The sequence below is a fragment of the Pseudomonas sp. NPDC088890 genome, from assembly GCF_044900155.1.
Lineage (GTDB): Bacteria > Pseudomonadota > Gammaproteobacteria > Pseudomonadales > Pseudomonadaceae > Aquipseudomonas > Aquipseudomonas urmiensis.
Genome location: NZ_JBJDNG010000016.1, coordinates 1 through 89,129 on the forward strand (window position 1 = coordinate 1; position 89,129 = coordinate 89,129).

Below are 89,129 nucleotides of genomic sequence, written 5' to 3' on the forward strand. Positions count from 1 at the left end.
ACAGACACCTACGCTCGGCCTCCTGAAGTCGCGAAGTTAGTGGCGGCGACTGGGCTGGCGTTATCTGGCGATAGTGGCAGATGTGGTGGATAGTCCGGCCTCTTCGCGGGCAAGCCCGCTCCCACAGGTACCGCGCCGTTCCTGCGGCTGGCGGAGAGCCTGTGGGAGCGGGCTTACCCGCGAAGAGGCCGGAACAAACAACACAAAAGAAAATTTCAAACCTGGCATTGGCTTTGGCTTCTGCGAGAGCGCAGCGATTCGCCTGCTCTTGATCTTCATGCGCGCAGATTCAGGCGCCGCAGATTCGCGACTTCAGGAGGCTGAGCAGAGGTGCCTGGAGGGCCAGGTGCGCTAGCACCCTTCGGCGCAGCCGAAGGCGCGAGATGTAGATTTGCGCAGCAAATCGTAGGCCGCGCGGGCCCGGAAGGCGCCGGCGCGAAGGGATCCCGCCACGGGCGGGACTGATGGTGGAGCGCAGACCTTTTTGGTTACTTTTGGCTGGGCCGGCACACCGGGCGTTTGCCAAAAAGTGACCCGCCGTAAGGGCGGAAAGGTGCCTAAATGTCACCATCGCTCATGGATATGCACCCAATCCCACAAACCAACACCGAGCAAATCAGCAATCAGCAATCAGCGAGCCTCAATGTGCGCAATCATCAACTGCACACTCTCATTCCCGCGAAACTCATTCACATCCAGCTTATAAGCCAACTCCACCCAGCGCACGGTAGGATTCGGCCAAACCTCCCGATCAATCCCAAACGCGATCCCATCCAACCTGACCGCCCCACACTCGCTCTTAAGCACAACCTTCAAATGCCGCTCCCCCACCACCCGCTGCTCGACCAACTGGAACACCCCATGGAACAACGGCTCAGGAAAGTGCTGCCCCCAAGGTCCGGCATTGCGTAGCGCCCGCGCCAGATCAAGGTGAAACTCCTCGACCGCCAAGGTGCCATCGGACAACAACCGTCCAGTCAGATCATCCTCGCTCAACTGCCGGCGCGTCTCTTGATCGAACGCCTCGGCGAACGCCGGAAAGTTCTCCGCTGGCAGCGACAAACCCGCCGCCATGGCATGCCCGCCAAACTTGCTGATCAATTGCGGATGCCGCGCCGCCACCGCATCCAACGCATCACGAATGTGAAAACCCGGCACCGATCGCGCCGAGCCCTTGAGCATGCCCTCGCCCGCATCGGCGAAGGCAATGGTCGGCCGGTGATAACGCTCTTTCAGGCGCGAAGCGAGAATACCGATCACCCCCTGATGCCAATCGGCATCGAACAAGCACAAGCCATAGGGCAGGGACTCAACCGGCAAATCCTTGAGCTGAGCCAGCGCCTCACGCTGCATGCCCTGCTCGATGGACTTGCGATCCTGGTTCAGGCCATCGAGCTGTTCGGCCATATCACGCGCCAACGCCGGGTCTTCGCAGAGCAGGCATTCGATGCCCAGGCTCATGTCATCCAGACGCCCAGCAGCATTCAACCGCGGGCCGAGGATGAAGCCCAGGTCAGTGGAGGTGATGCGCTGATGATCCCGTCGAGCCACCTCAAGAATGGCCTTGAGCCCCGCCCGCGCGCGCCCAGCCCGAATGCGCTCCAGGCCTTGATGGACCAGGATGCGGTTGTTGGCATCCAGCGGCACCACGTCAGCCACGCTACCCAAGGCGACCAGATCGAGCAGCTCGCCAATATTCGGCTGCGGCTGGCTGTCGTAGCGGCCAAGGCTACGCAGGCGCGCACGCAGGGCCATCAGCACGTAGAAAATCACCCCCACCCCGGCCAGCGCCTTGCTGGGGAAGGCGCAGCCCGGCTGGTTCGGGTTGACGATGGCATCAGCATCCGGCAGTTGCGGACCTGGCAAGTGGTGGTCTGTGACCAGCACCTTGAGCCCGGCTGCCTTGGCTGCCGCCACGCCCTCCACACTGGAAATGCCATTATCCACGGTTACCAGCAGGTGCGGCTGACGCTGCAGCGCCACCTCGACAATTTCCGGGGTCAGGCCATAGCCATACTCGAAGCGATTGGGTACCAGGTAGTCGACATGCGCTGCGCCCAGCAGACGCAAGCCCAGTACGCCGACGGTACTGGCCGTAGCACCGTCGGCGTCGAAGTCGCCGACGATCAGGATGCGCTGACGCTGATCCAGCGCCTCGACCAGCAGATCCACCGCCGCGTCGATGCCCTTGAGCTGAGCAAACGGCAACAAGCGCGCCAGGCTCTTGTCCAGCTCGGCCTCGGACTGCACGCCACGGGCAGCGTACAGGCGGGTCAGCAAAGGGGGCAGGCTGCCAAGAAATGGCAGGGTCGGCGGCAGGGGGCGAGGTTCGATACGCATGGGGCCTTCAGCAGTCAATAAGGGTTGAAATCAGCCGCGCTCGCCGAGCAGCCACTGCAGCTGCACTTCGTGCTGGCCACGGTCGTCAGTGACGAACACCGTGCCTTCACTGATCATCACGTCCCACTTGATGCTGCGCGGCATGTCCTTGGCCAGGACCTCCAGCACCTCTTGCGGTACCGCAGCGATGTGCAGGTTCTTCAGATTCTTGACCGCGCCGACCACCTTGGTCTCCCAGACCCGCAGGCTGCCATAGGCCAACAGGCTGGTGCGCTCGGTCCGGCGCGAGCACCAGGTCAAGCGGTCAGCATCAGGCTGGCCGACTTCGATCCAGTGCAGCACGCGGTCGTCGAGGCTCTTTTCCCATAGGGCAGGCTCATCAACGTCCGACAATCCGCGGCCAAACGACAGGTTCTCGTTGTACCACAGCGCGTAGGCCAACAGACGAACGGCCATGCGTTCCTCGGTTTCCGAAGGGTGACGGGCGATGGTCTGCTTGACGTTTTCGTACACGCCGCGATCGAGGTCGGTCAGGTTCAGTTCGAATTTGTAGGTGGTGGACGGCTGGGCCATGGGCAGCGGGCTTCTTGCAAGAGAAAAGTCGCACAGTCTAACTGATCCAGGCTTGCTTGCGTCGCAGCAGTATCTGCCGCTGGCGACCTATGATAAAACCACCGCTCTGCCCTGTTGCCACGGATGCCCCATGCCCACGCCCAGCAAACCCCTCGCAGGTCTCAAAGTCATCGAGCTAGGCACCTTGATCGCAGGCCCGTTCGCTTCGCGCATCTGCGCCGAGTTCGGCGCCGAGGTGATCAAGGTCGAGTCCCCCGACGGCGGCGACCCGCTGCGTAAGTGGCGCAAGCTTTACGAGGGCACCTCGCTGTGGTGGTTCGTGCAGGCGCGCAACAAGCAGTCGCTGACCCTCAATCTCAAGCATGAGCAAGGGCGCGAGATTCTCAAGCGCCTGCTGGCCGAAGCGGACATCCTGATCGAGAACTTCCGCCCGGGGGTGCTGGAAAAGCTCGGTTTGGGTTGGGACGTGTTGCATGCGCTCAATCCGCGCTTGGTCATGGTGCGCCTGTCGGGCTTCGGCCAGACCGGGCCGATGAAAGACCAGCCAGGCTTTGGCGCGGTAGGTGAATCGATGGGCGGGCTGCGCTATATCACGGGCTTCGAGGACCGCCCGCCGGTGCGCACCGGGATTTCCATCGGCGACTCGATTGCCGCTTTGTGGGGGGTGATCGGCGCCTTGATGGCCTTGCGTCACCGGGAGGTGAACGGCGGTGAGGGTCAGGTAGTAGACGTCGCCCTGTATGAAGCCATTTTCGCCATGATGGAGAGCATGGTCCCGGAGTTCGACGTGTTCGGCTTCATTCGCGAGCGCACCGGCAACATCATGCCGGGGATTACGCCTTCCTGTATCCACACTAGCGCCGACGGTAAGCATGTGCAGATCGGCGCCAACGGCGATGCCATCTTCAAGCGTTTGATGCAGGCCATCGGCCGCGACGACCTGGCCAATGACCCCAGCCTCGCCAGCAACGATGGCCGCGACCTGCGCCGGGACGAGCTGTATGGGGTGATCGATCGTTGGGTCAATGGCCTGGCGCTGGACCAGGTGATGCAGACCCTCAACGACGCCCAGGTGCCTGCGAGCCGCATTTATTCCGCCGAAGACATGTTCAGCGACCCGCAATTTCTCGCCCGGGAGATGTTCCTGCAAGGTCGACTGCCGGACGGCAAACCCTTCAAGATGCCTGGCATAGTGCCCAAACTCTCCGATACCCCAGGATCCACTGAATGGGTAGGCCCGGCCCTTGGGGAACACACTGAACCGCTGCTGACTCGCCTTGGCTACGACGCTGCGGCGATCGCCCGCTTGCGTGAGGCCGGTGCGGTCTGACCCCGCGCCGCTCTCCATGCCCATGCGCGCCAGCCGTCTGCTTCGTCCCCTGATCCTGCTCTGCGCTCTGCTGCCTGTCATCGCTGAGGCCAAGGAGCGCCTGCTCTGGCTGGTGCGCGACTTGCCGCCGTTCACCATCTTCGAAGGCCCAGAGAAAGGCCAGGGGGTGATCGACCGCATGCTGCCTATGTTGATCGAGCAGATGCCCGAATACGACCACAGCATCGTGCGGGTCAATCGCGCCCGCGGCATCCAGATGCTTCAAGAACCCAGCTTTACCTGCGATCCCACGCTGTTATGGACGCCAGAACGGGCCAAATATGCGCTGTTTTCCAAGCCCACATTGGGCGTGTTGAGCAGCGGCGTGGTGGTGCGCAAGCAAGACCAGCCCGGGATCGAACCTTTCCTCGATGCACAGCAAGTCGATCTCAAGCAGTTGCTGGCAGAAACCCGGCTCAAGCTGGGTATCGTCGCCGAGCGCAGCTACAGCGCACAGGTCGATGACATTCTGCGCCAGTTGCCCGATAGCGCCTTCAGCCGCCATTACGGCAACGACGCCACGGCGAGCTTGTTGCAGATGCAGCAACTAGGGCGTTTGCAATTGGTCCTGGGCTATTGGCCCGAAGTTCGCTATCTGATTCAACAGCAAGGTGGCAGGCTGGACGATTATCTGTTCTATCCGATCCAGGGGGTAAACCCCTATCAGTTCCTGCATGTCGCTTGTTCCGACACACCGCTGGGGCGTGAAGCGATAGCTCATATCGACCAACTGCTCCCAGCACTGCGCCGCGACACCCTGCCCCAGCTCTATGCCCATTGGCTCGACCCGCAATTGCGTGAGGGTTATTTGCAGCAGGCTCGCCAGCTCACCGAGCAAACCCTGCCAAACGCCACGCCGCAGCCTTGATAACGGCAAAAAGAAACCCCGGTCGCTGGGGAACACGACCGGGGCTAATCGAAAGTCCTCGCGAACTTCCCGTGACAACCTGACGACACCGGAGCAAAGCGCCGCTGGGCTGCCATTACAGTGTCTGACGGATCGCTCAGGCGAAGGTTCCATGAATATGTTGCTGATGCTGCAGCGCTGCAATGACGCACGGCTGCAGGCGTCCTTCGGCGATCTGCAGGTCGCGGTGCAAACCATCTACCAGATCGATCAGCAGGCTTTGCTCCTGCAGTTGTCGCTGGCTGACCATGCGTTGCAAGGTCACGCTGCCGTGGCTGTCATGCACGGTCAATTGTCGGTTTGCATTGGCGTCAACTACGCCGAGGTGGGCCGTGTAGGGAGTCAGGGCATCATTGAGCAGTCTGCAGATTCTTTCCATCCGGCGTACTCGCTTTGTTTTGGGACATATCGCTACTGACCCTCGGACGCTGCGCAAAGTTCGCAGCAATAGGCCTGTTTCACTGAGCATGCGCGTGCAACATGACACTTTGAAAACCTTCCCAGGCGGCAACCGGGGCGCGCCCACACAGGCGCTTTAGCGCCTGCTCAAGCCCAGGCATCGTGACTGGCCAAGGGAGCTCAGCCAGCACCCACAAACCGCGTTGACGGGCTTCGCGGGCAAGATCCGCCCGGCTTGCGCAGGGTTCGCCGACAAACAAGAGCGCCCTTACCCCGTGCACACTACACAGATGATTGAGTAAGCGTTTGCCAGCCGTCTCGGACATGGCATGGTCGAGTATCAGCAGGTCGAACAACGGTTCGCTCGCCAAGCAGGCCTTGGCAGCCGGCAGGTCGTCGGCCAGCCGAACATTGAACACGCCCTGGGCATTGCACGCCTGATGCAGGGTAATTTGCTGGGAAGGACGTTCCTGGTAGATCAGGACTGTGAGCCGATTCATGAAGCGCTCCTGGGCGCCACACGCCCGGATTGAGGAGTCGGCAACTCTAGGAAACACCCTGAATGGGTGAAATAGGAAATTACTTAAAGTTGGGGGTAACTCTTCCTCAAAAACAAGAGAGCCCGTCACAGGACGGGCTCTTCACACGCACGCAGATCGCTTACAGCGGCTTACCGCGATTACCGTGCTGGCTGACGAACGCCTGCACGGCCTTCAGGTCATTGGCCAGCACCGTGCAGCGCTCTTCGCGGCTGAACAGATCGCTCAGGTGTGCCGGCAGCTCCAGCGCCTTGCCAACGCCGGCCTTCTCCACCGCTTCCGGGAACTTGACCGGATGCGCAGTACCCAGCACTACCATCGGCGTGTCCAGGCTACGGCGGCACTCACGAGCGGCCTTGACGCCAATCGCTGTGTGCGGATCGAGCACTTCGCCAGTGCTGGCGAAGACTTCGGCGATGGTCTCGCAGGTTTGCTCGTCGCTGACGGCCAGCGAGTCGAACAACTTGCGCGCTTCGACCCAGCGATCTTCATCGACGCTGAAACCGCCACCTTGCTTGAAGTTGGCCATCAGCTCGGCAATCGCCGCGCCGTTGCGACCGTGCAGATCGAACAGCAGGCGTTCGAAGTTGGACGAGACCATGATGTCCATCGACGGCGACAAGGTCGCGTGCAAAGTCTCTTTGACGTACTGGTTGCCGCTCATGAAGCGGTGCAGGATGTCGTTGCGGTTGGTCGCTACGACCAGCTGGCTGATCGGCAGGCCCATGTTGCGCGCCAGGTAACCGGCGAAGATGTCGCCGAAGTTGCCGGTCGGAACCGAGAACGCCACCGAACGCGCCGGGCCGCCCAGCTGCAAGGCTGCGTGGAAGTAATAGACGATCTGGGCCATGATCCGCGCCCAGTTGATCGAGTTGACGGCGACCAGGCGCGTGCCTTTGAGGAACGACTGGTCGGCGAAGCTGGCCTTGACCATTTCTTGGCAGTCGTCGAAGTTGCCTTCGATAGCGATGTTGTGGATGTTGTCACCGAAGATGGTGGTCATCTGCCGGCGCTGCACTTCCGACACGCGCTGATGCGGATGCAGGATGAAGATATCGACGTTGTCGCAACGACGGCAGCCTTCAATGGCCGCAGAACCGGTGTCACCACTGGTGGCGCCGACGATCACCACACGCTCGCCGCGCTTGGCCAGTACGTGATCGAGCAGGCGACCGAGCAGTTGCAGGGCGAAGTCCTTGAACGCCAGGGTCGGGCCGTGGAACAGCTCCATGACCCACTCGTTGCTGTTGAGCTGGCGCAGCGGTGCCACAGCGGCATGGGAGAACGCGCCGTAGGTTTCTTCGAGGATCTTCTTGAAGTCAGCATCGGCGATGCTGCCGGCAACGAACGGGCGCATGACGCGGAAAGCCAGCTCGTGGTACGGCAGGCCAGCCCACGAGGCGATTTCTTCCTGGGTGAAGCGTGGCAGGTTCTCCGGCACATACAGGCCGCCATCGCTGGCAAGGCCTGCGAGCAGGACGTCTTCGAAGTTCAGGGCCGGGGCTTGGCCGCGAGTACTGATATAGCGCATAGGGGCAAACCTTCAATGCTGGGGCCCGGGCCGCGCAGGCGGCCCGCAGGCGAAATTAGTTGAGCTGTTCGACGCGGATACGCACGACCTTGCCGATCACATCCTGCAGCGATTCCAGGGCGAGGATGGCGTCGTTGATGCGTTTTTCGACCACACGGTGAGTGACCAGGATCATCGGCACCAGACCGTCCTGCTCTTCGGCTTCCTTCTGCATGATCGACTCGATGTTGATGCCGCGCTCCGACAGGATGCTAGCCACCTGGGCCAGTACGCCCGGATGATCCTTGGCCTGAATGCGCAGGTAGTAGGCGCTTTCGCAGGCCTCGATCGGCAGAATCGGGTGAGCCGACAACGCGTCCGGCTGGAAGGCCAGGTGCGGTACGCGGTTTTCCGGATCGGAGGTCATCGCTCGGACCACATCGACCAGGTCGGCGACGACCGACGAGGCCGTCGGCTCCATCCCGGCGCCAGCGCCGTAGTACAGGGTGGAACCGGCGGCATCGCCATTGACCATCACCGCGTTCATCACGCCGTTGACGTTGGCAATCAACCGGTCGCTAGGGATCAGCGTCGGATGCACGCGCAGCTCGATACCGGCATCGGTGCTGCGCGCCACGCCCAGGTGCTTGATGCGGTAGCCCAGCGCTTCGGCGTAGTTGACATCGGCAGTGGTCAGCTGGGTGATGCCCTCGGTGTAGGCCTTGTCGAACTGCAGCGGGATGCCAAAGGCAATCGAGGCCAGGATGGTCAGCTTATGCGCCGCATCGATGCCTTCGACATCGAAGGTCGGGTCGGCTTCGGCATAACCCAAGGCCTGCGCTTCGGCGAGCACGTCAGGGAAGGTACGGCCCTTGTCGCGCATCTCGGTGAGGATGAAGTTGCCAGTGCCGTTGATGATCCCGGCCAGCCAGTTGATGCGGTTGGCCGAAAGACCTTCGCGGATCGCCTTGATCACCGGGATGCCACCAGCGACAGCCGCTTCGAAGGCGACGATGACGCCCTTCTCGCGGGCCTTGGCAAAGATCTCGTTGCCGTGCACGGCGATCAGCGCCTTGTTCGCAGTCACCACGTGCTTGCCGTTCTCGATGGCCTTCAGGACCAGGTCACGGGCAATGGTGTAGCCACCGATCAGCTCGATGACGATATCAATCTCTGGGTTGCTCGCGACCTCGAACACATCAGCGGTAATGGGGGTACCGGTAATCTGGCAGTTCGGGTTCTGCGAGCGCATGGCGATCTGTGCAACTTCAATACCGCGCCCGGCACGGCGGGCAATCTCCTCGGCGTTGCGCTGAAGTACATTGAAGGTTCCGCCACCGACGGTCCCCAACCCACAGATGCCTACTTTGACCGGTTTCACTGTGAACTCCCCATTGAACGGCCGGCGCTGTGCCGACCGTGAAACATGCCGTCACCCCATGACGACGGCGTACTGAATTGGATTACTTGCTTGGCGCCAAGGCGAGCTTGGCCACTTGCGGAGCGGGTTGATAGCCCGGAATCACCTGGCCGCTTTCCAGGACGATGGCCGGCGTGCCATTGACACCGATCGACTGGCCCAGATGGAACTGCTTGCCGACCGGGTTGGCGCACTTGGCGGCTTTGATTTCCTTGCCATCCACCATCTTGTCCATCGCCGCGCGACGATCGCTGGAGCACCAGACTGCCTGCAATTGCTCGTCACCTGGCGAACCCAGGCCCTGACGCGGGAAAGCGACGTAGCGCACTTCGATACCGCGACGGTTGAGCTCCGGCACTTCGGCGTGCAGCTTGTGGCAATACGGGCAGGTGGTGTCGGTGAACACGGTGATGTGCGACTTGGTTTCGCCCTTGGCAGGATAAACCACCATCTCGCCCGCTGGAATGCCGTTGATGAGCTTGGCGATGCCCTGACGCTCAGTTTTTTCAGTCAGGTTGACCGGCTTGCCGTCCTGGATCTGGAACAGGTAGCCCTGCATCACGAATTGGCCGTCAGCGCTGGCGTACAGCACCCGACCGCCCTGCAGCTTGACTTCATACAGGCCATTGAGTGGGCTGCTGGCGACGCTTTCGACCGGCACTTCCAACTCGAGGGTTTGCAAGGTCTTGCGGATCGCCTGCTCGGCACCGGCGTTGGCATCGGTGGCTGCGGCAGCGGCGAAGGTGCTGGCCAGCGCCAAAGCGGCGGCGGCGAAAATCTGGGTCACGCGCATGGGGTACTCCTGAAGACGGACGGGGCCGCAGGACGTCGCCTGCGGGAAAAATCGCGGCAACCGGGCGGCCCTTGGTGCAAACCGCTCAAGCCTACCACATCAAGCTGCGGCTAGATGAGTCCTCACGTGCCGGTCGGCGGAACATGAAAATCATTCATCCTCGCGGATGGTGTTGTGCGTGCAGTTGCTGCAGCCGAGCCTTGGCCACATGGGTGTAGATCTGCGTGGTGGAGAGGTCGCTGTGGCCGAGCAACATCTGCACGACGCGCAGGTCGGCGCCGTGGTTGAGCAGATGGGTGGCGAAGGCGTGGCGCAAGGTATGCGGCGACAATGACTTGTCGATGCCAGCGACCTGGGCCTGGTGCTTGATCCGGTGCCAGAAGGTCTGGCGGGTCATCTGCTCGCCACGCTGACTGGGGAACAGGACATCGCTGGGGCGCTCTTTGAGCAACTCGGCGCGGGCCTGGCGCAAGTAACGCTCCAACCACAGCACGGCCTCCTCGCCCATGGGTACCAGACGCTCCTTGCTACCCTTGCCCATGACCCGCAATACGCCCTGGCGCAGGTTGACTTGATCGAGGGTCAGGCTGACCAGCTCGGTCACCCGCAGGCCACAGGCGTAGAGCACTTCGAGCATGGCACGATCACGCTGGCCGATGGCCTCGCTCAGGTCGGGGGCTTGCAGTAACGCCTCGACGTCGGCTTCCGACAACGATTTGGGCAACGGCTTACCCAATTGCGGCATGTCGATTTGTAGGGTTGGGTCTAGAGCGATCAGCTTTTCCCGCAACAAATAACGAAAGAAACCACGTAGGCCGGAGATAAACCGTGCAGTTGAGCGGGGTTTATAACCTTGCTCAAGGCGCCAGGCCAAGTGATCGAGGATCAGCTCGCGGCCTGCGTCCGGCAGTGCTACGCCGTGCTCCTGCAGCCAGCCATTGAACAGGGCCAAGTCACTGCGATAGGACACACGGGTGTTATCGGACAGGCCTTTTTCCAGCCACAGGGCGTCGAGGAATTGATCAATCAGAGGATGGTCGAGGGCGGGCATGCGCAGTCGCTGGATAGGGAAGTGCGTTCAGTGTTTCACAGGCTGTGATGTGTTGTCTGTACTAGCCCTATCGCGGGGCAAGCCCGCTCCCACGTTCGCCGCGAAAACACTCCAGCGTGGGAGCGGGCTTGCCCCGCGATGCAGGCGACTCAGGCCGACCAGACTGACGTAGTAGTGCCAGTACAGACAACAACACTTATCAGGCCTCAGCCAAAACCGGCACTGGCCGCTTGTCTTCATCGATGGCAACAAAGCTGAACACGCCATGAATCGCCCGCTCACGACCATCCAGGTACATGTTCTCGACGAACACATCGACCTGCACCTGCAAGCTGGTATTGCCCACCTTGACCACCGTGCCAACCAACTCAACGATCGAGCCCGCCGGAATCGGGTGCTTGAAGTCGATGCGATCGGTGGACACTGTCACCAGCGGCAGGCGGCAGAAGCGGGTGGCGGCGATGAACGACACTTCGTCCATCCAGGCCAGCGCGGTACCGCCGAACAAGGTGTTGTGATGGTTGGTGGTGTTAGGAAACACCGCCTTGGTCACGCGGGTCACCGACAGCTCGGTGCGGCGCTGAATTTCCTGGTCTCGGGTGCTGGTCATGATTACTTCACATCGCAATGGCAGGGTTTCAGAAAGCAAAAAAGCAGCCCGAAGGCTGCTTTTTTCTCGCATGGTGGCCGCAGCCACCAGTCAAACTGCACTCAGGACAGTTTTTCTTTGATGCGAGCGGCTTTGCCGGACAGGTCGCGCAGGTAGTACAGCTTGGCTTTACGCACGTCACCACGACGTTTCACGGCCAGGCTGTCGATTTGCGGGCTGTAGGTCTGGAAGGTACGCTCAACGCCAACGCCGCTGGAGATCTTGCGCACAGTGAAGGCGCTGTTCAGACCACGGTTACGCTTGGCGATAACAACGCCTTCGAACGCCTGCAGACGGGAACGATCACCTTCCTTCACTTTAACCTGGACGACAACGGTGTCGCCTGGTGCGAAGGTCGGGATTTCCTTGCTCATCTGCTCTGCTTCGAGCTGCTGGATGATTTTGTTAGTCATGCTGTGCTCCTAAGGTGGAAAACGTGATCCACCATCGATACGTTAACTATCGTTCCGCTCGCGGAGGTATTCCTCGAGCAGCTTCTTCTCTTCTCCAGAAAGTGAGCGACTTTCCAGAAGATCGGCGCGTCGTTCGAAGGTCCTACCAAGGGACTGCTTCATCCGCCAACGCCGGATATGTGCATGGTTGCCACTTAGCAACACGTCGGGTACACGCTGATCCGCATACACCTCAGGTCGGGTGTAGTGCGGGCAATCCAGCAAGCCATCGGTGAAGGAGTCTTCCTCCGCCGAGCCTACATGCCCTAAAGCTCCGGGCAGCAGCCGCGTAACCGCATCGATCAGGACCATGGCCGGCAGCTCGCCACCGGAAAGTACATAGTCGCCAATCGACCACTCTTCATCGACATGAGCTTCAATAAAACGCTCGTCAATGCCTTCATAACGACCGGCGATCAGGATCAGAGATTCCTGTTCGGCCAGGCCTTGAACCGCCTGCTGATCCAGCTTGCGGCCCTGTGGCGAGAGGTAGATCACCTTCGCCGCTGCTCCAGTCGCTTGCCTGGCGCTAGCCAAGGCATCTTCCAGAGGCTTGATCTTCATCACCATGCCCGGACCACCGCCAAACGGCCGATCATCCACTGTATGGTGGCGATCAGTGGTGTAGTCCCGCGGATTCCAGCAGGTGACTTGCAACAAGCCCTGCTTCACCGCGCGGCTGGTAATGCCGTACTCAGTAATGGCCGAAAACATCTCGGGGAACAACGTGATGACTTCTACGCGAAGGTTACCCATCAGTTAGAAATCCGCGTCCCATTCGACTCGCATCACGCCTGCTTCCAGGTCGACTGCCAGCACGCATTGCGCCGTATAGGGCAACAAACGCTCGCGATCATCCAGGCTGCCTGCGCAAGGCTTGACCACCATTACATCGTTCGCGCCGGTCTCCAACAGGTGATCAACCTTGCCGAACAGCTGTTCGTCCTGGTTGATGACTTTCAGACCTTGCAACTGGTACCAGTAGTACTCGTCCTCAGTCAGGTTGGGCAAAAGGCTACGCGAGATGCAAATCTCGTAACCGCTCAGAAGACGTGCTTCATCACGATCGTCGAGCCCTTTGAGCTTGGCGACCAGCTCCTTTTTATTGGAACGGCCACTGACCAGCTCGACCTGCTTGACCGACCCTTCGCGCCGAAGCGTCCAGTTACGGTAATCCAACAGGTTTTCAATCGGATCGGTAAAGGAATAGACCTTCACCTCGCCGCGAACGCCGTGAACCGAAAAAATCTTGCCAACAACGATCAGGTCATCAGCATTTTCTGGCGTCGCGTTCATACTGTTCAGGCAGCAGCCTTGGCAGCTTCCTTCAGCAGCTGAGCAACGCGCTCAGACGGCTGTGCGCCGATGCTCAGCCAGTGAGCAACGCGGTCTTGTTTAACGGACAGACGAACTTCCTGACCACGAGCGATTGGGTTGAAGAAGCCAACCTGTTCGATGTGGGAGCCGTCACGCGGGTTACGCGAGTCGGTTACGGTCAGTTGGTAGAACGGGCGCTTTTTGGAGCCGCCACGGGCAAGACGAATGGTAAGCATTGAACATCGTTCCTGTAGTCGGTGCTGCAAATCATAATGCACAGCGGGCACACGGGTGCCCGAAAGGCCGCACATTCTCAAGGAATATCCGGACTTTTGCAAATGCCTTTTTACGTTGAGAAAAAAGGCCAGCCTGTCGATTCGCGATCTAAGCTGCCTTTATATAAGGCAGCGGTGTACCCGCCGAGGCGGGGCTCGGTCACCAGCAGCTAGGCTGGCGACCAAATTCAGGGTTACAGCTTGGGCATGCCGCCGCCAGGCATCATGCCGCCAAGGCCGCGCATCATCTTGGCCATGCCGCCCTTGGTAGAAAACTTCTTCATCATCTTCTGCATCTGTTTGTGCTGTTTGATCAGCCGGCCGACGTCCTGCACCTGAGTGCCGGAGCCCAAAGCGATACGACGCTTGCGCGAACCGCTGAGCAGGTCCGGATCGCGGCGCTCGGCCGGCGTCATGGAGTTGATGATCGCCTCCATTTGCTTGAACTGCTTCTCGGCCGCGCCCTGGGCGTTGCCCATCTGCGACAGGTTGACCCCACCGATGCTCGGCAGCTTGTCCATCAAGCCGCCCAGGCCGCCCATGTTCTTCATTTGCTGCAGCTGGTCGCGGAAGTCCTCGAGATCGAAGCCCTTGCCCTTCTTGAGCTTCTTGGCCAGCTTGTCGGCCTTGGCCTTGTCGATATTCTGCTCGGCCTGCTCGATCAGGCTAAGCACGTCACCCATGCCAAGGATGCGCGAGGCGATCCGGTCTGGGTGGAACGGCTCGAGCGCTTCGCTCTTCTCGCCCATGCCGATGAACTTGATCGGCTTGCCGGTGATGGCGCGCACCGACAGCGCAGCACCGCCACGGGCGTCACCGTCGACCTTGGTCAACACCACGCCAGTCAGCGGCAGGGCGTCACCAAAGGCCTTGGCGGTGTTAGCGGCGTCCTGACCGGTCATGGCATCGACCACGAACAGGGTCTCGATCGGCTTGACCGCAGCGTGCAGGTCCTTGATCTCGTCCATCATGTCGGCGTCGATGTGCAGACGCCCGGCGGTGTCGACGATGACCACGTCAATGAACTTGAGCTTGGCTTCGCGGATCGCCGCTTCAGCGATGGCTACAGGCTTCTGGCTGATATCGGACGGGAAGAAGGTCACGCCGATGTCGTTGGCCAGGGTTTCCAGCTGCTTGATCGCCGCCGGACGGTAGACGTCAGCCGAGACCACCATGACGCTCTTTTTCTTGCGTTCTTTAAGGAAGCGCGCCAGCTTGCCGGCAGTGGTGGTCTTACCCGCACCCTGCAGACCGGCCATCAGCACTACCGCAGGCGGGGCCGAGTTCAGCGCGAGGTCTTCGTTGGCCGCGCCCATCAGGCTTTCCAGCTCGGCCTGGACGATTTTCACGAACGCCTGGCCTGGGGTCAGGCTGCGCGACACTTCGGTGCCGACCGCACGCTCTTTGATACTGTTGACGAAATCCTTGACCACCGGCAGGGCGACGTCGGCTTCCAGCAGCGCCATGCGCACTTCGCGCAACGTGTCCTTGATGTTGTCTTCAGTCAGCTTGGCCTTGCCGGTGACATGGCGCAGCGTCTGTGACAGGCGGTCGGTCAGGTTTTCGAACATGGTGATCCTTTCAGGCTTGGCAAAGCCGAGGTTTGTCAGGCGCCCAGGCGCAAATCAAACACGCACAGGGAACAGCAAGCCGACGATTATAACCAAGACTGCTCGCGGCGCACACTATGCTCGGATGGATGTGCCTGCCATGTGCAAAATGGGCCTGCAACTTGGTCCTTGACGGAGCGGGCTCAGTTGCGAACAGCTCAGCATGACCGATATCAATGCCCCAGCCTGCCCGCAGACTTCCTTGGCAGCGGCGTTCTATGCCAAACTCCCTCTCTTTCAGGGCTTGCCTACCAGGACTTATGCTCTCTTCACCCAGTCTTATCCCTAACCTGATCGCCGCCGGCCTGTACATCGCCGCCGCGCTCTATCACGGCAGTCGCCTGGCCCAAGGCACCCGCGCCGATAAGCGGCTGCTCGGCCTGCTCGGCGCCATCGCCGTGATCGCCCAAGGCGGCGCGCTGTTCTTCCAACTGCTCACGCCGCTGGGCCTGAGCCTGGACTTCTTCAGCGCCTCCAGCCTGATCGCCGTGGCGGTCATAGGCCTGACGCTGCTGGCCTGCCTGCGCATACCCGTGGAAAACCTACTGGTGTTGCTGTTCCCGCTCGGCGCTATAACCGCCCTGCTGGCCCAGTTCGCGCCACCCGGGACGGTGCCGCTGATCAATGAAGAACCTGGGATCCTCGCGCATATCCTGCTGTCGATCCTGGCCTACGGGCTGTTCACCATCGCGGTGTTCCAAGCCCTGCTGCTGCTACTGCAGGACCACCAGCTCAAGCACAAGCACCCGTCCGGGCTGATCCGCAACTTCCCGCCGCTGCAAACCATGGAAAGCCTGCTGTTTGGTTTCCTCTGGGCCGGCTGGGCGTTGCTATCGCTGTCGCTGATCTCCGGCTGGCTGTTCCTCGACAACCTGTTCGCCCAGCACCTGGTGCACAAGACCCTGCTCGCCTGCGTCGCCTGGATCGTGTTCAGCGTCTTGCTGTGGGGCCGCACCCGCCTGGGCTGGCGTGGACACAAGGCGATTCGCTGGACCCTGGCCGGTTTCTGCCTGTTGATGCTGGCCTACTTCGGCAGCAAGCTGGTACGCGAATTCATCCTGCACATCTGACGGTCACCTATGGATAGCCTGCCGTTCGCCCCGCTGCTTGGTACTTTGGCCCTGGCGCTGCTGTGGGCGGCGTTGTTTACCGCGGTCGATGCAGCCCGCCAGTTACTCAATGGCCAGGCCCGCGGTGCAGAAACCGGCGAACCCAACCTACCCGCCCAGGCACTGGTGTTCGGCGCCAGCCTGGGCAAGCTGCTGGTGCTCGGCCTGGCTTGCCTGATTGGTCAACGCCATAGCGGCGAACATGGCTTCTGGCTCGGCGGCCTGGCCGCCAGCCTGGCGCTGCTGGTACTGGCTGAGTATCTGCCGCGGCGCCTGGCCCGGCGCAACCCACAGGCCTTCGTCAGCCTCGGCGCCAGCCTGCTCAGACTGCCGCTGGCCCTGCTACAGCCCTTTGCCTGCCTGCTCGACGGCATGGCCAAGCTGATCCTGCGCCCTTTCCGCCCGCAGCCCACAGCGGTTGCCCTGCATGAGCAGGAACAGCATGAGGACGATGACCCGCTGCACGAGACGCCCCGCCATGGCCTGCTCGATGGCCTGCAAGCGCTGGACAAGATCACCGTCAACGACATCCTGGTGCCGCGCAACGAAGTCGATGGCATCAACCTGGACGACCCCATCGAACAGATCATCGAGCAACTGATCGTCAGCCGGCATACCCGCCTGCCGGTGTACCACAACGACATCAACCAGGTTGAAGCGATCCTCAATACCAAGCTGATCAGCCACTTGTTGCCGCGTGGCGAACTGACCCACGAAGCCCTCCACGGCGCCTGCTACGAGCCCTACTTCGTCCCCGAAAGCACCCCGCTGCAACTGCAATTGCTGAACTTTCACAAGCAGCAACGGCGCCTGGGCGTAGTGGTTGATGAATACGGCGAGGTGCTGGGCATCGTTACCCTGGAAGACATCCTCGAGGAGATCGTCGGCGAATTCGAAGACGAGCAGAGCCTGGACAACCCGCACATCCACCCCCAGGCCGATGGCCGTTTCGTCATCGAAGGCACCGCTTCGCTGCGTGAACTCAACCGCAGCCTGGGCTGGCACCTGCCCTGCGATGGCGGGCCGAAGACCCTCAATGGCCTGGTCACCGAAGCGCTGGAGAGCATTCCAGCCAGCGCTGTGTGCCTGAAAATCGGCCGCTATCGCTTGGAAATCCTCGAAACAGAGGACAATTGTGCCAGCAAGGTACTGGTCTGGACCGTGACCCGATAGCTATACTCCGGTCACGCTTACCCAGCCCTGCCGTCCCGCCCGCTACCCGCACCCGGCGTCACACGGCCAGTCCGCTTCACTGATAGCCCTGCGGTCCTGCTTCAGCACCCCGAACAGCCCCGCTCCCCTCCTTATCCCCTGGGCCATCGTCAGTCGAGCGACTCACAACAATACGCTCCGGCGCCCGCGCGCCCGTGTCTGCCTGGGCACAGTGCGGCTTGCCAGCGAGCATCTGACTGTCAGGGATCTACGCAATGACAACCAGCAGCACCTTCGCCGACTCGACCCCGACCGCGCCGATCAACTCGCCCGCGCGGGTGGCCACCGCCAGCTTCATCGGCACCGCCATCGAGTTCTACGACTTTTATGTATACGCCACCGCTGCTGCGCTGGTGATCGGCCCGGTGTTCTTCCCTTCAGGGTCGGGCACTGCGCAAATGCTCGCCGCCTTTCTCACCTTTGGTATTGCCTTCCTTGCCCGGCCACTGGGCTCGGCGCTGTTCGGCCACTTCGGCGACCGCATTGGGCGCAAGTCGACCCTGGTCGCCTCGTTGCTGCTGATGGGTGTTTCGACCACAGCAATTGGCGTTCTGCCTGGCTACGACAGTATTGGCGTCTGGGCGCCGATCATCCTTTGCCTGCTGCGCTTCGGCCAGGGCCTGGGGCTGGGCGGCGAATGGGGTGGCGCGGCGTTGCTGGCCACGGAAAACGCCCCGCCGGGTAAGCGCGCCTGGTTTGGCATGTTCCCGCAACTGGGCCCGTCGATCGGCTTCCTGGCCGCCAACGGCCTGTTCCTGGGCCTGGCACTGACCCTTAGCGACGAGCAGTTCCGTGACTGGGGCTGGCGGATTCCGTTCCTGCTCAGCGCCGCGCTGGTGCTGGTCGGCTTGTACGTGCGCCTCAAGCTTGAAGAGAGCCCAGTGTTCGCCAAAGCCGTGGCCCAGCACCAGCGGGTGAAAATGCCGGTAGTCGATCTGTTCGCCAAGCACTGGCGACCGACCCTGCTTGGCGCTGCGGCGATGGTGGTGTGCTACGCGCTGTTCTACATCTCCACGGTGTTCTCGCTCAGCTACGGCGTCTCTACCCTGGGTTACAGCCGGGAAACCTTCCTCGGCCTGCTGTGCTTCGCGGTGGTGTTCATGGCCCTGGCCACGCCGCTGTCGGCCTGGCTCAGCGATCGTTACGGGCGCAAGCCGGTGTTGATCGTCGGCGGCCTGCTGGCGGTGGCATCGGGCTTTACCATGGAGCCGCTGCTGACCTCGGGCTCGACCACGGGCGTGGCGCTGTTCCTGGCTATCGAGCTGTTCTTGATGGGGGTGACCTTCGCGCCGATGGGGGCATTGCTGCCCGAACTGTTCCCGACCCATGTGCGTTATACCGGCGCCTCGGCAGCCTACAACCTGGGGGGTATCGTCGGGGCTTCGGCCGCACCGTTCTTCGCGCAGAAACTGGTAAGCATGGGCGGTTTGAGTTGGGTGGGAGGCTACGTGTCGGCAGCAGCAGTGCTCAGCTTGATTGCTGTGCTGTGCTTGAAAGAGACGCGTAACGCAGAGCTCTAAAGCCAGGCAAACATCGCGGGGCAAGCCCGCTCCCACGCCATATGAGGCAGGCAACACCGAGGTTGGCGACGCTGCTCTGCTCCCACGCAGCCATATGAGGATTGCGTGGGAGCGGGCTCGCCCCGCGATTGACGTTAGAACTCGACTTTGACTGCCTGCGAAGCGCGGGTCGCCTTGGCCCGCGCCGCTTCGATCGACTCATCGCGCGCCAGGCACACGCCCATGCGCCGCTGGCCGTTGATTTCGGGCTTGCCGAACAGGCGAATGGCGGTATCCGGCTCGCTCAAGGCAGCACCGAGGTTGGCGAAGCTGGTCTGCTGCGACTGGCCTTGCGGCAAAATCACCGCCGAAGCCGATGGGCCGAACTGGCGCACCAGCGGAATCGGCAAGCCGAGAATCGCCCGCGCATGCAGGGCAAACTGCGACAGGTCTTGCGAGATCAAGGTCACCAGGCCGGTGTCATGCGGACGCGGCGAGACTTCGCTGAACCACACCTGATCGCCCTTGACGAACAGCTCCACGCCGAACAGACCCCGCCCGCCCAGGGCATCGGTGACCGCCTTGGCCACCCGCTGCGATTCGGCCAGCGCCTTGGCGCTCATCGCCTGCGGCTGCCACGACTCTTGGTAGTCGCCCTTCTCCTGACGATGGCCAACCGGCTCGAGGAAAGTGGTGCCGCCCACATGGCGTACGGTTAGCAGGGTGATTTCGTATTCGAAATCGATAAAGCCTTCAACGATCACCCGGCCCTTGCCAGCACGACCGCCTTCTTGTGCGTAGTCCCAGGATTTCTGCAGGTCAGCGTCGCTGCGCAGCAGGCTCTGGCCCTTGCCCGAGGAGCTCATCACCGGCTTGACCACGCAGGGGTAGCCGACATCGGCGACAGCCTTGGCGTAGTCCTCGAAGGTGTCGGCGAAGTGGTAGGGCGAGGTCGGCAGATCGAGCTCTTCAGCGGCCAGGCGGCGGATACCTTCGCGGTTCATGGTCAGCTGGGTAGCGCGGGCGGTAGGCACCACGTTGAAGCCTTCGCTCTCAAGCTCCACCAGGGTGGCAGTGGCGATGGCTTCGATCTCAGGGACGATGTAATGCGGCTTCTCAGCCTCGATCACCGCACGCAGGGCAACGCCGTCGAGCATGTTGATGACGTGGCTGCGATGGGCAACCTGCATGGCAGGGGCATTGGCGTAACGGTCCACGGCGATCACTTCGACGCCCAGGCGCTGCAGTTCGATCACCACCTCTTTACCCAGTTCGCCGCAGCCGCACAGCAGTACTCGGGTCGCGGTGGGCGACAATGGGGTTCCGATACGGGTCATTTCAGGTCCTCGAAGGCGTCCGGGGGCTGCGTCAGGCTGTGCGCTGCCCGCTGAAAAAGGACCGACATTCTACATCAGGTTGCGAGCGCGCCGCAGGTCAGCCTGCCAAGGCGTTTTTCCGCGCTCGCCAGGTCATCGCCAGCCACACCGCCGTTACCCCAGCGAACTTCGACGCCAGCGCGGTACCGGCCACTGCGGGTGTCAGCGCGCCGATCATGCCGAAGAAAATGAAGGTATCGACAGGAATGCTCAGCGCCGAACTCAGCCACAGGCGATCGCGCAGCGGCCGACGGGTGATACTGAATACCAGCCAATCGATCAATTCGGAGACGAAGAAGGCGGTAGCGCTCGCCAGGGCGATGGCCGGCTCCGAGGTGATGTAGGACAGCAGCAAGGCCGCCAGCATGGCCAGCAGCGCGCCGTGACCATAGCGGGTCTGCACCATGTCGCGCAGGATGAACACCAGTCCGCCCCAGGCAGACCAGATCACATCCAGGTGTGGAGCGCTGGAAAAGGCGTAGTTGATCAGCACTACGCTGCTGATATAGGCGATCAGATAGAACATGGCAGGTAATCGTCGGACAAGCCGCACAGATTACTTGATTTTCGGGTCAGCGCCAGCCTCTTCGCGGGTAAACCCGTTCCTACAGGGTCAGCGTGAATCCTGTAGGAGCGGGCTTGTCCCGCGAAGAGGCCGTACGGCCACTCGGTAAATTCAAAGGCCGAGGATCATCCCCGCCGCCACCGCCCGCTCATGGCACAGCTTGAGCACCTGACGACGCTCAGTGTTATCCATCCGCCCCCAACGGGTAATCTCCGCCACGCTACGCTGGCAACCGGTGCAAATGTCCTGCTCATCCAGCGCACAGATACTGACGCAGGGCGAAGCGACTGGGCGTTCGGCGTCGCTCATCTCAATCCTCCTGCGGGGCCAGGTCGCGTGCATAACGTTCGGCGTTGTGCACGTAGTGGGCAGCGCTGGCTTCCAGCATACGCTTCTGCGCATCGGTCAGCTCACGCACCACTTTGCCGGGCGAGCCCATCACCAGCGAACCGTCAGGAATCTCCTTGCCCTCGGGGATCAGCGCATTGGCGCCGATGATGCAGTGCTTGCCTATCTTCGCGCCATTGAGGATCACCGCGTTGATGCCGATCAGGCTGTAGTCGCCCACCGTGCAGCCATGCAGCATGGCGTTGTGACCAATGGTCACGCCCTTGCCAAGGGTCAGCGGCGAACCCATGTCGGTGTGCATCACCGTGCCGTCCTGGACATTACTGTCCTCGCCGATGTCGATCAGCTCGTTGTCACCGCGCAGCACCGCACCGAACCAGACGCTGGCGCGCGCTTGCAGGCGAACCTTGCCGATCAGCGTGGCAGTGGGCGCAGCCCAGCTGCTGGGATGGGTCTCTACCCGCATGTCACCCAAGCGGTATTTCATGGATAGCTCCTCACGGTCTGGCGAGTGGCGGGGTCGACCCCGCTCAGTTCTGGATGAAACGCTCTGGTGGCTTGTGCAAGCTGATGCCGGCATCGAACAGCAGGTTGACCAGCTCGACGATCATGATCGCCGACAACCCCCAGATCTTGTACTCGCCATAGCGATAACTGGGCACGTACCAGCTGCGCCCTTGATAATCGATCCGGTGGGTGTGGTCACGCGGGTCCTGGCGGAAGAATTCCAGCGGAACGGTGAATACTGCCGCGATCTCGGCGTCGTTGGCGTGGTATTCGACGTAATCGGGGATCAAACCGACGAATGGCGTCACCTTCAGGCCATGCAGGGAAATCAGCGGGCTGAGCGGGCCGATCACTTCGACCAGGCCTGGCGGCAAGCCGATCTCTTCCTGCGCCTCGCGCAGGGCGGTGAAGATCAGGTCAGGGTCTTCCGGATCGCGCCGCCCCCCCGGAAAAGCCACTTCCCCACCATGGGTGGAAAGCCCCTGGGCGCGCAGGGTCAGTACCAGTTCAGGCTCTTCGCTGCGGGTGATGGGCAAGAGTACCGCCGCCTCGGGAAAACGGCGATCCGCCTCCAGTGACGCGGGGATATGGTTGCTCATTCGGCGAAGAAGCTCGTCCAGCATTACGCACTCTCGATTCCAAAGCCTGGCCTGCATGATGCACCAAAAGCCCCAAGGCACCCAAGCCCTGCCAGGGGGCAGCTTGCGGCCAATGCCCCAGGCGCGCCAAGATAGGCTGATCTTAAGGGAAGCAAAGCATGAATTTCTGCAGCGCGTGCGGCCAACCGGTCATTCAACGGATACCTGAAGGCGATAGCCGCTTGCGCTACGTCTGCGAGCATTGCCAGACCATCCATTACCAGAACCCGAATATCGTCGCCGGCGTGCTTCCTATATGGGGTAGCAAGGTGCTGTTGTGCCGTCGGGCAATCGAGCCGCGCCGTGGTTTTTGGACCCTACCGGCCGGCTTTATGGAAAACGGCGAGACCACCGACGCTGCCGCTCGTCGCGAAACGGTCGAGGAAGCCTGCGCTCGGGTCGGGGAAATGACCCTGTATCAGCTGTTCGATCTGCCGCACCTCAACCAGGTGCACCTGTTCTTCCGCGCCCAACTGGCGGATCTGGACTTCGCCGTGGGGGTAGAGAGCCTGGAAGTACGCTTGTTCGAGGAGGAGGAAATCCCTTGGGGGGAGCTGGCTTTTCGGACAGTCACTCGCACACTAGAATGCTACTATCGCGACCGCATCAGGCAGCACTTCCCCATAGGCCATGAATACCTGCCGCCGATGAACGTCTCGTCGTCCACTTAAACCGTTTGCAGGGATACCGTTTCATGCGTTGGTTGCTCGCCCTCTTCTGCCTCAGCGTTGTATCGGTGTCCCAGGCGGCCTTCACCGAGACGATCATTCGCAAACCCCAGGCGCAGGTGCAAACCCAGGCGCCTGCGCAGGAACATCCGCTGATCGACAAAGTACTGGTGCTCAAGTCCGAACGTCGCCTACAGCTAATCAGCCGTGGCGAGCCGCTCAAGACCTACCGCATTTCGCTGGGCAAGCAGCCCAAGGGCGCCAAGGAGCGCGAAGGCGACAAGCGCACCCCCGAAGGCTTCTACTGGCTGGACTGGCGCAAGGTCAGCGACCGCTTCAACCTGGCCATGCACATCTCTTACCCGAACATCAGCGATGCCGCCAAGGCGCGCCGTGAAGGTGTAGCTGCTGGCAGCATGATCATGATCCACGGCACGCCGATCAACGAAGACTATCCGGAGTGGTACTTCCATACCCTGGATTGGACCGAGGGCTGCATCGCCATGCGTAACGATGACATGCGCGAAGTGTGGAGCATGGTCAAGGACGGCACCATGATCGAGATTCGTCCTTAAGCTCTGCTGTTCATTCCCACTCGTATCTCGGCTGACAACGCTCTGGTTCAGCTGCTCCCGCAATGGGAGCAGTGGCTAAGCAGTTATTTTGCGACTGCGCGTATTAAATATGTACTGACGACTGTTAACCAGAAATAAATCCTACAAACCAAGCATTGGTCCCCAGCTAGGGGACTTAACAAAGCTTGCTCGAAACTCATCGTCGATCGCCCGTATTCATTAGACATAATTGGACAACTAAGCAGACCGCCCACTTAATACGGCGTTAATTTCACTTACCCTCGCCCTCATCTATCCAACTTTCCCACACGCCAACATCCGCTAGCCCACGTGGCAGATGGCATAGAACCACATTCAAACAAATGCCCTGGTTCTTAGAATTCACGCAAATGAATCCCTTCCTTCTTACATCATTTGCGAGGATCTTCAATGCCATCCTGGGTGCACCCTATTGCCCGCAGCTTGCTTGCCTGCGGCGCGATTACGCTGCTGACGATTGCCCCGACCCAGGCCGACACTGCCAGCCAGCAACTACGTGACCAGCAGCAAGCCCAGCGTCAGCGCGAACAATTGCAACAGCTCGAACGCTGGCAACGCCTGCAACCGATCACTGCGCACGATGACGATGAGGCTGCCTCCGACACCGCGGATAACCCCTGCTGGGCGATCAGCGGCGTGCGCCTGGCCGGCAACCACAAGCTTGCGACCCAAACCCTGCAACCAACCGTACAAGCACTGTCGCAGCCTTGTATGAACATCGGCGACATCAACCAGTTGCTCAAGGGGCTGACCGAGCACTATGTAAAAGCCGGCTATCCCACCAGCCGTCCTTACCTGGCTCGACATCCCGAGCATGATGCGCCGCTGGATATCATCGTTATCGAAGGCTTCATCGAATCGATCGAGCTCACCGACGCCAACCTGCCGCTGTCACTACAAGGTGCGTTTCCCGACCTGCTGGGGCAACCGCTGCATCTGCCAGACCTCGAACAGGGGCTGGACCAGCTCAATCGATTGCGCGCCTATGACCTCGGTATCGACCTGCTGCCTGGGCAAATGCAGGGTGGCACCCGCGTACTGCTGCAGCCTCGTCGAGTCGCCTCGCCCTGGCACCTCGACACCCGCGTTGACAATCGCGGCAGTGCGCTGACTGGGCGCCATCGCCTGAACCTAGGGCTTGGCCTGGACAGCCCGCTGGGGCTGAACGACGACCTGCGCCTGTCGCTGCTGTCGACGGTACTCGATGCACCAGGCCGAAGTCGCGGGGTCAACCTGTACTACAGCATTCCTTATGGCCCTTGGACGTTCAACCTCAGCGCGAGCCAAATGCGCTATCGCGCGCCCATCCCGCAAAGCCACCTGAGCAGCAATGGCGACAGCCGCGTGTTCGGCCTTGGCGCCGAACGGGTGCTGTGGCGCAACCAGCGCGGCATACTCAGCGCCAGCAATCGACTGGATCGCAAGCAACTGGTCAACCGCGCGAATAGCACCGTCATCGCAGTGCAGAGCCCGACCCTGACCACCTTCGAAGCGGGCCTCAACCTGCTGTGGCTCGATCATGGCCTGTGGAATGCCTATCTAGGCATCAGCCGAGGTCTGGACTGGTTCGGCGCCGACCGGCCCTTTCCCCAAAAACAGGCGCCGCGACCTGACTTCTTCAAATACCGCGCCAACCTGCTGCACCTGCGTCAGGGACCCGCGCATTTGCCTTGGCGCTGGCACAGCGAGCTGGCCCTGCAGTACAGCCCTGATGTCCTGCCAGTGGTCGAGCAGTTCCAGCTCAGCGATGACTCAGCCGTACGCGGCTTCCGCCAGCACAGTGCCTCCGGCGCCAGCGCCGCTGTCTGGCGCAACACCCTGAGCCAAGCACTGCCGCTGAACTTGGCCCAGCCAGTCCAAGTACGCCCCACTCTCGGCCTGGACCTGGGCTGGTCCCGGTTCGCCCGCAGCAGCACCCCGCAACGCCTGGCTGGCGCTGCGGCGGGCGTCGAGCTGAGCCTGCCGCAAAGCCGCCTGCGTCTCGACTACCAGCGCGCCCTGTATGCCAGCGAACGCCCCACCTCCGGGCTTGAGCGAGGCTTCTGGGTAATGGAATGGACCCTGAACATCTGACTTTCCCTCCCACCACCGCAAAAAGTGATCGTGTACATGTGCCCCTCCCCCTACACCCCCTCCTCTGCTTGTCCACCAACCAAGCCGGATTCCTTGCGCTGGACGATCTTCCTCGCCCTGCTGGGCCCCGCCAGCGCGCACGCCCAAGGCGGTCTGCAAGCGAAGTTGGACTCTGGCGGTTCGCCAATCATCTACCACCAACGTGGGGTGCCAGTGATCAACATCGTCGCGCCTGACGCCAACGGGCTGTCGCACAACAAATTCATCGACTACAACGTTGGCGAGCAAGGCGTGGTGCTGAACAACGCCTTGCAGGGTGGCGGATCGCAACAGGCTGGCAAGCTGGCTGCCAACCCCCAGTTCCAAGGCCAGGCCGCTTCGACCATTCTCAACGAAGTGGTGAGTCGCAACGCTTCGGTGATCGAAGGCACTCAGGAGATTTTTGGTCAACAGGCCAACTACATTCTCGCCAACCCCAATGGCATTACCCTCAATGGTGGTCGATTCATCAATACTGCCGTTGCTGGCTTCGTAGTTGGCAAGCCCGGGTTTCGGAGCGGGCAGCTGCAAAGCTTTGAGACGCTAAGCGCCAAAGGCAAACTGGAGGTGAAGGGCGATGGTCAGACCAATAGCGAAGGTGCCTTGCACCTGATCGCACCCCGCCTGGACAGCACCGGTGAACTTGCGGCAAAAGACAATCTCAACATCACCGTCGGCCGCAACCTCATTGATAAACACAATGGAAAGATCATCAGGCACGAGGCCGGCGCCCCATCGGACATCGATGCCAATCTACTCGGAGCCATGTACGCGGGGCGCATCAATATCCGCAGTACCGCTGAAGGTGCAGGCGTGCGCATGGGGCCGATCAGGGTTGAGGCCGACCACGGCATCCGCATCGACTCAGCAGGGGCCTTGGAGGTCAGCGGTGCACCAGATTCATCCAGCACTCTCAAAACCGCAGCTGGCAAGTTACAACTCAATGCCGCCGCCGATCTGACACTACGCGCGGTTGATGGCAATGCCGAGCAGATCTCCGTCGCCTCTGGAAAACAGCTGAAACTTGAAGTTGCCACTGGTAAAAATGAAACCCACCACGACGACCTGTTGCAAAAGCGCTTTACCACCGTTTACCGACCACGCGGCACCCTGCTGCACAGCAGCGGTGACATCAGCCTGCAATCACAAGGCGATATGGCACTGCAAGCTGCCACCGTGCAAGCGCAAGAGGGTCTGCGCCTGGAGAGTAAAGGCCACATAGATGTCAGCGCAGCTATCGAAGAAACCAATACCAGAAGCTATCAACGCGAAAATAGCGACGTATCTTGGCGTGATGCTACTTACACCTCTGACACCCAGCAAAAAGCACATGCCAGTACATTGAGCGCCCACCACGTGGAGATCAAAGCAGCCAACGCCCTGGACATCAAGAGCAGCAACCTGGAAAGTGCAGGCCACCTGCAACTTGAGGCCAGAGATATTAATCTGGCTGGTCAAAGGCTTGAGGACGACGTTCAACGTTGGGCGACCTCTGACCGCCATGTATCCAAAGCCCCAGCCAATAAACACCAGCGACCATGGCGCTATTCCCGTACTAACGTGACGGCGGCAACCCTCGCCGCCCAGGGCGAGCGGATCACTATCCGCGGCAGTGAAGTGACCAGTGAGGGCGATGCACAGCTCCATAGCACCAAGGGCTCACTGACAGTGGCGGCAGGTTCTTCTGGTGAAAGCACAATTACCTCAGACCACAAGGTGTTAGGCCTCGCGTTGAGCCATGCCGTCAATCAACGGCCGCAACTCAGTAATATCAAATCTGGCGCTAACTTGGACCTCTCCAGCACTGACGATTTGAAGATTCTGGGGGCGCGTATCGAGGCGGCAAGGCACTTGAATGTAAAGGCCACTAAAGCCCTGGTAATCGATAGCGCACTTGAACGCAACGACTTTTCAAGCCTGAGCGCTCTGCACACATTTCATTTCGGTACCCGTGAAACCCAGCCCGCGCAAGATGGCAAGTCCGGTTCTCACCAATGGGAGTTCTATGGCGGCTATCGCGCACCTGTGACGATCAAAGAAATAGTTCAATATAAACAGCACCCCAGTGAACTTGCAGCAGCTTCGCTGAGCCTTCGCAGCGACACTCACCTACGGGCCCGGGGTGCCAAACTCAATGCCCGGGCGGGTGATCTCAGCCTACAAGGCAACAAGATTAGCCTGACCGCCACTGAAGATACGCGCTCGTTTTCCAGTCGTTTAGATGAACTCGGCGAGGGCGTGGCGCTCAGCGTTGGCGTCGAGCGAGTTGGCTTCGCGTTGGAAGCACTGCAAAGTACCGAAACCTCAAAAAGCGAAAACAGCAAGGTGCAGCGCAGTGAACTGCTAGCTACAGGCAATGTGGCGATCAATAGCGACAATGATCTGATCAATGAAGCCAGTCGTGTCGACGCAGGCAAGCACCTCAAGATTCACGCTGGCAACATCGTAAATCGCGCGGTATCCAACGAACTTAAACTTGCGGCAGACAGCAACCATTGGCGTGGCAGCCTCGGTGCCAGCCTGGAATATCACGGCCTGACCAAACCCATCGTGGATACAGTGGAAGGCAAGCACGCTGACCGCTTTCAGCAAGATTCGATCGTCGATGCGTTCAGTCCACCAAGCGTTGGCATTGACGCGACCTGGCGCTCCAGAGATCGCCAGGAGAACTGGACAAAAGAGTACGTACAGGTCGGTCAATTGTCCGGCGCATCGGTCGAGGTCAAGGCCGCTGTCATTGATGACCAAGGTACCACCTGGCAAGCGCGCACCGGCCTATTGGAGATCAATGCGAAGCAGCACAACATGCTGGCCGCGCACGATACCAGCTCGCACACCGTGCACAACCTAAGCGCCGCTATCGATACTCGCGTGGACACCACCACAGGTAAGGATGTCGGGGTACGCCTCAACGGTAGGGGGGGCACGCTTGATACAGTTGAAAACACCAGCAAGGCGGTGGTGGGCAGCCTTCAAGGTCAAGGTATCAATATCAGGCTTAGCGGTGGGGGCGTTTATCAAGGCAGCCAAATCAATGCAGGTACGGGTGGGGTACATATTCTCAGCGGTGGCGCGTTGTCGGTGCTTCAAGCAAGCAGCCTGCGAAGCAAGGAATCAGGCTCGCTCAATGCCAAGGCTCGACTCAAAGTCAGCGCTAAACCGGGCGAAAAGGGTGCGGAATTCCGCGGTTACTTCGATAAGGCTGACAGCTCAAGTTCAAAGTCCGTGGCTAAGGTGGCATCGATCGAGGCAGACGGTGAAGTACTGCTGAACAGCGCTGGCGATCTACTGCTTGAAGGAACACGGATTGGTAGTGAGGCCGTCAAGGTTGGCGACATCAATCTGCACAGTGGCGGGAACTTGCAGATTAGCTCAGCCCGTAATACCCACAAGGCCTACAGCAACAGGCTAGATGGCGGTCTGGAAGTGTCCGCCAAACAAGGTGACACCACAGGTGGCGGTGTGGGTGGGCACCTGGGATATGGCAATGTCGACGAAGATGACATCGAGGCTGTGGATAGCCATCTACACAGCAACGGCCAGTTGACGCTCTCCAGTCGTGCTAACAACGAGCGAGCCCTACATCTACAGGGTGTGCAGGCATCAGCCGGGCTCATCCAGTTACAGGCATTGAATGGCGGCGCGCTGATTGAATCCTCGGCAAACCAGATAAAGCACAGCAACCTCGATATCACCGGTGGTGTTGGCGGTCTAAATCAGCAGGGCAAAACCGCTACCGAAGGCCTATGGCTGCGCGGCAAACTCGACCTGGACCTGCGCAATAACCAGACGTGGAACGCCAGCACATTTACAGCGCGAACCCTTGCTTTGAATAGCAAAGGCGATACCCGGCTGCAAGGTACCAGCCTTAAGGCCGATCATATCCAAGGCACGATCGGCGGCGACCTGCACGTTGAAAGCCGCAAGGATAACGTCGACACCTGGATTGCGGATGTCGATATCAAAGCTAGCCACGAAAAAAACCCGCAGGGCTGGGCCAATACAGTCAATTCGATTGCCGGACCGTGGGGCCAGGAAGCCAAGCAGCAGCTTAAATTCTTGACCAAGCACAAGCCCCAGAACTACTTGGCACCCGACATCTATGTATTGCGTGAGAAGCGTGACAATGTCGCCCATCAAGCAGGGCTTGAAGGTGCTGAGGGGATCGATCTGAAGGTCGGTGGCGCTGTCAATCTGGTGGGTGCTCGACTGGCGTCAGCTCATGGCGATGTCGTGCATGGCGCAGAAAAGGTGACCGCTGAAACCTTGACCGGCAATAACTACCGGGTGGACGGGGGCATCAAGTTTTCTACCTCATCAGTCGAGCAGGCACTGGCCCTGATGAAGCAATCCAAGGAAAAAAGTACTGCGGGCAATCCAAACGCGTTCAATCTGTACGGGCTCGCTCAGGGCAGTTACCTGAACCAGGATCAGGAATTGGTATCGAGCATTCAAGGACAAGCCAAGTGACTGTTGCCGCCATTTTCTTCACGGCCATTCGCCGCGCCGTAGCTGATAGTCGATAACCTGACTACCAGCCAACCTTGCGCTGCCCTGTCCTTTCGGTTGGACCCAACCATTGCAGGGCACGCAAGATTGGCGTCAGGGCAGCATCGGTCTGTAGCTGAAAGTCGACCTTGGCGCGCCGTGCCGACAGGTCGGCATCCAGCTCCAGCTGATGCTGTCCTGGCTGATTCAATTGTCCGTGCAGATGCCAGCCGCTGCTGCAGTCCATCTGCATTGATCCACGCCCAAGGCCAAGCGACCACGGCTCAACCAGCGCCAGATCCTCAGTAGCTATTCTCCCCTCAGCCCTGCTGCAGCGTGCGCCCTCCCCCTGCATGCGCAAGGTACCTTGCCATTGCCCCGCCAATCGATAACCGGTCGCCACCCTGGCTTGGCCCGACAACGCTTGCAGTTCAGCCTGCCAACTCCATGGCCAACCCGACAATCGTGCTTGCCAGCCCTGCCCCTGAAACCCCAGGAGCAGCTGCGCTTGCAAGGGCCACCCAGTGATCTCCCAACGCAATGGACCCGCCGGCCCCCACTGCACCGCCTGGCCGCGCCAGAGGCTGCCGCTGACCCCGCTAATCGCCAGCCCATGGGTGAGCCAACGGGCCGGCAGTTCGGCCAGCAGCGTGACGCTGAAAACCAGTAACAGCCATACCGCCCCACGCCACCTCACGGCTGCACCCGCACATCGAAACGTAGCCCTTGCTCCCCCTGCTCCAGCGCCCATTGCAGTGGCTGAGCGCCTTCCGCTTGCAATGCCAGCAACCATTGCTGCAAGTTTCTTTCATCGCTTACCTGACCGCGCAACTGCCAAACCCCTTCATTGGAGTCGATGTCCTGGAGGCTGATCTGCCGCGCCTGAGCTGACTGGCGCAGGCGCTCAAGCCCCATTGACGGAGCATCGCGCAGGCTCGCCGCCGACTCGGCCAACGCCTGCCACTGGGCCAGTTCACGCCACTGCGCCAGACCTTCGCGCACCGCCAGCGACAGCACCAGCATTGCGATCAACGCCCATGCCAAAGGCATGCGGTAGTGCTGCAACAGCTCACGATTCATCACACCGCTCCCAGATCGAAGACCACGCGCCACTGCGCCGCCTGCCCGGCATCGCTCACCTCGACCTGGGCGCCAGCCTGATTGGCCATGTCCTGCCAGGCAGGTGCAGTGCCCTCGCCGTCCAAGTGCACATGCCAACGCTGTCCATCGAAGCGCACCGCTTGCAAACGCCAACCAGGGTGCTGCTCCAGCCACGCCTGCAATTGCCCTTGCAGCCCATCGAGCTTGCGCAGGCGCAACTGCCGTTCACTCGCAGCGTCCCGCAAGCGTTTGAGCGCCACGCTCGCCTGACGCAACGAGGCCTGCTCGCCCGTTACTGCCAGTACCTGCTGGCGATAGAGCTGGGCCTGGCGCCATTGCTGGCTCAGCCACAAGCCCGCCCAGGCCGTGGCCAGAATCAGGCAAGCCGCCACCAAGCGCAGGTGCCCGCGCGGCAGGCTCAAGCGCGCACGGACGCGGCGCTGTTCGAACAGGCTGGGCAGGCTGTCCAACGCTACCAATTGCGCCGGCCAACGCCCCTCGATGCAATCGATTCGCAGCGTTGCCCAGGGCACTGCTGGGGGATCGCCGAGCGCCCGCGGCCACGACAGCCAATGCTCGCGACCCTCACTGGCGACGCCTTTGTATAAATCCTCATGCTCATGCGGCCATCTCCAGCCAGCGCCGGGCGCCGCGACCGGTAACAGCTGCAGCTGTGCCCAGCAGCGCTCAATCGAAAGCCCCCAGTCGGCGCACTGTTTGCGCCAGCCATCGAGCTGCGCACGCTCCACCAGCGCCAGGCGCAACTGTCCAGGCAGGCGTTCGATACAGGCAAACAGCAACTGATCGCTGGCTTGTAGCAGCCGGTCTTCCAACAATAACGGCCACTCGTCACGCTTGAGCCCCGGGGGGGCTGGCAGTTGGAAATGGCTGCACAGCTGGCCAGGAATGATCAGCGCCACCCGTGCATCGAGATCATTGGGCGGCTCGCCCTGCCCTTCTCGGCTCGGCACGCCGCGCTCGACCAATAGCCAGTCCCACGGCTGCTCGGCAGCCCCCGGTCGCAGCAACAGCCACGCCCGGCTCGGGCCACGGCGACGCCACTTAAGCTTCATCCGGCCTCCGTTCATGACAGCCCATGTGGCAATGCGAAGGTGCAGACATAAGGTGCTCCATCACGCTGCAATTGCACGCGCACGCCACGACCGGGGTGCGCGGGTTGATCGGAGGGCCATGCCAGCCAGCGGCCGCCCTGGTGGTAAAGCACCTGCCATGCGCTGACCCGCTCCAACCGCTCGCGGACCACCCAGTGCGGCTCACCTGCGGCGTACAGGTCCGCCGAGGTTTCCAGCAGCAGGCGCTGCTCACGTGGATCAAAGCGCAGGCGCTGGCGTTGCAGGCGCGAACCGCCCTCGGCTTGCGGCCACGCCGCGACAGCCACCCACAGCAGCTGGTTGTTCTGCGCCTGCCAATCGAGCCAGCGCGTGGCTAACGGCAAGCGCTGCTCGTAGACCCGGCGCAACACCGGGGTGTCGAAACGCCGCTCCAGGGCCAGGCAAAACTCCAGAACGCCGGCGTTGGCGGCCGGTGATTCGAGCCGCTCGCGCACTTTCAGCCAGCCGTTGACCAAGGCCGCAAGCATGATGCCGAGCACTGCGGTCAAGGCCAGCGCGACCATCAGTTCGATCAAGGTCAGGCCTGCCTGTTGGCACTTCATGGGCGCTCCAGAAATACGCTGTACTGGCCCAGCGGCAGGCGCTGATCGCGGTCGGCGAACAGCAGCAGATCGCCTCGGCGCAGGTCGCGCACGCCGGTCCTGCGCAATTGCAGTTGCCAATGGCAGGCTTGACCACCTTGATTCAGCACACCGCTGTTGTGGTTGGCGACGGGCCAATACTGCTCGACGGCAAAGCGTGCTTGCAGCTCGCGCGCGCAGAGCAGGCCAAGACGGTGCTGTTGGACGCTGTCCTGCACCGCCAACCGTTGGCGCAAAACCTGGCTGGCGATCACCGCCAGTACCGCGGCGATCGCCAGCGCCACAGTCACTTCCAACAAGGTAAAGCCATGCTGGCCACGTTTCATGGTGCCGACGCCCTGCGCAGTTGCCCGGCGCGATCCCACTGCCAGCGCTGACTGCCCTGCGGCCATTGCCACAGCACTGCACCGGGGCGTGCCCAGCCTTCGGGGGTGAAGATCAACTGCGGCGTGCGGCTGGCTGGCCAATCGGGGCGCAGGCCCGTGGGCCAGTCGCCCAGGCGCGCTGGCTCCAGCACCCAGCCCTCCTTCTCGCGCCGAACCAACTCCGGCCGCTGGCCATTCCAGCGCAGCCCACGCAGTTGCCCGGCATGCCGAGCCAGCGCGGCCTGCTCGCGAACTTGGCCGGCCAGTCGATCCAGCGCCTGCTCTGCGCTGCTGTTGCCACTGTCGAGCCAGGCCACACTCAGGCCCGTCATCAAGCCGGCAATGGCCAGCACCACCAGCAGCTCGATCAGGCTGAAGCCACGCTGGCTGCTCACCCTTCACAGCTCCCAGTTGCCCAGGTCGGCATCGAGCTCTTCGCCACCCGGCACGCCGTCGGCGCCTAGCGAGTAGACATCGACCCGACCATGTTCACCGGGCATGCGGTACTGGTATGGCGTACCCCACGGATCCTCTGGCAGACGGCGAATGTAGCCATCGCTGCGCCAGGCACGCGGCAGCGGCTCCTGGGTAGGTTTGTTCACCAGCGCGGCCAGACCTTGCTCGCTGCTGGGGAAGCGCAGGTTGTCGAGCCGATACATATCCAGCGCCTGCTCCAGGGTGGCGAGGTCGGCCAAGACTTTCTGGCGCATGGCCTTGTCCTGGTTGCCCAGCACACTGGGCGCGACCACGGCGATCAGCAGGCCGATGATGAAGATCACCACCATGATTTCCATCAGGGTGAAACCCCGTTGGCGGGTACGTCGATGTCGCATGTTGGTGCTCCTTGTCATAGTTGCAGGCCTTGGTTCAGTTGCATGATCGGCAGCAGCACGGCCAGCACGATGAACAGCACCACCGCGCCCATCACCAGGATCATCAGCGGCTCGAACAGCGCCATGGCGGTGTCCACCTGACAGGCGAAGCCGCGCTCCTGGTCATCGGCCACCCGTTCGAGCATGTCGGCCAACGTGCCGCTGGCCTCGCCACTGCCGACCATGTTCACCAGCAGCGGCGGAAATTGTTGGCTGGCATCCAGCGCCCGGTGCAGGCTGGTGCCGCCCTGGACTTGCTGGCGCACCTGCTCCATGGCCAGGCGAATGCGTCGGTTACCGACGGTTTCGGTGGCCACCTGCAACGCTTCGAGCAGGGCCACGCCACTGCTGCAGAGGATCGCCAGGCTGCGCGCCAGGCGGGCGCTTTCCAGCACCTGCAACAGGCCGCCAATACGCGGCAGGCGCAGCAAGAGCTCGTCGCGGCGCAGGCACCAGTGCGGTTTGCGCAGCAACCAACTGCCGAGCAGTGCCGACAAGAGCGCCGCGCACAGTAGCCACGGCCCGGTACTGACCAGGCCCTGGCTGATGCCAATCAGCAATGAAGTGACCCAAGGCAAGCTCTGCCCGGAATGGGCGAACTGCTCAGTAAGCTTGGGCACCACGAACGTCATCAGGCCGACCACCACCGCCAGCGACACGCCCATCAACACGCTGGGGTAGATCAAGGCGGTGCGCGCCTTGTGTTGCTGACGCTGCACTTGCTCAAGATGATCGGCCAGACGCATCAGCACCTGGGCCAGACGCCCCGAGCGCTCGCCCGCTTCGACCAATGCGCAATACAGGCCGGTGAATGGCGCGCCTTGCCGGGCGAGGCTGCGCGCCAGGCCCAAGCCCTCGGCCAGCGCGCCACGCACTGATACCAATACGGCCTGCAGGGCCGGTTGGCGCAGTTGCCGCTCAAGGGTGGCCAACGCATCGACCAAGGCAATACCGGCGCCGGTGAGGGTCGCCAATTGGCGCGTCAATTCGCACAACTGCGCGCGATTCAATCGCTGGCGACGCGGTTGCGCCGCGGCGCTGCCCTGGCGCTTGAGCTGCCGGGCGAACAGCCCCTGTTCACGCAACAACTGCCGCGCATGGCGCTCGCTGTCGGCCTGCAGCGTAGCGCTGTGGCCTTTGCCGGCCAGATCGACAGCCTGGTAACGATAGGTCGGCATAGGCTAGCCCTGCACCACGCGCAGCACTTCGGCAAGGCTGGTCTGGCCTCGGCGCAGGCAATCGCTGGCCATGCTCACCAGGCTCTGGCGGCGCTCGGCAAGATAGTCCAGCATGGCCAGTTCGCTGGCGCCGTCGTAGAGCAGCGCGACCAGGCCTGGGTCCAGTTCGATGAATTCATACAGGCCCAATCGCCCGTTGTAGCCACTGCCTTGGCAGTCGTCGCAGCCGACCGCATGAAAGGTGCCGCCCAGCGCCCCCAACTCTGGCCATAACCTGCGTTCAGCCGCCTGCAACGGCTGCTCTACCGCGCAATGACACAGCCGCCGCACCAGGCGCTGGGCCAGCACGCCACGCAGGCACGAGGCGATCAAGAACGGCTCGATGCCCATGTCACGCAAGCGCGTCACCGCGCCCACAGCGCTGTTGGTGTGCAGAGTCGACAGCACCAGGTGACCGGTGAGGCTGGCCTGCACGGCGATCTGCGCGGTTTCCTGATCACGGATCTCGCCGAGCATGATCACGTCTGGGTCCTGGCGCAGAATAGCCCGCAGGCCGCTGGCGAAAGTCAGGCCGGCACGGGGGTTGATTGCGGTCTGGCCGATGCCGGCGATGGCGTATTCCACCGGGTCTTCAACGGTGAGGATATTGCGGCTGCCATCGTTGAGGCTGTTGAGACTGGCGTAGAGCGTGGTGGTCTTGCCCGAACCGGTGGGGCCAGTGCTCAAGACAATGCCGTTGGGCCTGGCCAAGCAGCTACGCAAGCCGTCCAACACCGAGCCAGGCATGCCTAGGTTATCCAGCGCCAAGAGGCTGGCCTGCTTGTCCAGCACCCGCATCACCACCCGCTCACCATGGATGCCGGGCAAGGTCGAAACCCGCACATCCACTTCCCGGCCAGCGGCGCGCAAGGTGATCCGACCATCTTGCGGCTGACGCTTCTCGGCGATGTCCAGCCGCGCCATGACCTTGATCCGCGACACCAGCATCGCCGACAGCGCCCGCGGTGGGCGCAGCACTTCGCGCAGGTGGCCATCGACGCGCAGGCGCACCACCAGGCTCTGCTCGAAGGTCTCGATATGAATGTCGGAAGCGCGCAGGCGCAGAGCCTGGCCAAACAAGCCGTTGATCAGGCGAATCACGGGCGCTTCGTCGTCGCTTTCGAGCAAGTCCTCGATGCGCGGCATTTCGCTCATCAGGCTGTCCAGGTCGACCTGCTCGCCGATGCCTTCGATCAGCGCCGCGGTGCTGGCACTTCCCGCTTCGTAAAGTTGGCCCAGCCGGGCATCGAAGGCTGCTGTATCCAGGTACTCAAGACCAGCCGGCTGACCATGGACACGCAGCAGTTCCTGCAGCTGATCGCTGTCGGCGTCAGGCCGCAGCCACAGCTGCCAGCCCTGGGCAAGCGGCGCCATCGCCAGGCCAGTCTGGCGCGCCAGACGATAAGGCAGCATCACCAATCGCCCCCTTCCAGGCGCGCCCGGCTGGCTGGGAACACCTTGAGCAGCGGCGTGCCTTCGGCCAGCTCCGGCAGTTGCAGCGGCGTGGTCTGTTGCAGGGTGCGGTATTTGTCCTGGCTCAGGCCGGCCAGGCTCGGCCCATCACGCAGGATGCGCGGGCGAATGAACACCATCAGGTTCTGCTTGGTGTTCTTGCTCGCGTCGGAACGGAACAACCGACCCAACCCTGGGATGTCGCCCAAAAACGGCACGCGCTGATTGCTGGTGCTGAGTTCGTCGCTGATCAAGCCGCCGAGGATCACCAGGCCGTTGTCCTCGACCATGACCTTGGTCTTGATCTCGCGCTTGTTGGTGATGACATCGCTGGCGCTGGTGGTGTCGGCAATCGACGAGACTTCCTGGACGATATCCAGGCGCACGCTGTTGTCGATGTTCACCTGCGGCTTGATGCGCAGCTTGACCCCGACTTCCTTGCGCTCGATGGTCTGGTAGGGGTTGGCGTTGTTCTGGGTGACCGAGCCCGTGACGAAGGGTACTTCCTGACCGACCAGGATCGACGCCTCGGCGTTGTCCAGGGTCAGCAAGGTCGGCGTCGACAGCAGGTTGAATCCGCTCTTGCCCTTGAGTGCATTGATCAGCATGGCGAAGTTGAAGCCACCGCCGAAGTGGCCGATGCCTGCGGTGACGCCCGTGGTGGTCGACAGCAGATCGCCCAAGGCTTCGTTGTCGCCACTGGCGGCAGCCCCGGCGATGCTGGCGATGTTCACGCCGTTGCTGCCGAAGTTGACGATACCGGCACCGAACTTCTCGTCGGCGAATAACCATTGCACGCCCAGCTCTTGGGCCTGGCTGTCGGAAACCTCGGCGATGATCGCCTCGACCACCACTTGCGCGCGACGGATGTCGAGCTGCTCGACGATGTTGCGATAGGCCGCCAGTTCGCTGTCCGGGCCGACCATGACCACGGCATTGGTGCCTTCTTCGTACTCCAGGCGAATACCAGAATCGCTGGCCATCGCCACCGGGCGATCCTTGCCCTCGCCGTCGCCTTCGGCCGGCACGCTGCCTTCCTGGCTGAGGCCGCGCAGCACCTTGACCACTTCGCTGGCGTTGGCGTGACGCAGGTAGATCACTTGGGTATTGCTGTTGTGCAGAGTGTCGCTGGGGCGGTCGAGCTGGGCCAGCAAGGCTCGTACCCGCTCGCGGCTGTCGGCGCTGCCACGCACCAGCAACGCATTACTGCGCGGATCGGCCACCACCTGGGCACTGTCGCCGGCCTGCTCGCTGGCCAGCAAGCGGGTGACCAGCTGGGCGGTGTCGGCGGCGCTGGCATGCTGCAGCTTCATCACCTGCAGCGGTTCGTCGCTGACCTGATCGAGCTGGCGCAACAGGCTGTCTATGCGCTCAAGGTTGCTGCGCCAGTCGGTAACCACCAACAGGTTGGCTGCGGGATATGGAGTGATCACGCCCACACGCGGGTCGATCAGCGGCTTGAGGATACCCAGCATCTGTTCGCTGGCGGCATTGCGCACGTTGAACACGCGGGTAGCGACCCCGTCGCTGCCCTCGGCTTTCTTGCCACCGGCCTCGACCGGCACCGGTTCCAGGCGTGCGGCTTGGTCGGGGACGATCTTCACGCTGCCATTGGGCAAGTCGACAGCGGCATAGCCCTGGGCGCGCAACTGAGCGAGGAAGATGTCGTAGATGGCATCGGCGTCATGCCGATCGACCGTACGCACAGTGACCTTGCCCTTGACCCGCGGATCGACGATGAAGGTGGTGCCGGTGATGCGCGAGACGCTGTCGATGAACTCGCCCAGGTCGGTGTCGACGAAGTTAACCTCATAGATCGGCGTACCGCTGTCGTCGAATGTTTCCGGCTCTTCGGCCCAGGCCAATGACAGGCTCAGGCTGAGCACCCCGGCCACGCAGTATCTTGCAAACATCGCTCATCCTTGCCGCTTGAAGCCGGTCACGGCAGGCCGTGGCGGCCAGGGCAGGCGCTCGCGCCGCCCCTGGTTGTTGAAAATCAGGCCATCGGCGTCGATGTCCTGCAGGACGATGCCGGGTGCCAGGCGTTGGCCACGCACCAGGCTGCGGGTCTGTTGGCCATAGCGCAGCACCACCACGGTCGCCGATAGCGGCTTGGCCTTAAGACCGCCGAGGTACTGCAACGGCAGCCGCGTCAGGGGAATCAGGCCGTCGTCGGCAGGCGCCTGCCACTGGCCGACCAGCAACCCGGGCAAGGGCAGCTCAGCGAGCGCAGGCGCGCGGGCAGGCTGCGGCGAGCGGCTGAGCTGCAGCACGCATTGGCCAGCCAGCCAACCGACCAGGGTCAGCAGTGCTACGCCGAGTAACCGACTGGGTGTGCTCAAGAGAGCAACTGCCGTGGATGCCAACCCGGATGGCCCTGCACGTAGCGCACCTGCGGCAGTTGCAGCGCTGCCAGTTGCCAATCGCCCGACTGGCGCGCCAGCCAGGCTTCAACCCGCTGCCACAGTGGCTCACCGGCCTGCGGGTCGAATTGCAAACCAAAGGTGCGGCACAGCCCCTGCACCGGTTCGAGGCCGGCGATGCGTTTGCCTTGCGGGCTATAGCTGACCTGCCAGGCCTGGCTTTGCCAGCGCGGTAAGTCCTGGCTGTTGTCCAGCAGCAGCGGATCGCCGAACAACTGCTCGGCGGCGTTTTCCAGTACTTGCTCGACCTGTCGGGCAGGCGCCTCGACCACTGGCGCGGGGTAGCCGCCCGTTAGGCTGATCAGGTGTTCGCGAGTGATCGAATCACCCGCGGCCAAAGGGTAGTCGTAACGCAGTCCCGGCAGCAGCACTGGCATGTTGCTGTCGTCAGCCAGGGCCTGGTGCAGCAGACGGTCCCAGCTACCGCCACGGGTATCGCGCCGCCACAGTGCTTGTGGAGCGTGGGCCAAAGGTTGGTCGAGCCAGGCAGCGTGGCCAGCACGTTGTTGGCGCAGCACACTGCGCAGTTGGCTGGCGCGGGCCTGAGCGGCCGGCGTCAGGTGATGTTCGAAGGCGGCAAAGTAGCGCGCCTCGAAATGCCACTGGCCGGCCACATGCTGACAGCGCAGGCGGAACGCACCGCTGCCACGGCAGCCGGCGAACAGCACTGGAACCCGACGGCCGCTCGCTTGGCTTACCTCGACCGGCGCTGGCCACAAGTCCTGGCCGCGCGCGCACAGCAGCACGTCGACTTCATTGAGGCGTTCCGCCAACCACAGCCCTGGCCCGGTGCCGACATCGGCCAGCGCCACCACCAGGTCAGCCTCGCGGCGCGCCTGCTGGAAGATTGGCTGCAGCGATTGGTACCATTGTTTGAGCGAAGCTTTCTGATCCTGGGCGTAGGGGTCGGTGACACCCACCACGGCAATTCTCGCACCGCCCCGTTCGAAGATCCGCAGGGGCTCGATGCCAAGCGACGTGGCTTGATCGCTGGCCAGTCCAGCCCCCAGGGTAATAGAGGAAGACTGGCGATAAAGTCCGGCGCAGCGTTGCGGCCAAAGCACCCTTTCATCGCTGCTGACGCGCACTTCACTGGCGAGCAGTTGGCTGCCTTGCACGCCGCTCTCGCCTTGAGTCAGGTAGGCCAGGCCGCTGCCATTCCAGCCCTGACCGTTTTCCAAGGTCAGGCAATTACTGGCTCCGGTTTCGCTACGCAGTTGCTCAAGCAGCGCGGCCAGCACCGCATAACCACCCAATTGCGCATTGCCTGCCTGACTGGCATCGAGCAAGGGCGCAAGCTCGGGGTAGGCGGCGGTGGCACTGCTGCCAGTCATCCACGGCGCCCGCCCCAGATGGCTCACCGGCCCTAGTCGAGTAGCGGGCACCACGGGCATACCAGGCTGGCGGGCATCGAGGGTGTCGGCGACATAGAGTAGATCGACCGCCGCACTGCCACCACGCTGGCCGGGGAGCGCAGAGCAGGCGCCGAGCAGCGGCGCCAGTGCACCGACACCCATCCAGCTGAGTACTTCGCGTCTGCCCACACTACTAGCCATCAGGCCCGCATCCTTTCCGAGTTCACTTTGGGACCCGGATATTGCGGCGCTCACATGACAGTTTAATGGCAGATATCCGACAGCAATCGCGGATTGTTCTTTCAAGACGTGCTGCTAAGAACTGCTAGTTTTAAGCGGACCTTAATATTTCTGCCAAGGAATCATCACACTTGCGCACTAAAGTCGCGGTTTCTTTCAACTCAGCCACTATAAGGACACCCTGATGAGTCGAGACACCGGCGACAACCTAGACCGCAACCTAAGCGGCAACCTGCCAATGGCCAGCGTCATGGACGCCTACCTGAGCCGTCGCACCGTGATGCGCGGCAGCCTTGGCGCCGCGATCGCGATGATCGCCGGGACCGGCCTGACCGGCTGCTTCGACGGCGGTGGCGGTTCGGATGACGACGATTCGGCTCCAACCAATCCAGAAACGCCGAAACTCAAGCTGGGCTTCAACTCCATCGCAGGCTCGCGGACCGACGCCTGCGTGGTCGCCGCCGGCTACAGCGCCTACGTCCTGGCACCGTGGGGCACGCCACTGAACAGCAATGGCAACCCGTGGAAATCCGACGGTAGCAACACTGCGGCAGACCAGGCCAACGCCATGGGCATGCACCATGACGGCATGCACTTCTTCCCAATCAACGGCAGCTCCGATGACGGCTTGCTGGCGATCAACTTCGAATACATCGACGCCCAAGCCTTGCATCCGGCAGGGCCCACCACCGATGGCAGCGGCAAGCGCCCGGTCGAAGAAGCGCGCAAGGAAATCAACGCCCACGGCGCCGGCGTGGTTCGCCTGAGCAAGGTCAACGGCCGCTGGCAGGTGGTCGACAATGACCCGCTCAATCGCCGCTTCACCACCGTTTCGCTGATGGACATCGCCGGCCCCCTGCGCGGCACCGACCACGTCAAGACCAAGTTCTCCCCAGCCGGCACCCAGTGCCGCGGCACCAACAACAACTGCGGCAATGGCTACACGCCGTGGGGCACCTACCTGACCTGCGAGGAAAACTGGCCGGGCATCTTCGTCAACAAAGGCACCCGTCCAGCCGACCAGTCGCGTATCGGCGTGGGTACTTCCAGCGGCCAGTACAAGTGGGAAACCTGCGCAGGTGACCCAAGCGAGGTGGACGACGAGTTCGCCCGCTTCGACGTTACCCCGACCGGCGCCAGCGCCACCGACGACTTCCGCAACGAAGCCAGCACCTACGGCTACATCGTCGAGATCGATCCGTACAACGCCAGCACCCTGGCGGTAAAACGCACCGCCCTCGGTCGCTTCCGCCACGAGGGCTGCTGCCCGGGCCTGCCGGTGGCGGGCAAGCCGCTGGTCTGGTACACCGGCGACGATTCCAATAACGAGTACCTGTACAAGTTCGTCTCCGATGCCGTGTGGGACCCAGCAGATGCCACTCCAGCCGACCGCCTGGCCACCGGCGCCAAGTACATGGACCAAGGCAAGCTGTATGTCGCCCGCTTCAATGCCGACGGTAGCGGTGACTGGCTGCTGCTCGACGTCGCCACCGCTACCACCGCTGGCAGCACCCTCGGTGCGTTGTACGGCGACCTGCCGGGAATCATCTTGCACACCCGTGGCGCCGCCGATGCCGTCGGTGCCACGCCGATGGACCGCCCCGAGTGGACTGCCGTCAACCCACTCAACGGCGACGTCTACCTGACCCTGACCAACAACAGCTCGCGCACCCCGGAAAAAGTCGATGCGGCCAACCCACGTGGGCCGAACCGCCACGGCCACATCATTCGTTGGCACGACAGCGATGATCACACCAGCTTCAACTGGGACATCTTCGTGTTCGGCGCCAACGCCGCCGGCACTGCCGACATCAACCGCTCTGGCCTGACCGAACTGAACCAGTTCGCCAGCCCCGACGGCATGAGCTTCGATAGCCGTGGGGTGTTGTGGTTCGAGACCGACAACGGTGAGTCGACCTTGACCAGCTACACCAACGACCAACTGCTGGCGGTGATTCCGACCGATCTGGTCGATGCTGCCGGCAAGCAGATTCCGGTCAACGCGCAGAACCAGGTGGACCTGCGGCGCTTCTTCGTCGGCCCTAATGGCTGCGAGGTCACCGGGATAGCCTTTGCCCCGGACAACAAGTCGATGTTCGTCAACATCCAGCACCCGGAAAACTGGCCGTTCAACGATGTGGCAACCGATGCCGCGCCGGCCGGAACTACCGTGCGACCACGGGCTTCGACGGTGGTGATTCAGCGTAATGATGGCGGCGAGATTGGCACCGCCTGATGGATGTTCGGGGGCCGCTCTGCGGCCCTCGACTACTTGCTATCACCATGGCAAAGACTCACGGCTGCGCACTCGCACCTGCTGCGCCGGTACCCGTGCGTGCCACTGCACCACGCCCAACGCCTCCACCTGAAACTGACTGCGCAACTTCAGCCCCTCCTCCTCGAACGACAGCTGCAACAGGTAATGCCCACTGTTGAGCAGCAACCCCTCGCTCAAGCGCTCGAACGTTTCGTCATCCACTGCCCCCAACGCCTGGCGCAACGCCGCCGCATCCACATACCCCGCCGCTGGACGCCCCGTGACGATGCGGCTCAGCAACGAGCGCGAATAACGCTCCTCATACAACGCCTCCAGCAGGGGCAAATGTTCCAGGCCAAGTGCGTTGGCATTGAGCCGCCAGCCACTGGTCTGCGCCAGTGCACAGAGCATCGGGTAACGGCCCTGGCGCTGCGCGTCGGGGGCCAGCAATAGATTCAGCTCGCTGCTGTCGACCATCGGTTGGTTAGCCGCCAGGCGCGCGGGTTGCTGACGTAGATACTGGGGACTCTCCGCACCCTGCAGGCGTGCGTCACTGTCCGCATCGATCCAGTCAGCCAGCGCGTGCACCAGGCGCTCGGCGGCCAGGTCATCGCCCAGCAGCAGACGCAACTGACGCTCAGCCCGCTCGCCATCCTCGCCCAGCAGCGCATTGACGTTGAAGCAGGTGTGCTGATCACGCACGCGCAGTTGCGCCTTGCCTGCCCCGAAGTCATAGTCCAGCGGCTGGCCGCGCAAGGCTTGCCAGAACAACGGGCTGGCCCGCCAGGCAGGATCGCGCAGCGCCTGTTCGGCATAGGCCAGCCCGGCCTGCTCCATGGCCCGCGCTTGCACCCGCTGCTGTAACAGGCGCACTTCATCCACCTGCCGACGTCCGCCCTCCACCAGCCAGGTCAGGCCCGCAGCGATCATCGCCAGCGCGACCATCACCATCAACAACGCAGCACCTTGCTGGCGTTTGCCACCCATCCTCGCCCTCCTTTTTCCAATCGGCAAAGAGGCCAGTCAACACCGCGCTTGTTTCAGGCAGATGGCAATGCCTGACAGTAATCACCACGTCATCTAGGCCAGGCAGGATTGCTGCTCTTTTGATGACCTTACAGGAGTGGTCTGACATGGGTGGTATCGGAATCTGGCAATTGGTGATCGTGCTGTTGATTGTCTTCCTGCTATTTGGCACCAAGCGTCTGAAAGGCCTGGGCAGCGATGTTGGCGAGGCGATCCAGGGTTTTCGCAAGTCCATGGGCGGGGACAGTGAAGCCAGCCCAAGCAACCCACAGGTGCAACAACAAGCCCCCCTGAACGGCCAGACCGTGCAGCAAGCGCAAGCGGATCGTCAGGCCTGATGTTCGAGATCGGCTTTACCGAAATGATCCTGGTCGGGGTCGTCGCCCTGCTGGTGCTCGGCCCCGAGCGCCTGCCGGTGGCGGCGCGCGCCGTTGGCCGCGGGTTAGGCCAAGCACGGCGGGCGATGCATGCGCTGCGCACCCAGGTGGAGCGGGAAATCGACCTGCCGCCGTTGGACGCCGCGCCGCTGCACCGGCTGGAACAGGAGATTCGCCAGGGCATCCGCCTGGAGGGAGAACCGGCCAATGACGCCGCGGCGCCAGTGCCTGCCAAGGAGAACGTCTCATGAGCATTGCCATGCAGCAGCAAGGGCGCATGCCGTTGACCGAACACCTGAGGGATCTGCGCAAGCGACTGATGCGCTCGTTGTTAGTGATCGCGCTGCTGTTCGGCGCGTTGTTCCCGTTCGCCCAGACCCTCTACACGCTGATCTCCGAACCGTTGCGCCGTTATCTGCCGGAAGGCACCAGCATGATCGCCACCAGCGTCACCTCGCCGTTCTTGACCCCGTTCAAGTTGACCGCGATGTGCGCGCTGTTCCTGGCCATGCCGTTGTTGTTGCACCAGGCTTGGGGATTCATTGCCCCGGGGCTGTACCGCCGCGAACGGCGCATAGCCCTGCCGCTGCTGGTATCGAGCATCGTGCTGTTCTATGGCGGGATGGCCTTTGCGTTCTTCCTGGTGTTTCCGATGATGTTCGGCTTCTTCGCCAGCGTTACCCCCGATGGGGTGGCGATGATGACCGATATCGGCCTTTACCTGGACTTCATCATGGCGCTGTTCCTGGCTTTCGGCCTGGCGTTCGAGATCCCGGTGGCGACGTTCATCGTGGTCTGGGCCGGGCTGACCGATGTAGCCACGCTGCGCCGCAGTCGGCCCTATGTGATCGTCGGCTGCTTCGTGGTGGGGATGATTCTGACACCGCCTGATGTGTTTTCTCAGACGATGCTGGCGGTGCCGATGTGGGTGTTGTTCGAGCTGGGGCTTGTGGCGTGCACACTGGTGCATAGACCACGTAGTGATGGTTGAAGCACTGGGCAAGCCGGTATTCCTGAGTTGCGACGGGCATACCGGCTGTTGCTAACCCGCTTCAAACACTTCAAGCGTGTGATGAAAATAGACCAAGCGCCGTAAGCTAGATCTGACTTCGTTGCCGGGTCGCTATTTCCATATTTATCTACCGCACCCAGGCAACCAATCTGAACGTCCCAAACATCGATTGAGGACGTCGTATGAAAAAGCTTACTGATCATGCCCCCCAACAACTATCACCAACGCCTCGGTTTGGAGCAGGCCTTGGCGATTCTGCGGAGAGTCACGGCCACGAGTCCATCGCTCAGGTACTGAACCTTTCGGGTTTCAATGCCGTTGAAGTCAAACAAATCTATTTCGGCAACTGGCTGCGCGACCATTCACAGTTGATAGATCCCAAAATTGTTCGCCCGCAAGACGCTCGCAGAAACTTCCCAACGAAAATCTCCAGAGAGGTGCTTACTGAGTTTGTCGACCTGCTGGCACTGATAGAATTCAACCGCCTGCAAATGACCGACGAGGAGCGCGTAGCCTATACCGTTACGCCAGAGATACTTGGCGTCTATCGCCCTTCAGAACACATCGACAACCCCACCAACCTCGACGAATGCGCAATTGATCCGCAGACGATCGATGAGGACTTCGAACCCTTGGTACGGCCCGGTGACAGGCTGACCACCGTCCATTACGCACGCTCTATGACAATGCATATAGAGGAAGCCGAACGCTACATGCGCAGAAAGCTGCGCGCGGCGATGCGAGCAGGCAAGACACCGACAGGCATGCGCTACTTTGGTGAAGCCTTGCACGTGCTTGAAGATTTCTTTGCTCACTCCAACTTCGTAGAGCTCAGCCTGCGCAAGGTCGGTTACACCGATGTATTGGCCTGGACGACCGAGAAACCATGCAAACATCGCTGGCCGGTCGTGACCGGGCTGTTCAGCGGTTCGGACATCCTCGCCAGCGTCGCCGAGCCCTTGGCCAAAATTCTGTTTCCAGCACCCGGTCATGTATTCAAACCCACTGTTCCCGGAGAGCGAAGTGATGGCGAACAAGCGTTGCTGATTCTTCTCAAAGAAGATCCTGAGTGGAGAGCGATACTTGTAAAGGCACTCGAGGTGCGGGATGAGCTAGCCAACAGTTCTACGTTCCAGACACTTGAGTATCTGGACTGGTTAGTCAGCACCCCATTTCGAACGCTGCGAAATCTCACCAATAGCCTCATGCAAACGGTGGTGGAGTGGGCAGGTGATCAAATCGACGAGCTGCAGACCTACCTGGGCGACGACCCCAATACTCATGCACATGTGAGTGCTACCCACTCACAGCTCGCCAAAGATCATGATACGCACCCCTTCCACTTAATAGCCCAATTGCTGGCTCGGTATGCAGTCGATAAGGTAGGGCAATCGATCTACAAGTACTGGCAGGGTGATCAGGAACAAGACCCAGTAGAAATCGCCAGTAGTTTTTTCTGGCATCCAAATGATCTCGATTGGCAGGATGAAATCGTGAGTCTCTGGGCTAGCAGAAACCCGGAGAAGATTGCGGAAGGTACCGAACTAAGCCTATACATCAAGCGCTATGAGCAATACCGAGCAGCCGCTCGGAAGCGCTTGGAGGAACTGGAGACACGCGAACCTCTGGATCTGATCGGCGCGGGAGAGAATCTGAGCGGCTCGGGGTTTCAGTGACGCAATAGGTGGGCATTCGCTCACCCTTGCCTCACTGAGTTGATCAGTATGTCTTTCAGATATCCGCTAGACGCCAGGCCTCATAGGCTGGCGTCTCATACGGATGACTCGCTTTGAGGGCAGCGACGACCTGAGCAATCAGCTCATCCGCCACTACCAGCTCGACCTTCCACTCCTCCACCACTTCGACCTGCCCGCTTTGCCCGAGGTACGGCTGGCTGCCGTCCAACGGGCGAAACTGGCCTTGGCCGAGGGTCTGCCAGGCGCAGTGGTCATAGTCGCCGATGCGTCCGCCACCTGCGGCGAACACAGCGGCCTTGACCACTTCGACATGGCTGGCCGGGACGAAGAAGGCGAGCTTGTACACCTTAGTTCACCCACACCCGCGCATTGCGGAACATGCGCATCCAAGCGGCGTCTTCCTGCCACTCGTCCGGGCGCCAGGAGTTCTGCACAGCACGGAACACACGCTCCGGGTGCGGCATCATGATGGTCACCCGGCCGTCGCGGCTGGTGAGACCGGTGATACCCCGTGGCGAGCCGTTGGGGTTGGCCGGGTAGCTCTCGGTAACCTTGCCGTGGTTGTCGACGAAGCGCAGCGCCACGCAACCGGACAAGTCAGCTTCAAGCAGTGCTTCCTGGCTGGCGAACTCGGCATGACCTTCACCGTGGGCGATGGCGATCGGCATATGCGAACCGGCCATACCCTGGAGGAAGATCGAGTTGGACTTCTGCACCTCGACCATGGCCACGCGCGCCTCGAACTGCTCCGAGCGGTTACGCACGAAGTGCGGCCAGTACTCGGTGCCAGGGATCAGCTCGTGCAGGTTGGACATCATCTGGCAACCGTTGCACACGCCCAGGGTGAAGCTGTCGGTACGCTCGAAGAACGCTTGGAAAGCATCGCGGGCGCGGATGTTGAACAGCGCCGACTTGGCCCAGCCTTCACCAGCACCGAGCACGTCGCCGTAGGAGAAGCCACCGCAGGCCACCAGGCCTTTGAAGGTTTCCAGGTCGACCCGACCGGCGAGGATGTCGCTCATGTGCACGTCGATGGCATTGAAGCCCGCACGGTCGAACGCCGCCGCCATTTCCACCTGGCCGTTGACGCCCTGCTCACGCAAGATCGCCACTTGTGGGCGCACACCCTTCTTGATGTAAGGCGCAGCGATGTCCTGGTTGACATCAAAGCCGAGCTTGACGCTCAGACCTGGATTGTCTTCTTCGAGCAGGACGTCGAATTCCTGGTCCGCGCAGTCAGCGTTGTCGCGCAGGCGCTGGATCTGGTAGCTGGTTTCTGCCCACTGGCGTTGCAGCAGGCGACGGTCGCCCTTGAACAGCTCTTCGCCGGCCAGCTTGATCAGCACTTCGCCGTTGTTGATCGGCTGGCCGATCACTGCGACGCAATCTTCACCCAGGCCAGCCGCGCTGAACTGGGCCAGTACATCTGGGGTGGCATCTTGACGTACCTGGATCACCGCACCCAATTCTTCGTTGAAGAGGATAGCCGCGACTTTCTCGCGCTTGCTGGTCAGGGTGTCCAGCTCCAGGTCCAGACCGCAGTGGCCAGCGAAGGCCATTTCCAGCACGGTGGTAAGCAGGCCGCCGTCGGAGCGGTCATGGTAAGCCAGCAGATGGCCGTCGGCGTTCAGGCCCTGGATCACGGCGAAGAACGCCTTGAGGTCTTCGGCGTCGTCCACGTCCGGTGCCTGGGCGCCGAGTTTGCCGTGGGTCTGGGCGAGAATCGAAGCGCCCATGCGGTTTTTGCCGCGGCCCAGGTCGATCAGAATCAGGTCGGTCTCGCCCTTGTCCATGCGCAGTTGCGGGGTCAGGGTCTTGCGGATGTCGACCACTGGCGCGAAGCCGCTGACGATCAGCGACATTGGCGAGGTAACGCTCTTCTCGGCGCCCTCTTCGCTCCATTTGGTCTTCATCGACATGGAGTCCTTGCCGACCGGAATGGTCAGGCCCAACTCCGGGCACAGCTCCATGCCGACAGCCTTGACGGTGTCGTACAGGCGGGCGTCTTCACCCGGGTGACCGGCGGCGGACATCCAGTTGGCCGACAGTTTGATGTCGGACAGCTTTTCGATGCGCGAGGCGGCCAGGTTGGTCAGGGTCTCGCCGATCGCCATACGGCCGGACGCCGGGGCGTCGAGCAGTGCCAGCGGAGTGCGCTCGCCCATGGCCATGGCTTCACCGGTGTAGACGTCGAAGCTGGTGGCGGTGACGGCGCAGTCGGCCACCGGCACCTGCCACGGGCCAACCATCTGGTCACGGGCAACCAAGCCGGTGATGGTGCGGTCGCCGATGGTGATCAGGAAGCTCTTGCTGGCCACTGCCGGGTGACGCAGGACGCGCTCGACCGAATCTTTCAGTTCCAGCACGCTTGGGTCGAAGTCATCGCCCAGCTCCGCTTCGCGGGTGACCGAGCGGTGCATGCGTGGCGGCTTGCCCAGCAGCACATCGAGCGGCATGTCCACCGGGGTGTTGCCGAAGTGGCTGTCGGTCACGGTCAGGTGCGGCTCTTCGGTCGCCTCGCCGACGACAGCGAACGGGCAACGCTCACGCTCACAGATCGCCTTGAAGCGCTCGAAGTCGCCAGCGCTGACGGCCAGCACATAACGCTCTTGGGATTCGTTGCTCCAGATTTCGTGCGGGGCCATGCCCGGCTCGTCGTTGGGCACGTTGCGCAGCTCGAAGCGGCCACCACGACCACCGTCGTTGACCAGCTCGGGGAAGGCGTTGGAAATACCACCGGCGCCGACGTCATGGATGAAGGCGATCGGGTTGTGCTCGCCCAGCTGCCAGCAGCGGTCGATGACCTCTTGGCAGCGGCGTTCCATTTCCGGGTTCTCGCGCTGTACCGAGGCAAAATCCAGGTCAGCCGAGCTGGCACCGGTAGCAACCGACGACGCCGCGCCGCCGCCCAGGCCGATCAGCATGGCCGGGCCGCCGAGCACGATCAGCTTGGCGCCGACGGTGATCTCGCCTTTCTGCACGTGGTCTTCACGGATGTTGCCCAGGCCGCCGGCAAGCATGATTGGCTTGTGGTAGCCGCGGACTTCTTCGCCGTGCGGGGTGTTGATCGACTGCTCGAAGGTCCGGAAGTAACCGGTCAGCGCCGGACGGCCGAACTCGTTGTTGAAGGCAGCGCCGCCCAACGGGCCTTCGACCATGATATCGAGGGCGTTGACGATGCGCTCAGGCTTGCCATAAGCCTTCTCCCAAGGCTGTTCGAAGCCTGGGATGCGCAGGTTGGACACGGTGAAACCGGTCAGGCCAGCCTTGGGCTTGGCACCGCGACCGGTCGCGCCTTCGTCACGAATTTCGCCACCGGAACCGGTGGAAGCGCCGGAGAACGGCGAGATGGCGGTCGGGTGGTTGTGCGTCTCGACCTTCATCAGGATGTGCACCGGCTCCTGCACCGCGCCGTACTGGCGGGTCTCAGGATTCGGGTAGAAGCGACCGGCCACGGAACCGACGATCACCGAGGCGTTGTCCTTGTATGCGGACAACACGCCTTCGCTGTGCATCTGGTAGGTGTTCTTGATCATGCCGAACAGGCTCTTGTCCTGCGCCTGGCCGTCGATGTCCCAGCTGGCGTTGAAGATCTTGTGCCGGCAGTGCTCGGAGTTGGCCTGGGCGAACATCATCAGTTCGATGTCGTTCGGGTTGCGCTTGAGACCCTGGAAGGCAGCGACCAGGTAGTCGATCTCGTCTTCGGCCAGGGCCAGGCCCAGGTCGAGGTTGGCTTGCGCCAGGGCGTCGCGCCCGCCAGCGAGGATGTCTACCGAGGTCATCGGCTTGGGCTGGGCGTGGCTGAACAGATCGCCCGCCTCTTCCAGACGGCCCAGCACGCGCTGGGTCATGCGGTCGTGCAGCTCGGCGGCGACCACTGCGGCATCGGCGTCAGACAGGTTGCCTGCCACGTAGTAGGCGATTCCGCGCTCCAGGCGCTGGATGTGCTGCAGGCCGCAGTTGTGGGCGATGTCGCTGGCCTTGGAAGACCATGGCGAAATCGTGCCCAGACGCGGTACCACCAGGAACAGGCGGCCACTTGGCTCCTGCACCGGGACGCTCGGACCGTACTTGAGCAGACGGGCCAGCACCTGCTGCTGGTCAGCGGTCAACTCACCGTCGACTTCGGCGAAGTGGGCGAATTCGGCATACAAGCCGGTAACAGCGGGGACTTTCTGGCTCAGTTGCTCGAGTAGCTTACCGTGGCGAAAGGCAGAAAGGGCAGGAGCGCCGCGCAGGATCAACATCGTCGGGACAGCCTCAGGAAGGGGTGTGCTTAGAGGCCGTGCATTCTAGCGTAATTTCACGCGTTTCGGCACCCGCTCTAAGCCAATGCTGCCGGGCGGCCGAACCGGACTTCGGGGTCAGAAAAACCACCTCTTGATCGAACGTGCACGCGGCCCCTGAGGGAGCGGGTTTGGCTGAGAATGGGTCAATGCATTGGCCGCCGCCTACGCCGGTAAACCCGCCCCCATGGGCTCCGCGAGCCGAGATCAGGCTGAAACCGCTAGCAGACCAGCCAGCTATTGTCGAGATATGGCGCGGGCTGCCCTTTGCGTATACTGCAACCTATGTTCGCCCACACTGCTTTGCGCCAGCGTTGCGCCAAATGGCTCTTCGCAACCGGACTCTTCCTGATGCTCGGTGCCTGTGTTGAAAAACCCAGCACCCTCGAACGCGTCAAGGAGGACGGCGTGCTGCGCGTGATAACCCGCAACAGCCCGGCCACCTACTTCCAGGACCGCAACGGCGAAACCGGCTTCGAATACGAACTGGTCAAGCGCTTTGCCGATGACCTGGGGGTCAAGCTTGAGATCGAGACCGCCGACAATCTCGACCAGTTGTTCGATCAACTGGGCAAACCATCAGGCCCGGTGCTGGCCGCCGCTGGCCTGGTCAGCAGTGAAAAACGCAACACCCAGGCGAAGTTCTCCCACCCCTACCTGGAAGTCACCCCACAGGTCATCTACCGCAATGGCCGCTCGCGCCCGACTCAAGCCAAGGGCCTGATCGGCAAGAAGATCATGGTGCTCAAGGGCAGCAGCCATGCAGAACAGCTGGCGGCGCTGAAAAAGCAGTTTCCTACCCTTGAATATGAAGAGTCCGACGCGGTCGAGGTGGTCGACCTGCTGCGTATGGTCGATGAGGGTCAGATCGACCTGACCCTGGTGGATTCCAACGAGCTGGCGATGAACCAGGTCTACTTCCCCAACGTGCGCGTGGCCTTCGACCTGGGCGACAGCCGCGATCAGCGCTGGGCAGTGGCTGCTGGTGAAGACAACAGCCTGCTCAACGAGGTCAACGAGTTTCTCGACAAGGCCGAGAAAAACGGCACCCTGCAACGCCTGAAAGATCGCTACTACGGCCATGTCGACGTTCTCGGCTATGTCGGCGCCTATACCTTCGCCCAGCATTTGCAGCAACGCCTGCCAAAGTACGAGAAGCACTTCAAGGCCTCGGCCAAGGTCGAAGAGGTCGACTGGCGCCTGCTCGCGGCGATTGGCTACCAGGAATCGATGTGGCAGCCGGAGGTCACCTCCAAGACTGGCGTACGCGGCCTGATGATGCTGACCCAGCGCACCGCCCAGGCGATGGGCGTGTCCAACCGCCTGGACCCCAAGCAGAGCATTACCGGTGGCGCCAAGTACTTCATGCTGGTCAAGGAACAGCTCGACGACAGCATCAAGGAGCCAGACCGCACCTGGTTCGCACTGGCCGCCTACAACGTCGGCAGCGGCCACCTGGAAGATGCGCGCACCCTGGCCAAGCGCGAAAAGCTCAACCCGAACAAGTGGCTGGACGTGAAGAAGATGCTTCCGCGCCTGTCGCAGAAACAGTGGTACAGCAAGACCAAATATGGCTATGCCCGCGGCGGTGAGCCGGTGCACTTCGTGGCCAACATTCGCCGTTACTACGACATCCTGACCTGGGTGACCCAGCCGCAGCTTGAAGGCCAGGTAGCCGAGGGCAGCTTGCATGTGCCTGGGGTCAACAAGGACAAGCCGGCGGAACAGTCACCGCCGATGTGAGGCGCAGCGGTTGTGTGGCCGCTACCCCGCGAAAGGGCCGGCACAACCTCGATCACCGTAGCCTCTTACACCTTCGCCCGGCGCGCCTTGAAGAACTCGCTCAAGATCTGCCCGCACTCCTCGGCCAGCACCCCACCCTCGAACATCACCCGATGATTGAGAAAGCCCTGGGTAAAGAACTGCCCCTGGCTCTGCACGATCCCCGCCTTGGGCTCCAGCGCGCCATACACCACCCGCATCACCCGCGAATGGACGATCAGGCCCGCACACATGCTGCACGGCTCCAGGGTCACGTACAGGGTGCTGCCAGGCAGTCGATAGTTGCTGGCCGCCGTGGCTGCCGCGCGAATCGCGACCATCTCGGCATGGGCACTGGGGTCGCTATCGATAATCGGCCGATTGAAGCCGCTGCCGATGACCTGGCCGTGTTGCACCAGCACTGCGCCCACCGGCACCTCACCCAACGCCGCGCCCTCGGCAGCCAGTTGCAGGGCCAGACGCATGAATTCCTGATCACGGCTGCGATCGATGATCTGCGGGCGCATCAGACCACCGCAATCGCGGCCATCAGGCCGGTTTCCATGTGGTCGATGACATGGCAGTGGAACATCCAGGTGCCCGGGTTATCGGCCACCAATGCGATCTGCGCACGCTCGTTCTTGCCCAGCAGGTAAGTGTCGGTGAACCACGGCTCGGTGATCTTGTGGCGATTGGAGCCGATCACCTTGAAAGTCATACCATGCAGGTGAATCGGGTGCTGGTACTGGGTCATGTTCTTCAGTTCGAAGATGTAGCTCTTGCCCTTCTGCAACGTGGCAATCGGCCGCTCGGCGCAGGTCTTGTCGGTAATGTCCCAGGCCTGGCCGTTGATCTGCCACAGGCTCGGCGGCTTGCCGTTCTCGGTGCCGACCGACACCTTGCCAGCCCACTCGAAATTGAAGTTGAGCTTCTCGGCATTTTCCAGGTCCGGCTCGGCAATCGGGTTGGCCGGCAACGCGGGCGGCCAATCGCCTGGTGCCTCGGTAGTCGCCACCGAACGCAGGGTGCCCAGGCGTACGAAACCATCACGCAAGGAGATTTCTTCACCCGCCTCAGGAATACGGATGGCCAGGCAGATACGCATGCCCGGACCCAGCCAATAGTCTTTCTTCAGCGGCCGCGGGGTGATCGGGTTGCCGTCCAGGGCATAGATCATCGCCTCGCAGTTGCCACGCAGGTTGATCCGGTAGGTCCAGGTGTTATCCAGGTTCAGCAGGCGTACCCGCACCACTTGGCCAGCGGGCAGCTCAGTGACTGACTCGGCCTGGCCATTGATGGTGATCAACCGCCCCGCCGTGCCGTTGCGCGCTGCCTCACGCGGTACGCTAAAGGGCATCCAGCCGCCCTGCTCGTCCACGTGCCAGGTCTTCAGGCTCAAGGTCCGCTCGTGAACAAATCCGGTGGGCTCGCGCTCCTCGACGATCAACGGCCCGACCAGGCCGCGACCAAGCTCTTCGGAGCTGGCGACGTGCGGGTGGTACCAATAGCTGCCAGCATCCGGCACGCGGAACTTGTAGTCGAAGAACTCGCCCGGCTTGACCGGCAGTTGCGACACATAGGGCACACCGTCCATTTCCAGCGGCAGGCGGATGCCATGCCAGTGAATGGTGGTTTCTACCGGCAGGTGGTTGATGAACCGCACCCGCAGCCAGGTGCCCTGGCGTACCCGCAATTCGGTACCCGGCACCGACGGACCGAACGCCCAGGCCTCGCTCTTGAAGCCAGGTACCAGCTCGACCTCGAGCGGCGCGGCGATCAGCTCGTAGTCATGTCCGGCATTCTCGTCCTCGACCTTGCCCAGCCAATAGCGCACTGCGCCTCCAGCGCCCAGGCCAACCAGGACCAGGCCGGTCAGGCCCTTGAGCATTTGTCGACGGGTTAAGGACATCGGTGCAGGTACCTCTTATGCGCAATCAGTCTGCCAGCAGTGGCCGGCGATGAAGGGCGAATACGATACACCTGCAAGTGAGAAAGATTAAGTGAAGTGTTGTCGCGGCAGGTCAATCGCCGTCACGGATCGAGCACAGGGACGAAACACAGAACAGAACAGCACAAACAACAAGGGCGCCTTGCGGCGCCCCTGTGGCTCAACTCACTCCCACTCGATGGTGGCAGGCGGCTTGCTCGATACGTCGTAGGTCACCCGCGAGATGCCTTCGATCTCGTTGATGATGCGGCCGCTGACGGTCTCCAGCAGCTCGTACGGCAGGTGCGCCCAACGAGCGGTCATGAAGTCCACGGTCTCGACCGCACGCAGGGCAACCACCCAGGCGTAGCGACGGCCATCACCCACCACACCCACCGACTTGACCGGCTGGAACACCACGAAGGCCTGGCTGGTCTTGTGGTACCAGTCAGCCTTGCGCAGCTCTTCGATGAAGATGTGGTCAGCGCGACGCAGCAGGTCGGCGTATTCCTTCTTCACTTCACCGAGGATACGCACGCCCAGGCCTGGGCCTGGGAACGGGTGACGGTAGACCATGTCGTACGGCAGGCCCAGCTCGAGGCCGATCTTGCGTACTTCGTCCTTGAACAGTTCGCGCAGCGGCTCGACCAGCTTGAGGTTCATCTCCTCCGGCAGGCCACCGACGTTATGGTGCGACTTGATCACGTGAGCCTTGCCGCTCTTGGCGCCTGCCGACTCGATCACGTCCGGGTAGATGGTGCCCTGGGCGAGGAACTGGATGTTCTCCAGCTTGCTGGCTTCGGCATCGAACACGTCGATGAAGGTGCGGCCAATGATCTTGCGCTTCTTCTCTGGATCCGCCTCGCCAGCCAGGTTACCCAGGAACTGCGCTTCAGCGTTGGCGCGGATTACCTTGACGCCCATGTTCTCGGCGAACATAGCCATCACCTGCTCGCCTTCGTGCAGGCGCAGCAGGCCGTTGTCGACGAATACACAGGTCAGCTGGTCGCCGATGGCGCGGTGCAGCAGCGCGGCAACCACCGAGGAGTCGACGCCGCCGGACAGGCCGAGCAAGACGTTGGCCGAACCCACCTGCTCACGCACCTGGGCAATGGCGTCTTCAACGATGTTAGAGGCCGTCCACAGCGCTTCACAGCCGCAGATGTCGAGGATGAAGCGCGACAGGATGCGCCCGCCCTGCTTGGTGTGGGTCACTTCGGGGTGGAACTGCACGCCGTAGTAGCCACGCGCATCGTCGAACATGCCGGCGATCGGGCAGCTTGGCGTGCTGGCCAGCACGTGGAAGTTCTCTGGCATCTTGGTGACTTTGTCACCGTGGCTCATCCACACGTCCAGGCCGAATACGCCGTCATCGTCGATGTGGTCTTCGATGCCGTCGAGCAGGCGGCTCTTGCCGACTACGTCAACCCGGGCATAGCCGAATTCGCGCAGCTCGGAACCTTCGACCTTGCCGCCCATTTGCTCGGCCATGGTCTGCATGCCGTAGCAAATGCCCAGCACCGGTACGTTGAGGTCGAAGACCGCTTGCGGGGCACGTGGGCTGTTGGCTTCGTGGACAGACTCTGGGCCGCCAGCGAGGATGATGCCGCGCGGGTTGAATTCGCGGATCGCTTCATCGTCCATGTCGAACGGGTGCAGTTCGCAGTAGACACCGATCTCGCGCACGCGGCGGGCGATCAGCTGGGTGTACTGGGAACCGAAATCGAGGATCAGGATGCGGTGAGCGTGAATGTCGAGGGCCATGACTCAATCTCGTCAGTGGAAATCGGAAACGACACGGGGCTGTCGTAACAGCCCCGCTTGCTAGTGATGCTGGAAGCCTCAACCTACGCGGTAGTTTGGCGCTTCCTTGGTGATCTGCACGTCATGCACGTGAGACTCGGCCATGCCGGCTCCGGTGATACGTACGAACTCAGGCTTGGTGCGCATCTCTTCGATGGTCGCGCTGCCGGTGTAGCCCATGGACGAACGCAGGCCGCCCATCAGCTGGTGGATGATCGCAGCCAGCGCGCCCTTGTACGGCACACGGCCTTCGATGCCTTCCGGAACCAGCTTCTCGGCACCGGCCGAGGAGTCCTGGAAGTAACGGTCCGAGGAGCCCTGCGCCTGCGCCATGGCACCCAGCGAACCCATGCCACGGTAAGCCTTGTACGAGCGGCCCTGGAACAGCTCGACTTCGCCCGGCGCTTCTTCGGTACCGGCGAACATCGACCCCATCATCACGCACGAAGCGCCAGCGACGATGGCCTTGGACAGGTCACCGGAGAAGCGGATACCGCCGTCGGCGATCAGTGGCACACCCGTGCCTTCAAGCGCAGCAGCGACGTTGGCGATGGCGCTGATTTGCGGCACGCCGACGCCAGCAACGATACGGGTGGTGCAGATCGAGCCTGGGCCGATACCGACCTTGACCGCGTCAGCGCCGGCTTCTGCCAGGGCCTTGGCCGCAGCGCCGGTGGCGATGTTGCCACCGATGACCTGGACTTGCGGGTAGGTCTCCTTGACCCAACGAACGCGATCGATCACACCTTTGGAGTGACCGTGAGCGGTATCCACCACCACCACGTCGACGCCAGCAGCCACCAGGGCCGCTACGCGCTCGCCGGTATCCTTGCCGGTACCGACGGCAGCGCCGACGCGCAGGCGACCTTGGTCGTCCTTGCTCGCCAGCGGGTAGGCCTTGGCCTTCTCGATGTCCTTGACGGTCATCATGCCCTTGAGGCTGAACTTGTCGTCGACGATCAGCACTTTCTCGAGGCGATGCTTGTGCAGCAGCTCGCGCACTTCGTTCTTGTCGGCGCCTTCGCGGACAGTGACCAGACGCTCTTTAGGCGTCATCACATCACGCACCTTGGCGTCCAGACGGGTCTCGAAGCGCACGTCACGGGAAGTGACGATACCGACCAGGTCGCCGTTCTCCAGCACTGGAACACCGGAGATGTTGTTCAGGCGAGTCAGGTCGAACAGGTCACGCACAGTGGCGTCGGCGTCGATGGTGATCGGGTCCTTGACCACGCCAGCCTCGAACTTCTTGACCTTGCGTACTTCGCCGGCCTGTTGCTCGATGGTCATGTTCTTGTGGATGATGCCGATGCCGCCTTCCTGGGCCATGGCGATGGCCAGGCGCGCTTCGGTGACGGTGTCCATGGCAGCGGAGACCAGCGGAATGTTCAGTTCGATGCCACGGGTCAAACGGGTCTTGAGACTGACTTCATTAGGCAGTACCTCAGAATAACCAGGTACAAGGAGGATATCGTCGAAGGTCAGGGCTTCTTGGCTGATACGCAGCATCGCGGGGGCTCCCGGGCGGGAAAAATGGAAGCGCGCCATTATACTCATGCACGGCGCGCCACTCAATGCAAAATAAGGGCCTTCGGTCAGGGTTATGGCAGTTTTACCTGCACAACCGCCACCTTCTGGTCGAGCCAGTCGGCGAAGGCGTCGAGGAAGGCCGGGGTAAAACCGGCCTCGCCCCAGTTGTTGAAGATGAATCCCAGGTTGGAAAAGGCACATGGCTGGAGGAACAGGAAGCCATTGATGTCATCTTCGAAACCGCACAGCGGGCAGGTGAAGTTATCGCTCACCGCCGGCATCCACTCCTCCAGGCTCTCGAACAACGGCTCGCCGACTTCACGTCGGCACTCCGGGCAACCGGCCTCCTCGAGAAAGCCTTCGAGGGGGGTATAGATGCAGCGCTTGAGCATCACTTCCAGGCCATTGACCGGCTGATCGAAGGGCAGCTTTTCTGGGTGCAGGGCGATCTTTCGGGCACCTGCGGCCAGGGCATAGCCCATGCGGTTGCCGGTGCGACCGCAGGTGCTCAGTTGCTCTTCGACGATTTTCTCGCGTACCAGCCAGCGCAGGATCGCTCGGGCGCGGGCTTCATGCACCGGCACAGTGGACAGTTTGGGAACGATGATGCTCTGGGTGTTCATGAACAAGGCGGGCCTGGGGACTTCGGTAATGCTGCAATTCTACCGCCTGCTCAGCCGCTCAGGTAGCGACCAATCAACGCCAAGCCGCTGGCCAGCACCAGCCAGGTGACCAGACGCACGAAAGCATCACGCGATAATTTCAGGGTTAGCCGCCGCCCGAGCCACAGCCCGATGAACATCACCGGCAACAAACAGGCGGCGAGCAACAACAAGCGGCTATCGGCGTACACCCCGGCGATCAGGAACAACGACAGGCGTACCACCGTGCTGCAACTGATCAACGCACTCTGCGTCGCCCGCGCCTGCTCCTTGGATTCAAGCCGTGCATTAAGGTAGATCGCATACAGAAAACCTCCACTGCCAAACAGCGCCCCGAACAGCCCGCCGACAGTGCCCATGGGCGCCGCCCAAAGGCCGCGCAGACGCGCTGGGCGCACCTTCACCGCCAGGCTATAGACGGCATAGAGACTGATGAACAGGCCCATCAATAACAGCAGAAAGTCCGACTTGAGCTGCAACAAGAAGATCACGCCCAAGGTGCAACCCAGCGCCATGAACGGCAGTAGCCGCAGCAGTTCATCCCGCGCCACTGCCTTGCGTGCCGGCAGCCAGTTGCCGAACGCAGCGACGAAATCCAGCAGCACCAACAACGGGATGATCTTCGCCAGCGGCATGAAGTGAATCAACACCGGCCCGGCGACCAACGCCGTACCGAAGCCGGCGATGCCAAAGACGATGTAGGCGACGCCGACACCCAGCAGGATCGGCAACCAGTCGAGGGTAGAGAAAGGCAGTTGGGCAAGCATGTGCAGATTTCCAGAAAGGACAGGCAAAGGTTAGCCAGCCACGAGCCATGCCGACTAATATGGCTTTCTCCATTCACTCATCTCGAAAAAGCATGACTTCCATTCGCCAGTTGCGCTACTTCGTGGAAATCGCCGAGTGCGGCAGCTTTAGCGCTGCCGCCGAACGGCTATTCATCGCCCAGTCGGCATTGAGCCGACAGATCAAGGAGCTGGAGCAGCAGCTCGCTACGCCGTTGTTCGAGCGCACGGCGCGCCTGCCCCGGCTAACGGCGGCCGGGCAGGTGTTTCTCGACCGTGCGCGGCAACTGTTGGCCGACCTGAACAAGGCCGAACGCCTGGCCCAGGAAATTGGCCAAGGGCTGCGTGGCAGCCTGCGGCTCAATCATTCCAGTACGGTGCCGTTGACGGGTCGATTACTGCAGCGCCTGGGTGGATACCTGGAAGACAATCCAAACGTTTCGCTGGAGATTGCCCAGCAGTCCTCTGAAGCGCAGCTGGAGGATATTGCCCAGGGGCGCCTGGAAATCGGCCTGCTGCGGTTACCGGTGCTGCGCCAGCACGAGGGGGTTGAGATTCACCCTTTGTTCAGCGAGCCGCTGCTGCTTGCGGTCGCGGCCAATCACCCATTGGCTGAGGCAACCTGCGTGCAACTTGGGCAATTGTGCGATCAACGGTTCATTTCCATCCCGCATCGCCAGCGGGGCGGATTGAGCTATCTGTCGGCCTCACTGTGCATGCAGGCGGGATTCTTTCCGCAGGCGGCGCAGGTGGTTTCGCGCAAGACCACCCAGCTGCAGTTGATCCAGGCAGGGTTTGGCGTGGCGTTGTTGCCTGAGTGCATGCGCGATCTTGCGCCGCCCTCGGTAGCCTTTGTGCCATTGCAGGAGGCGTGTAGCAGCACGGTAGCGCTGGCGTGTCGGCGGCAGCCTGGTGATCTGGTGGGGAAGTTTTTACAAGCGATGCGTGGATGAATTTTTCACGACTCGGTGTTGGGGCTGCTTTGCAGCCCCAGGCTTCTGGGCTCAAGCCCATTCACCCGTCAGTACGGTGCATCTGGACGACTTGTCCTTTATCATGCCCGGCATGATCAAAGACCCTTTCGAACGACTCGGCCTGGACCGCGAGGTCCTCACCGTCAGCCAACTGAACGGCCGCGCCCGCGTGCTGCTCGAAGATGTGTTCCGCAACGTCTGGGTAGAAGGCGAGATTTCCAACCTGGCCCGCCCGGCATCCGGCCACATCTATTTCACCCTCAAGGACAGCGGCGCCCAGGTGCGCTGCGCCTTGTTCCGGCAAAACGCCGCCCGCGTGCGCCAGGCACTGCGCGATGGCCTGGCGGTGCGGGTGCGTGGCAAGGTGTCGCTGTTCGAAGGGCGTGGCGACTACCAACTGATTCTCGACACCGTCGAACCGGCCGGTGATGGCGCGCTGCGCCTGGCTTTCGAGGCGTTGAAAGAAAAGCTCGGCGGCGAAGGCTTGTTCAGCGCCGATGGCAAAAAGCCCCTGCCCGCCCATCCGCAGCGCATCGGCATCATTACCTCGCCGACCGGCGCGGTGATCCGCGACATCATCAGCGTATTCCGCCGCCGCGCACCGCAGGTCGAGCTGAACCTGATCCCCACCGCAGTACAGGGCCGCGAGGCGATCAACCAGATCGTCCGCGCCCTGCGCCTGGCCGACAGCCGGGGTTTCGATGCGCTGATCCTGGCCCGTGGTGGCGGCTCGCTGGAAGACCTCTGGTGCTTCAACGAAGAAGCCGTAGCGCGCGCCATAGCCGCCTGCGTCACGCCCATCGTCAGCGCCGTAGGGCATGAGACCGACGTGTCGATCAGCGATTTCGTCGCTGACGTGCGCGCCCCTACGCCCTCAGCCGCCGCCGAGCTGCTGGCCCCGGACAGCAGCGGCCTGCAATTGCGTCTGGATGGCCTGCAACGCCGCCTGCTGCTGCGTATGCAGAACCGCCTGAGCCACGACCGCCTGCGCGTCGAAGGCCTGGCCCGGCGCCTGCGCCACCCAGGCGAACGCCTACGCCAACAGGCCCAGCGCCTGGACGACCTGGACATGCGCCTGCGCCGCGCCTTCATGCTCACCATGAAGCAGCGCCACGAGCGCCTGGGGCGGCTCGACATGCGCCTGTCGGCCCAGCATCCGGGACGTGCCCTGAAGCTGCTCAGCCAGCGCTTGGACAGCCTCGCCGAGCGCCTGCCACGGGCCATGCGTGAAGTGCTCAAGGACCGCCGCCAGCGCTTCCAGGCCCAGTTGCAGACCCTGCAAGTGGTCAGCCCCCTGGCGACTCTGGCGCGCGGCTACAGCATCCTGCTCGATGACCGCGGCCACGCCATCCGCAGTGCCGCCCAGACCCGCAACGGCCAACGCCTGACTGCCCGCCTGAACGAGGGCGAACTGCAGGTGCGAGTCGAAGACAACCACCAGACTCCGGTCACCCTCTCGCTACTGGACTGACACATGCCGCGCCTGTTCGCTCCCCTGCTTGCCCTCTCCCTAGCGCTCCTTACTAGCGTTGCCCAGGCCAGCTACATCACCCGCACGCTGAACAAGCCAGTACCGGGCGGCGTCGCCGTGGTCAACCTGGGGCCTGGCGCCAGTGCGCCGGAGGCTCGTTTCGACGGCAAGCCGGTACTGGTGGTCAAGGAGCAAGATGCCTGGCTGGCGATCGTCGGCATCCCGCTGACGCAAAAGCCCGGCACGGCCACCCTGAGCCAAGGCACACGCAGCCTGCCCTTCACGGTCGGCAGCAAGAAATACCCCGAGCAGCACATCACCCTTAAGAACAAACGCCAGGTCAACCCGAACCCGGCCGACCTCAAGCGCATCGACCGCGAGCTGGCCGAGCAGATCAAGGCCTACCGCAGCTTCAGCCCTAACCTGCCGAGCAACCTGATCCTCGACAAGCCGGTTAGCGGGCCGCTGTCGAGCAAGTTCGGTGTGCGTCGGTTCTTCAACGGCGAAGAACGCAATCCGCATGCAGGCCTGGACTTTGCCGTCCCTGCAGGCACCCCGATCAAGACCCCGGCCAATGGCAAGGTGATTCTGGTGGGTGACTACTTCTTCAATGGCCGGACCGTATTCGTCGACCATGGCCAGGGCTTCATCAGTATGTTCTGCCACATGTCGAAGATCGACGTGCAGCCCGGGCAGCAGCTGCGCCGCGGTGAAGTGGTTGGCCGAGTGGGCTCCACTGGCCGGGCCACCGGGCCGCACATGCACTGGAACGTCAGCCTGAATGATGCGCGGGTGGATCCGGCGATCTTCATCGGCGCATTCCAGCCCTAGACCCCGTTGCCCTCTGCGCGGATAAACCCGCTACTCGACCGCTCCTGGGCAGGCCGAGCAGCGGCTTGCGCCATCCAATTACACCGCGCAACCAGCACCGACCATAACCAGAAATATCGCGACAAAATCTCGCCAATCCGCTTTTTTTAAGCATTCCTCTCAATTTTTCTCGAAGGCTTGCCATCCTTCACCTCTGTGGTTAGGGTTGAAGGCATGAAAACCTCTACCACCCTCATTCTGCTCCGCCAACACCGCAGCCTCTGCCTGGTCAGTGCACGACTACCAGGGTGAATCGCGTCGCCTCGCCTTTTCATCTCGTTATCGTTCGGCAGGCCCGATCTCGGCCGCACACTAAAGGAATACTTCCATGACCATGCTCAAAGACCCTTCGAAGAAATACCGCGCCTTCCCGACCATCGATCTGCCCGACCGCACCTGGCCGTCCAAGGCCATCACCGAGGCGCCAATCTGGTGCAGCTCGGACCTGCGTGATGGCAACCAGTCGCTGATCGAGCCGATGGACGCGGAGAAGAAGCTGCGGTTCTGGAAGACCCTGGTGCAAGTCGGCGTGAAGGAAATCGAGGCATCGTTCCCTTCGGCCTCGCAGACCGATTTCGACTTCGTGCGCACCCTGATCGAAGACGGCCACATCCCTGACGACACCACCATCCAGGTGCTGACCCAGGCCCGTGAAGACTTGATCGCGCGGACCTTCGAGTCCCTGCGCGGCGCCAAGAAGGCCATCGTTCACCTGTACAACGCCACCAGCCCGTCGTTCCGTCGCATCGTCTTCAACCAAGACAAGCAAGGCGTGAAGGACATCGCGGTGAACGCGGCCAAGCTGTTCGTCAAATACGCCGCCCAGCAGCCGGAAACCCACTGGACCTTCCAGTACTCGCCAGAGACCTTCAGCGCCACTGAGCTGGAGTTCGCCAAGGAAGTCTGCGACGCGGTCATCGAGGTGTGGAACCCGACCCCTGAGCACAAGATCATCCTCAACCTGCCAGCCACCGTGGAAGTGGCCACGCCGAACGTCTACGCCGACCAGATCGAATGGTTCTGCCGCAACGTCAATCGCCGCGACAGCGTGATCATCAGCCTGCACTGCCACAACGACCGTGGCACCGGCATCGCGGCGACCGAGCTGGGCCTGATGGCCGGTGCCGACCGCGCCGAAGGCTGCCTGTTCGGCAATGGCGAACGGACCGGCAACGTCGACCTGGTGACCTTGGCCCTGAACCTGTACACCCAGGGCATCGACTCCAAACTGGACTTCTCCGATATCGACGGCGTGCGCAAGGTGGTTGAAGAATGCAACCAGCTGCCGGTGCATCCACGTCATCCGTATGTCGGCGACCTGGTCCACACCGCGTTCTCCGGATCGCACCAGGATGCCATCCGCAAAGGCTTCGCCAAGCAGCAGGAAGGCGAACTGTGGGAAGTGCCGTACCTGCCGATCGACCCGGCCGACATCGGCCGCAGCTACGAGGCGGTGATCCGCGTCAACAGCCAGTCGGGCAAAGGCGGCATCACCTACCTGCTCGAGCAGGAGTACGGCATCAGCCTGCCGCGCCGCATGCAGATCGAATTCAGCCAGGTGGTTCAGGGCGAGACCGACCGCCTCGGCCTGGAAATGACTGCCCAGCAAATCCACGGCTTGCTGCACAAAGAGTACCTGCAAGCCAACTCGCCTTACGCGCTGGTCAGCCATCGCCTGCAGGAAGAGAACGGTCATAGCGCGGTGGAAGTGGAAGTCGCCGGTGAAGGCGAAACCACCCTGCACTGGCGCGGCAAGGGCAACGGCGCCCTGGAAGCATTGGTCGCCGGCCTGCCGATTGCAGTGGAGATCATGGACTACAACGAGCATGCCATCGGTGCTGGGACCAACGCCAAGGCCGCGGCCTACATCGAACTGCGCGTGGCCGGTGGCCGTCCGGTGCATGGTGTGGGGATCGATGAGAACATCACCACTGCCAGCTTCAAGGCACTGTTCAGCGCGCTGAACCGTTCGTTGAGCCAGCAGGAAGCAAAAGCCGCCTAATTAGCCTGCTCTAGCGAAAAAGCCCGTATCCCTGGATACGGGCTTTTTTATTACATGCGCTTTAATAAATAAACCCATGCACTGACATGGATCAACACTCTGTTTATTGAACCTCTTTAGTGCACTTTAATTAGCCAAAACATGTCGCGATAAATCTTTCGAAATATGCAGCAAACAACATACAATAATGGCCGTGTGCCACCAAACAACAACAGCATTGCACACATGTGAACCTGAAACTGCCCTACCCACATGAGGCCTGAAGCAATGCTGAATAATGCGCCGCTTCGTCTGAAGCTGTTGTTGATCGTACTATTCCCTCTCCTGGGCTTCCTGATGCTTTGCGGCCTGAATATCGCCGAGAACTACAAGACCCTGCGCGACATGCAAGCCACCGTCGCAGCCAGCAGCACCGTCGAGCGCCTGAGCCAGTTGATAACTACCTTGCAGCGCGAGCGTGGCGCCAGCGGCGTATTCATCGGAAGCCAAGGCAAGAGCATGGGCGATCGCCTTGGCCCCTTGCGCGGCGATAGCGACAGCGCCATCGCCGCCCTGCGTGAATTGCCAGCAACCGGCAACGATCACAATACCTTCCTCGAAGCGATTGCCCGCTTGAAAGAAACCCGCGGGCAAATCGATAGTTTGGCCATCGACAGTAATGAGTCCGGCGCCCGCTATACCGGCATGATCCAACAGTTGATCGGTTATACCCAACTTCTGGAAAGTCGCGTCAGCGATACCGCTGTGGTCCATGCCTTGGGCGCACTCAATCAATTCATCGAACTCAAAGAACGCGCCGGGCGCGAACGGGCATTGCTGGGGATTGTGTTTAGCCAGGACCGTTTCAATGAAACCCTGTTCTCACGATTCAGCCGCAACCTGGGTGAACTCAGCGCCTATACCGATGGCTACCGGCGTAAAGCGACTGCCACAGGCCTGAGCCAATTCGAAGAGCGCCAGCGCACCACAGCAGCGCTGGAAGTGGCTCGAATCCAGAAGCTGGCCTTTGAAACACCCTTGGGCCAGCCACTGGGCGTCAAGCCAGAAACCTGGTTCGAGACGTCGACCCTACGCATCGACCAACTGAGCGAAGTCGAACGTGCCCTGGCGGCCAACGTCGGTCAACTGGCCGAACAAGCACGCCACACTGCCGCCCGTGCCTTGTGGCTGACCCTCGGCGGTATCCTCATCGCCCTGGTGGCCGTGGCCCTGTTGTCGTGGCTGATCATCCGCAGCATCGGCAGCGCCGTGCGTGATATCAATGCCACCCTGGAGAGCCTCGCCCAGCGCGACCTGACCGCCCGGGCCAAGTACCGCAGCAAGGACGAGTTCGGCCAGATCGCCAGTAACCTCAACCGCATGGCCAACCAGATCACCGAAATCGTTCAGGAAATTGGTAATGCCACCGCTCAGGTTGCCACCGCCGCGGAACAGTCGTCCGCCGTCACCCTGCAAACCAGCCGCAGCGTCGAGCAGCAGCGCCAGAGCACTGAGTCGGTGGCCACTGCGATCAACGAAATGAGCGCCACGGTGCGCGACGTCGCCCACAGCACCAATGACGCCGCGAACCTGTCGCAGCAGATCCACACCAGTACCGAACAAGGCCGCGCAGAGATCGAAACGACCATCGCACTGATCCGCGAACTGTCGAACCAGGCGCAGCAGACAGCGACGATCATCGATGAGCTCAAGGATGAAAGCGACGCCATCACCTCGGTACTGGATGTGATTCGCGGGATTGCCGAACAGACCAACCTGCTCGCGCTCAACGCCGCCATCGAAGCGGCGCGTGCTGGCGATCATGGGCGTGGCTTTGCCGTAGTCGCTACCGAAGTGCGCACCTTGGCGCAACGAACCCAGGAATCGACCGGCAACATTCAGCAGATGATCAGCAACCTGCAGGCAGGCTCGGACCGCGCCAATGCCTCGATGCTGGAAACCCTGGGCAAAGCCCAATCAGGGGCCGAGCGAATTGGTCGAGCGGGCGAGCTGCTTGGGGAAATTGCCGAAGGCGTGGCCAGCATCAATGACCGCAACATCCAGATCGCTTCGGCGGCCGAGGAGCAGAGCGCGGTATCCGAAGACATCAGCCGCAACGTCAACGAGATCAACGACCTGGTCATCCAGGTCAGCGCAGGGGCGCAGCAGACGGCGGTGACCAGCCAGGAACTGGCCCGCCTGGCGGAGTTTCAGCAGCAGTTGGTGGGGCGCTTCAAAGTGGCGTGAGCCTGACTGCTTGAGGCGAGCAGTACCGGCCTCAATCGCGGGGCAAGCCCGCTCCCACGAACAGTTGGGTGAAAGGGTATCTTGCGTGGGAGCGGGCTTGCCCCGCGATGAGGCGGCACAGCCAACACAAAACCTGCAGACAAAAAAAGGGGCGCCGACCAAGCGCCCCATAAGCCGTGTAGCACACAACGAATTCGTTTCAGTCGAGCAACGCAATCGCCTCAGCGCTGCACTCGGTGATCCGCGCCCAATCGCCGTTCTTGATCCAGCTGCTGTCGAGCATCCAGGTGCCACCCACGCACATCACATTGGCCAGGGCCATGTAATTGCGCACGTTGGCGGTATTCACGCCACCGGTGGGGCAGAAGCGAATATCGCCAAACGGCCCGCCAAAGGCCTTGATCGCCGCGACACCGCCGCTGATCTCCGCCGGGAACAGCTTGAAGCGCCGGTAACCGAGGGCGTAGCCCATCATGATCTCCGACGGCGTGCTGATCCCAGGCAACAGGGGGATATCGCTCTCGACACCGGCCTGGAGAATGTCCGGGGTGATGCCGGGCGTGACGACGAACTGGGCACCGGCCGCCTCGACCGCAGCGAACATGCTGCGATCCAGCACAGTGCCTGCACCAATGCACAGCTCAGGACGCTGCTCGCGCAGAACTTGAATGGCCTTCAGGCCATGCGCCGAGCGCAGGGTCACTTCCAGCGTGCGAATACCGCCAGCGGCCAGGGCATCGGCCAGCGGCAGGATGTCTTGCTCACGGGCGATGGTGATCACCGGCAAGATGCGCGCCTGCTCACAGATTTCGTCGATCCGTGCGGTTTTCTCGGCCATCGAGAGCAAAGGCTGTGGGCGTTCAAGGGTGGTCATGACAGTGGATCCTTGGCTCATGGGCACCAGTAGATGTCCAGGGGGTCGTGAAGAAAGGCGCGAATCGGCATTTCGGTAGTGTCATCGGCGGCCAGCGCGGCGCGCAGGGTAGCGAGTTTGCCTTCGCCTTGCACCGCCAGCGCGATGAAGCCAGCGCTGGCCAGCAAGGCGCGGGTCATCGACAGGCGCTGGTGCGGCACGCTCGGGGCGAGCATGGGCAGAATCCGCCGCTCGCCGATCTTGCCCAGGCCTTGGCGCAGCAGCGGGCTGGCCGGGAACAGCGAGGCGGTATGGCCATCGTCACCCATGCCCAGCACCAGCACATCGATCGGCGGCAGCTCGGCCAGGGCCTGATCGGCAAGCTCGGCAGCAGCGTCCAGGCTCGGCGCCTGCTGGTACAAGCCCATGAAGCGCGCCTTGCCCGCCTCGCCCTTGAACAGGTGGCGGGCCAGCAGGCCGGCGTTACTGTCAGGGTGCTCAACCGGCACCCAGCGCTCGTCAGCCAGGCTCACAGTGACCTTGGACCAGTCGAGCTTCTCGCTCGCCAATCGCTCAAGAAATGGCACCGGGCTGCGCCCGCCAGAGAGCACGACACACGCCTGCCCTTTGCCAGCGATAGCCTTACGCAAGCGCTCGGCAACATCGCCGGCCAGCGTCGCGGCCAGGGCCTTGGAATCGGCCAGGGCGTGGGTTTTCACCCCCCCTGGCAGTTTCAATTCAGATATCGCCATACCACGCCCTCCCATCCCGTGTGATCAGTGCAATCGAGCTCATCGGCCCCCAGGAACCTGCCGCATAGGGCTTGGGAGCGTCACCGGCATTCTTCCAGCCGGCGATCAGCTGATCGCACCATTTCCATGCATATTCGATCTCGTCCTTGCGCACGAACAGGTTCTGGTTACCGCGCATCACTTCCAGCAGCAGCCGCTCGTAGGCATCCGGAATCCGCGCACTGCGCCAGGTATCGGAGAAATTCAGCTGCAGCGGGCCACTGCGCAGTTGCATGCCCTTGTCCAGGCCCTGCTCCTTGGTCATCACCCGCAACGAGATACCCTCGTCCGGTTGCAGGCGGATGATCAGCTTGTTACCGATCTGCAAACGCTGTTCCGGGGCGAAGATGTAGTGCGGGGTTTCCTTGAAGTGGATGACGATCTGCGACAGCTTGCCCGGCATGCGCTTGCCGGTGCGCAGATAGAACGGCACCCCCGACCAGCGCCAATTGCGGATGTCGGCGCGCAGGGCAACAAAGGTCTCGGTGTCGCTCTGGGCGTTGGCGTTGTCTTCTTCCAGGTAGCCGGGCACCGGCTTGCCATCGCTGTAGCCGGCAATGTACTGGCCACGCACCACGGCGGTGCTCAGGCCTTCACCCGTGATCGGCGCCAGGGCCTTGAGCACCTTGACCTTCTCGTCGCGGATGCTGTCGGCGGACAGGTCACTGGGCGGGTCCATGGCGATCAGGCAGAGCAGCTGCAGCAGGTGGTTCTGGATCATGTCGCGCAGCTGGCCGGCCTTGTCGAAATAGCCCCAACGGCCTTCGATGCCGACCTTCTCGGCCACGGTGATCTCCACGTGGCTGATGGAATTCTGGTTCCACTGGGTTTCGAACAGGCTGTTGGCAAAGCGCAGGGCAATCAGGTTTTGCACGGTCTCCTTGCCCAGGTAATGGTCGATGCGATAAACCCGGCTTTCCGGGAAAAACCGCGCCACCGCGTCGTTGACCCGGCGCGACGACTCAAGATCGTGACCGATGGGCTTTTCCAGCACCACACGGGTGCGCTCGACCAGCCCGGCTTTGTCGAGGTTCTCGCAGATCGCACCATAGACCGCTGCGGGCGTGGCGAAATACGCGATCAGCGGCAGGCTGCCCGCCGCTTGCTCGGCCAGGGCCTGATAACCCTCGGGCTGGAGGAAGTCCAGGTGCAGGTAGCTCAGCCGCGCAACGAAGCGCTCCAGCGCCGCCGCCTCGATGTCGGCATCCGGTACGTAGCGGCGCAGATGGGCTTCGATGTTAGCCAGGTGCTGCTCGCCATCGCCCGGCTCGCGGGCCAGCGCCAGCAGGCGCGAGTCGGCATGCAGCAAGCCGGCGCGGTCGAGCTGATAGAGCGCGGGGAACAGCTTGCGCAGTGCCAGGTCGCCAAGGGCGCCAAACAGGGCAAAGGTGCAAGGTTCAACACTGATCGCAGCCATGATGTTGGTTCTTTCCTAAAGTTGGCCTAGGAATATCGTTTTCAACGGCAGTTTTCAAGAGGTAATGTAGTAAAAACCACAACATTACCGACAAGTGTTACAGACAAGTGGTAGATCAACCCCTACCGACAGTACGATAGACAACACTGCAAAAAGCCTGCTGCACCGCCAGCCGGCTGTCTTCTCGACCCAAGGACACACCATGGACCGCGTGCGCAACCTCCTGGAACAGATCCAGGGACGCCTCGACGAGCTGAACAAGGCCGAACGCAAAGTCGCCGAAGTCATCCTGCTCAACCCTCAACAGGCGACTCGTTTCAGCATCGCCGCTTTGGCCCAGGCGGCCAAGGTCAGCGAGCCGACCGTCAACCGTTTCTGCCGCTCGTTCGGTGTCAGCGGCTACCCCGAGCTCAAGCTGCAACTGGCGCAAAGCCTGGCCAGTGGCGCCGCCTATGTCAGCCGCGCGGTGGAGGCGGACGATGATCCGGCCGCCTACACCCAGAAGATCTTCGGCAGCGCCATTGCCTCGCTCGACAGTGCCTGCCAACAGCTCGACCCGCAACAGATCAGCCGCGCCGTGGACATGATGATCCAGGCCCGCCAGATTCACTTCTTCGGCCTGGGCGCCTCGGCCCCGGTGGCCCTCGACGCCCAGCACAAGTTCTTTCGCTTCAACCTGGCAGTGTCGGCCCATGCCGATGTGCTGATGCAGCGCATGTTGGCCTCGGTCGCCCATACTGGCGACCTGTTCGTGATCATTTCCTACACCGGGCGTACCCGCGAGCTGGTCGAAGTGGCGCGCCTGGCCCGCGAAAACGGCGCCTCGGTGCTCGGCCTGACGGCTGCCGGCTCGCCACTGGCCAACGCCTGTAGCCTGAGCCTGCACATCCCACTGCCGGAGGACACTGACATCTACATGCCGATGACCTCGCGGATCATCCAGCTGACCGTGCTCGATGTGCTCGCCACCGGCATGACCCTGCGCCGCGGCGTCGACTTCCAGCCGCACCTGCGCAAGATCAAGGAAAGCCTCAACGCCAGCCGCTATCCGATCGAGGACGACGAGCTCAATTGAGCCGGTGCGCCTGCAAGCGCAGGTGCGCGCGCTGCCCCGGCGCCAAACTCAAGCCCTCGCCACTGCCGCTGGCGGCTTCGACGCAGACAAACCCCCGACTCTCGCGCCCGCTGACGCCCATCAGCGGGCGATTGCCGGGGTGCCAAACCACCGTGTCGTCGCTGTCGCCGGTATCGATGCACAGCTCGCGCTGCCAGGCCGGGTCATGCAGCTGTACCCGCGGCGTGCCCGGATAGACCTTCTGACACCCACCCTTGACCTTCAACGCGCCGTTCTCACGGCAGGCCTGGCGATTCAAGCGGTCGTAGCCGTCGATATCTTCCAGCCCAGATAGCGCTATCTCGGCAACGTTGCTGATACGCCAATAGGCCAGCAGCGCATGGCTCAGCTGGCAAGGTTCGCTGTCCTGATGCTCGGTGCTCAGGCTCAGCTCCATGCGATTGCCAAGCCGGGCGTGCAGGTCGACCTGCCAATCGCACAGGTCCAGCCGCCACTTGAGGGTCACGCCTTCCTCGTCCTCGCAGCTATCTACCAGCTTCCAGTCGAGCAGGCGTGCCCAGCCATGGGCCGGCCACAGGTCTTCGCTGGGATGGCGGCCATACCAGGGCCAGCACACCGGCACCCCGCCACGAATCGCCCCGACCTGCGGCCACTGCTCGGCACACCACAACCAGGGTCGCTCGCCGGCCGGTTGAAAGTGCAGCAGTTGAGCGCCCTGACGGCTGAAAACGGCCTGGCAACGGGGGTGATCGATGATCAGCACATCGCGCTGCTGGTAACGCTCCCACTCGAACGTCGGCCTGGGCCGTTGCGTGGAAAAGAAGCGATGTAGCGGATGTTCAGGCATGGTTCCAAAGCTCTTGTTGTTTGAGATAGCGCTGTCTCGACCTAAGCCGCGCTACCACTGATGACCAGTGGTAGCGGGATAGCCAAGAATGGATGGCGTAAATTTACAACAATTTTCCTTAGAATGACGACTGAATCTTCAGGCCTGCGACCAGCGCGTTATCCACTTCATCGACCCCGCCGGGGCTTTTGATGTATTGCAGGTTGGGCCGCACCGTCAGCCAATTGGTGACATGGAAGCCGTAGTACAGCTCGGCGTTGTACTCGGTGCGCTGCAGCGGGACGAAGCCTGGGTTGTCGTAGTCATTGATGCCGCTGCTGGCATTGAGCTGCTCGGCGCGCTTCTTGACGTCGTCGTTGACATGAATCCGGGCAATACCGAAACCGATGTCATCCTTGGGCCGGGCATCGAAGGCGCCTTTATAGACCAGGCCGACTTGCTGGTAGTTGTCGACCACGTTGGTGGCCTTGTCATGCACGGTGAAGTTGGCAAACAAACTCAGCCCGCGATTGACGTCGCCACCGTGGGCAGTGACCTGCTGCTGCGCCACCACCCACCAGCCGTGCTTACTGGAGTGCGACTTGAAGCCCTCGCCAGTGATGCCCTGCGGGTTGCCGTTGACATCCTCATAGACGTCGTCAGCCTTGGCCGTGCTGTAGTAGTAGCCCAGCCGGTATTCGCCAGGCAGGCCATTGACCTTGGGCGACCAGACCATTTCCACCGGCAGGATCGCGCCCTTGGTGCCGCTGCCGCTGAGCTTGAAGCCATTACCGGTCTCAAGGTTGGAGGGGTTCTGTTCGAACGCGCCGACCTGAACGAAGAACTCCGGGGTGATGTTGTATTTGACCCGCAGCGCCCACTGGCTGACCGGCCAGTTGTACCAGATGCCACCCACCCAGTTACCGACCTGCGAGCCGCAGAACGCCAGGTTCTGGAAGTCGCAGGGGAAGCTGTTGAAATCTTCGCCTTCACCGAAGCGGCCGAATTTCACATCCAGCGCACCATCGAAGTATTTCTGCTTGATCCACATCTGGGTCAGCCGCCAGGTCTGGCCACGCCCCCACACTTCCTGCACCGAGCTGAACTGCCCGGCACGGGGGTCGCTGATGCGGTCATTGGACAGATTGCGCCCGCTGCGCTCGGTGATCGCCAGCTTGAACTCGGTATCGCCCCAGCCGAGGATCTTCTCCAGGTCCAGGTGCATGCCTAAGGCGAACTGGTCGCTGTAGCGCGCGGTCTTGTCGTCGTTGTAGCCGCCATTGAGGTTGCCAGCCACTTCGCCGACATAGTCGAGGGTGAAGTCGTAGCCCTTTTCCAGCAGCTCGGTACGAGTGCCGCCCCAATCGCCGGTCATCCATTTCGATTCGCTGGAAAAGGCCTCGGCGGCCTGCGCGCCGCTGCTGCCGACCACAGCCAGCAAGGCCAGCGAACCCAAGGTCCTGATGCGTTTGCGATGTTCCATCCCTTTGCGTCCTCTTTTCTTGTTTTTTAAGTAGACGATCTATCGGCCCTTGAAGCGAGCCACATTGTCCTTGTGCGGCGCAGCGGCACTGGACAAGTCCAGGCGCTCACCGCTTTGCGCGTCGAACAGCAACACCCGCGCCGGATCGAACTGCAGGTTGAGGCTGTCGCCAATCTGGCAGGCGACATCCGGAGCCAGGCGACAGCAGACCTTGGTCTGGTTGAGGGTGACGAACACCAGCAGGTCAGGCCCGGTAGGCTCGGTCACCTGCACCTCGGCGCGCACTGCAGGCAGGCCGTTGCCCTCGCCGCTACCCAGGCTGATCTGCTCGGGCCGCACACCCAGAATCACCTCACGCCCCTCGAAGGCGTCGGTGGCCGCGCCCAGTGGCAGCTCACAGCGCGCCTGGCCGCTGTCGAGCAAAGCCAGCAGGCGGCCGTCTTGGCGGGTCAGGCGCACCGGGATGAAGTTCATCGGCGGCGAGCCAATGAAGCTTGCGACAAACTGGTTGGCCGGATCGTTATAGATCTGCTGCGGCGTCCCGAACTGCTGGATGATGCCGTCCTTCATCACTGCCACCTTGTCGCCCAAGGTCATGGCCTCGATCTGGTCATGGGTGACGTACACCGTGGTGGTCTTCAGGCGCTGGTGCATCAGTTTGATCTCGGTGCGCATCTCGACCCGCAGCTTGGCGTCGAGGTTCGACAGCGGCTCGTCGAACAGGTAGATCTTCGGCCGCCGCGCCAGCGCCCGGCCCATCGCCACCCGTTGCTGCTGGCCACCGGACAACTGGCCCGGCTTGCGCGTCAGCAGATGCTCGATCTGCAGCAGCTTGGCCACCCGCGCCACCTCCTCGTCGATCGCCGGCTGGGGCAGCTTGCGAATCTTCAGGCCGAAGGCGATGTTGTCGCGCACGTTCATGGTCGGGTACAGCGCGTAGGACTGGAACACCATGGCAATGTCGCGATCCTTGGGGCTCATGCCGCTGACGTCCTGCTCGTCGATCAGGATCGCCCCGCCACTGATACTTTCAAGGCCGGCGATGCAGTTCATCAAGGTCGACTTGCCGCAGCCGGAAGGGCCGACCAGGATCAGGAACTCGCCATCCTTGATCGACAGCTGGATGTCCTTGAGCGTGTCCGGGACGCCGGTGCCGTAGGTCTTGTTTACATTGCGAAGTTCGAGCGTTGCCATGACTTACCCCTTGACAGCGCCGGCGGTCAGCCCGCGCACGAAATACTTGCCCGCCACTACGTAGACCAGCAGGGTTGGCAGCCCGGCGATCATCGCCGCGGCCATGTCGACGTTGTATTCCTTGGCCCCGGTGCTGGTGTTGACCAGGTTGTTCAGGGCCACGGTGATCGGCTGCGAATCGCCGCTGGAGAACACCACCCCGAACAGGAAATCGTTCCAGATCTGGGTGAACTGCCAGATCAGGCAGACCATGATGATCGGCGTCGACATCGGCAGGATGATCCGCCCAAAGATGGTGAAGAATCCGGCGCCATCGAGCCGCGCCGCCTTGACCAGGGCATCGGGAATGCTCACGTAGTAATTGCGGAAGAACAGCGTGGTGAAGGCCAGACCGTAGACCACATGCACCAGCACCAGGCCGCTAGTGGTGCTGGCCAGGCCCAGCTTGCCCAAGGTGAACGAGGCCGGCAGCAGCACGGTCTGGAACGGCAGGAAGCAGCCGAACAACAGCAGGCCGAAGAACAGCTGCGAGCCGCGAAAACGCCACATCGACAGCACATAGCCGTTGAGCGCACCGAGGGTGGTGGAGATCAGCACCGCAGGCACGGTGATCATGATCGAGTTCCAGAAGTACCCGCTGACCGTGGCCCAGGCCTTGACCCAGCCAATGCCGGTCACCACCGTCGGCCAGCTCAGCAGGTTGCCCGAGCCGATGTCTTCCGGGGTTTTGAAACTGGTCAGCAGCATTACCACCAGCGGCACCAGGTACAGCAGTACAGCGCTCAGCAACACCGCGTGAATGGCGATGCGGCTCAGGCTCAGCGCCGGTTTGTCGAGACGATTAGTCATGGCGCTTGGTCCTCAATTCCGAGTACAGGTAAGGCACCAGGATCGCCAGGATCGCGCCGAGCATGAGGATCGCGCTGGCCGAGCCCATGCCCATCTGGCCGCGGCTGAAGGTGAAGGAATACATGAACATGGCCGGCAGGTCGGAGGAGTAGCCTGGGCCACCTGCAGTCATTGCCGCGACCAGGTCGAAGCTCTTGATGGCGATGTGCGCGAGGATCATCAGCGAACTGAAGAACACCGGCCGTAAGCTCGGCAGCACCACTTGCCAGTAGATCCGCGGCAGGCTTGCGCCATCGATCTGCGCAGCGCGGATGATCGACTGATCGACCCCACGCAAACCGGCCAGGAACATCGCCATGATGAACCCCGAAGCCTGCCAGACCGCCGCGATCACCAGGCAATACACCACCCGGTCGGGGTCGATCAGCCAGTCCAGGCGAAAGCCCTCCCAGCCCCAGTCGCGCAGCAGCTTGTCCAGGCCCATGCCGGGGTTGAGCAGCCATTTCCAGGCGGTCCCGGTGACGATCATCGACAGCGCCATCGGGTACAGGTAAATGGTGCGGATGAAACCTTCGCGGCGAATGCGCTGGTCGAGCAACACCGCCAGCAACACGCCGATCGCCAGGCTGATGCCGATGAACAAGCCGCCGAACACCAGCAGGTTCTTGCTCGCCACCCACCAGCGGTCGTTATCGAACAGCCGGGCATATTGGGCAAGACCGGCCCACTTGTAGGTGGGTAGGAAGGTCGAGGTAGTGAACGAGAGAACGAACGTCCACAGGATGTAGCCGTAGAAGCCCACCAGGATGATGAACATGCTCGGCGCCAGCACCAGTTTTGGTAGCCAACGCTGCAAGGCGTCCAGGGGTGAGGCCCGCAGTTGGGCGGTCAAGGTAGTCATGATTGCGATACCTGTCAGTCAGTGATGCCCCTGCAAGAGCGCTTATTGCCTAGGCAGCGCGATCCCTGTAGGAGCGGGCTTGCCCGCGAAGAGGCCGGCCCGCTGCCTCAGTGGATGGCAAGGGCAAGTTGCAGCAGCGATGGCTTCAGAGGCGTGTTATTGCGCCGCCTTGATGGCTGCACCGAGCTTCTTCGCAGCATCCGCAGGATCGGCCTTGGGGTCATTGATGTAGTTGGTCACCACATCGAAGAACGCCCCTTGCACCGCCAGGTTGGTCGCCATGTTGTGCGCCATGCTCGGTTGCAGGCCACCATTCTGGGCATCGGCAAGGAAGTCCTTGGCCGAGGTTTGCGCGCAGGCATCGAAGCCATGCTTGGCCATGTCGGCGAGCAGGTCCTTGCGCACCGGGATCGAGCCTTTGTTGGTGCTGAACAGCTTCTGGAAGTGCTCGCCCATGACCACCTTGGCGATGTCCTGCTGGCCGGCGGAAGTACCGGCATCCTTCTGCTTGAACACCACCAGCGAGTCGATGTTGTAGGTGAAGGCTTTGTCGGTGCCAGGGAACGGCACGCACTGGTAATCCTGGCCGGCGACCTTCTTGGCCAAGGTCCATTCGCTCTTGGCCCAGTCGCCCATGACCTGCATGCCGGCCTTGCCATTGATGACCTTGGCCGCCTCTAGGTTCCAGTCCTGGCCTTTGCCGTCGGCATCCATGTAGGTCGCGACTCGCTTGAGCTCGGTCAGCGACTTGACCATGTCCGGACCGGTCAGGGTGGCGTTATCGAGGTCGACGAAGGCTTTCTTGTAGCCGTCCGCCCCCATCACCGACAGCACTACCGCTTCGAATACGGTGCTGTCCTGCCACGGCTGGCCACCATGGGCGAGCGCAATGAAGCCTGCGGCCTTGAGCTTGTCGCCAGCGGCATAGAATTCTTCGAGGGTGGTCGGCGGTTTGTCGATACCGGCTTTCTTGAACACTTCAGGGTTGATCCACAACCAGTTGACCCGGTGAATGTTCACCGGCACCGCCACGTAGTCACCGTCGAACTTGACGGTGTCGGCGACCTTCTTCTCCAGCAGAGCGTCCCAGTTTTCAGCCTTGGCTACATCCTTGAGCACGTCGCTGTCGAGCAGCCCGGTTGAGGCCCAGTCCTGGATATCCGGCCCCTTGATCTGGGCGACGCCTGGCGGATTGCCGGCGACTGCACGGCTTTTGAGCACCGTCATGGCCGTTGCACCGCCACCGCCTGCAACTGCGCCATCTTTCCAGGTGAACCCATCTTTCTCGACCTGGGCTTTGAGTACGTCGACCGCGGCTTTCTCGCCGCCCGAAGTCCACCAATGCACCACTTCCACGCTGCCTTTGGAGTCGGCGGCCAGGGCGCTGAGGGGGAATAACGAGGCAAGAGAGATCGCGGCGGCGAGGCGGAGAGTCGAATTCATCGGAGTACCTTTCTTGTTGTTATGCAGTGCAAGACTGACGCTTGCGTTGCAGAGCAGTGTAATAACGCCTTGGCTGGCGCCAGGTAACGAAGCGCTGTGCGAATGTCATCACTTGGTTACATTGGCCTGGGCAAGTGCAGTAGCCAGGCTGGGCGCCAGCGGCAAAGCAGGCAGCAGCACGGCCTGGTAGGCATGGTAGAGGTCGGGTTTGCCGCCCCAGATGCTGGCGCTGGGCCGATTGCCTGGGTCCAACTCGTGGTGCCAACTGCCAGCGGCGCGGTCGATCAAGTGGCTATCGATGAACGCCCAGAAGCAGTGGTACCAGCGCTGGTAATGGGCCTCGCCGGTGCGCCGCCATAACGCTGCTGCGGCGGCGCTGGCTTCGGCGTGGGTCCAGTGCAGACGCTGGCGCACTACGGGGCGCTTCTCCCAATCCAGGGTATAGACGATGCCTGGGGCGCCGTCGGCGTGCCAACCGTGTTCACAGGCGCTGTCGAACAGGCCACTGGCGGCGGCCAGCAGCCACTCAGGCGTGGTCAGGCCGGCCAACTGGCGCGCGGCCTCCAGGTGCAGGAGCAAGCGTGACCATTCGAAGCCGTGCCCGGGGGTGATGCCATAGGGACGAAAGCCATCGGCAGGGTTCGCCGCGTTGTACTGCGCCAGTGCTTGCCAGCGCGGGTCGAAATGCTCGATGACCTGGTAACCGTTGGCCCGCGCCTGGCCTTGGATGATGCGTTCGACGATCCTCAGCGCGCGGTCCAGCCAGACGCTGTCGCCGGTGACATCGGCCAAGGCAAGGAACGCCTCGGTGGCGTGCATGTTGCTGTTAGCGCCGCGGTAGGCTTCCTCCTGCTGCCAGTCGCGGCTGAAACTTTCACGCAGGGCGCCCTCCGTTTCGCTCCAGAAATGCCTTTCGATGATCTCGCTTGCCGCTTGTAACAGCTGCGGCGCAGCAGTGCTGCCGGCGACTACTGCGGAGCTGGCCGCCAGGGCGACGAAGGCATGCAGGTAGGCAGCCTTGCCGGTATCGCCATAGCGAGCGGGCTTGGCGTACCAACCGCCGAAGCGGGCGTCGCAGAGTGGGCCGCTGAGGGCCGCCACACCATGCTCGACCAGGGCCAAACAGCCTGGAATGCCTTGCACATGGGCCATGGCGAAGCAGTGGGTCATACGCGCAGTGATGATGGTTTCGGCGATAGCCTCGTTGGGCAAACGCCCTAGTGCATCGAGGCCGGCGAAGCCTTCGGCATGTCGCGAAGCCTTGGCGAATGAGACCAGCCGTCGACCTTCAGCCAGCAACCAGGTGAGATGTGCGGGCGAATCGAGCGAACGGGTGAGCGGAAATTGATCGGTGCGCATCGACCTGCTTCGTCCTTGTCGAGGACAGGCAACATGCCTGTCGTGCAGCGAGATTCTAGCCAGCGCCCAGTGGCCGCCGTGTCACGAAGGCTTGGGCGAATGTCACCTCGTGGTGACATTTTCTGGGCGTTGTAGTGTCAGGTCACTCAGGCGTACGTGGCAGACACAAGGTCACCCGCAGCCCACCCTCACGCAAATTCAACAGGCTCACCTCGCCACCATGACTGTGGGCAATGTTGCGTGCGATCCCTAACCCCAAGCCATAACCCTGTTGCTTGCCCGCCAGGCGAAAGTGCGGCTCGAACACCTGCTCCATCTGCTGCTGCGGCACGCCTGGGCCCTGATCATCCACCTGCAAGACGAACCCTTCGACGCCATCGATGATGCGCAAATGCGCGCGCTCGCCGTACTTGATGGCGTTATCGATCAGGTTACCAATGCACCGGCGCAGCGCCAGGGCCTTGCCTGGATAAGGCGCCTGGGCACTGCCCTCCAGGGTAATGCGGCCATCACCCAGATACGGCTCAGCCAGGATCTCCAGCATTTGATTGAGGTCGATCGGCTCGATATTCTCGTGAATATCGGTGTCCTTCACGCACTGCAAGGCACCTTTGACCAGCAGCTCCAGCTCATCCAGATCACGGCTGAACTTGGCTTGCTGGCGCTCGTCTTCGAGCAACTCGACTCTCAGCCGCAGGCGAGTGATTGGCGTGCGCAGGTCATGGGAAATGGCACTGAACAGCTGGCTGCGCTCCGTCAGGTAGCGACTGATGCGTTCACGCATGCTGTTGAACGCGCGCCCCACTTCGACCACTTCACTGCCGCCACCTTCGACCACCGGCGCTACATCGGCGCCCAGCGACAACTCTCGCGCCGCCCGCGCCAGGCGCTTCAAGGGCCGGCTTTGCCAATGCACCAGCAAGCCGATGAACAGCAACAGCAGGGCGGTGGTCAGGGCGATGAAACCCATCTGCTGACGGGGCAGCCGTTCGGCCTCAAGGCTGGTATAGGGCTCGGGCAGCAGCGAGGCGATATACAGCCACTCGCCCTGGCCCAGGCGAATCTGCGTCACCAACACCGGCGGATTGAGCGGCTCGAGGGTCAGCGAATAATGCGCCCACGAGCGCGGCAGTTCATCGAGCTTGAGCCCGCTGTTGAAGATGCGCAGCTCATCGGGGCTGACGAACTCGACGGACACTTCGATCTGCTGGCCGAGCCGCTCATGTAGCACCTGCTGGAACACCTCGATCACGGCCTGCTTGCGTGGGGTGATCGGCAGCACGGCCATGTCCAGCGGCTTTTCGTTGAGCGAAACGAAAAACCGCGTGCCGCCCATGCTGCGCAACTGGTCGAGCACCATTGGCCGGTAGGCCACTGGCAGCGAGCGAAAATAACTGACGCTGGCACTCATCGAATGGGCCAGGCTACTGGCACTGGCCCGTAGCCCCTGCAGCTGGCTGGCGCGCAGTTGCGCGACCCAGATCAGGCTCGACAAACCCTGGGCGAGCAGCACCACCAACAACGTCAGCAGCAGCATCCGCCCCAGTAACGAGCGCGGCAGCAGGCGCCAACGCCGCTCAGTTAGCGGGGCAGACATGTGCCGCCAACAAGTAGCCGCTGCCCCGTACGGTGCGAATCAAGCGCGGCGGCTTGTCGGTGTCGCGCAGGCGTGAGCGCAAGCGGCTGACCGCCATGTCGACGATGCGGTCCAGCGGCATCGGCTCGCGCCCACGGGTGGCATTGCCGATGGTGTCGCGGTCGAGGATCTGCTGCGGATTGTCGAGAAACAGCTTGAGCAAGGCAAAGTCGGCGCCGGAGAGGATCACCTCTTCGCCGTCGCGGTGGAACAAGCGGTGGCTGACGGTATCCAGACGCCAGTCGTCAAAGGCCAGCACTGCACTGCTCGGTGCAGCCTGGCCAAATTCGGCGCGGCGCAGCAGGGCCTTGATGCGGGCCTGCAACTCGCGAGGGCTGAACGGTTTGCCGAGGTAATCGTCAGCGCCCAGTTCCAGGCCGATGACCCGGTCGGCCTCGTCGGAGCTGGCGGTGAGCATGATGATCGGCACCCGCGACAGGCGCGGATGCTGGCGGACCCAACGGCACAGGCTGAAGCCGTCTTCGTCGGGAAGCATGACATCGAGGATCACCAGGTCGCAGGGTGCGCTGTCGAGGGCCTGGCGAAAGCCTTGGCCATCGGCTTCGGCACGGACCTGAAAGCCCGAGCGGCTGAGGTAGGTTTGTAACAGTTCGCGGATTTCCTGGTCGTCATCGACCATCAGGATCGATCGGGCGGCAGTGCTCACAAAAATCCCTTCCCCTGGTCAGCGCGGGTCTGAATGCCCGCTGTTGTTGTGTGACCGCTAGATGGGTCCGCTTTGCGGTCCTTCGCGGGCAAGCCCGCTCCCACAGGGCTCAGCGTGATCCTTGTGGGAGCGGGCTGGCCCGCGAAGGGCCGCAAAGCGGATCCAAGATATCAATGTTCCAACGTTTGCTGCAGAGCGACACCGGCCCCCAGCAAGCCGGAAAACTCAGCCGTCACCAACCATACCGGCACACCGCTGAAATACCCACTCATGCACCCCTTGTCGGCAAAACTCGCGGCAAAGCCACTGCCCAGAAACAACTCGGCAAAGCGCGGAATCACACCGCCAACGATATAAACCCCTCCTCGCGCGCCCAGGGTCAGGACATTGTTCCCCGCTACCCGCCCAAGGAACCGGCAAAACTGCTCGACCACCGCCAACGCCCGTGGCTCACCGGCCAAAGCCGCATCGGTGATCTGCGCCGGGGTCGTGTGCCGCTGGACCTCGTCATCCAAGGCACAGATCGCCTGATACAAGCGCACCAACCCACCACCACTGAGCACGGTTTCGGCACTGACATGGCCGATCTGCCGATGAATCTCCTGGTGAATGGCCGCCTCACGCGCGTTGCCCACCGGCAGGTCGACATGGCCGCCCTCCCCTGGCAACGCCAGCCAGCGCTGCTCACCCAAGCGCAGCAAACTGCCCACGCCAAGGCCGGTGCCAGGCCCGATCACCAGCGCCGGACGGCTCGGGTCGGCAGCACCGCCGCACACCTGGCGAAACTCGCCATCGCGCAGGCGGGTCATGCCCAGGGCCATCGCGGAAAAATCATTGATCAGTTGCAGGTGCTCGACTTGCAGGGTCTGGCAGAACGCCTTGCGGCTCAGCCGCCAGTGGTTGTTGGTGAAGCGAAACTCATCGCCATCCACCGGCCCAGCCACCGCCAGGCACACCGCCGCCAGGCCGCCACGGGCTATGCCTTGCTCACGCAGATAGGCTTCGATTGCCTGCTCGGGGCTGGTGTAGTCGGCGGTGGCCAGCACCTGCACGGCGTGCAGCTGGTTGTCGCGCCACAGGGCAAAACGTGCGTTGGTACCGCCAATGTCGCCAACCAGCAGGTCTTTCACTTGAGCTTCTCCAAGCCAGAGGTAAAGGCGCTGGCGCCCTGCTCGGCCGGGCTGAACGCCACACGCATGAAGCCGAACAGCTCGCGACCACAGCCCAGGTCATTGCCCAGCGGTGCGGCTGGCAGCTCGCGGCTGGCCAGTTCGTCGGCCGAGACCATCAACTGCAAGGTGCCTTCGACACCATCGACCCGCACGATATCACCATCACGCACGCGCGCTAGCGGGCCACCATCATAGGCTTCCGGGCAGACGTGAATGGCTGCCGGGATCTTGCCCGATGCGCCGGACATGCGTCCATCGGTCACCAGTGCCACCTTGTAACCGCGATCCTGCAACACCCCGAGGAACGGCGTGAGCTTGTGCAACTCAGGCATGCCATTGCAGCGCGGCCCCTGGAAGCGCACCACGGCGACGAAGTCGCGCTCCAGCTCGCCAGCCTTGAAGGCATCGGCCAGCGACTGCTGGTCATGGAACACCCGCGCCGGCGCTTCGACGACCTGATGCTCAGGCGCCACGGCAGAGACTTTCATCACCCCGCGGCCAAGGTTGCCCTCCATGACGCGCAGGCCGCCTTCAGCGGAGAATGGCCGAGATACCGGGCGCAGGATGTCTTCATCCAGGCTCTGCAATGGGCCTTCGCGCCAGACCAAACGGCCATCCTCAAGGAACGGCTCCTGGGTGTAGCGGCGCAGGCCGTGGCCTGCCACGGTGTTGACGTCTTCATGCAGCAGCCCGGCATCGAGCAGCTCGCGAATCAGGAACGACATACCGCCTGCCGCCTGGAAATGGTTGATATCGGCCTTGCCGTTCGGATAGACGTGCGACAGGGTCGGCACCACCTCGGAGAGGTCGGCCATGTCCTGCCAGGTCAGCTGGATGCCTGCTGCCTGAGCGATCGCCGGGAGGTGCAGGGTGTGGTTGGTCGAGCCGCCAGTGGCGTGCAGGGCGACGATCGAGTTGACCAGCGCCTTTTCGTCGACGATCTCACCCAACGGCATGAAGCTGCCGCTGGCCTTGGTCATCCGCGTCACTTGCTGCGCCGCCTCGGCCGTCAGGGCGTCGCGCAGTGGCGTGTAGGGGTTGACGAACGAGGCGCCGGGCAGGTGCAGGCCCATCACTTCCATCACCAGCTGGTTGGTGTTGGCGGTGCCATAGAAGGTGCAGGTGCCAGGGCTGTGGTAAGACTTCATCTCCGACTCGAGCAGTTCCTCGCGGCTGGCCTTGCCCTCGGCATAGCGCTGGCGCACGTCGGCCTTCTGCTTGTTGGAAATGCCCGAAGGCATTGGCCCGCCGGGGACGAAAATGGTCGGCAGATGGCCGAAGCGCAGCGCGCCCATCATCAGGCCCGGGACGATCTTGTCGCAGATGCCGAGCATCAACGCGGCATCGAACATGTTGTGCGACAAGGCAATCGCGGTGGACATGGCGATCACTTCGCGGCTGGCGATGGCCAGCTCCATGCCCGGTTCGCCCTGGGTCACGCCATCGCACATGGCCGGCACACCGCCAGCGAACTGGCCGACCGAGCCGATCTCGCGCAGTGCCTGTTTGATCTGTTCGGGGAAATGCAGGTACGGCTGGTGCGCCGAGAGCATGTCGTTATAGGCCGAGACGATCGCCACGTTGGCCGCGTTCATCATGCGCAGGCTGTGCTTGTCCTCGGCACCGCAACCGGCCACGCCATGGGCGAAGTTGGCGCACTGCAGGCTGGCACGCATGGGGCCATCGCTGGCCGCGCCACGAATCAGTTGCAGGTAGCGCTCACGGGTGGGACGGCTGCGTTCGGTCAGCCGTTGGGTGACCTCAAGGATGCGCGGGTGCATGTACTGGACTCCAGGCTGACTGTAAGGGTGGTCTGAAGCGGCATTTCCCCTCCAAACGATTGCGACCTAGGCTCAAGGTATAGGTGCCTGGTGCAACGCGGAAGAAGCTCGCCCGACCACTCGTTGTATGTTTAAACAAAATACTGCCATCAAAAGGGCTTGTTTTCTATCCCGCAACGCATAATCTTGTAATTCCAATAACAAAACCGTTTCAGTGAAGACGCTTTATTTGGCTACAGACCTTGTGCCACAGCCTTCACCCGACTGCCAGAGGTATTGCCATGACCCTTCGCATCGCCATCAACGGATTCGGCCGCATCGGACGCAACGTCCTGCGCGCACTCTATACCCAAGGCTACCGCCAGGACCTGCAGGTCGTCGCAATCAACGACTTGGGTGACAGCGCAATGAACGCCCACCTGCTCAAGTACGACAGCGTGCACGGCATCTTCGACGCCCAGGTCGAGGCCGATCACGAGAGCCTGACCGTCAATGGCGACCGCATCGCCGTCAGCGCCATCCGCAATCCGGCCGAACTGCCGTGGAAGGCCGAGGCAATCGACGTGGTGTTCGAATGCACCGGGCTGTTCACCGAGCGTGCCAAGGCCGCTGCTCACCTGAGTGCCGGCGCGGGCAAAGTGATTATCTCGGCGCCGGGCAAGGGCGTCGATGCCACCGTGGTGTACGGCGTCAACCATGACGTGCTGCGCGCCTCGCACCAGATCATCTCCAGCGCCTCGTGCACCACCAACTGCTTGGCGCCCATTGCCCAGGTGCTGCACCGTGAGTTCGGTATCGAGCAAGGCCTGATGACCACCATCCATGCCTACACCAATGACCAGGTGCTGACTGACGTCTACCACAGCGACCCGTTCCGCGCGCGCTCGGCGACCCAGTCGATGATCCCCAGCAAGACCGGCGCCGCCGAGGCGGTCGGCCTGGTCCTGCCGGAGCTGGCCGGCAAGCTCACCGGCATGGCCGTGCGGGTGCCGGTGATCAATGTGTCGCTGGTCGACCTGACCGTGAACCTCAAGCGCGAGGCCAGCGCCGAAGAGGTCAACCAGCTGTTCCTCGAGGCCAGTCGCCACTCTCGTGTGCTCGGCTACAACGCCCTGCCGCTGGTGTCGTGCGACTTCAACCACAACCCGCTGTCGTCGATTTTCGACGCCAACCACACCCGCGCCAATGGCCGCATGCTTAAGGTGTTGGCCTGGTACGACAACGAATGGGGCTTCTCCAACCGCATGCTGGATAACTGCCTGGCGCTGTGTAGCGCACGCTAGGCCCAAGCCAGGCGATGTGAGAGCCAGGGTACGTGGGGAGCGGGCTTGCCCCGCGATAGCGCCGTCAGATCCAGCGCTATCGCGAGCGAGCCTCTTCTCACCCAGCCGCCCGATCCCACCTCTGCAAACATCACCTTACCAATTCTTTACCTGAGCAAGGCTTGACCAATAGCATGGATGATAAGCATTATCATTCATCCGCATCGGTCAGGTTTCCCCGTGAGTCAGTCTCGCTTCAACACCGTTTTTCTCTCCCAGCGTCTCAGCCTGCTGCGTACGCTACAGGGCATGGTGGGCAACCCCAGCACGGCGGAAGACCTGCTGCAGGAGACTTACCTGCGGGTCACCCGGGCCTTGGGCGAGCGGCCGATCGAGCATCTGGAGCCGTTCGTCTTCCAGACTGCGCGCAACCTCGCCCTCGATCACTTGCGCGCCCGCCGGGTGCAGGCGCGGACCCTGGTCGACGACGTGCCCGAGCAAGTGCTGCACAACGTTGCCGCACCGGCCAGCAGCAGCGAGGACGCCGCCCACGCCGAGCAACTGCTCAAGCACCTGAGTGTAAGCCTCAGCCAGCTGACCTCGCGCCAGCAGCAGATTTTTATCCTCAGCCGCCTGCATGGCGCCAGCTACATGGAAATCGCCGAGCAGTTGAACGTCTCGGCCAGCACAGTTCAGAAGGAACTGAAACTGATCATGGCCATCTGCATGGGTGTAGCCGATCGACTCAAGTGAGCCGACCGCTCGCCGCCTGGGTTTGGCAAAGCGCTTGCCTTGCCCCGGCGCAGCCATGATCATTTGCAAAAAACGCTCATCGCAAGGATCACCCGTGACCGACCGCCCCGCCCCCCGCCCATCACCCGCCGGGCCCGATACCCGCGCCCGTGCCATGGACGAGGCGCTGGACTGGCTGGTGCGCCTGCAATGCGCCAACCAAGCAGACACCCATGAGTTCGAGGCCTGGCTCAGTGCCGCGCCGGAGAATGCCGAGGCCTACGTCGAAGCAGAGGCCTTGTGGAATGGCGCGCCCCTGCGCCAGGCCGCCGTGCAGATTCATCAAAGCCGCCGCAACGCCTTGAGCGCACGTGTTCGCCGCCACTGGAAACCGCTGGCGACAGCGGCAGTGCTGCTGGTCGGGCTGTTCACCTTTGGCAACCTGCCGGTGCGTTTGCAGGCCGATCACTTGACCGTGGTTGGCGAGCGCCAACGCTTGCAGCTGGATGATGGGGCCAAGGTCTTGCTCAACACCAATTCGGCGTTTGCCAGCGGTCTGCGCGATGGCCGGCCAGTCGCCCGGCTGCTGCAGGGTGAGGCGTACTTTCAGGTGAGCGGGGGCAGCCAATTACCTCTTGAAGTGCAAGCCGGACCGCTGCGGGCGCAGGTGCGCGACACTGATTTTGCGGTGCGTTACCTGGATGGCGAGGCGCAGGTTCGCGTGCAGCGGGGGGATGTCGACCTGCAGGCGGCGAGTGACCAGCGTATCCGGCTCACGGCCGGCGACAGCATCAGCGTTGGTCCGCAGGGCTTCGGTGAGCGGTTGCGGCCTGACATGCACAAGGATCTGGCCTGGGTCGATGGGCGGCTGGTGTTCGAGAACTGCCCGTTGAGCCAGGTGCTTGCCGAGGTGCGGCGGTACTACCCTGGGTGGATCATCAATCGCAATGATCAACTGGATCATGTGGCGGTGACCGGGAATTATCGGCTGGATCAGCCGCTGGAGACGTTGCGGGCGTTGGCTCATATGACTTCGGCGCAGTTGCATGAGTATCCGGCGGTGGTGATTTTGAACTGAGGTTGGGTTTGGGCTTGGGCTTGGGCTTGGGCTTGGGCTTGGGCTTGGGCTTGGGCTTTTAGAGGTTTGAGCATATCCATTGGCGAGGGTGGCGCTGAATCACCTTTCCGCCCTTACGGCGGGTCACTTTTGGTCGTGGCCAAAAGTAACCAAAAGCCGTGCGCTCCACCATCCGGCCCTCCGCTACGCTCCGGGTCCCCTCGCTTCGCTGCCTTCCGGGCCCGCGCGGCCTACGATTTGCTGCGCAAATCTACATCTCGCGCCTTCGGCTGCGCCGAAGGGTGCTACCGCACCTGGCCCTACAGACACCTACGCTCGGCCTCCTGAAGTCGCGAAGTTAGTGGCGGCGACTGGGCTGGCGTTATCTGGCGATAGTGGCAGGTGTGGTGGATAGTCGGACGCCATCGCGGGGCAAGCCCGCTCCCACGGGTACCGCCAGCCGGAAGTGCTGCGCGGTATCTGTGGCAGGTTTGGTGGATATTCCGGCCTCTTCGCGGGCAAGCCCGCTCCCACAGGTTCACCGCCAGCCGGAAGAACAGCACGGTACCTGTGGGAGCGGGCTTGCCCGCGAAGAGGCCGGAACAAACAACACAAAATAGAAAAATCAAAATTTGGCTTTGGCTTTGGCTTTGGCTTTGGCTTTGGCTTTGGCTTTGCTTCTGCGAGAGCGTAGCGATTCGCCTGCTCTTGATCTTCCTGCGCGCAAGTTCAGGCGACGTCGATTCGCGACTTCAGGAGGCTGAGCAGAGGCGCCTGGAGGGCCAGGTGCGCAGCACCCTTCGGCGCAGCCGAAGGCGCGAGATGTAGATTTGCGCAGCAAATCGTAGGCCGCGCGGGCCCGGAAGGCGCCGGCGCGAAGGGACCC

General features: G+C 62.1%; 78 protein-coding genes and 1 pseudogene. 25 read left to right on the forward strand and 54 right to left on the reverse strand.

Annotated elements, in window-relative coordinates:
- Window positions 1-630: 630 nt before the first annotated feature.
- Complete coding sequence (gene recJ / locus ACI2JX_RS23195) at window positions 631-2,340, reverse strand: single-stranded-DNA-specific exonuclease RecJ (RefSeq protein ID WP_404691070.1); 1,710 nt, start codon at window positions 2,338-2,340, stop codon at window positions 631-633.
- Window positions 2,341-2,370: 30 nt separating this feature from the next.
- On the reverse strand, window positions 2,371-2,913 hold the full coding sequence (locus ACI2JX_RS23200; protein ID WP_264237063.1) for a YaeQ family protein: 543 nt from the start codon (window positions 2,911-2,913) through the stop codon (window positions 2,371-2,373).
- 130 nt (window positions 2,914-3,043) lie between these two features.
- Here ACI2JX_RS23200 and ACI2JX_RS23205 point away from each other — a divergent pair, with 130 nt between their 5' ends.
- Both ACI2JX_RS23205 and ACI2JX_RS23210 read left to right on the forward strand, forming a co-directional pair.
- Entirely contained in the window at window positions 3,044-4,243 is a 1,200-nt protein-coding gene (locus tag ACI2JX_RS23205; RefSeq protein ID WP_404691071.1) for a CaiB/BaiF CoA transferase family protein, read from the forward strand.
- Between the two features lie 22 nt (window positions 4,244-4,265).
- Window positions 4,266-5,150, forward strand: coding sequence for a TIGR02285 family protein (locus tag ACI2JX_RS23210; protein WP_404691101.1), 885 nt, complete (start codon window positions 4,266-4,268; stop codon window positions 5,148-5,150).
- 136 nt (window positions 5,151-5,286) lie between these two features.
- On the opposite strand, the gene ACI2JX_RS23215 is transcribed toward ACI2JX_RS23210, so the two are convergent.
- The 12 genes from ACI2JX_RS23215 to ffh all read right to left on the reverse strand — a co-directional run bounded on the left by ACI2JX_RS23215 (window position 5,287) and on the right by ffh (window position 15,165).
- Complete coding sequence (locus ACI2JX_RS23215; RefSeq protein ID WP_404691072.1) at window positions 5,287-5,568, reverse strand: DUF3509 domain-containing protein; 282 nt, start codon at window positions 5,566-5,568, stop codon at window positions 5,287-5,289.
- A gap of 79 nt (window positions 5,569-5,647) precedes the next feature.
- Complete coding sequence (locus ACI2JX_RS23220) at window positions 5,648-6,088, reverse strand: histidine kinase (protein WP_264237061.1); 441 nt, start codon at window positions 6,086-6,088, stop codon at window positions 5,648-5,650.
- Between the two features lie 160 nt (window positions 6,089-6,248).
- Window positions 6,249-7,658, reverse strand: a complete 1,410-nt coding sequence (gene thrC, locus ACI2JX_RS23225; RefSeq protein ID WP_264237060.1) for a threonine synthase — start codon at window positions 7,656-7,658, stop codon at window positions 6,249-6,251.
- Between the two features lie 55 nt (window positions 7,659-7,713).
- Entirely contained in the window at window positions 7,714-9,018 is a 1,305-nt protein-coding gene (locus tag ACI2JX_RS23230) for a homoserine dehydrogenase (protein ID WP_312152214.1), read from the reverse strand.
- A gap of 82 nt (window positions 9,019-9,100) precedes the next feature.
- Window positions 9,101-9,850, reverse strand: a complete 750-nt coding sequence (locus ACI2JX_RS23235; RefSeq protein WP_186556366.1) for a DsbC family protein — start codon at window positions 9,848-9,850, stop codon at window positions 9,101-9,103.
- Window positions 9,851-10,004: 154 nt separating this feature from the next.
- Window positions 10,005-10,901 carry a site-specific tyrosine recombinase XerD gene (gene xerD, locus ACI2JX_RS23240; protein ID WP_368972194.1) on the reverse strand — a complete coding sequence of 299 codons (897 nt, stop codon included), beginning with the start codon at window positions 10,899-10,901 and terminating at the stop codon, window positions 10,005-10,007.
- 199 nt (window positions 10,902-11,100) lie between these two features.
- A complete protein-coding gene (locus tag ACI2JX_RS23245; protein ID WP_186556368.1) occupies window positions 11,101-11,511 on the reverse strand; it encodes an acyl-CoA thioesterase in 411 nt (136 codons plus the stop codon).
- A 101-nt stretch (window positions 11,512-11,612) separates the two neighbouring features.
- Window positions 11,613-11,963, reverse strand: a complete 351-nt coding sequence (gene rplS, locus ACI2JX_RS23250) for a 50S ribosomal protein L19 (protein ID WP_011535315.1) — start codon at window positions 11,961-11,963, stop codon at window positions 11,613-11,615.
- A gap of 42 nt (window positions 11,964-12,005) precedes the next feature.
- Entirely contained in the window at window positions 12,006-12,758 is a 753-nt protein-coding gene (gene trmD, locus ACI2JX_RS23255; protein ID WP_186556369.1) for a tRNA (guanosine(37)-N1)-methyltransferase TrmD, read from the reverse strand.
- 3 nt (window positions 12,759-12,761) lie between these two features.
- Entirely contained in the window at window positions 12,762-13,298 is a 537-nt protein-coding gene (rimM, locus tag ACI2JX_RS23260; protein WP_264237054.1) for a ribosome maturation factor RimM, read from the reverse strand.
- 5 nt (window positions 13,299-13,303) lie between these two features.
- Complete coding sequence (gene rpsP, locus ACI2JX_RS23265) at window positions 13,304-13,555, reverse strand: 30S ribosomal protein S16 (RefSeq protein ID WP_016501232.1); 252 nt, start codon at window positions 13,553-13,555, stop codon at window positions 13,304-13,306.
- A gap of 233 nt (window positions 13,556-13,788) precedes the next feature.
- The gene (gene ffh, locus ACI2JX_RS23270; protein ID WP_186556371.1) at window positions 13,789-15,165 is read right to left on the reverse strand and encodes a signal recognition particle protein; all 1,377 of its coding nucleotides are present in this window, start codon (window positions 15,163-15,165) and stop codon (window positions 13,789-13,791) included.
- Window positions 15,166-15,464: 299 nt separating this feature from the next.
- Here ffh and ACI2JX_RS23275 point away from each other — a divergent pair, with 299 nt between their 5' ends.
- The 3 genes from ACI2JX_RS23275 (at window position 15,465) to ACI2JX_RS23285 (ending at window position 19,045) form a co-directional block, all read left to right on the forward strand.
- Window positions 15,465-16,274: an inner membrane protein YpjD gene (locus tag ACI2JX_RS23275; RefSeq protein ID WP_186556372.1), complete on the forward strand. Its 810-nt coding sequence runs from the start codon at window positions 15,465-15,467 to the stop codon at window positions 16,272-16,274.
- Between the two features lie 9 nt (window positions 16,275-16,283).
- Window positions 16,284-17,486 carry a transporter associated domain-containing protein gene (locus ACI2JX_RS23280; protein ID WP_264237051.1) on the forward strand — a complete coding sequence of 401 codons (1,203 nt, stop codon included), beginning with the start codon at window positions 16,284-16,286 and terminating at the stop codon, window positions 17,484-17,486.
- Between the two features lie 254 nt (window positions 17,487-17,740).
- Window positions 17,741-19,045 (forward strand): MFS transporter, encoded by a 1,305-nt coding sequence (locus ACI2JX_RS23285; RefSeq protein WP_404691073.1) that lies wholly within the window; start codon window positions 17,741-17,743, stop codon window positions 19,043-19,045.
- A gap of 134 nt (window positions 19,046-19,179) precedes the next feature.
- Here ACI2JX_RS23285 and purT read toward each other — a convergent pair whose 3' ends face one another.
- From purT to ACI2JX_RS23310, 5 genes are all read right to left on the reverse strand, one after another.
- Window positions 19,180-20,361, reverse strand: coding sequence for a formate-dependent phosphoribosylglycinamide formyltransferase (purT, locus tag ACI2JX_RS23290; RefSeq protein WP_404691074.1), 1,182 nt, complete (start codon window positions 20,359-20,361; stop codon window positions 19,180-19,182).
- A 97-nt stretch (window positions 20,362-20,458) separates the two neighbouring features.
- The gene (locus tag ACI2JX_RS23295; RefSeq protein ID WP_186556376.1) at window positions 20,459-20,926 is read right to left on the reverse strand and encodes a VUT family protein; all 468 of its coding nucleotides are present in this window, start codon (window positions 20,924-20,926) and stop codon (window positions 20,459-20,461) included.
- 150 nt (window positions 20,927-21,076) lie between these two features.
- Window positions 21,077-21,274: a DUF1289 domain-containing protein gene (locus tag ACI2JX_RS23300; RefSeq protein ID WP_264237048.1), complete on the reverse strand. Its 198-nt coding sequence runs from the start codon at window positions 21,272-21,274 to the stop codon at window positions 21,077-21,079.
- 1 nt (window position 21,275) lies between these two features.
- Window positions 21,276-21,800 carry a gamma carbonic anhydrase family protein gene (locus ACI2JX_RS23305; protein ID WP_186556378.1) on the reverse strand — a complete coding sequence of 175 codons (525 nt, stop codon included), beginning with the start codon at window positions 21,798-21,800 and terminating at the stop codon, window positions 21,276-21,278.
- 43 nt (window positions 21,801-21,843) lie between these two features.
- Entirely contained in the window at window positions 21,844-22,443 is a 600-nt protein-coding gene (locus ACI2JX_RS23310; protein WP_186556379.1) for a CoA pyrophosphatase, read from the reverse strand.
- A gap of 134 nt (window positions 22,444-22,577) precedes the next feature.
- Here ACI2JX_RS23310 and ACI2JX_RS23315 point away from each other — a divergent pair, with 134 nt between their 5' ends.
- The 4 genes from ACI2JX_RS23315 to ACI2JX_RS23330 all read left to right on the forward strand — a co-directional run bounded on the left by ACI2JX_RS23315 (window position 22,578) and on the right by ACI2JX_RS23330 (window position 30,322).
- On the forward strand, window positions 22,578-23,129 hold the full coding sequence (locus tag ACI2JX_RS23315; RefSeq protein ID WP_404691075.1) for an NUDIX hydrolase: 552 nt from the start codon (window positions 22,578-22,580) through the stop codon (window positions 23,127-23,129).
- Between the two features lie 23 nt (window positions 23,130-23,152).
- Window positions 23,153-23,701, forward strand: a complete 549-nt coding sequence (locus ACI2JX_RS23320; protein ID WP_404691076.1) for a murein L,D-transpeptidase family protein — start codon at window positions 23,153-23,155, stop codon at window positions 23,699-23,701.
- Between the two features lie 429 nt (window positions 23,702-24,130).
- A complete protein-coding gene (locus ACI2JX_RS23325) occupies window positions 24,131-25,813 on the forward strand; it encodes a ShlB/FhaC/HecB family hemolysin secretion/activation protein (protein ID WP_404691077.1) in 1,683 nt (560 codons plus the stop codon).
- 93 nt (window positions 25,814-25,906) lie between these two features.
- Window positions 25,907-30,322 (forward strand): hemagglutinin repeat-containing protein, encoded by a 4,416-nt coding sequence (locus ACI2JX_RS23330; protein WP_404691078.1) that lies wholly within the window; start codon window positions 25,907-25,909, stop codon window positions 30,320-30,322.
- Window positions 30,323-30,383: 61 nt separating this feature from the next.
- On the opposite strand, the gene ACI2JX_RS23335 is transcribed toward ACI2JX_RS23330, so the two are convergent.
- Genes ACI2JX_RS23335 through ACI2JX_RS23390 form a run of 12 tightly spaced genes read right to left on the reverse strand, consistent with a single transcriptional unit; the run spans window position 30,384 to window position 41,040 of the window.
- A complete protein-coding gene (locus ACI2JX_RS23335) occupies window positions 30,384-31,037 on the reverse strand; it encodes a hypothetical protein (RefSeq protein WP_404691079.1) in 654 nt (217 codons plus the stop codon).
- A complete protein-coding gene (gspM, locus tag ACI2JX_RS23340) occupies window positions 31,034-31,420 on the reverse strand; it encodes a type II secretion system protein GspM (RefSeq protein ID WP_404691080.1) in 387 nt (128 codons plus the stop codon). The genes ACI2JX_RS23335 and gspM overlap by 4 nt, the downstream gene beginning before the upstream one ends.
- Window positions 31,420-32,514 carry a GspL/Epsl periplasmic domain-containing protein gene (locus ACI2JX_RS23345; protein WP_404691081.1) on the reverse strand — a complete coding sequence of 365 codons (1,095 nt, stop codon included), beginning with the start codon at window positions 32,512-32,514 and terminating at the stop codon, window positions 31,420-31,422. Before ACI2JX_RS23345 ends, gspM begins: the two co-directional genes overlap by 1 nt.
- An 11-nt stretch (window positions 32,515-32,525) precedes the next feature.
- Window positions 32,526-33,116 carry a type II secretion system protein J gene (locus tag ACI2JX_RS23350; protein WP_404691082.1) on the reverse strand — a complete coding sequence of 197 codons (591 nt, stop codon included), beginning with the start codon at window positions 33,114-33,116 and terminating at the stop codon, window positions 32,526-32,528.
- Window positions 33,113-33,481, reverse strand: a complete 369-nt coding sequence (locus ACI2JX_RS23355) for a type II secretion system protein GspI (RefSeq protein WP_264237038.1) — start codon at window positions 33,479-33,481, stop codon at window positions 33,113-33,115. The genes ACI2JX_RS23350 and ACI2JX_RS23355 overlap by 4 nt, the downstream gene beginning before the upstream one ends.
- Window positions 33,478-33,915, reverse strand: coding sequence for a type II secretion system minor pseudopilin GspH (gspH, locus tag ACI2JX_RS23360; RefSeq protein ID WP_404691083.1), 438 nt, complete (start codon window positions 33,913-33,915; stop codon window positions 33,478-33,480). The genes ACI2JX_RS23355 and gspH overlap by 4 nt, the downstream gene beginning before the upstream one ends.
- Before the next feature lie 3 nt (window positions 33,916-33,918).
- Entirely contained in the window at window positions 33,919-34,353 is a 435-nt protein-coding gene (gene gspG / locus ACI2JX_RS23365) for a type II secretion system major pseudopilin GspG (protein ID WP_186556390.1), read from the reverse strand.
- Window positions 34,354-34,367: 14 nt separating this feature from the next.
- On the reverse strand, window positions 34,368-35,570 hold the full coding sequence (gspF, locus tag ACI2JX_RS23370; RefSeq protein ID WP_404691084.1) for a type II secretion system inner membrane protein GspF: 1,203 nt from the start codon (window positions 35,568-35,570) through the stop codon (window positions 34,368-34,370).
- A 3-nt stretch (window positions 35,571-35,573) separates the two neighbouring features.
- Window positions 35,574-37,022 carry a GspE/PulE family protein gene (locus ACI2JX_RS23375; RefSeq protein WP_404691085.1) on the reverse strand — a complete coding sequence of 483 codons (1,449 nt, stop codon included), beginning with the start codon at window positions 37,020-37,022 and terminating at the stop codon, window positions 35,574-35,576.
- Window positions 37,022-38,956 carry a type II secretion system secretin GspD gene (gene gspD / locus ACI2JX_RS23380; RefSeq protein ID WP_372353344.1) on the reverse strand — a complete coding sequence of 645 codons (1,935 nt, stop codon included), beginning with the start codon at window positions 38,954-38,956 and terminating at the stop codon, window positions 37,022-37,024. The genes ACI2JX_RS23375 and gspD overlap by 1 nt, the downstream gene beginning before the upstream one ends.
- A gap of 21 nt (window positions 38,957-38,977) precedes the next feature.
- Window positions 38,978-39,403 carry a pilus assembly protein PilZ gene (locus ACI2JX_RS23385; RefSeq protein ID WP_264237033.1) on the reverse strand — a complete coding sequence of 142 codons (426 nt, stop codon included), beginning with the start codon at window positions 39,401-39,403 and terminating at the stop codon, window positions 38,978-38,980.
- The gene (locus tag ACI2JX_RS23390) at window positions 39,400-41,040 is read right to left on the reverse strand and encodes a lipoprotein UxpA (protein WP_368972183.1); all 1,641 of its coding nucleotides are present in this window, start codon (window positions 41,038-41,040) and stop codon (window positions 39,400-39,402) included. Before ACI2JX_RS23390 ends, ACI2JX_RS23385 begins: the two co-directional genes overlap by 4 nt.
- 223 nt (window positions 41,041-41,263) lie before the next feature.
- On the opposite strand from ACI2JX_RS23390, the gene ACI2JX_RS23395 reads away from it, so the two are divergent.
- Window positions 41,264-43,315: a PhoX family phosphatase gene (locus ACI2JX_RS23395; RefSeq protein ID WP_264237031.1), complete on the forward strand. Its 2,052-nt coding sequence runs from the start codon at window positions 41,264-41,266 to the stop codon at window positions 43,313-43,315.
- Window positions 43,316-43,357: 42 nt separating this feature from the next.
- Here the strand turns inward: ACI2JX_RS23395 and gspK are convergent, their stop codons facing one another.
- Window positions 43,358-44,323, reverse strand: a complete 966-nt coding sequence (gene gspK, locus ACI2JX_RS23400) for a type II secretion system minor pseudopilin GspK (RefSeq protein WP_404691086.1) — start codon at window positions 44,321-44,323, stop codon at window positions 43,358-43,360.
- A 146-nt stretch (window positions 44,324-44,469) separates the two neighbouring features.
- Here gspK and tatA point away from each other — a divergent pair, with 146 nt between their 5' ends.
- The 4 genes from tatA to ACI2JX_RS23420 all read left to right on the forward strand — a co-directional run bounded on the left by tatA (window position 44,470) and on the right by ACI2JX_RS23420 (window position 47,427).
- On the forward strand, window positions 44,470-44,700 hold the full coding sequence (gene tatA, locus ACI2JX_RS23405) for a twin-arginine translocase TatA/TatE family subunit (protein ID WP_264237029.1): 231 nt from the start codon (window positions 44,470-44,472) through the stop codon (window positions 44,698-44,700).
- On the forward strand, window positions 44,700-44,990 hold the full coding sequence (tatB, locus tag ACI2JX_RS23410; RefSeq protein WP_404691087.1) for a Sec-independent protein translocase protein TatB: 291 nt from the start codon (window positions 44,700-44,702) through the stop codon (window positions 44,988-44,990). The genes tatA and tatB overlap by 1 nt, the downstream gene beginning before the upstream one ends.
- The gene (tatC, locus tag ACI2JX_RS23415; RefSeq protein ID WP_264237027.1) at window positions 44,987-45,730 is read left to right on the forward strand and encodes a twin-arginine translocase subunit TatC; all 744 of its coding nucleotides are present in this window, start codon (window positions 44,987-44,989) and stop codon (window positions 45,728-45,730) included. The genes tatB and tatC overlap by 4 nt, the downstream gene beginning before the upstream one ends.
- A gap of 203 nt (window positions 45,731-45,933) precedes the next feature.
- Complete coding sequence (locus tag ACI2JX_RS23420) at window positions 45,934-47,427, forward strand: HET-C-related protein (protein WP_404691088.1); 1,494 nt, start codon at window positions 45,934-45,936, stop codon at window positions 47,425-47,427.
- A 55-nt stretch (window positions 47,428-47,482) separates the two neighbouring features.
- Here the strand turns inward: ACI2JX_RS23420 and ACI2JX_RS23425 are convergent, their stop codons facing one another.
- Window positions 47,483-47,794 carry an NGG1p interacting factor NIF3 gene (locus ACI2JX_RS23425; protein ID WP_404691089.1) on the reverse strand — a complete coding sequence of 104 codons (312 nt, stop codon included), beginning with the start codon at window positions 47,792-47,794 and terminating at the stop codon, window positions 47,483-47,485.
- 1 nt (window position 47,795) lies between these two features.
- The gene (gene purL / locus ACI2JX_RS23430) at window positions 47,796-51,695 is read right to left on the reverse strand and encodes a phosphoribosylformylglycinamidine synthase (protein ID WP_404691090.1); all 3,900 of its coding nucleotides are present in this window, start codon (window positions 51,693-51,695) and stop codon (window positions 47,796-47,798) included.
- A 324-nt stretch (window positions 51,696-52,019) separates the two neighbouring features.
- On the opposite strand from purL, the gene mltF reads away from it, so the two are divergent.
- Window positions 52,020-53,477: a membrane-bound lytic murein transglycosylase MltF gene (gene mltF / locus ACI2JX_RS23435; protein WP_368972179.1), complete on the forward strand. Its 1,458-nt coding sequence runs from the start codon at window positions 52,020-52,022 to the stop codon at window positions 53,475-53,477.
- Window positions 53,478-53,542: 65 nt separating this feature from the next.
- Here mltF and tadA read toward each other — a convergent pair whose 3' ends face one another.
- The 6 genes from tadA to ACI2JX_RS23465 all read right to left on the reverse strand — a co-directional run bounded on the left by tadA (window position 53,543) and on the right by ACI2JX_RS23465 (window position 60,184).
- Window positions 53,543-54,022 carry a tRNA adenosine(34) deaminase TadA gene (tadA, locus tag ACI2JX_RS23440; protein ID WP_186556405.1) on the reverse strand — a complete coding sequence of 160 codons (480 nt, stop codon included), beginning with the start codon at window positions 54,020-54,022 and terminating at the stop codon, window positions 53,543-53,545.
- Window positions 54,022-55,404: a multicopper oxidase family protein gene (locus ACI2JX_RS23445; protein ID WP_404691091.1), complete on the reverse strand. Its 1,383-nt coding sequence runs from the start codon at window positions 55,402-55,404 to the stop codon at window positions 54,022-54,024. The genes tadA and ACI2JX_RS23445 overlap by 1 nt, the downstream gene beginning before the upstream one ends.
- Before the next feature lie 204 nt (window positions 55,405-55,608).
- The gene (gene guaA, locus ACI2JX_RS23450) at window positions 55,609-57,186 is read right to left on the reverse strand and encodes a glutamine-hydrolyzing GMP synthase (RefSeq protein WP_264237020.1); all 1,578 of its coding nucleotides are present in this window, start codon (window positions 57,184-57,186) and stop codon (window positions 55,609-55,611) included.
- Between the two features lie 78 nt (window positions 57,187-57,264).
- Window positions 57,265-58,734, reverse strand: coding sequence for an IMP dehydrogenase (gene guaB / locus ACI2JX_RS23455; protein ID WP_186556408.1), 1,470 nt, complete (start codon window positions 58,732-58,734; stop codon window positions 57,265-57,267).
- A gap of 92 nt (window positions 58,735-58,826) precedes the next feature.
- Entirely contained in the window at window positions 58,827-59,378 is a 552-nt protein-coding gene (locus tag ACI2JX_RS23460; protein WP_404691092.1) for a sugar ABC transporter ATPase, read from the reverse strand.
- Between the two features lie 50 nt (window positions 59,379-59,428).
- Window positions 59,429-60,184, reverse strand: coding sequence for a sulfite exporter TauE/SafE family protein (locus ACI2JX_RS23465; RefSeq protein WP_264237018.1), 756 nt, complete (start codon window positions 60,182-60,184; stop codon window positions 59,429-59,431).
- Between the two features lie 92 nt (window positions 60,185-60,276).
- Between ACI2JX_RS23465 and ACI2JX_RS23470 the strand changes: the two genes are divergently transcribed.
- The 6 genes and pseudogenes from ACI2JX_RS23470 (at window position 60,277) to ACI2JX_RS23495 (ending at window position 67,745) form a co-directional block, all read left to right on the forward strand.
- Entirely contained in the window at window positions 60,277-61,155 is an 879-nt protein-coding gene (locus ACI2JX_RS23470; RefSeq protein ID WP_404691093.1) for a LysR family transcriptional regulator, read from the forward strand.
- A 112-nt stretch (window positions 61,156-61,267) separates the two neighbouring features.
- Complete coding sequence (gene xseA / locus ACI2JX_RS23475) at window positions 61,268-62,647, forward strand: exodeoxyribonuclease VII large subunit (protein WP_404691094.1); 1,380 nt, start codon at window positions 61,268-61,270, stop codon at window positions 62,645-62,647.
- 3 nt (window positions 62,648-62,650) lie between these two features.
- The gene (locus ACI2JX_RS23480; RefSeq protein ID WP_404691095.1) at window positions 62,651-63,478 is read left to right on the forward strand and encodes a peptidoglycan DD-metalloendopeptidase family protein; all 828 of its coding nucleotides are present in this window, start codon (window positions 62,651-62,653) and stop codon (window positions 63,476-63,478) included.
- A 367-nt stretch (window positions 63,479-63,845) separates the two neighbouring features.
- Window positions 63,846-65,519 carry a 2-isopropylmalate synthase gene (gene leuA / locus ACI2JX_RS23485; protein ID WP_186556414.1) on the forward strand — a complete coding sequence of 558 codons (1,674 nt, stop codon included), beginning with the start codon at window positions 63,846-63,848 and terminating at the stop codon, window positions 65,517-65,519.
- Between the two features lie 384 nt (window positions 65,520-65,903).
- Window positions 65,904-66,884 (forward strand): annotated as a pseudogene (locus ACI2JX_RS23490) (nitrate- and nitrite sensing domain-containing protein); the annotation flags it as partial.
- Entirely contained in the window at window positions 66,879-67,745 is an 867-nt protein-coding gene (locus tag ACI2JX_RS23495) for a methyl-accepting chemotaxis protein (RefSeq protein ID WP_372353343.1), read from the forward strand. The pseudogene ACI2JX_RS23490 and the gene ACI2JX_RS23495, both read left to right, overlap by 6 nt.
- A gap of 199 nt (window positions 67,746-67,944) precedes the next feature.
- On the opposite strand, the gene ACI2JX_RS23500 is transcribed toward ACI2JX_RS23495, so the two are convergent.
- The 3 genes from ACI2JX_RS23500 to zwf are packed head-to-tail and all read right to left on the reverse strand — an operon-like array spanning window position 67,945 to window position 70,806.
- Complete coding sequence (locus tag ACI2JX_RS23500) at window positions 67,945-68,619, reverse strand: bifunctional 4-hydroxy-2-oxoglutarate aldolase/2-dehydro-3-deoxy-phosphogluconate aldolase (protein ID WP_186556416.1); 675 nt, start codon at window positions 68,617-68,619, stop codon at window positions 67,945-67,947.
- 17 nt (window positions 68,620-68,636) lie between these two features.
- The gene (pgl, locus tag ACI2JX_RS23505) at window positions 68,637-69,350 is read right to left on the reverse strand and encodes a 6-phosphogluconolactonase (RefSeq protein ID WP_404691096.1); all 714 of its coding nucleotides are present in this window, start codon (window positions 69,348-69,350) and stop codon (window positions 68,637-68,639) included.
- Entirely contained in the window at window positions 69,337-70,806 is a 1,470-nt protein-coding gene (gene zwf, locus ACI2JX_RS23510; protein WP_186556418.1) for a glucose-6-phosphate dehydrogenase, read from the reverse strand. Before zwf ends, pgl begins: the two co-directional genes overlap by 14 nt.
- A gap of 211 nt (window positions 70,807-71,017) precedes the next feature.
- Between zwf and hexR the strand changes: the two genes are divergently transcribed.
- Window positions 71,018-71,881 carry a DNA-binding transcriptional regulator HexR gene (gene hexR, locus ACI2JX_RS23515; RefSeq protein ID WP_186556454.1) on the forward strand — a complete coding sequence of 288 codons (864 nt, stop codon included), beginning with the start codon at window positions 71,018-71,020 and terminating at the stop codon, window positions 71,879-71,881.
- On the opposite strand, the gene ACI2JX_RS23520 is transcribed toward hexR, so the two are convergent.
- The 11 genes from ACI2JX_RS23520 to edd form a co-directional block, all read right to left on the reverse strand.
- The gene (locus ACI2JX_RS23520) at window positions 71,874-72,728 is read right to left on the reverse strand and encodes a D-hexose-6-phosphate mutarotase (RefSeq protein ID WP_264237010.1); all 855 of its coding nucleotides are present in this window, start codon (window positions 72,726-72,728) and stop codon (window positions 71,874-71,876) included. The genes hexR and ACI2JX_RS23520 overlap by 8 nt on opposite strands.
- A 118-nt stretch (window positions 72,729-72,846) precedes the next feature.
- Window positions 72,847-74,190 carry a carbohydrate porin gene (locus tag ACI2JX_RS23525; RefSeq protein ID WP_404691097.1) on the reverse strand — a complete coding sequence of 448 codons (1,344 nt, stop codon included), beginning with the start codon at window positions 74,188-74,190 and terminating at the stop codon, window positions 72,847-72,849.
- A 39-nt stretch (window positions 74,191-74,229) separates the two neighbouring features.
- Window positions 74,230-75,384, reverse strand: a complete 1,155-nt coding sequence (locus tag ACI2JX_RS23530) for an ABC transporter ATP-binding protein (RefSeq protein WP_264237008.1) — start codon at window positions 75,382-75,384, stop codon at window positions 74,230-74,232.
- A gap of 3 nt (window positions 75,385-75,387) precedes the next feature.
- Entirely contained in the window at window positions 75,388-76,233 is an 846-nt protein-coding gene (locus ACI2JX_RS23535) for a carbohydrate ABC transporter permease (RefSeq protein ID WP_264237007.1), read from the reverse strand.
- Window positions 76,226-77,134, reverse strand: a complete 909-nt coding sequence (locus tag ACI2JX_RS23540; protein ID WP_186556423.1) for a carbohydrate ABC transporter permease — start codon at window positions 77,132-77,134, stop codon at window positions 76,226-76,228. The genes ACI2JX_RS23535 and ACI2JX_RS23540 overlap by 8 nt, the downstream gene beginning before the upstream one ends.
- Window positions 77,135-77,290: 156 nt before the next feature.
- Window positions 77,291-78,577, reverse strand: a complete 1,287-nt coding sequence (locus ACI2JX_RS23545; protein WP_404691098.1) for an ABC transporter substrate-binding protein — start codon at window positions 78,575-78,577, stop codon at window positions 77,291-77,293.
- Between the two features lie 108 nt (window positions 78,578-78,685).
- Complete coding sequence (locus tag ACI2JX_RS23550) at window positions 78,686-79,936, reverse strand: AGE family epimerase/isomerase (protein ID WP_404691099.1); 1,251 nt, start codon at window positions 79,934-79,936, stop codon at window positions 78,686-78,688.
- 142 nt (window positions 79,937-80,078) lie between these two features.
- Window positions 80,079-81,533 carry an ATP-binding protein gene (locus ACI2JX_RS23555; protein ID WP_319004555.1) on the reverse strand — a complete coding sequence of 485 codons (1,455 nt, stop codon included), beginning with the start codon at window positions 81,531-81,533 and terminating at the stop codon, window positions 80,079-80,081.
- A complete protein-coding gene (locus tag ACI2JX_RS23560) occupies window positions 81,514-82,239 on the reverse strand; it encodes a response regulator (RefSeq protein WP_186556427.1) in 726 nt (241 codons plus the stop codon). The genes ACI2JX_RS23555 and ACI2JX_RS23560 overlap by 20 nt, the downstream gene beginning before the upstream one ends.
- Before the next feature lie 170 nt (window positions 82,240-82,409).
- Window positions 82,410-83,369 carry a glucokinase gene (locus ACI2JX_RS23565; protein ID WP_404691100.1) on the reverse strand — a complete coding sequence of 320 codons (960 nt, stop codon included), beginning with the start codon at window positions 83,367-83,369 and terminating at the stop codon, window positions 82,410-82,412.
- Window positions 83,366-85,192, reverse strand: a complete 1,827-nt coding sequence (gene edd, locus ACI2JX_RS23570) for a phosphogluconate dehydratase (protein ID WP_264237003.1) — start codon at window positions 85,190-85,192, stop codon at window positions 83,366-83,368. Before edd ends, ACI2JX_RS23565 begins: the two co-directional genes overlap by 4 nt.
- Before the next feature lie 281 nt (window positions 85,193-85,473).
- Here edd and gap point away from each other — a divergent pair, with 281 nt between their 5' ends.
- From gap to ACI2JX_RS23585, 3 genes are all read left to right on the forward strand, one after another.
- Window positions 85,474-86,475 (forward strand): type I glyceraldehyde-3-phosphate dehydrogenase, encoded by a 1,002-nt coding sequence (gene gap / locus ACI2JX_RS23575; RefSeq protein WP_392464108.1) that lies wholly within the window; start codon window positions 85,474-85,476, stop codon window positions 86,473-86,475.
- A gap of 219 nt (window positions 86,476-86,694) precedes the next feature.
- A complete protein-coding gene (locus ACI2JX_RS23580; protein ID WP_186556431.1) occupies window positions 86,695-87,207 on the forward strand; it encodes an RNA polymerase sigma factor in 513 nt (170 codons plus the stop codon).
- A gap of 94 nt (window positions 87,208-87,301) precedes the next feature.
- Complete coding sequence (locus ACI2JX_RS23585) at window positions 87,302-88,264, forward strand: FecR domain-containing protein (protein WP_264237001.1); 963 nt, start codon at window positions 87,302-87,304, stop codon at window positions 88,262-88,264.
- Window positions 88,265-89,129 lie beyond the last annotated feature (865 nt).

Bases quoted from the DNA above. Each gene is read 5' to 3' on its own strand.
- recJ (WP_404691070.1), bottom strand. From the start codon at position 2,340: ATGCGTATCGAACCTCGCCCCCTGCCGCCGACCCTGCCATTTCTTGGC.
- ACI2JX_RS23200 (WP_264237063.1), bottom strand. From the start codon at position 2,913: ATGGCCCAGCCGTCCACCACCTACAAATTCGAACTGAACCTGACCGAC.
- ACI2JX_RS23205 (WP_404691071.1), top strand. From the start codon at position 3,044: ATGCCCACGCCCAGCAAACCCCTCGCAGGTCTCAAAGTCATCGAGCTA.
- ACI2JX_RS23210 (WP_404691101.1), top strand. From the start codon at position 4,266: ATGCGCGCCAGCCGTCTGCTTCGTCCCCTGATCCTGCTCTGCGCTCTG.
- ACI2JX_RS23215 (WP_404691072.1), bottom strand. From the start codon at position 5,568: ATGGAAAGAATCTGCAGACTGCTCAATGATGCCCTGACTCCCTACACG.
- ACI2JX_RS23220 (WP_264237061.1), bottom strand. From the start codon at position 6,088: ATGAATCGGCTCACAGTCCTGATCTACCAGGAACGTCCTTCCCAGCAA.
- thrC (WP_264237060.1), bottom strand. From the start codon at position 7,658: ATGCGCTATATCAGTACTCGCGGCCAAGCCCCGGCCCTGAACTTCGAA.
- ACI2JX_RS23235 (WP_186556366.1), bottom strand. From the start codon at position 9,850: ATGCGCGTGACCCAGATTTTCGCCGCCGCCGCTTTGGCGCTGGCCAGC.
- xerD (WP_368972194.1), bottom strand. From the start codon at position 10,901: ATGCCCGCCCTCGACCATCCTCTGATTGATCAATTCCTCGACGCCCTG.
- ACI2JX_RS23245 (WP_186556368.1), bottom strand. From the start codon at position 11,511: ATGACCAGCACCCGAGACCAGGAAATTCAGCGCCGCACCGAGCTGTCG.
- rplS (WP_011535315.1), bottom strand. From the start codon at position 11,963: ATGACTAACAAAATCATCCAGCAGCTCGAAGCAGAGCAGATGAGCAAG.
- trmD (WP_186556369.1), bottom strand. From the start codon at position 12,758: ATGGGTAACCTTCGCGTAGAAGTCATCACGTTGTTCCCCGAGATGTTT.
- rimM (WP_264237054.1), bottom strand. From the start codon at position 13,298: ATGAACGCGACGCCAGAAAATGCTGATGACCTGATCGTTGTTGGCAAG.
- rpsP (WP_016501232.1), bottom strand. From the start codon at position 13,555: ATGCTTACCATTCGTCTTGCCCGTGGCGGCTCCAAAAAGCGCCCGTTC.
- ffh (WP_186556371.1), bottom strand. From the start codon at position 15,165: ATGTTCGAAAACCTGACCGACCGCCTGTCACAGACGCTGCGCCATGTC.
- ACI2JX_RS23275 (WP_186556372.1), top strand. From the start codon at position 15,465: ATGCTCTCTTCACCCAGTCTTATCCCTAACCTGATCGCCGCCGGCCTG.
- ACI2JX_RS23280 (WP_264237051.1), top strand. From the start codon at position 16,284: ATGGATAGCCTGCCGTTCGCCCCGCTGCTTGGTACTTTGGCCCTGGCG.
- ACI2JX_RS23285 (WP_404691073.1), top strand. From the start codon at position 17,741: ATGACAACCAGCAGCACCTTCGCCGACTCGACCCCGACCGCGCCGATC.
- purT (WP_404691074.1), bottom strand. From the start codon at position 20,361: ATGACCCGTATCGGAACCCCATTGTCGCCCACCGCGACCCGAGTACTG.
- ACI2JX_RS23295 (WP_186556376.1), bottom strand. From the start codon at position 20,926: ATGTTCTATCTGATCGCCTATATCAGCAGCGTAGTGCTGATCAACTAC.
- ACI2JX_RS23300 (WP_264237048.1), bottom strand. From the start codon at position 21,274: ATGAGCGACGCCGAACGCCCAGTCGCTTCGCCCTGCGTCAGTATCTGT.
- ACI2JX_RS23305 (WP_186556378.1), bottom strand. From the start codon at position 21,800: ATGAAATACCGCTTGGGTGACATGCGGGTAGAGACCCATCCCAGCAGC.
- ACI2JX_RS23310 (WP_186556379.1), bottom strand. From the start codon at position 22,443: ATGCTGGACGAGCTTCTTCGCCGAATGAGCAACCATATCCCCGCGTCA.
- ACI2JX_RS23315 (WP_404691075.1), top strand. From the start codon at position 22,578: ATGAATTTCTGCAGCGCGTGCGGCCAACCGGTCATTCAACGGATACCT.
- ACI2JX_RS23320 (WP_404691076.1), top strand. From the start codon at position 23,153: ATGCGTTGGTTGCTCGCCCTCTTCTGCCTCAGCGTTGTATCGGTGTCC.
- ACI2JX_RS23325 (WP_404691077.1), top strand. From the start codon at position 24,131: ATGCCATCCTGGGTGCACCCTATTGCCCGCAGCTTGCTTGCCTGCGGC.
- gspM (WP_404691080.1), bottom strand. From the start codon at position 31,420: ATGAATCGTGAGCTGTTGCAGCACTACCGCATGCCTTTGGCATGGGCG.
- ACI2JX_RS23345 (WP_404691081.1), bottom strand. From the start codon at position 32,514: ATGAAGCTTAAGTGGCGTCGCCGTGGCCCGAGCCGGGCGTGGCTGTTG.
- ACI2JX_RS23350 (WP_404691082.1), bottom strand. From the start codon at position 33,116: ATGAAGTGCCAACAGGCAGGCCTGACCTTGATCGAACTGATGGTCGCG.
- ACI2JX_RS23355 (WP_264237038.1), bottom strand. From the start codon at position 33,481: ATGAAACGTGGCCAGCATGGCTTTACCTTGTTGGAAGTGACTGTGGCG.
- gspG (WP_186556390.1), bottom strand. From the start codon at position 34,353: ATGCGACATCGACGTACCCGCCAACGGGGTTTCACCCTGATGGAAATC.
- gspF (WP_404691084.1), bottom strand. From the start codon at position 35,570: ATGCCGACCTATCGTTACCAGGCTGTCGATCTGGCCGGCAAAGGCCAC.
- ACI2JX_RS23375 (WP_404691085.1), bottom strand. From the start codon at position 37,022: ATGCTGCCTTATCGTCTGGCGCGCCAGACTGGCCTGGCGATGGCGCCG.
- ACI2JX_RS23390 (WP_368972183.1), bottom strand. From the start codon at position 41,040: ATGGCTAGTAGTGTGGGCAGACGCGAAGTACTCAGCTGGATGGGTGTC.
- ACI2JX_RS23395 (WP_264237031.1), top strand. From the start codon at position 41,264: ATGAGTCGAGACACCGGCGACAACCTAGACCGCAACCTAAGCGGCAAC.
- gspK (WP_404691086.1), bottom strand. From the start codon at position 44,323: ATGGGTGGCAAACGCCAGCAAGGTGCTGCGTTGTTGATGGTGATGGTC.
- tatA (WP_264237029.1), top strand. From the start codon at position 44,470: ATGGGTGGTATCGGAATCTGGCAATTGGTGATCGTGCTGTTGATTGTC.
- tatB (WP_404691087.1), top strand. From the start codon at position 44,700: ATGTTCGAGATCGGCTTTACCGAAATGATCCTGGTCGGGGTCGTCGCC.
- tatC (WP_264237027.1), top strand. From the start codon at position 44,987: ATGAGCATTGCCATGCAGCAGCAAGGGCGCATGCCGTTGACCGAACAC.
- ACI2JX_RS23420 (WP_404691088.1), top strand. From the start codon at position 45,934: ATGAAAAAGCTTACTGATCATGCCCCCCAACAACTATCACCAACGCCT.
- purL (WP_404691090.1), bottom strand. From the start codon at position 51,695: ATGTTGATCCTGCGCGGCGCTCCTGCCCTTTCTGCCTTTCGCCACGGT.
- mltF (WP_368972179.1), top strand. From the start codon at position 52,020: ATGTTCGCCCACACTGCTTTGCGCCAGCGTTGCGCCAAATGGCTCTTC.
- tadA (WP_186556405.1), bottom strand. From the start codon at position 54,022: ATGCGCCCGCAGATCATCGATCGCAGCCGTGATCAGGAATTCATGCGT.
- ACI2JX_RS23445 (WP_404691091.1), bottom strand. From the start codon at position 55,404: ATGTCCTTAACCCGTCGACAAATGCTCAAGGGCCTGACCGGCCTGGTC.
- guaA (WP_264237020.1), bottom strand. From the start codon at position 57,186: ATGGCCCTCGACATTCACGCTCACCGCATCCTGATCCTCGATTTCGGT.
- guaB (WP_186556408.1), bottom strand. From the start codon at position 58,734: ATGCTGCGTATCAGCCAAGAAGCCCTGACCTTCGACGATATCCTCCTT.
- ACI2JX_RS23460 (WP_404691092.1), bottom strand. From the start codon at position 59,378: ATGAACACCCAGAGCATCATCGTTCCCAAACTGTCCACTGTGCCGGTG.
- ACI2JX_RS23465 (WP_264237018.1), bottom strand. From the start codon at position 60,184: ATGCTTGCCCAACTGCCTTTCTCTACCCTCGACTGGTTGCCGATCCTG.
- ACI2JX_RS23470 (WP_404691093.1), top strand. From the start codon at position 60,277: ATGACTTCCATTCGCCAGTTGCGCTACTTCGTGGAAATCGCCGAGTGC.
- xseA (WP_404691094.1), top strand. From the start codon at position 61,268: ATGATCAAAGACCCTTTCGAACGACTCGGCCTGGACCGCGAGGTCCTC.
- ACI2JX_RS23480 (WP_404691095.1), top strand. From the start codon at position 62,651: ATGCCGCGCCTGTTCGCTCCCCTGCTTGCCCTCTCCCTAGCGCTCCTT.
- leuA (WP_186556414.1), top strand. From the start codon at position 63,846: ATGACCATGCTCAAAGACCCTTCGAAGAAATACCGCGCCTTCCCGACC.
- ACI2JX_RS23495 (WP_372353343.1), top strand. From the start codon at position 66,879: ATGGCCAACCAGATCACCGAAATCGTTCAGGAAATTGGTAATGCCACC.
- ACI2JX_RS23500 (WP_186556416.1), bottom strand. From the start codon at position 68,619: ATGACCACCCTTGAACGCCCACAGCCTTTGCTCTCGATGGCCGAGAAA.
- pgl (WP_404691096.1), bottom strand. From the start codon at position 69,350: ATGGCGATATCTGAATTGAAACTGCCAGGGGGGGTGAAAACCCACGCC.
- zwf (WP_186556418.1), bottom strand. From the start codon at position 70,806: ATGGCTGCGATCAGTGTTGAACCTTGCACCTTTGCCCTGTTTGGCGCC.
- ACI2JX_RS23520 (WP_264237010.1), bottom strand. From the start codon at position 72,728: ATGCCTGAACATCCGCTACATCGCTTCTTTTCCACGCAACGGCCCAGG.
- ACI2JX_RS23525 (WP_404691097.1), bottom strand. From the start codon at position 74,190: ATGGAACATCGCAAACGCATCAGGACCTTGGGTTCGCTGGCCTTGCTG.
- ACI2JX_RS23530 (WP_264237008.1), bottom strand. From the start codon at position 75,384: ATGGCAACGCTCGAACTTCGCAATGTAAACAAGACCTACGGCACCGGC.
- ACI2JX_RS23535 (WP_264237007.1), bottom strand. From the start codon at position 76,233: ATGACTAATCGTCTCGACAAACCGGCGCTGAGCCTGAGCCGCATCGCC.
- ACI2JX_RS23540 (WP_186556423.1), bottom strand. From the start codon at position 77,134: ATGACTACCTTGACCGCCCAACTGCGGGCCTCACCCCTGGACGCCTTG.
- ACI2JX_RS23545 (WP_404691098.1), bottom strand. From the start codon at position 78,577: ATGAATTCGACTCTCCGCCTCGCCGCCGCGATCTCTCTTGCCTCGTTA.
- ACI2JX_RS23550 (WP_404691099.1), bottom strand. From the start codon at position 79,936: ATGCGCACCGATCAATTTCCGCTCACCCGTTCGCTCGATTCGCCCGCA.
- ACI2JX_RS23555 (WP_319004555.1), bottom strand. From the start codon at position 81,533: ATGTCTGCCCCGCTAACTGAGCGGCGTTGGCGCCTGCTGCCGCGCTCG.
- edd (WP_264237003.1), bottom strand. From the start codon at position 85,192: ATGCACCCGCGCATCCTTGAGGTCACCCAACGGCTGACCGAACGCAGC.
- gap (WP_392464108.1), top strand. From the start codon at position 85,474: ATGACCCTTCGCATCGCCATCAACGGATTCGGCCGCATCGGACGCAAC.